Below are 109,886 nucleotides of genomic sequence, written 5' to 3' on the forward strand. Positions count from 1 at the left end.
AGTGCGGCAGGCCCTCGACGCGCGCGCGGCCGTAGCCGTGCTCCTTCAGGCTACGGAGCAGGTGGTCGGCAATGGCGCCGACATGGCGGTGCGAACGCCCGGAGGCCACCACCAGGCCGTCGGCCATGGCGGTCTTGCCCTTGAGGTCGATGAAGACGACATCCTGGGCCTGGTCGTCATCCAGGCGGTTCAGGATAAGCTCCTCCAGCGCGGAAACGCCTTGCGGGAGGGCGGCTCCGGCGGCCGGGGCCGGGGCGGTTTGCGCGGTCTGCGCAGGGTCGGGGCTCAGCGGAACAACTCCTGTTCGGTCACGCCAAAAAGGGCTCTTAGCACAGGTGAAGGCTCTGGTCAGCCTTGACGTGTCAGCCCCTGCGCAAACGACCCGCCCGCATCCGTTCGCGAAGGGCGGTCGACGACTGGAAATTCAGCGGCCCGTAGAGGAAGACCCAGGCGGGCGCCGGATGGTCGGCCAGGCCTTTGGCCCGGGTAAAGGGGATCCGGGCCGCGGCGAAGCGCCGGGCGGCCGGCGAGGACCGGCTCTTCAGCGAGATCCAGGGTCGCGAGACCACGGCGACGGGAAGGGCCCGCATGATCTGCGTCCATCCCCGCCAGCGATGGAATCCCGCCAGGCTGTCGGCGCCCATGATCCAGACGAAGCGGACCCCGGGGAACCGGGCCTTGAGGGCCAGGACCGTGTCGAGGGTATAGCGGGTGCCCAGCCGGGCCTCGACGTCAGAAACGATCATGCCCCGGTCCCGGGCCAGGGCGCGCACTCCCGCCAGGCGCACATCCAGGGACTGGGTCTCGGCGCTGGACTTGAGGGGGTTTTGGGGCGCGACCAGCCAGATCACCCGGTCCAGGCCCAGGCGCTGGCGCGCCGTCTCGGCGACGTGGGCATGCCCCTCATGCGCTGGATTGAAGCTGCCGCCGTAGAGGCCGACCTTCATGCCCCGGGACAGGGAGAATCCCGGCCTGAGGGCGCCGGGGCGCCCCCCGCCGGACCGTCGCCTGACCTGTCCCGCCACCCACATGTCAGGGACGCGACCGGTCGAGCCCGGCGTCGACCTGCCGCATCCGGGTGCGGACGGTGAAGACGCCGTCACCGGCCAGGACGCCGCCCCGGGCGAAGAGGCGTCCGCCCTCCCAGTTCGAGAGGCCGAGCTCGGGACGGTTAAGGGCGTACTGGCCATCGACCCAGCGGGTGAAGCCGTCGCCGGTAAAGGGCGCCTCCACGCCGGCCTCGAACCGGGCGAGGGCGGCGGGATCCTGGGTAATGAGGGTGGCGACCAGCCGGGGGGCATGGCGGTTGAAGAGGGCGATGGCGGCGTCGAGGTTCTCGACCACGGCCAGGCTGACCTCGGGGGTATCCTCCCACTCCCATTCCCGGGCGAGTCCAGCCTCGGGCATCAGGTCGGCCCGGGGCTCGACGGCGACGCCTTCGGCCCGGACCACCTCGGCCGTGGCGTCCAGCCAGCCGGACGACGGCAGGAAGGCTACGGCGCCCTCCACGACGTGCAGTCGGCAGCCGCGGCGACGGCGACCCGCCGCCTCGAGGGCCTGCAGGAAGACCGGGACCAGCTCGGCGGCGCGCGACTGCAGGATGACGCAGACATTGAGGGTGTTGCACACCTTCCGGTCGAGGGAGTGGAAGACCACCTCGCCGAAGCGTCCGGCGTCAGCGGCGTCGTCGGCGACCATCCAGGCCCCGCCCGTTCCATGCAGGCTGACCGGCGTCCCGGACTGGCGCGCAATGGCGCCGAGCTGGGCGACGGCGGGCCCGGATCCGCGGGCGACGGCGAGGGACAGGCGTCGGTCGGCGAACATGGCCCAGCCCGCCGAACGCTCGGCGGAATCCACCAGGCTCATGGCGCCCTGCGGCAGGCCCGCGGCGGCCAGGGCGGGGACCACGGCCTCGGCCATCAGGACCCGGGCGCAGCCCAGGGCGTCGGAGCCGATCCGGAAGACCACGGTATTGCCAGTCCGGAGCACGCCAGCAGCGTCGGCAAAGACGTTGGGGCGGCCCTCGAAGACGAAGCCGACAGGGCCGAGGGGCGCGCTGACCTGCTCTACGCTCCAGCCTTCATGGGCAATGGTTTCCAGGACCCGGCCCCGCCCAGCGGGGCTGTCGCGCCAGGACCTGAGCCCAGAGGCCATGTCCCGCCGCATGGCGTCCGAGGCGGCCAGGCGCGTGGTCGAGCGACCCCGGGTCCGGGCGGCCTCGACATCCGCCGCATTGGCGGCAGCAAAACGGTTCCAGACCTGGTCGTCCTCAATGCGCCGGGCGAACCCGTCGAAGAAGGCGGAGATCGCGGCGTCGGACACCCCGGAAAGGGCGGAGAAGGCGCCTTGGGCGGCGGCGGTCGCGCGGTCCACCTCGGCCGCCACAGCGGCGGGAACGTGCAGGAGGTCGCCGGTTTCCTGGACCACCACCAGGCGGTCACCGGCCTGGAAGGCCGCCGCCAGCTCCGGAGAGACGAAGGTCAGGCGGTCGCCGCCAAAGGGCACCGCCATGCCGGCTGGAAGCGCCTCAAGGGGCGCAATCCTGTCTCCGTGCTCCGACATCGCCTCCCCGCTCGCTCCGGACCCTTAGGCTCAGACTGAGCCTTACTAGACCAAACGACGGGCGGCGCCACGGCGGAATATCCACCGGGGGCCAGGCCCCCGGATCAGGCGCGGATCATCGGTAGACGGAAGGTGGCCTTGCCCGTGGCCGCCAGGACGGCGTTCGCCACCGCCGGCCCAATGACCGGGGTCCCCGGCTCGCCCACGCCCGAGGGCGGGTTGGTCGAGGGCAGGATATGGGTCTCGACCGTCGGAGCCTCGGAATTGCGGAGCACGGGATAGGCGTCGAAGTTCCGCCGTTCGACGGCGCCAGCCTTGAGGATCATCTCGTCGTGAAGGGCGGCGGACAGGCCGTAGCAGGTCCCCCCCTCCACCTGGGCGGCGATCTGGTCCGGCGAGATGGCCGTCCCGCAGTCGATGGCGCTGACCACGCGGCCGACCTTCGGGACGCCGTCGACGATCCGGACCTCGGCGATCTGGGCGACCACCGAACCAAAGCTTTCGTGGACCGCCACGCCCCGGGTGACGCCCGCCGGCGCCGGCTTGTCCCACCCGGCCTTCTCGGCCGCCAGCTTGAGGACGGCGATGTGCCGGCTGGCGCCGGCCTTCTCGAACAGGGCCAGGCGATAGGCCACCGGGTCCTTGCCGGCCTTGCGGGCCAGCTGGTCAATGGTGTGCTCCATCACGAAGGCGGTGTGGGTCGCGCCCACCGACCGCCACCAGAGCACGGGGACCCCCAGCTCGGGCATGAGGACCTGGCCGTCCACGGCGGGAGTGGCCTTGAGGTAGGGCGACCCCATCGCCCCTTCCACTGTCGAGCTGTCGATCCCCTTGGGCGCCATGGGCGAGCCCTTCATCAGGGACTGGGTGACCACGCGGTGGGTCCAGGCGGCGGGGAAGCCGTCCTTGTCCAGGCGGACCTTGAGCCGGTGGTGGGTCAGGGGCCGGAAATAGCCGGCCGCCATGTCGTCCTCACGGGTCCAGACCAGCTTCACCGGCGTTCCCTTGCCGACCTTCTTGGCGATGTGGACGCATTCGGCGACGAAGTCGGACTGGAAGTTGGCCCGACGCCCGAAGGAGCCGCCGGCGAACAGGTTCTCGATCTGGATCGATCCGGGCAGTGCGCCGACGATCCGGGCGGTGTTGAGCTGGTCCAGGGTCGGGGACTGGGACGCCACGGTCAGCCGGGTCCCACCCTTGCCGCCCACCTGGGCGACGCAGTTCATCGGCTCCATGGTCGCATGGGCCAGGAAGGGGAAGTCGTAGGTCGCCTCGAAGACCTCGCCCTCGTCGGCGGCCGCGGCGTCGCCGCGGGTCTCGAAGGTCTCCCACTTCAGCTTGTCCGGCAGGGCGCCCTTGCCGGCCGCCCACTCGGCGTATTTCGCCTCGATCTCGGCGGAGCCCAGGGGCTCGGCCTTGGACTCGTCCCAGGTCACCTTCAGGGCGTTGCGGCCCTGGAGGGCAGCCCAGGTGGACTTGGCCACCACGGCGACGCCGGAGGGAATCTTGAAGACATCGACGACCCCGGCGACCTTGCGCGCCTCGGCGTCCTCGAATCCGCTGACCTTGGCGCCGAACCGGGGGGCGTGGGCGACGACGGCCGTCAGCAGGCCCTCCATCTTCACGTCCTGGGTATAGCGCGCCTCGCCGGTGCTCTTGGCCCGGGAGTCCTTGCGGCGGACCCGGTCGGTGCCGATCAGCGTGAAGGCCTCATGCGCCTTCAGCTTCGGCTCGGCGGGCGGCGTGATGGTCGAGGCCCCCTGCAGCAGTTCGCCGAACCCGGCGGACTTGCCCGAGGCGGCGTGGCTGACAACCCCGTCCTTCACGGTGATCTCGGCCTCGGGGACCTTCCAGGCGGCCGCGGCGGCGCCCGTGAACATGGCGCGGGCCGCCGCGCCGGCCTTGCGCAGCTGCATCCAGCTGTTGGGGATGGCGGTGGAGCCGCCCGTGCCCTGAACGCCCATCAGGGTGTTGGCGTAGAGCTTGGCGTTGGCGGGCGCCTGCTCGACGCTGACCCGGCTCCAGTCGGCGTCCAGTTCCTCGGCGACGATGGCCGCCAGACCGGCATGGGTGCCTTGCCCGAACTCGATGTGCTTGTTGACGACGGTCACGGCGCCATCGGCGGCGATCCGGATGAACGGGCCAAAGGCGCCCACATCTGTCTTGGCCCCCATGGCCAGCAGGTCGGCGGGGCCACACCCGACGAGAAGGGCGCCGGAGACAAGGGCGGTTCCGACCACCAGTTCCCGGCGGGTGGCCCCGGTGCGGGCGGCGTCCTGGTCGACATGGGCGTTCATGAAGGAGCTCCTCGGAGGGATCGGGACTTCAGGTCTGGACGTCAGGCGCGGACCTGGGCGGCCGCCTCGCGGATGGCGGCGCGAATCCGCTGGTAGGCGCCGCACCGGCAGATGTTGCCATCCATGGCGGCGTCGATGTCGGCGTCGGAAGGATTGGCGTTCCCGGCCAGCAGGGCCACCGCGCTCATGATCTGGCCCGACTGGCAGTAGCCGCACTGCGGCACGTCCAGCTTTACCCAGGCCTCCTGGACCGGGTGGGTCCCGCCCAGGCCCTCGATGGTGGTGATCTTCACTCCGGCCAGGGCGCTGACCGGCAGGGAGCAGGAGCGGACGGGCGCGCCATCGGCGAGAACGGTGCAGGCTCCGCACTGCCCGACTCCACAGCCATACTTGGAGCCGGTGAGGCCGGCCTCGTCCCGGAGGACCCAGAGAAGGGGGGTGTCAGGCGCCGCTTCCACCTGGACCGTGCGACCGTTGATCTCGAGGCTCGTGGCCATGCCGGACTCTCCGAAGGACTGCGAAGGCGATGTATCTTAACGGCGCTTAGGCGGCCCTGTATAGTGCGCCCAATCAGATCCGGAGTTCCGCATGCCCGCGTCCAAGTCGCTTCCCGCCCTGGTCCTTTCCGCAAGCCTGCTGGCGGCTGGCGTCATGTCCGCGACGGCTGCGGCGGCTGCGGACGGCGCCAAGGTCTTCAACCTCCAGTGCCGGACGTGCCACGCGGCCAAGAGCAGCGTTGCAGGGCCTTCCCTGAACGGGGTCGCCGGGCGCCGGATCGCGGGCCTGTCGGACTTCGCCTACTCGTCCGCCCTCAAGTCCAAGGGCGGATCCTGGACCGACGCGGCCCTCGACGCCTACCTCGCCGCCCCGGCCAAGTTCGCACCGGGTGGACGGATGTTCAACGCCGTGGCCGCCCCTGGGGACCGGGCCGCCGTGATCGCCTACCTCAAGACCCTCAAGTAAGGCCCAAGGCCCCGCCTTGGACGTCTTTCCCGCCTTCTACCCGCTCGCCGGACGCCGGGTGGGCCTGGCCGGTGCAGGCGAGGGGCTCGACGCCCGCCTGCGCCTTCTGGCCGGAAGTCCTGCGGAACTTGTTGTCCTCGAGGTGGAGGCGGCCCACTCGCCAGAGGCCTGGGCCGGCATGGCGCTGGGCTTCATCGCCCACCCGGACGAGGCCTTCAGCCGCCTGGCGGCGGACGCCGCGCGCCAGGCCGGCGCCGCCGTGAACGTGATGGATCGCCCCGCCCTGTGCGACTTCACCGTTCCCGCCCTTATCGACCGGGGCGCCCTGGTCGCGGCCTTCGGTACGGGGGGCGCCTCGCCCCTGGTGGCCGCCCGCCTGCGCGCCGAGCTCGAGACCCGGATCCCCGAGGGTGCAGGTCGCCTGGCGCGCTTGCTCGATGACTACAAGTCGGAGCTGAGGCGGCGCTGGCCCGACCCTGCAGACCGCCGGGTGATCCTGTCAGGCATCCTGGAAGGCCCGGTGGCCGCCGCCGTGCTGGAGGACCGTCCCGCAGCGGAGGTCCAGGAACTGATGGCCGCCGCAATCTCCGGCGCGGCGCGGCCGGAAGGCAGGCTCTTCGCCCTGTCGCCGGCGACCCTGCCGGACCTTGTGTCCCTCAGGGCCCTGCGCGCCCTGTCGTCGGCCGACGTCCTGGTCATGGCGCCGGGCGTCGGCGAGGCCCTGGCGGTCTTGGCCCGGCGTGAGGCGCGTCGCCTGGCGCCGGCGGAGGCGAGCCCCGAACGGGTCGCCGCCCTCCTGGCCGAAGGACGGACCCTCGTCCTCCTGGCGGATCCGGGCCCCTGGCGGGAGGCCGGACTGTCGCCCGAGATCCTGCCGGTCGCCCCGGGTTCCTGACCCGCCGGTCAGTGGTCCAGCGAGCGTCCCCGGGTTTCCGGCAGGAAGAACAGGCAGGTCACCACCGACAGGAGGGTGAAGACGAAGGGGTACCACAGGCCTGAGTAGATGTTCCCGACGCCGATCACGATGGCGTAGGCGAAGAAGGGCACGAAGCCGCCGATCCAGCCGGTGCCGATGTGGTACGGCAGGGACATGGCGGTGTAGCGGACCCGGGTCGGGAAGAGCTCCACCAGGCAGGCCGCGATGGGCCCGAAGAGAGCGGTGGCGGCGATCACGAAGACCATCATCACGCCCATGACGCCAACCATGTTGATGCGCGCGGGATCGGCCTTGGCGGGATACCCGGCCGCCGACAGGGCCGCCTTGACCTCGGCCTCGACCCCGGCGCGGATCGCCTTGACCTCGGCGGCCGGCAAGCCCGCCGCGGAGCGGGACGCGATGGCGACGTCGCCGACCTTGACCACGGCCGCCGTTCCGGGCGCCGCAGGCTGGTTGTCGTAGGAGACGCCGGCGTTGGCCAGGATGCTTCGGGCGATGTCGCAGGACGAGACGAAGACCTTCTTGCCCACCGGATCGAACTGAAGGGAACAGTCCGCCGGGTCGGAGGACACCACCACCGGGGTGCGCGCCTGGGCCTCGGCAAGGGCCGGGTTGGCGAACTGGGTCATGAGGTGGAAGCCCGGGAAGTAGGCGACCAGCATCAGGGTCATGCCGAAGAGCATGACGGGCTTCCGACCCACACGGTCCGACAGGGCGCCGAAGAGCACGTAGAAGACCGCGCTGATCGCGGTGGCGATCATCAGGACGATGTTGATCGTCTCGGGCGCGACCTTCAGGAACTTGTCCAGGAAAGTCTGGGAATAGAAGAAGGCCGTGTACCAGACCGCACCCTGGGCCGACATGACGGCGCAGAGGGCCAGGATGACGAGCTTGAGGTTCTTCCACTGGCCGAAGGCCTCGGCGTAGGGCGCCTTGGAGGCGCCGCCCTCTTCCTTGAGCTTGGCGAAGGTCGGGCTCTCAGTGAGCTTCATGCGCATGAAGATCGACACCAGCAGGAGGCCTGCGGAGAAGAGGAAGGGGATGCGCCAGCCCCAGGCGTCGAAGGCGTCGGGACCAAAGAAGTGGCCGACCGTGACGCGGGTCAGAAGGATCACGAACAGGGCGGCGAAGAGGCCGAAGGCCGCCGAGGTCTGCACCCAGCTGGTCGCCCGGCCCCGGGCGTTGTCCGGGGCGTGCTCGGCCACGTAGATGGCGGCGCCGCCGTATTCACCGCCCAGCGCGAAGCCCTGGAGGATGCGCATCAGGACCAGGAGGGCGGGCGAGATCAGCCCGACCTGGCTGTAGGTGGGCAGGAGGCCGATGGCGACGGTGGCCACCCCCATCAGGACGACGGTGAAGAGGAAGGCGCCCTTGCGGCCGACCTTGTCTCCAATCCGGCCAAAGACCAGGGCGCCGACCGGGCGGAAGAAGAAGCCGGCGCCGAAGAGGGCGAGGGCGGCGATGTAGCCGGCGGTCTCCGGAAGGCCTGTGAAGAAGACCTTCGAGATGACCGTCGTCAGGCTGCCGAAGACGAAGAAGTCGTACCACTCGAAGGTGGTCCCCGCCGCCGAGGCGCCGACCACCGTCCGGAGGGACGGTTGTTCCTGCTTTTCCGCCGGCTTTTCGCCGGGCGTGGTGCTGCCCGCCTGCGCCATGTATTCCCCCCTGCTGAGCGCCTCTGCACTCTGTAATTAGGTTGCTGGGATCCTTGATTTCAACGGGATCAGAAGGCGTTTTCGCCGGTGATCGCGCGGCCCAGGATCAGGGCGTGGACATCGTGCGCCCCTTCGTAGGTGTTCACGGTCTCGAGGTTCGAGGCGTGGCGCATGACGTGGTACTCGCCGCTGATGCCATTGCCGCCGTGGATGTCGCGGGCCTCGCGGGCGATGGCCAGGGCCTTGCCGCAGTTGTTGCGCTTCATCAGGCTGATGGCCTCGGGCACCCACGCGCCCTGGTCGATCAACCGGCCGAGGGCGAGGGCGCCCTCCAGGCCCAGGGCGATCTCGGTCTGCATGTCGGCGAGCTTCTTCTGGACCAGCTGCCGGGCGGCCAGCGGCTTGCCGAACACCTTGCGGGTGGAGACGTAGTCGCGGCTGGCGTGCAGGCAGAAGTCGGCGGCGCCCATGGCGCCCCAGGCGATCCCGTAGCGGGCCTTGTTGAGGCAGGAGAAGGGCCCGCGCAGGCCGGCGACGCCGGGCAGCATCTGGTCCTCGGGCACGAAGACGTCGGACAAGGCGATCTCGCCGGTGATGGAGGCGCGCAGGGACAGCTTGTTCTTGATCTGCGGGGTGGAGAAGCCCTCGGAACCGCGATCCACCAGGAAGCCGCGGATGGCGCCGTCCAGCTTGGCCCAGACCAGGGCCACGTCGGCGATCGGCGAGTTGGTGATCCACATCTTGGCGCCGTTGAGGATGTAGCCGCCCTTGGTCGCCGTCGCGGTGGTGCGCATGGACGCCGGGTCGGAGCCGCCGTCGGACTCCGTCAGGCCGAAACACCCGATGATCTCGCCGCGGGCCATGCCGGGCAGGTAGCGCTGGCGCTGGGTCTCCGAGCCGAAGGCGTGGATCGGGTACATGACCAGCGAGGACTGGACGCTCATGGCCGAGCGGTAGCCGGAATCGATGGCCTCGATCTCCCGGGCGATGAGGCCGTAGGCGACGTGGTTCACCCCGGCGCAGCCGTAGGCCTCGGGCAGGGTCGGGCCGAGGAAGCCGAGGGCGCCCATTTCGGTCATGATCTCGCGGTCAAACCGCTCCTCGGCATAGGCGGAGACCACGCGCGGCAGGAGCTTGTCCCGGGCGTAGGCGCGGGCGGATTCCCAAACCATGCGCTCGTCCTCTGAGAGACGGGAGGCGAGGTCCAGGGGGTCTTCCCAGCTGAAGGTCTTGGCTTCGGCGCCAGCGTCGAGGGCCATGTCGGTCTCCTGAGGTCGTGTCGTCCGCCTTATGCGACGGATTGCGCCCCGGGTGTAGGCGCCTTTTGGCCCTCAGCCGCCGCGGGCGACGAAGGTCCCGTTCCGGAACCCCGCCGAGGCCTTGCCGTAGAGGAAGGGCCCGCCGTCCTCGGTCTCGACCCGGCCGCCCGCCGCCGCGAGGATGGCGTGGCCGGCGGCGATGTCCCACTCCATGGTGGGGCCCAGGCGCGGATAGATGTCCGCAGCGCCCTCGGCGATCCGGCAGAACTTGATCGAGGAATCCATGGCCTCGGTTCCGTCGAAGCCGAAACGGTCAGCCAGGGCCTTCAGGGTCTCGGGTTTCATGGTGTGGCTGACCAGGGCCACCGAGGCGCCCGTCTTCCAGGCCCGGACCCGGACCGGCGAGGCCGGCCCGCCTGCAGCCCGCTTGAAGGCGCCCCCGGCGTCCGTGAACCAGGTCTCGCCCGTAGCGGGGGCGGTGATCGCGCCGGCGACCGGGACCCCGTCGACGATGAGGCCGATGTTGACGGTGAAGTTCGGGTCGCCCCGGACAAAGGCCTTGGTCCCATCCACCGGATCGACGAGCAGGAAGGTCCGGCCGATGCGGCCCGGCGCCCCGAACTCGCTGGCGTGCTCCTCGGAGACCACCGGCAACTTTGGCGCCACCCGGGCGAGGCCGGCGAGGATCAGGGTTTCGGCCCGGCGGTCCGCCTCGGTGACGGGGCTGTCGTCCGCCTTTCGGTCGACGGCGAGGCCGCTGTTCCAGAGCGGGCGGACCAGGTCGGCGGCCTCCTCGCAGAGTTCAGCGAGCACGGCTCCGAAGCGGGCGTCGAGGTTCGGCATGCAAAGGACCATCCTGTCAGGCGGGGCCTGTCCTAGATGCGCCTGACGGTTTCCCAAAGCGGCAAATCAGGCCACGTTTGTGTTTACCATGTCCGAGATCTCCGCCTCCCCTCCGGAAGACGCCCGCCGCGACGCGCCAGCGCCCCGCACGGCGGAGGTGGCGGCCTTCCTCGCCGCCCGCATGTGCCATGACTTCATCAGCCCGGTGAGCGCCATGGTCAGCGGCCTGGACCTGCTGGACGATCCCTCCGCCCAGGACATGCGCGAGGAGGCCATGGGCCTGATCGGCGCCTCGGCCCGCAAGCTGGCCGATCTCCTGGGTTTCTGCCGGGTCGCCTTCGGGGCTTCGGCTTCCGCCGAGGTCTTCGACTCCCGCGAGCTGGGCCGCCTGGCCGAGGGCCTGTTCCGTCACATCCGGGCCGAACTGGACTGGCAGGTGGCGGCGCCCGCCCTGGCCAAGCCTGCCGCCCGCGCCCTCCTGAACCTGTCCCAGCTGGCCGGCGCCGCCCTGCCCACCGGGGGAGCCGCCCGGATCCAGGCCGAGGAGCGGGAGGGCTTCATCCTGATCCGCGCCCGGGCCGATGGCGCCCGCGCCCGCCTCCGGGCCGAAGTCTCCGACGGTCTCGCCGGCCTGCCCATGGGCGAGGGCCTGCATGGCCACTGGGTACAGGCCTACTACGTGCACCTGTTCGTCACCGATGCGGGCGGCACTGTGCGGGTCGATTCCGCCGACGGCACCATCGATTTCCTGGCGGCCCTGCCAGCCTGACACGGACGTCCCCCGGGGGCGGGATGACAACCCCTCCTTAACCGAAGGCTGCAAACCTGAAAGCGACGGAGGTCCGCCCGTGAAGTCCTGCCTTGTCGCCGACGACAGTCCCGTGATCCGGCTGCTCGCCCGCCGCCTCCTCGAGGCGGACGGACATCACGTGCGTGAGGCGCCCGACGGGGCCAAGGCCCTGGAGGCCTGTGCGGAGGCCATGCCCGACGTGATCCTCATGGACTGGCGCATGCCGGTCATGAACGGCCTTGAGTGCATGGCCCGGCTCCGGCGCATGCCCGGGGGAACCGTGCCCCGGATCGTCTTCTGTTCCGTGGAGGCCGCCCCCGACATGATCCGGCAAGCCCTCGATTCCGGGGCCGACGAATTCATCATGAAGCCTTTCGACGCCGAGATCCTGGCCTCGAAGTTCGCCCTTGCGGGGGTCCGGTGACCCCTCGCGAACTGGAGCTCATCGCCCGGCTGTGCCTGATGCGGACGGGCAGGAGCCTGGACGCTTCCTCCCCAGAGCACCTGGCGGCCCGCCTTAACGCGGTTGCGCGGAGGGAGGGCTACGCCAGCGTGGCCGACCTGCTGATCGCCCTGAGAAGCAACGAGGCCGACCGTCTCGCCTGGCCGGTGATCGAGGGCGTCACCGCCTTCGAGCGGGGCTTCATGGAGGATCCGGAAGTCCTGGAGCAGCTGGGCCAAAAGATCCTGCCGGCCCTGTCCATCGCCCGGGGCGGGGCGCCCGTGCGCCTGTGGTGCGCGGCCTCCGGCGCCGGCCAGGAGCCGTACTCCCTGGCCATCACCGCCCTTGAAGCCCAGGCCCGGTCCGTTGACCTGAAGGTGGAGGTCTATGCCTCCGACATCTCGGTGCGCGCCCTCGAGCGGGCCCGGACCGGCGTCTTCAGCCATTTCGAGGTCCAGAAGGGGCTGCCCGCCCGTCGCCTGATCGACCATTTCCAGCCCCGCGAGGAGTCGTGGCAGGCCTCCGCCGAGCTTCGGGAAATGATCCGGTGGCGGCGCGTCAACCTGCTTGCGGACGCCCCCGGCCCAGTGACCTTCGACGTGATCGTGTGTCGCGGCATCCTGCCGCAGACGGCGCCGCAGATGCGACCTGCGGTGATCCTCAACCTCGCCCAGTCCCTCGCGCCCGGGGGCGTGCTGATCCTGGGCCGGGGCGAGGGCGAGGGTGAGGCTGATGTCGCTCCGGCCCTGAAGACGATGTCGGGGATGACCGCTGTCTTCGCCCGCAACCCCGCCTTCCGCGTCGCCGCCTGAACAGGATCAGCGCGGGCGACGCAGGCCGAGGACCAGGCTGATCAGACCGGAGGCCGTCCGCGGGTTCCGCAGGGCCGCGACGCCGAGGGCGGTGACCGCAGCGGCCCCGAACAGGGCCATGAAGGGGCGACGGCTCGCGAGGTCCATGAGGCTGGCCCCCAGGTCGCCGGTTTCCGGTGCAGGCGCGCGGCGGGACCGTCCCGCGGCCAGGAAAATCAGGGTGAGGCCCGCCGTGGCGAGGACCAGGAGGCAGGCCGCCGCAACCGACGCCGCCGCGCCAGCCGGCCCGATCACGGGCTCCAGCACGGTGAAGAGGGCCAGGCAAAGGGCGACTACGAAGACGCCCGATGCGGCGGCGAGGGCCGCCGCACCGCAGACCGCCAGGAGCAGGCGGCCGGGCTTCAACGGTTCCGTCCGGCAGCCAGGAGCAGGCCGATCAGCACGCCGACGCCAAGCGCGACGCCCGTGGCCGCCAGGGGACGCTCGCGCACCTGGCCAGCGACATAGCGCTGGGCATCGTCGATCTGGTCCTTGGCCTCGGCGGCGTAGGCCTTGCCGTGGGTCCGGATCTGCTCGACGCCCTCGGCGAGGGCCTTCTCGATCCGGTGCGCAGCGTCATTCAGCTTGCGCTCGGCCTGCTCGACGGCGTCGCCGGCGACTTCGGTGGTGGACTTCACGGCGGCGCGGGCGGCGCGGGCGGCCTTGTCCACGGTGGTGGCGGGCATGGGAAATCTCCTTGGGGCCTCGGGGCCGCTTCAGGCGGTCCCCTTGAACTGGCTGCTGAAATGGCCCCTTCCCCAGCGACATGCAAGGCTGGGGGAATCCCCTAGGTCACGTCCCGGCCAGAGCGTCTCCCTGGAGCAGGAAGTCCACCATGGCCGGGACCGCGCTCCGGTCCTGCAGCATGAACATGTGCCCGCCCTCGAAGAACCTCAGGACAGAACCACGCAGTGCGAGGGCGAGGTTCAGCTGGCTCTGCGGCGGCGCGATTCCATCGTGCCGGCCGGCGGCGATCATCACTGGCGTCCTGACGGCGGGCAGGTCCGCCCAGACGTCGTGGCCCGCCCTGGCTTCGATCTGGCGGCGGGCGCCCATCTCACGTCCAGGTTCCCCGGCGAAGGGATCCGCCGCCGCCTGGGCGATGGCCTCGGCGTAGCGTTCCGGGTTTGCCGCCGCCCAGGCCGCATCCAGGCGGGTGTCATTGACCGGCAGGAGGTGACGGGCCCGGGCCTCGCCCTTCAGGTGGCCGATATCGTGGAAGGGGAATGACGCGCCCCCGGCGCCTCCGGGCGAGGTGCAGGCCAGGACGAGGCGGCGCACCCGGCCGGGATGCCGCACCACCAGGTTCTGGGCGACCATGCCGCCAAAGGACACCCCGATCACAAGGGCGTCCTCCCAGCCGAGGGAATCCATAAGGCCCGCCGCATCATCCGCGTAGTCGGCCATGCTGTAGGGGTGGTCTGGCTTCTCGGTCTGGCCCAGGCCCCGCTGGTCATAGGCCACCAGGTCAAAGGCCCGCGCGAAGGGGCCGTCGAGCATGTTGGGACGGACCCTGAGGTCTCCGCCCGTGCCGGAGATGAACAGCAGCCGGGGACCCTGGCCTGTCCGCTCGTAGTGGATGTCGAGTCCGTTTGCGATGAGGCGCGGCATGCTCAGTCCCTGTGGATGGGATCGATCCACCGCACCTCGCGGGGCGGCTCCACGGGATCGATGTCCAGGTTGACCACCACGGCCTCGCCGTCGCTGCGGACCAGGACGCACTCCAGGGTCTCGTCAGAGGAGGCGTTGATCTCCTGGTGGGGGACAAAGGGCGGGACATAGATGAAGTCTCCTGGGCCCGCCTCGGCGGTGAACTCCAGTTTCTCGCCCCAGCGCATGCGCGCCCGGCCACGGATGACGTAGATGACGCTCTCGAGAGGCCCATGGTGATGGGCGCCTGTCCCCGCCCCGGCATGGATGTGCACCGTCCCGGCCCAGAGCCTGCGGGCGCCGACCCTGGCGAAATCGATGGCTGCAGCGCGGTTCATTCCCGGGGTCTGGGGCGTGCTCGTGTCCAGGGAGTCCGCCGGGACCACCCGGACCCCGGTCGATTCCCAGCCATCCGCCGGAACGTCCTCCCCTGACATCTTCGTCTCCCGCCGAATTCGTGTAGGCTCCATTGCAGCGCCCAAAGCGCCCTGTCTGCAAGCCCGTTCCGGCCCAGGCCCTGCCGAGGCCGGTGGAGGAAGTCCGCCGTGTGGCCAAAATTTCGCCAGCCCGAGGATCCCGGCCTTGAACAGCCCGACGCCTGGCGCGAAGGGGACCCGGAGGGCCGTCATGGCGCCATCTGTGGCTGTGGGGCCTGCGCCGTCCGCCGGGGCGAGACGGAATCGGACCCGGCCAACGCCTACCTCAACCTCTCCGAACGGGGTGGGACGGCGCCGAACGGCAAGCCCAGCTTCACCCTGGACCAGGTGGCGAACCGCCTGACCGGCGGCGAGGCGGGCTGGGGCGTCATGGGCCAGCCCTTCACCGTCAGCTATGCCTTCCGGGCGAACGCGCCGGGCGTCATGCCCTCCGAGACCACCGGATTCTCGCGCTTCAACTCAGCCCAGATCCAGCAGGCCGAACTGGCGCTCCAGGCCTGGTCAGACGTCAGTGGGATCCGGTTTGCGCGGGTCGGGAGCGGCGACGCCGGCGAGGGGGCCTATTCGGATCTCGCCGTCATCCTCTTCGCCAACTACGCGACCGGTCCAGAAGGTGCTGTCGCCTTCGCCTACTATCCCGGCTCCCTCGACTTTGCGGCGCGTTCGGGCGACGTCTGGGTCGACGCCACGCGCAGCTACAACCAGCTGCCCCTGGCTTCCAACTACGGCGGCATGGTCCTGGTCCATGAGATCGGCCACGCCATCGGCCTGGCCCACCCGTCGACCTACCCGTCCACTGGGACCCCGACCTATGCCGCGGATGCGAGCTATTTCGAGGACAGTCGCCAGTACACGGTGATGAGCTATTTCGGCGGCTTCAACACGGGCGCCTCCCTCCCGGGGTACTCCGCCGTTCCGCTCCTCGACGACATCGCGGCCATCCAGGCCGAGTATGGCCCCAACATGTCCACCCGCACGGGGGACACGGTCTATGGTTTCAACTCCAACGCCGGCCGTCCCTGGTTCGAGGCGGTGAGCCGCACCTCCATCATGCAGTGGGCGGTCTGGGATGCGGGAGGACGCGACGCCTTTGATTTCGCCGGCTATCCGGACAACCAGGTCATCGACCTGAGGCAGGGTTTCTTTTCCGACGTCGGCGGTTACCGCGGCAATGTCGCCATCGCCCGGGGAACGGACATCGAGGACGCCCTGTCCGGATCCGGCAATGACAGCCTGACGGGGAACGCCCTGGCCAATCGCCTGAACAGCGGCGCCGGGGCCGACACGGTGTTCGGGGGGGAGGGTGCGGACACAGTCATCGACACCCAGGGCTCCAACTACCTTCGCGGCGACGCCGGCGATGACTCCGTCTTTGGCGGCTCGGGCTTCGACGACATCAACGGCAACATGGGCGCCGACACCCTTCGCGGGAACGACGGCGAGGACTGGGTCGTCGGCGGCAAGGACAACGACCTGATCTTCGGCGATGCGGCCTTCGACATCGTCTACGGCAACATGGGCAATGACACGGTCGACGGCGGGGCAGGCAACGACTGGGTCCGCGGGGGTCAGGGCGACGACTCCGTCATGTCCGGAGCGGGCGATGACTGGCTCTGGGGTGACAGGGGCAACGACACGATCAGCGGCGGAGCCGGCGCGGACCTGTTCTATTCCTTCGCGGGCGCCGGGATCGACCGGATCACCGACTTTTCCTACGCCGAGGGCGACCGGCTGAAGCTGGAGGGAAGCCCCTCCCGCACCATCAGCCAGGTGGGCGCCGACGTCATCGTCGACATGGGCAATGGCGACCAGGTCATCCTGGTCGGCGTCTCCCTCGCAAGCCTCGGCAGCGGCTGGATCGTCTAGCCCTCAGAACCCCCCCGTCGCCATCGCCGCCAGGGCCATGGCCAGGCACACCCCCGCCGCCGGCAGGGCTGTGAACTTCTGGTGGGCGCCCATCTCCACGCGGGCCAGGCCCATCAGGGCGGCCCGGGCCATGTCGGCGGGGGCGACCCCGTGGGCGGCGACCTGGGCGGACTGGTCGGCGATCCGGGCTTCTCCCTGGGCCAGGGCCAGTAGCCGGACCGCGCCCCGGGTTCAGCCTCGCCGTGGGTCTCCCAGGTCCTCGGGCCGGTCGACGTCGAAGAGGACCCCGGGGTCCGGGCTCTCCACCCTGGCCAGCCCGGCGTCCAGGCTGGCGAGGACCTCCCGGGCGCCGGCGTCCCCGCTGGCCCTTGCAAGGTCGGGCAGGAGTGCGGCGGAGAAGAGGACCGGGTGACCCCGGCGTCCCCTGAAGGTCGGTGCGGCGGCCGGGGCCCCGGCCTCCACGGCGGCCATGAGGGGCGCGAAGATCTCCTCCGGTATGTCCGGCATGTCGCCGAGAAAGACGAAGACACCCCTCATGCCCGGCGGCAGGGCGGCCACCCCGGCGCGCAGGGATGCGCCCATGCCCTCGGCGTGGTCGGGGGCGTGCACCAGGCGGAGCCGCTTGGCGCCGTCCATGCGTTCGGCGGCCGCCCGGCAGGCGTCCCCGACGGGTCCCGGGTCCGTTCCCGTGACGACGATGACCGGGTCAGAGGGCGTCGACAGGGCCGCCTGCACGGCCCCGGCCACCAGGGGCGCCCCACGCCAGGGCGCCAGAAGCTTGCCGCCGCCAAAACGACGTCCCGCCCCCGCCGCCAGCAGGATGGATGCGTAACCCGACCCGAGCCCGACTTCCGCCCCTGTCATGTTCCGTCGTCCCCGCATATGTTGCCCTGGCATGACGCCGCTCGACACCGCGCCCGCCGTCCAGTCCCGCCCCCGCCTCGTGGACGGGTTCGGCCGCGCCGTGACCTATCTTCGGGTCTCGGTGACGGACCGCTGCGACCTGCGCTGCGTCTATTGCATGGCCGAGCATATGACCTTTCTGCCCAAGGCGCAGGTGCTGACTCTCGAGGAGCTTGAGCGCCTCGCGTCGGCCTTCATCGACCTGGGCGTGCGGAAGATCCGCATCACCGGCGGCGAGCCGCTGGTCCGCAAGGGGGTGATGGACCTGTTCGGCGCCCTGTCGCCCCGTCTGGCCGCCGGCGACCTGGACGAGGTGACCCTGACGACGAATGGCACCCGCCTGGAGACCTTCGCCGCCGGCCTGGCGGCGTCCGGCGTGCGGCGGGTGAATGTCTCCCTGGACAGCCTCAATCCCGAGACCTTCCGCCGGCTCACCCGGGGTGGCGACCTGGCCCAGGTCCTGCGCGGGCTTGAGGCCGCCCGGGCCGCCGGCCTCGCCGTCAAGATCAACGCCGTCGCCCTGCGGGACGACAACGCCGACGAGCTTCCTGACCTCGTCGCCTGGGCCCACGCCCAGGGTTTCGACGCCACCCTGATCGAGGCCATGCCCATGGGCGAGATCGACGTGGACCGAAGCGACCAGTTCCTGTCGCTGCGGGATGTCCGGGCCCGGCTGGAAAGCTACTGGACCCTGACCGACCTTGACCTGACCACCGGCGGTCCAGCCCGCTACGTCCGGGTGGCCGAGACCGGCGGGCGGCTGGGCTTCATCACCCCCCTCAGCCACAACTTCTGCGAGCTCTGCAACCGGGTGCGCCTGACCTGCACGGGGACCCTGCACACCTGCCTTGGCCGCGAGGACGCCAGCGACCTCCGGGCGGTGATCCGCAGCGGCGCGTCGGATGGCGAGCTCCGCGAGGCGATCCTGCGGGCCATCGACGCCAAGCCTGAGGGCCACGATTTCCGGATCGACCGCAACGCTCCGCCCTCCGTGCAGCGGCACATGTCCACGACAGGGGGCTGACTGTGGCGAGGGTGCTCCTGTTCGGGCGGCTCGCCGACATCGCCGGCTGGCGGGAAAGGGACATTCCCGCCCGGACCCTGGCCGAACTGAGGGGCCGGATCGCGATGGAGGACCCCGCCCTCTTCGAGGCCCTGCAGGCGCCGGCGGTCCGCACCGCCGTCGACCAGTCCCTGGTGAGCCTGGACGTCGATCTCGGGGCCGACTCAGAGGTTGCCTTCCTGCCGCCCATGAGCGGGGGCTGAGGCGTGATCCGGCTGGTCAGCCAACCCTTTGATCCCGGCGAGGCCCTGGCCGAGTTCTGCCGCGACCGACGCGAGACGGGGGCCGTCGCCAGCTTCACGGGCCTGGCCCGGGCCGAGGCCGGGCAGACCACCCTCCTGGAGCTGGAGGCCTATCCCGGCTTCACCGAAAAGGAGATCGCCCGGCATGAGGCTGACGCGCGGGAACGCTTCGGCCTCCAGGACACCCTGATCCTCCACCGGACCGGCGCCATCCCGCCCGGCGAGGCCATTGTCTTCGTCGCGACGGCCGCGGCGCACCGCCGCGCGGCCTTCGAGGCCTGCGACTTCCTGATGGACTACTTGAAGTCCCGGGCGCCCTTCTGGAAGAAGGAGACGGGCCCGGACGGCGCGCGGTGGATCGAGCCGACCGAGCGGGACCGAGACGACCTGGCGCGATGGGAGACCCAATGACCTCTGCGACCCCGATCACCCTCACCCCCGGAGGCCGGATCGACCCGGCCCGGCCCTTCGTTCCGGTCCGCATCGCCGTCCTGACCGTCTCGGACACCCGGGATGAGGAAAGCGACACCTCCGGACATGTCCTGGCCGACCGGGTCACGGGCGCCGGGCACGTCCTGGCCGACAAGGCCATCGTCCGGGACGACGTCGATGAGATCCGCGCCCGGATCCTGGCCTGGGTCGACTCCGGCCAGGTCGACGCCGTGATCAGCACGGGCGGCACGGGCATCACCGGCCGGGATGTGACGCCAGAGGCCGTGGAGCCCCTGTTCGACAAGCGCATCGATGGTTTCTCGGTGGTCTTCCACCTGGTCAGCTTCCAGTCCGTGGGACTTTCCACCCTGCAGTCCCGCGCAACCGCGGGCATCGTCAACGGCGTCTTCGTCTTCTGTCTCCCGGGGTCGAACGGAGCGGTGAAGGACGGCTGGGACAAGGTCATCCAGGCCCAGCTCGACAGCCGCCACGGGCCCTGCAACATGGTCGAACTCATGCCGCGGCTGCTGGAAAAGTGAGCGGACTGACCCACATCGACGCCGAGGGCCGGGCCCGGATGGTGGACGTCTCCGACAAGCCGGAGACCGCCCGCGAGGCCGTGGCCGAGGGCTTTGTCCGCCTGGCGCCCGAAACCCTGGCCCTGGCCGTCTCCGGGCAGGGTCGCAAGGGCGACGTCCGCGCCGTGGCCGAGATCGCCGGCGTCATGGCGGCCAAGCGGACTTCCGACCTGATCCCCCTCTGCCATCCCCTGGACATCTCGAAGGCCGAGGTGGCCGTCGACGTCGACGGGGAGCGGCTGAAGGTGACCGCGCGGGTGCGGACCACCGGGCGCACGGGCGTGGAGATGGAGGCCCTGACCGCGGTCAGCGTGGCCTGCCTGACCCTCTACGACATGCTCAAGGCCGCCGACCGGGGCATGGTCATCGAGGACGTCCGCCTCCTGTCCAAGTCCGGCGGGCGTTCCGGCGACTGGATCCGCGAATGAAGCTGATGACGGTCGAGGCCGCCCGGGCGGCCATGCTGGCCGCCATCCGACGGCTGGGTCCGGTCGAGCTTGCATTGCAGGACGCCTTGGGCCGCATGCTGGCCGAGGACATCCACGCCGTCCGCGACCAGCCTCCCTTCACCAATTCCTCCATGGACGGCTGGGCGGTCCGCAGCGCCGACGGTCCCGGGCCCAGGAAGATCATTGGCGAGAGCGCCGCGGGCCATGGCTTCGAGGGGCCCCTCAGCGCCGGCGAGGCGGTGCGCATCTTCACCGGGGCGGCCCTGCCTGCAGGCGCCGATGCGGTCGTGATCCAGGAGGATGCCCGCCGGGACGGCGAGACAGTGGAGGTCCCTGCCATCGAACCCGGCGACAATGTGCGCCAGGCCGGCCGCGACTTCCGGGCGGGCGGGCGGCTCCTGTCCGAGGGGCTGAGGCTAGATCCCTGGCGTCTTTCTCTCTGCGCCTCCGCCGGGCGTGACCGGGTCCGGGTGGTCCGCCCCCCACGGGTCAGCCTCGTCTCAACGGGCGAGGAGGTCGTGGAGGCGCCGGCCGTTCCCGGGCCCTGGCAGATCTTCGACTCCGGCTCGCCGGGCCTGGAGGCCATGCTGCGCACCTGGGGGGCGGAGACCCGACGGGTGACCGGCGTGCGTGACCGTCGGGAGGCGGTTCGGGACGCTATCGCCGCCGCAGACGGGGACCTCGTCGTCACTCTCGGCGGCGCCTCGGTCGGCGACCACGACCTGGTCCGCGCAGCCGCTGGCGACCTGGGGCTGGACATGCGCGTCGAGAGCGTCGCCGTCCGTCCCGGCAAGCCCACCTTCTTCGGCATACTGGGGGATGGACGTCCCCTTCTGGGCCTTCCGGGCAACCCGGCTTCCGCCTTTGTCTGCGCCGAGCTCTTCCTGCGGCCCCTGGTCGCCGCCCTTGAAGGGCGACCGTCCGCCCCCTTCCTCCGGTCCGTCCGTCTTGTGGGGCCCCTCCCGGCGAACGGCCCCCGCGAGCACTGGATGCGGGCCCGGCTTGTCCCCGGCCGGGATGGGGAGGCCGTGGAAGCCTTCCTGGATCAGGACTCCTCACTCGTCAGGGTATTCTCCGAGGCCGACGCCCTGCTGCGCCGCCTGCCTCACGCTCCCGCCGCCGCCGCCGGCGACGCTGTGGAGGTCCTGCCCCTCCTCAGGGGCTGAAGAACCGGGCCCGGGTCAGGCCTTTCGCCCGCCGCCGAAGCGCTCGGCCATGATTTCGCCGATCACCGAGACGGCGACCGCCCAGGGCGCCTTGCCGCCGATGTCCAGGCCGATGGGGGCGTGGACCCGGGACAGGACCGTTTCCGGCACGCCCGCCGCCCGCAGGGGGGCCAGGCGCTCGTCCAGGCGCCGCTTGGCGCCCAGCAGGCCCACATAGCCCGCCGCGGATGGAAGGGCGGCGGCCAGGGCCTCGCGGTCCACCTCCAGGTTATGGCTGGCGATGGCGACGGCGGTCCAGGCGTCGGTCCCGATGGCGGCAAGAGCCTCCGCGGGGGACTGTCGGCTGTAGGCCAGGCCAGGGACCGGCGGCGGGGCCTCTGGCCCCTTGCCACGCACCAGGGTGGTCTCGAAGCCGGACTGGGCGCCCAGGGCGGCGATGGCCAGGGCGGTGGGGTCGGAGCCGAAGACCACCAGCTTTTGGGCCGGATCGCAGCGGCGGGTGAAGGCGCCGTCCCAGGCCTCGACCTCGCCGGGCGCCCCGCAGGCCCGACGACGCCCGTCTGTGACCCAGTCGGCCGGCCGGCGTGCGGCCCAGGCCTCGAGGAGGATGGCGAGGGCCGGGTCCGAGGCCTCGAGGCGTTCGAGCAGGATCTCGATCCGCGCGCCGCACAGCAGGCGGATGTCCGGCCAGGGGCTGCCCTCGCCATAGACAAGGCGCCGGGGCTCGCCGTCGGCGAGGCAGGCGTATGCGTGGTCGGCGATGTCCGACTCCACGCATCCGCCCGAAAAGTACCCGGCCACGGGGTCGGGGCTCGCATCGCCCGAGTCGATGAAGACCATCTGGGTCCCCACGGGCCTGGGACCGCCGCCCTCGACGGCGACCAGGGTTGCGAGCACCGAGGTGCGGCCGCGCCGCCGTGCGTCGTCCAGGGCGCGGCGGACGTCATCGACGAAACCGAAGACAGGCCAGTCGGGAAGGGGGGTTCTCATGGGGGCCGAATTTAACGTCCTGTAAGCATTTCAGAAACCGCTTCTTCAGGCATTCAGGCGAGGATGCGGCCTCAAGTCACCCAGGGCGCGCCTGAAGAACTCATGTCTTCGCCGGTTTCCAAGCTTGGCCTCGGTTCGGGGCAGTTCGGCCTCGATCAGGCGCCGGTCCGCGGACGTTCGGCCCAGGCCGAGGTCCGGGACATCCTCGAGGTCGCGGCCCGGGCAGGCGTCCGCCTGTTCGACGTCACGGGCCGCTCCGTACAGGCCGAGCGCGAGATCGGCGCCGTCCTGCCCCGCCCGGATCGCTTCAACGTCTGCATCTCCACCATCCGGCCAGACCGGGGCCCCGACATCGTCGAGGCCGAGGCCCGGGCCAGCCTGGCCCGTCTGGGAGTCGAACAGGCCGAATGCATTTTCGTGCCCTCGGTGGCAGAGCTCCTCGGTCCCCATGGCGCCGTCCTCTGGGATCGCCTGAAGGCTCTTCGGGATGAGGGCCTGACCCGGAAGATCGGCGTGTCGGTCTTCGCCTCCGACGATCCCCTCGGCGTGGCCCGCCGCTTCCGGCCCGACATCGTCCAGGCGCCGGCGAGCCTGCTGGACCAGAGGCTGATCAACGACGGGACCCTCGCCGCCATCGCCGGCCTGGGCATGGAGGTCCACCTCCGCTCGATCTTCCTCAACGGCCTGCTGCTGTTGCCGCCGGACCGTGCGCCCAGCCATCTCCGCGAGGCGGCGACGCGCATCTCCCGCGCCCGCCGCATGATCGCCGAGGGCCGGTCCGACCCGCTGCAGGCCGCCCTTGGCTTCGCCCTGTCCCGGCCTGAGGCCTCGGCCGTCCTTGTGGGCGTGTCCTCTGCGGCCGAGCTCAATGCGATCGTCGCCGCCGCCGCGAGCCCTCCGCCGGACCTCGACTGGGACGACATGGCCATCGACGACCCCGACGCCCTGGACCCGGGCGCCTGGGCCGCCGCCTGATCCGCCGGGCTCAGCCCCAGGCGGCGTAGGGGTCGCTCGCGGTTCGCCCAAGGGCCGCCGCCACCGCCGGATGGGTGATTTCACCGCCCAGAACGTTCAGGCCCCGCGCCAGGTGCGGATCCCGCGACAGGGCGTCGAGGCCCGACTCCGCCAGCTTCAGGACAAAGGGCAGGGTCGCCGCGCCGAGGGCCTCCGAGGCGGTCCGGGGAACCGCACCGGGCATGTTGGCGACGCAATAGTGGACCACGCCGTCCAGGACGAAGGTGGGCTCATGGTGGGTTGTTGGCCGGCTGGTCTCGAAGCAGCCGCCCTGGTCTATGGCGACATCGACGATCACCGAGCCGGGGGTCATCCGCGAGAGGTGCTCCCGCCGCAGGAGCCGTGGGGCAGCGGCGCCCGCCGCGAGGACGGCGCCGATCACGACATCGGCCGAAAGGATCTCGGCCTCCACCGCGTCGAGGCTGGAATGGCGCGTGCGGATGCGTCCGGCGAAGAGCTCGTCCAGGGCCCGGAGGCGCGGGAGCGACCGCTCCACCACCGTGACCTGGGCGCCCAGGCCCACCGCCATGCGGGCGGCGTTTGTCCCCACCATGCCGCCGCCCAGCACGGTGACCCGCGCCGGAGGCGATCCCGCCGCGCCGGGGAGGAGGAGGCCCATGCCGCCGTTGTGCTTCTGCAGGTGCTGCGCCGCGGCCAGGACCGACAGCCGGCCGGCGATCTCCGACATGGGCGCCAGCAGGGGAAGGCCCCCCGACGGGTCGGTCACGGTCTCGTAGGCGATGGCGGCGGCGCCGGACCGGCGCAGGCCCTCGGCCTGGGCGGGGTCGGGCGCAAGGTGGAGGTAGGTGAAGAGGATGTGCCGGGAGGTAAGGCGCTCCCATTCCGACTTCTGCGGTTCCTTGACCTTGACGATCAGGTCCGCGCCCTCGAACACCGCCGCTGCGTCGGGCGCCAGGACGGCGCCCGCCTCGGCGTAGGCGGCGTCGGCGAAGCCGGATCCTGAGCCTGCCCCCGCCTCGACAAGGACCTGGTGGCCCTGGGCGGCCAGCTCCCGGACGGCGGCGGGGACCAGGCCCACCCTGTACTCGTCAGCCTTGATCTCGCGGGGAACCCCGATCCGCATGACGCGTCTCCTGATGTCCGCCCGGACTCAGCGCGGGCGGGTGGCGAGGATGCAGTCGGCGAGTCCATCCCTGCGGACGGTTCCCGCCGCTGCACCGATCCGGCCGGACCGGCGCTTTACATATGGGCCCGGTTTGGCCGCGCGCCACTTCAGGGGGCTGGGCAGGATGGCCGCCAGCCTGGCCGCCTGGGCGGGACTGAGGCGGTCGGCGCCGACCCCGAAGTTGCGCCGCGCCGCCGCCTCGGCGCCGTAGACGCCAGGCCCCCATTCAATCGTGTTCAAGTAGACCTCCAGGATCCGCCGCTTTCCCCAGCCCACCTCGATCAGGACGGTGAAGCCCGCCTCCAGGCCCTTTCGCAGGTAGGAGCGCTGGGGCCAGAGGAAGACGTTCTTGGCCGTTTGCTGGCTGATGGTCGACCCGCCCCGGACCCGGTCGGATGTCTCGTTGTGCGCCCAGGCTGCCTGCATGGCCTCGAACTCAAAGCCATGGTGGCTGCAGAAGCCCGCGTCCTCTGCAGCGATCACCGAGCGGATGAGGGCGGGCGACATCTGGTCCAGCGGCCGCCAGGTCCTGTCCAGTCCCTTCCCCTCCAGGGATCGCTGGACCATCAGGACGGTCACCGGCGGCGGGACGAACCGATAGAGCGCCACCAGGGCCAGGGGCAGGCCGACGAGGAATATCCCCGCCAGGACCAGGATCCGCCTGAGCCATCGCCGCCGGGGACGGCCGCTTTCCTCGCCTCTCGCCATGGAGCGAGGATAGGCCATGCCGGCGCCGAGGCAAACGCGCTGACAAGGCCGACGTCCCGGTGCTAGTCAGGAGCCTCGGGGGCGGGTTGCCGTCCCGCAGCGGGGAGGACGAGATGAAGGTCAGCGAAGCGGTCGATCGGCGGGTCTCGATCCGGGCCTTCCGGCCCGAGTGTCCGCCGGAAGCCCTGGTGCGGGGAATCCTCGAGGCCGCGGCGCGGGCGCCGTCCGGCGGAAACCTCCAGCCCTGGAAGGTCTACGCCCTGGCCGGGGCGCCCCTGGCCGAGCTGAGGGCCCGGGCGGCGGCCAATCCCATGGGCGAGACGCCGGAGTACGACGTCTACCCGCCGAACCTCTGGGACCCCTTCCGGACCCGCCGGTTCCAGAATGGCGAGGACCTCTACGCCACGATCGGCATCCCGCGCGAGGACAAGGCGGCCCGGCTTCGCCAGCTGGCGCGCAACACCGAACTGTTCGGGGCCCCCGTCGGCCTCTTCTTCTGCCTCGACCGCAAGCTGGGCCCGCCCCAGTGGTCGGACGTTGGCATGTACATGCAGACCGTCATGCTGCTGGCGGTGGAGCAGGGCCTGGACACCTGCGCCCAGGAGTACTGGGCGCGCTATCCCAGGACGGTCGCCGACCTCCTCGGCCTGCCGGACGACCACATGCTCTTTTCCGGCATGGCCCTGGGCTGGCGCGACGAGTCTGCGCCGATCAACACCCTGCGCTCGGCCCGAGACCCCTTCGAGGCCTGGGGCGAACTGCGGGGCTTCGAGGGCTAAGGGTCAACACCGCCGAAGCTAGAGGTCGATCACCCCGGCGCCGCCGGCCTCATCGCCCCAGGCCAGGCGCCGCGCCTTGCGGCTGAAGGTGAGGGCCGAGATCGATTCGCCCTTCTCGGCCTTGCGCATATCGATCTTCTGGCCGGTCAGGTCACAGGTCCAGACCCGGCCGTCCTCCAGGCCGGCGGCGACCAGGCGCGAGTCGGGGGCGCCCGCCACCCGCGCCACCAGGACGCTTTCCTCGTAACCGACCTCCGCCGCCTGCTTGCCGAGGGGACCTGCGGGGCCCGTGAAAGGCCAGACGACGACCCCGTTGGCGCCTGAGGTCGCCAGCATCTGCCCCTTGGACAGGAAGGCGAGGCTTTTCACCTTGGCCGGATACCCGCCCATCTTGAGGTTCTTGTCGTCGGCGACGCGCCAGCCGTGCAGGGCGTTCTCCTGCATGGCGCTCATGAGGAACTTGCCGTCCGGGCTCCAGGCGAGGGCGATATGGCTGCCGGCCCACTTCAGGATCTCGGGCTTCTGTTCGGCGATCCGGGCGTACCAGAGCCAGGCGCCGCCGTAGGTGGCCGCCGCCAGACGGCGTCCGCGCGGGTCGAACGCCAGGTCCGTCACGGAGCGCTCGTGGGCGAAGGTGCGGCGGAATTCCGGGTCGGCGACGTCGCGGACCTGGACTTCCCGGCCCGCGGCCCAGGCGATGAGGCCGGACTGGGGGCTGGCCGACAGGGCGTCGATCCAGCGGCCGGGAGACCGCTCCAGCGTCACCGGGCCCGAGGCCCGCGTCCAAACCAGGGCGCCGTCGTCGCCACCCGTCAGCAGGCCCTGGCCCGTTGGATGGACGGCGGCGCAGAGGACCGCCCCGTCGTGGGCCTGGTGAACCCCACCGTCCTCGGATCGGACGGTCCCGTCCCCCAGGGCGAACCAGGCGCGGTCTTCCGAGTCGAACAGGGCGGCGGTCACGAAGGCGTCAAAAGCGTAGGTCATGGACCTTCAATAGCGCTGGCGGCCCGCCGAGGGGAGGGGGCGTGTCGGGTTGGGGCTTTACAATCCCGATCCGATTGGCGAAGGGTTTTGCAACACAGCCGGACGTCCAGGGGGCGTCCTGAAGGGAAGGATTGTCTCATGGGTGCGAAGCTGGGCGGCGGAGGCGGCGGGCGTTTCGATCTCGGCCAGAACAGCGACATCAACGTCACGCCGTTCGTGGACGTGATGCTGGTGCTCCTCATCATCTTCATGGTGGCGATTCCCGCCGCCACGGTCTCCATCAAGCTTGACCTGCCGCCGGCCGTGCCGCCGCCGCCCGGGGCCAAGATGGAAGAACCGACCGTCATCAACATCCAGAACGGCGGCGTCTTCATCGGCGAAGCGGCGACCACGGTCGATCGTCTTCCGGCCGACCTGGCCCGCAAGCTGAACGTGCCCGACCCGACGAAGGAGCGCGTCTACATCCGCGCTAACCGCGACGTGCGCTATGGCGAATTCATGCAGGTCATGAACACCCTGCAGGGCAACGGCTACTTCCAGGTCGCGCTGATCAACGAAGAGCTCTGAGCCTTCCACCCTCCGGGGTCGAAGGGGCCCGCCCGGGTGACCGGGCGGGCCCTTTTCGTGTCCGAAGCCTGCCGCCTCAGGCGGCGCAGGCCTCGAAGCCGGCCTTGAGGGCTTCGGGATCCAGGTCCCGCCCGATGAAGACCAGGCGCGAAACGCGCGGCTCGTCCTCGCGCCAGGGCCTCTGGAGGTCGCCCTCCAGGATCATGTGAACGGCCTGGAAGACCAGGCGGCGATCCTCTCCAGCCACACTGATGATCCCCTTGGCCCGCAGGATGTCCGGGCCCTGGGCCTGGAGGACGTCGTTGATCCAGGCGCTGACCCGGGCGCCGTTCATCGGCCGGTCAAGGGTCAGCGAGACGCTGGAGATGCCGGCCTCTGCGGCGTGGTCGTGGGCATGCCCGTGGTCATGGTCGTGATGGTGGCCATGGTCATGGCCATGGTGGTGCTCATGGTCGTGATGGTCGCAGGATTCATCGTGCACGTGACCCGGCTCGCCATGGGCGGGGTTCAGGAACTCGGGCTGGAGCTCGGTGATCCGCTCGAGGTCGAACCCGCCGCGGCCCAGGATCATTTCCAGGGGGACGTTCGACCTCTGGGCCCGGTGGATGGGCGCCAGTGGATTCAGGCGGCGGATGCGCGCCTCGATGTCGCGCAGCTGGGCCTCGGTGACGAGGTCCGTCTTGTTCAGGATGATCTGGTCCGCGAAGGCGATCTGCTCGACGGCCTCCCGGGAATCGCCGAGGCGCAGGGGCAGGTGCAGGGCGTCGACCACCGTGGTGACGCTGTCCAGTTCGGTCCGGGCGCGGACGTCGTCGTCGACGAAGAAGGTCTGGGCCACGGGTCCCGGGTCCGCCAGTCCTGTCGTCTCGACGATGATGGCGTCGAAGCCGCCCTTGCGCTTCATGAGCCCCGAGAGCACCCGGATCAGGTCGCCGCGCACCGTGCAGCAGACGCAGCCGTTGTTCATCTCGAAGACTTCCTCGTCGGCGCCGACGATGAGGTCATTGTCGATCCCGACCTCGCCGAACTCGTTGACGATGACCGCATAGCGCCGGCCATGGTCCTCCGAGAGGATCCGGTTGAGGAGGGTGGTCTTGCCGGCGCCGAGGTAGCCGGTGAGTACGGTGACGGGGGTCTTCTGGCTCATGCTTCTCATCTAGTCCTTCGGGCGGTCCGGGGAAACCTCGGAGGCAAGCCTGGCGGTCCCGCCCTTGGCCCAAGGCCCCGAACGTGTTACAAAGTTACACAAAGTCCGTGACCCTACGGCCGCCCCTGCCCCGGAACCCGCCCGCCTTGACCCTCGCCCGCCTGCCCCTCGATGAGACCGGCGTCACCGCCCAGGTGGTCCGTAACGAGCGGCGCACCTGGCTGGCCGCCCTGCTGGTCGCCGTCGCCTCCGCGGTCCAGGTCGCGGCGGGACTGGCTTTTGGATCGGTGGCCCTGGTCGCCAACGGCGCCCACTCCGGCGCCCATGTCGCGGCCCTGGCCGTGGCGGGCGCCGCCTACCGGGTGGCCCGCGCCAACGCCCACAACCCCCGCCTGGCGCACGGAGCCGGGCGGATCGGCGACCTCGCCGCCTTCGCCAACGCCGTCCTCCTGGCCCTGGCGGCCTTTGGGCTGGCGGTCGAGAGCGTGTCGCGCCTGGTCACGCCCGAGGTCCCCGATTACCCCGCAGCCCTCTATGCAGCGGCGGGCGGCCTGGCCCTGAACCTGGCCTGCATGGCGCTCCTGCGCCCCGGCGCCGCCGACCGGCGGGACCCTTCCGGCGATATCAATCTTTCAGCGGCCCATCTGCACGTGGCGGCGGACGCCGCGGTCGCCGCCCTGACCCTTGCGGGGCTGTTCGCCGCCTGGCGTCTCGGCTGGACCTGGGCCGATCCCGTCGCGGCCCTCGTGGGGGCGGGCCTGATCGCCCATTTCGCCGCCACGATCCTCCGGCGGGCCGGGGCGGCGCTCCTGGACCTGAGGCAGTCCCCCGCCCTCGAGGCCGAGGTCGCCCTTCGGCTGGAAGCGGCCGGCCTGGTCGCCGAGGACGTGCGCGCCTGGCGGACCGGGGCCGGCCGCAACGCCGTGGCGGTTCGCCTCAGGGCGCCTTCCCATGAGGCGCCCGCCCAGGTCCGGCGGGCCCTGGAAGGTCTTTCCGGGGTCAGCCGGATCAGTCTGGACCTGACCTGAGGCGGGGCGGCTTGACGCCGCCGGCCGGATCAGGGCTCAAACGCGCATGCCTTCCCCCTGGCTCCGCATGACACCGCCCCCTCCGCCACCGCCGCCGGGCCTGGGCTGGCGGATGCTTGGGCCGCTCATGACGGTCGCCGACGCCGCCTGGCTCGCGCCTTCGCTCATTGTCCATTCCGTCCGGGTCCTGCCCGATCGCCTGCGACGCCTGCCCGAGACGGCCCTCGACGTGGGCGTTTCCGCCCTTCTGCTGGGGTTCAGGCGCCCTGTGGCCACCCTCTCAGCCGTCCTGGCCGTCACCATGGGCCCGATCGCCGCGGCCGGCGCCGCGCCGCTTTTCCGCACCCTTGAGCCCTCCGCCAACGCGCCCTCCCGTGAAGCCGCACGGTCTCCGACCCGGCGGGATGCTGACCTCGCCGCCCGCCCGGCCCCGCCGGCCCCCGCCGGCTTTGCTGAACGCCTGGCCGCCCTGGACCCCGGATTCCCGCGACCGGTCGGCATCGCCGTCATGGACGTCGGGTCCGGTTGGCTCGCGAGCTGGCAGGGCGACCAGCCCTTCCCGCAACAGAGCGTCTCCAAGCTCTGGGTGGCCCTGACCATCATGGACCAGGTCGACGCCCGGCGGCTCGACCTCGACCAGCCGGTGATCCTCACCGACGCCGACAGGAGCGTGTTCAACCAGCCGGTCACCCACCTGATCGAGAACGGGGCCTACGAGACGACGGTCCGCGACCTCCTCCAGCGCGCCCTGATCCAGTCGGACAATGCGGCGAATGACAAGCTGATGGCCCTGGCGGGCGGCCCGGCCGCCGTCCAGGCCTTCCTGGCCTCGCGCGGCATGTCGGGCATCCGCCTTGCCGAAGACGAGCGGCGGCTCCAGTCGCGCATCGCCGGCCTCGCCTGGAGTGCTGAGCTCTCCACCTACGGCGCCTTCGAGGCGGCTCGGGCCCGACTGGAACCCGAGGCGCGCGCCGCCTCGATGCAGGCCTATGTGGAGCAGCCCTTCGATGGGGCGACCCCCGCCGGGATCGTCCGGGCCCTGGCGGCCCTGCACCGGGGTGAACTCCTTTCCAGGACCTCCACGGATTTCATCCTCCAGACCCTTGGGCGGGTGACCACCGGCCCCATGCGCCTGCGCGGCGGCCTGCCGCCGGGCTGGCGCGCCGCACACAAGACCGGCACCGGCCAGGACTTCCGGGGCGAGACCTTCGGCCTGAACGACGTGGGCCTGGTGACTGCGCCGGATGGACGAACCTACGCCGTCGCCGTCCTGGCCCCTCAGGCGCCCAAGGGCTCGCCCAATCGCCTGCGGGTCTTCCAGTCGGTCTCCGCCGCCCTGGTCGAGCAGTGGGGTGGACAGCCCCTTCCCCTGCCCACCACACCGCAGTCGGACCGCGCCGACTGAGCGTCCCCGCGTTGACTCAGGCGGGTCGGTCTGTATAAGAGCCCGCTTCCGCCCGCGGGGTTCCCTGCGGGCGCCGCTTTCTTTGCTATTTCTTCGGGACGCCAATCATGTACGCGGTGATCAGAACCGGCGGCAAACAGTACCGGGTCGAACCTGGCGACGTACTGGTGGTCGAAAAGCTGGGCGGCGAGCCCGGCGCGGACGTGGCCTTCTCGGACGTCCTGATGCTGGGCGACGGCGCTGCGGTCACCGTTGGCGCCCCCACCGTCGAGGGCGCTGCGGTCAACGCCACCCTGATCGAGACCCGCAAGGGCGAGAAGGTCCGGATCTTCAAGAAGATCCGCCGCCAGGGCTATCGCCGCACCCGCGGCCACCGTCAGCCCGAGACCGTGCTGCGCGTCACCTCCATCACCGGCGCCGGCAAGACCGCCGCCTGGGACGGCGTGGTCGACCTGACGCCCAAGGCCCTGCTGGACGCCAAGGCCCGCAACCTGAAGGCTGTTGTCGCCTCGCTGGAAGCCGCGGCGCCCGTCGCCGCTCCGGCCAAGGCCGCGAAGGCCAAGGCCGCTCCGGCGGAGGCCGCCGAGGCGGCTCCGGCTGAGAAGCCCGCCGCGAAGAAGGCTGCGCCCAAGAAGGCCGCGGCCAAGAAGACCGACGCCGAATAAGCGTCGGAAACCTAGTTTCAGGAGGCCCCCATGGCTCACAAGAAATCCGGCGGATCCTCGCGCAACGGGCGCGACTCGGCGGGCCGCCGTCTCGGCGTGAAGAAGTTCGGTGGTGAGGCGGTCCTGGCCGGCAACATCATCGTGCGCCAGCGCGGCACCAAGTTCTTCCCGGGCGACAATGTTGGCATGGGCAAGGACCACACCCTCTTCGCGACCGCCCACGGCGCCGTGAAGTTCATCACCAAGCGTGATGACCGCACCTACGTCTGCGTGGAAAACGCGGCCGGCTGACGCGGACCTTCCCGAAGGTCCGCCTGCCTGGCGGACCGGTGGATCTCCCGAAGCGGGGAGCCCGGACGCCGGGCTCCCCGTTTTCGTTTTCAGGCCCCCGGCAGAGGGGCCGGGAGGTCCCCGAAATGCGCCCCTTCCGCCCGGAACCCATCATCGAGACGCCCCGCCTGCGCCTGCGTGCGCCCAGGCGCAGTGACGCCGCCCGGATCGCCGCCCTCTGCTCGGATTTCGAGGTGGCCCGCACCACAGCGCGCCTTCCGCATCCCTACGCCCTGGCGGACGCCGAGGCCTTCCTCGCTTCCGGCGACGGGCTCGACCCTGCCCGGGAGGCGCGCTTCGCCCTCGAGCATCCGGCGGAAGGCCTGGTCGGCTTCCTGTCCTTCTTCGGCGAGCCCGCCCCGGCGACGGAGATCGGCTACTGGCTGGGCCGGCCCTACTGGGGCGCTGGCCTGATGACCGAAGCGGTGAAGGCGGCCCTGGCCTGGGCCGCCCGGGACTGGGGCCGGACCTATGTGCGCGCCTGGCGGCTGGACGAGAACCCGGCGTCGGACGCCGTCCTGGTGAAGGCGGGCTTCCTCTACACCGGCGAGCGTCGCCAGACCTTCGTGCTGTCCCGCGGCGAGGCCCTGCCCTCGCGCGGCCAGATCTGGCTGGCCTGATTTTGTCGCCGGGACGTGCTAGGGCCACCGCATGAAGTTCCTCGACCAGTGCAAGATCTACATCCGCTCGGGAAATGGCGGCGGTGGCGCCGTGTCCTTCCGGCGCGAGAAGTACATCGAGTACGGCGGCCCGGACGGCGGCGACGGCGGCCGGGGCGGTGATGTCTGGATCGAGGCGGTGGACGGGCTGAACACCCTGATCGACTACCGCTACCACCAGCATTTCAAGGCCGAAACCGGCATCCACGGCATGGGCCGCAACCGCCACGGCGCGGCCGGAGCCGACGTGGTCCTGAAGGTTCCCGTCGGCACGGAGGTGCTGGAGGAGGACCGCGAGACCCTGATCGTCGATCTTGATCACGCCGGCCAGCGCGTCCTCCTGGCCAAGGGCGGCAATGGCGGCTGGGGAAATGACCGCTTCAAGGGGCCCATCAACCAGGCCCCCTACCACGCCAACGCCGGCCAGCCCGGCGAGGAAAAGTGGATCTGGCTGCGGCTGAAGCTTATCGCCGACGTGGGCCTGGCCGGCCTGCCCAACGCCGGCAAGTCCACCTTCCTGGCGGCGGCCAGCGCCGCCCGGCCCAAGATCGCGGACTATCCCTTCACCACCCTCGCCCCCAACCTCGGCATCGTCGACCTGTCCCCCGAGGAGCGGTTCGTCATGGCCGACATCCCCGGCCTCATCGAGGGCGCCTCGGAGGGCGCCGGGCTGGGGACGCGCTTCCTGGGCCATGTGGAGCGCACGGCGGTTCTGGTCCATCTGGTCGACTGCACCCAGACTGACGTGGCCGAGGCCTGGCGCACGGTCCGGCATGAGCTGGAGGCCTATGGCTCGGGCCTGGGGGACAAGCCCGAGATCCTGGCCCTCTCCAAGGTCGACGCCCTCGATCCGGACACCCTGGCCATGCAGAAGGAAGCGCTCGAGGCCGCTTCCGGCCGGCCGGTCAGCCTGGTCTCCGGCGTATCGGGACAGGGCGTGAAGGACCTCCTTCGCGAGGCCTGGCGCCAGGTGCAGGCGCGTCGCGCCGAGGCGAAGGCGGCCGGGGAGACTGCGGGAGACTGGCGTCCGTGAGCGACCTCGCCTCTGCCCGCCGGGTGGTCGTGAAGATCGGTTCGGCCCTGGTGGTCGGGCCGGACGGCGCCCCCGACGCCGCCTGGCTTTCCGACTTCGCCGGCGACCTCGCCCGGCTGCGGGCGCGCGGCCAGCAGGTGCTGGTGGTGTCCTCCGGCGCCGTGGCTCTCGGCCGCCGGCGACTTGGGCTTGGCCGTAAGGCCCTGACCCTGCCCGAGAAACAGGCCGCCGCCGCCGCCGGCCAGTCGGCCCTCATGCACGCCTGGGAGGCGGCGCTGGAGCCCCACGGCCTGCCGGTCGCCCAGGTCCTGCTGACCCGCGACGACACCGAGATCCGCCGGCGCTGGCTGAATGCGAGGGCCACCCTGGAGACCCTGCTCGACCTCGGGGTCGTGCCGGTGGTCAACGAGAACGACACCGTCGTCACCGAGGAGATCCGCTACGGCGACAATGACCGGCTGGCCGCCCGCGCCGCCCAGCTGATCGGCGCCGACCTCCTGGTCCTGCTCTCCGACGTCGACGGGCTCTATACGGCTGACCCAAGGTCGGACCCGGCGGCCCAGCACGTGCCCCTGGTCACCGACCTTGATGCGGGGATCGAGGCCATGGCCGGCGGGGCCAACGCCTCTGCGGGCGTCGGCACCGGCGGCATGGCCACCAAGATCATGGCCGCCCGGATCGCCCGCCAGGCGGGGTGCGCGACCCTGATCACCCTTGGCGGCCGGTCCTCGCCCCTCGCCCAGGTCGAGGCCGGCGCGCGCGCCACCCTGGTCACCGCCGCGGTGTCTCCCCACGCCGCGCGCAAGTCCTGGATCGGCGGGTCCCTTGCGCCGTCCGGGGTGATCCGGATCGACGCCGGAGCCGCCCGGGCCCTGCGCGGGGGCAAGAGCCTCCTGGCCGCAGGCGTCACCGCAGTCGAGGGCCGGTTCGGCAAGGGCGATGCCGTCGTGGTGCGGGATGAGGCCGACCGGGAGGTGGCGCGGGGCCTCAGCCGCTACGACTCCGAGGACGCCGTCCGGATCTGCGGCCTCAGCTCGGCAGGGGTCGAGGCCGCCCTCGGCTTTTCAGAAGGGCCTGTCATCCACGCCGACGACCTGGCGGTCTCGGGGTAGTCAGCCCAGGGCCGTGATCTTGCGGGCGGCCAGTTCGGCCAGGCGGCCTGCGTCGACGCCCAGGCCCTCCAGCACCTCACGGGTGTGTTCGCCCAGGGCCGGACCCGGCCAGCGGACGCCTCCCGGGGTCTCTGACAGCTTCGGGAAGGCGTTCTGCATCTTCACCTTCCCGAACACCGGGTGATCCACCTCGACAATGGACTGGCGGGCGGCGAACTGGGGATCCTCCAGCATGTCCGGGGCCCGGAAGATCCGGCCGCAGGGTACGCCGTTGGCTTCGAGCAGGGCCAGGAGCTCGGGCAGGGGCCAGTTGCGGGTCCAGTCCGAGACGATCCGGTCCAGCTCGGCCTGGTTCTCGCCCCGGGCGGCGTGGGTGGCGTAGCGCGGGTCGGCGGCCAGATCCTCGCGGCCCATGGTGGCGGCCAGGCGGGCGAAGACGGCGTCGCCGTTCCCGCCGATCAAGAGGCTCTCGCCGTTGGCGCAGGGATAGACGTTGGAGGGCGCAATGCCCGGCAGGATGGAGCCCGAGCGCTCGCGGACATAGCCGGTCAGGTCGTACTCGGTGACCAGGTTCTCCATGACCGACAGGACGCTCTCGTAGAGGGCCGCGTCGATCATCTGGCCGCGCCCGGTGCGCTCGCGGTGGTGCAGGGCCATCATGACGCCGATCACGGCGTGCAGGGCGGTCAGGCTGTCGCCGATGGAGATCCCCGCCCGGGCCGGCGGACGGTCCGGCTCGCCGGTCACGTAGCGCAGGCCGCCCATGGCCTCGCCGATCAGGCCGTAGCCCGCCCGCTCCGAATAGGGCCCGGTCTGGCCGAAGCCGGAGACCCTGGCCATGACCAGTCGCGGATTGCGGGCGGCGAGGGCCTCGTAGCCCATGCCCCACTTCTCCATGGCGCCGGGGCGGAAGTTTTCGATCAGGACATCGGCCTGGTCGATCAGGGCCAGGGCCAGCTCGCGGCCCTCGGGCTGGCGCAGGTCGAGGGCCACCGAGCGCTTGTTGCGGCCGATGACCGGCCACCAGGGCGACAGGCCCTTGGGCAGGGACCGGCCCCACTGGCGCATGGGATCACCCTTGCCCGGGTCTTCCACCTTGACCACGTCCGCGCCGAAGTCGCCCAGCACCTGGCCGCAGAAGGGGCCGGCGATCAGGGTGCCCATCTCCACGACCTTCAGGTCGGACAGGGGCCCCTTGGGGGTCTGGTCGGTCATGGCGCGCTCCGGTTCCGCTCGCGGGGACCTAGGCCGCAGGCCGGGAAGGGTGTCAATCACCGCGCATCCTTTGGCGGCCCCGGGGTTTTCCTTCCCACCCGACAGGCGTATGCCGCCGTCCATGACCCGTTTCACGCACGCGCCGCCGCCTCCGGTCCTGGTCCCTGTCGAGGGCTCCGACGCCCTCTTCCCGGTCCGCCGGGTGCTGTGCGTAGGCCGGAACTACGCCGCCCACCGCCGCGAGATGGGCGGCGACGACCGGGATCCGCCCTTCTTCTTCGCCAAGCCCGCAGACGCTGTCGTTCCCCCGGGCGGTAAGGTTCCCTTCCCGTCGGCGACCGCCAACCTGCATCATGAGATCGAACTCGTCGTCGCCCTGAAGTCCGGCGGCGCGGATATCCCGGTCGCGCGGGCGCTCGAGGCTGTCTTCGGCTATGCAGTGGGCGTGGACCTGACCCGCCGGGACCTGCAGGCTCTGGCCAAGGACAAGGGCCAGCCCTGGGAAGCGGCCAAGGGGTTTGACGCCTCGGGGCCCATCTCGGCGGTCCGGCCCTGGACGGGCGACCCGCCCCAGGGGGCCATCCGCCTGTCCGTCAATGGCGCCGTCCGCCAGGACGCCGTCGTGGCGGACATGATCTGGAATGTGGCCGAGATCATTTCCGAGGCTTCGAAGCTGTGGAGCCTTCAGGCGGGCGACCTGATCTTCACCGGCACGCCGGAAGGCGTGGGGCCGCTGCAGGCGGGCGACCGGGTCGAGGGCGAGGTCGAGGGCGTCGGCGCCCTGGCCTTCCGGCTGGACTGAGCGCCTTGGCCCTGACCCTTTACAGCTTCTGGGCCGCCACGGCGCCCTACAGGGTGCGGATCGGCCTGGCCCTCAAGGGGCTGGACTTCGACATCGTCCCCGTGGACCTGCGCGCCGGCGATCAGCATGGCGAGGCCTACCGGGCGCGGAACCCGCAGGGACTGGCGCCCGCCCTGGAGACGGATTCCGGCGACCTCCTGACCCAGAGCCTGGCGATCCTGGAATGGCTGGAGGAAACCTATCCTGCGCCCGCCCTCCTGCCGCCGGACGCCCTGGGGCGCGCCCGCGTGCGGGCCATAGCCGCCATCGTCGCCTGCGACATCCACCCCCTGAACAACCTCCGCGTCCACCAGGCCCTGCAGGACCTCGGAGTCTCCCGCGAGGGCGTCAACACCTGGTCGGCCAGGTGGGTGAGCGACGGCTTCGACGCCCTCGAGGCCATGGTCCTCCGGCATGGGCGGGGGTTCGCCTACGGCGATGCGCCGACCCTCGCCGACTGCCTTCTGATCCCCCAGGTCTACGCGGCGGCCCGCTACGACCTGGACATGAACCGCTGGCCGGCCCTCAAGGCGGTCGCCGACCATGCCGCCGGCCATCCCGCCTTCGAGGCCGCCCACCCCCGAAACCAGCCCGGAGCGCCGAGACCCTGATGCTTGAGGACCTCAAGGCCAACAACCGGCGCTGGGCCGCCGCCAAGCTGTCCGTCGACCCTGGTTTTTTCCAACGCCTCGCCGGCCAGCAGAGCCCGGAGTACCTCTGGATCGGATGCGCCGACAGCCGGGTGCCGGCCAACGAGATCGTTGGCCTCGATCCCGGCGAGCTCTTCGTGCACCGGAACGTCGCCAACCTCGCCCCGCCGCAGGACGCCAACTACCTGTCGGTGCTGCAGTTCGCGGTCGACGTCCTGAAGGTCCGGCACATCATGGTGGTGGGCCATTACGGCTGCCACGGCGTCGCCGCAGCGGTCGACGGGCGCCGGCGCGGCCTGGTTGACCATTGGCTGCATCCCATCCGCGAGATCCACGCCGAGCACCGGGGCGAACTCGACGCCCTGGCGGAGGGACCGCGCCTGGACCGGCTCTGCGAGCTCAACGTCATCCGCCAGGTGCGGAACGTCGCCTCGGACGTCTTTGTCCAGGACGCCTGGGCCCGGGGCCAGGAGCTCAGCGTGCACGGCTGGATCTACGCCATCCACGACGGCCTGCTGACGGACCTCTCGGTGACGGTCTCGGACGCCGCCGGCCTCGAGGCCCTCCAGCCTGGCGTCAGGCCAGCTTGATCTCCCTCAGCCTCTGCTGGAGGAAGGCGTCTGCGGTGATGGGCTCGGGGAAGGCGTCGGGACGCTCAGCCGTGATGCAGCCGGGCAGGGTCCTGACCTCGAAATCCGGCCGGAAGTGCAGGAAGAAGGGCGTCGAATAGCGCGAGAAGCCCCGCCGCTCCGGCGCCGGATTGACCACCCTGTGGATGGTGGAGGGCAGGACCCGGTTGCTCAGCCGCTCCAGCATGTCGCCGATGTTGCAGACCAGGGAGCCCGCGGGCGGGTTCACCGGCAGCCAGCGGCCGTCATGGTCCAGGACCTCAAGCCCCGCCTCCTCGGCGCCCAGCAGGAGGGTGATGACGTTGATGTCCCCGTGTGCTCCAGCCCGGATGTTGGGACCATCCGGCGGGACCGGCGGATAGTGCAGGAGCCGCAGGACGGAGTTGCCGTCCCGTACGGGGTCGTCGAACCAGCGACGCTCCAGGCCCAGATAGGCGGCGAGGGCCTGCAGCACCCGAAGGCCGAAGTCCTCCAGGGCGTTGAACAGCCAGGTGACCTCTTCCCGGAAGTCCGGGACCTCTGCAGGCCAGACATTCGGCGGCATGACCGGGGCGTAGGCGTGACCCGGCGGCAGCTCCCGGCCCATGTGCCAGAACTCCTTGAGGTCGAAGTGCCGGGAGTCCTTGGCCGTCTCCACGCCGAAGGGCGTGTAGCCCCTCTGGCCGCCGACGCCGGTGACGTAACTGCGCTTCACCGCCTCCGGCAGGGCGAAGAAAGCCTGCGAGGCGGCGATGGCGCGGTCGATCCGGGCGAGGTCCAGGTCGTGTTGGGCGATCACGCAGAAGCCGTAGCGGACAAAGCTGTCGCCCAGGCGGCGGGAGAAGCCCTCGAAGTCGGCGGACCAGTCGTTGAAATCCACCGGCGGCAGGCCGGACGGGGAGGCGGTCTGGGTCATGACCGCCTCCTACACCGGGGCGGGCCTCCGCGCCAATCCGGAGGCCCCGCCGGGCGACCGGGGCGTTTTCAAATGCTGCATTGCAGCGTAGGGTGGCCCTATGGCGACCAAGATCCAATCCGATGCGGCCTCCGCCCTCGCCGGCCTGCTGTCCGACGGCATGACGGTCATGGCCGGGGGCTTCGGCCTCTGCGGCATTCCCGAAAACCTCATCCTGGCCATCCGTGAGTCCGGGGTGAAGGACCTGACGGTGGTCTCGAACAACTGCGGCGTCGACGGCTTCGGCCTCGGCCTGCTGCTCGAGAACGGCCAGATCCGCAAGATGATCAGCTCCTACGTGGGCGAGAACGAGCTCTTCGAGCGGCTCTACATCGAGGGTCGGCTGGAGGTGGAGTTCACGCCCCAGGGCACGCTTGCCGAGCGCATCCGGGCCGGCGGGGCGGGCATCCCGGCCTTCTTCACCCGGACGGGCGTGGGCACGGTGGTCGCCGAGGGCAAGGAGACCCGCGAGTTCGACGGCGAGACCTACCTGATGGAGCGGGCGCTGAAGGCCGACCTGTCCATCGTCAAGGCCTGGAAGGGCGACGCCGAGGGCAACCTGATCTACCGGAAGACGGCGCGGAACTTCAATCCGATGATGGCGACGGCCGGCCGGGTCTGCGTCGCCGAGGTCGAGGTCCTGGTCGAGACCGGGACCCTCGACAAGGACATGATCCACACCCCCGGCGTCTACGTGCACCGCATCCTGAAGGGTCCGGCCTACGAGAAGCGCATCGAGCGCCTGACCACCCGTCCCCGCAGCGAGAAGGCAAGCGCCTGATGCCCTGGACCCGCGACGACATGACCGCCCGGGCGGCGCGCGAGCTGAAGGACGGCTTCTACGTCAATCTCGGCATCGGCATCCCGACCCTGGTCGCCAACCACATCCCGCCCGGCGTGCAGGTCACGCTGCAGTCCGAAAACGGCATGCTGGGCATGGGCCCCTATCCCTTTGAGGGCGAGGAAGACCCCGACCTGGTCAACGCCGGCAAGATGACGATCAGCGAGCTGAACTCCTCGTCCTATTTCAACAGCGCCGAGTCCTTCGCCATGATCCGCGGCGGGCACATCGACCTGTCGGTGCTCGGCGCCATGCAGGTGGCTGCCAACGGCGACCTCGCGAACTGGATGGTGCCGGGAAAGATGGTCAAGGGCATGGGCGGCGCCATGGACCTGGTGGCCGGGGTAAAGCGGGTCATCGTGGTCATGGAGCACTGCGAGAAATCCGGCCGCTCCAAGCTGGTGCGCGAATGCACACTGCCCCTGACCGGCAAGGGCGTGGTGGACCTTCTCGTCACCGACCTTGGGGTCTTCGAGATCAATCGCGGACGCTCAGCGGTCCGGCTTGTGGAACTGGCCCCGGGCGTTACGCTGGACGAGGTCCGGGCCCGGACAGAGGCCGACTTCGTCACTGACCTGGCCTGATCCGGCCCGCCGCAACGGAGACGCTTCCATGTTCCGGCTCTTCCTGGTCCTGTGCCTGGCCATGATGGCCGGCGCCGCCGTTCCCGCCGCTTCCGCCCCGCCCAAGGGGTCGAACCTGAGGACCTCCGTCTTCGCTGGCGGCTGCTTCTGGTCGGCCGAGCACGAGATGGAGAAGGTGCGTGGGGTGGTCGACGTCGTCGTTGGCTATTCCGGCGGCGCCAAGCGAAACCCCACCTACGAGAATCACGAAGGGCATCTGGAGGCCATCCGGGTGACCTGGGATCCGGCGCGGACCACCTACGGCGATCTGGTCGCCGCCTTCTTCCGGAACATCGACCCCACCGATCCCAACGGCCAGATCTGCGACATCGGTCCCAGCTACCGGACGGCGGTCTTCGTCGCGGACGACGCCGAGCGGCGCGTCGCCGACCAGGTCAAGGCGGATGTCGCCCGTCAGATCCGGAGGCCCGTCGCCACGCGGATCCTGCCGCGCTCCACCTTCTGGGTGGGCGAGGGCTACCACCAGGACTATGCCCACAAGAATCCCGGCCACTACAACCGCTACAGGGTCGGCTGCGGTCGTGACGCGCGAATCCGGGCTGTCTGGGCTGGACGGGGCTGAACGGCGCCTCCCAAACGGGCGTCGATGGCCCCGGAGCGTGGCGTTTTTGCAGCAGTTCGGTCCCTGCCGCCGACTGTTAAAAAACCGTCACCCCAAATGTGACAATAAGCGGTATAGGCACGACCAACCGGTAGGGGCAGGCTGCACGCCGGATTGATCTGATGGAGGGGTATCCATGATGTCCACGAGAATGCTCGCCAACAGCGCGGCGGTCGCCGCCCTGATGTGCGCCATGGCCGTCCCGGCCTTTGCGCAGGAAACCACCAGCGCCATCCGGGGTCGCATCACCGACAGCGCCGGCGCTGCGGTCGCTGGCGCCACCGTCAGCATCACCCACGTTCCCACCGGAACCACGGTCACCACCCTCTCCGGTCCTGACGGGTTCTACTCGGCCCGCGGCCTGCGCGTCGGCGGCCCCTACAAGATTGACGTCACCGCTTCGGGTCGTTCCGAGTCCTCCAGCGTCCAGTCGGTGGGCGTCGGCGCGCCGGTCACGGTCAACGTCGCCTTTGCGGGCAACCAGGTCGAGGAGGTGGTCGTCACCGCCGCCCTGGCCAAGCGTGAGGAAAACGGCGGGCCGACCTCCAACTACGGCCTTGGCGACATCCAGGACCTGCCCAGCCTGAAGCGCGACCTCAAGGACGTCGCCCGCCTCAACCCCTTCGTGGTGCTGGACCCCTCCAACCTCGACGCGGTTTTCGCCGGCGGCGTGTCCAACCGCTTCAACAGCCTGACCGTCGACGGCGTGAAGCAGAACGACGATTTCGGCCTGAACAACAACGGTTACCCGACCCAGCGCAGCCCGATCTCGACGGACGCCGTCCAGGCCATGTCGGTGAACCTCGCGCCGTACTCGGTGCTCTACAACGACTTCCAGGGCGCCAACATCAACGTCGTCACCAAGTCGGGGACCAACACCTTCAAGGGCACCTTCGTCTACGAGTACTCCGACCAGGACTACATCGGCGACAAGGCCAACGGCCAGACCTTCACCAACATCTTCGAGGAGAAGTCCTGGGCCGCCACCCTCGGCGGGCCGATCATCAAGGACAAGCTCTTCTTCTTCGCCTCCTATGAGCAGTTCGACGCCGAACGCGGCACGATCGCGGGCCCGGTGGGCTCGGGCAAGCCGGTCATCGCCGGCAACCCGGCTGCGGCCATCCCCTTCATCACGCCCGCCCAGGTGACCCAGGTCCAGGACATACTGAAGAATGTCTACGGCTATGGCGTCGACTCGGAGAGCTCGATCCTCAACAACCTGGCCCTGCCGGAAGAGGACACCAAGAAGCTCATCAAGCTCGACTGGAACATCACCGACAACCACCGCCTGGCCTTCACCTGGCAGTCCACCGAGGGCACCCGCCTGATCGAGGGCAACCGTTCGTCCTCGACCCAGCTGGCCCTGTACTCGAACTACTACACCAAGGGCGATGACCTCACCGTCTACTCCGCCCAGCTGAACTCGGAGTGGACGGACAACCTCCGCACCGAGCTGACCGCCACCCAGAAGGAAGTGGTGACCCTGCAGATCCCGGTTGGCGGCGTCTCCGGGAACGCCTCGGGCAATGGCGACGAGACGACCGAGTACGGCCAGTTCTCCATCGGCGCCAACCCGGCGGTCTCCGGCACGGCCACCCGGATCCTCGCGGGTCCGGACAACTCGCGTCACGCGAACGAGCTCGAGAACACCGTCACGACCTACCGCGCCCGGGTCTTCTATGACCTCGGCGACCACGAGTTCGCCGCAGGCGTCGAGAAGGAGAACCTGGAGGTCTACAACCTCTTCGCCCAGCGCACCGAAGGCGAGTTCACCTTCAACAGCGTGGCCGATCTGCAGAACCGCGTCCTCAACCAGCTCGTCTACCAGAACGCCATCGTCGACGCGAACGGCGACGGTGTCCGGAACGAGAAGGACCTGGCCGCCCAGTTCGAATACGACACCTGGAACCTCTACGCCCAGGACACCCTGCGGATCACCCCGAACCTGACCCTGACGGCCGGCTTCCGCTACACCCGCCTGAACCAGGACGACAAGCCGCTCGCCAACCCCTACTTCCTGAGCCGCTACGGCTTCTCCAACTCGGAGAACCTCGACGGCAAGTCGGTCCTCATGCCGCGCCTCAGCTTCGACTGGCGGCCGGAATACGAGGCCAACTTCGGGGCGGTGGGCGTCAGCGGGCTCCGTGTGACCGGCGGCTTCGGCCTCTTCTCTGGCGGCGCCGCCACGGTCTGGGTGTCGAACAGCTTCTCGAACACCGGCGTCCTGGGCGCCAGCGTCTCCTGCCTGCGCAACGCCACCAGCTCGGCCTGCGGCCTTGCCGCCGGGACGAACGACAACGCCATCCTGTCCCAGGTCTCCAGCTTCGCGGACCTGCCGACGGCCCTGGAATCCCTGCTCGACCCGACCCGGCCCTCGATCGTCAACATCCAGCGTTCGGCCGGCGCCAACGGCATCGACCCGAGCTTCGAGCCGATCCAGACCTGGAAGAGCAGCCTGACCTTCGCCGGCGACCTGAACCTCGGCTGGCTGGGCGACAACTACGAGTTCTCGGTGGACTACCTGCGCGGCGATGTCCGCAAGGGCATCCTCTGGAAGGACTATCGCGGCGGCCTCTCCCCGGTCGCCTTCGCGCCCGATGGCCGGCCGATTTACCGCCGGAACGCCGAGCGCGGCCTGTTCGTCACCGGCGTGGCCTCCTCCGACAGTGGCAGCGACCTGATCCTGACCAATACGGACCAGGGCTTCCAGCAGGCCTGGGCCTTCAGCCTCTCCAAGTCCTGGGACTCCGGCTTTGACGGCAGCTTCAGCTACACCCTGACTGACGCCAAGGACGTGAACCCGGGCACCAGCTCGGTGGCCTTCTCGAACTGGGCCAACCTGGCCACGGCGGACGTGAACAACCCGGGCCTGGCGACCTCGAACTACGAGATCAAGCACTCGTACAAGCTGCGCCTGTCCTGGACCCGGGAGCTCTGGGAAGACAACAAGACCAACGTCTCCCTGTTCATGGAGCACCGGTCGGGCCTGCCCTACAGCTTCGTCTACAACATCTCGGGTTCGGCCTCGATGTCGACCTTCGGTGACGGCGCCTCGAACCGCCAGCTGTTCTACGTCCCGCAGGTGGACAGCTCGGGAAACGTGACCCTGACCAGCGACCCGATCGTCACCTACGCGACGGGTTTCAACATGGCCGCCTTCAACGAGTACCTGAAGGGCGTTGGCCTGACCGATCACGCCGGCAAGATCTCGCCCCGGAACGGCTTCCGCTCGGATGACGTGACCCGCTTCGACCTGCGCCTGAGCCAGGAGCTGCCGGCCTTCGTGCCGAACGGCGCCAAGCTCAAGCTGTTCGCCGACTTCATCAACATCGGCAACATGCTCAACGACGAGTGGGGCGTCCTGGAGCAGGTGGACTTCCCCTATGCGGCGCCGATCGTCGGGGTCAGCCTCGCGGGCGGCAAGTACACCTATTCGAACTTCCAGCCGGCGGTGAAGACGCTGTCCAACTCGGACGCGCCGAACCGGTCGCTCTGGCAGGTCAAGTTCGGCCTGAAGTACTCGTTCTAGGATTGGCCCCGGCCGCGCCGGGGACCTGACGGAGACGGGGCGGTCCGGCGACGGGCCGCCCCTTTTTCATGCGCCGGGTTGACGTCGGGGCCCGCCTCGCCCATCTGCCCGCGTCCCTTGAGGGAGAACTGCGCCATGTCCCGCCCTGTTCCCGCCGAATGGGCCCCTCACCGGGCCATGTGGGTGGGCTTTCCCAGCCACGAAGACCTCTGGGAGGATAACCTCGTCCCCGCCCAGGACGAGGTTGAGGCCCTGGCCCGCGCCCTTGCCGGGCCGGGCGGCGAGACCGTGCGCCTCATGACGGGCTCGGATGCGGGCGAGGCCGAGGCCCGGCGCCGGCTGGGCGGCGTCGACGGGATCGAGATCGTCCCCGGCCGCTTTGGCGACGTATGGCTGCGCGACACCGGCCCCATCTTCCGGGGCCCCAGCGCCGCCGTGGGCTTCACCTTCAACGGCTGGGGCGGAAAGTACGACCTGCCCCACGACGACGAAGTGGCGACGCAGATCGCCACCCATGCCGGGGCCGCCCTGGCGCGCAGCGGCGCCATCCTCGAGGGGGGCGCCCTGGACCATGACGGCGAAGGGACGGTGCTGACCACCCGCCAGTGCCTGTTGAACCTGAACCGCAACGCCGGCTGGACCGAGACCAGCGCCGAAGCGGTGCTGGCCCGGGACCTGGGCGCCCGGAAGGTGCTCTGGTTGGGGGATGGCCTGCAGAACGACCATACGGACGGTCATGTCGACAACCTGGCCCGCTTCGCCGCCCCCGGGTTTGTGCTCTGCCCGGTGGCCTTCGGCGCCGGGGATCCCAATGGCGACGTCTACGATGCGGCGGCCCGGGCCCTGGCCGGCATGACCGATGCAGAGGGCCGGCGCCTGAAGGTGGTCCGGATCCCCTCTCCGGGTTGGGTCGAAGTCGATGGGGTCGGAGGCGCACCGGCCAGCCACATGAACTTCATCATCGCCAACCAAGCCGTGATCCTGCCGGTCTATGGCGAGGGCCTCGCCGGGTCCCTGGCCGCCCAGGGCCTGGCCGAGGCCTTCCCGGGGCGAGAGGTGATCGCCCTGTCGTCCAACGCCCTCCTGTCCGGGGGCGGGTCCTTCCACTGCATCTCCCAGCAGGAGCCGGCCTGATGTCCCGAACCCTCTCCGTCGCCGCCCTGCAGACCGCCTACGGCGCCGACCGGGACGCCAACATCGCCCGCACGGCCGACCTGATCCGCCAGGCCGCCGACCGGGGCGCCCAGGTGATCCTGCCCTCGGAGCTCTTCCAGGGCCCCTATTTCTGCGTCGCCCAGGAGGAGCGCTGGTTCGCCGAGGCCCATCCCTGGCGCGAGCATCCGTGCGTCACCGCCCTCGCCCCCCTGGCGGCGGAACTGGGCGTGGTCCTGCCCATCTCGATCTTCGAGCGCGAGGGGCCGCACTACTTCAACAGCCTCGTGATGGTGGACGCCGACGGGTCCCTCCTGGGTCTCTATCGCAAGAGCCACATCCCCGACGGTCCCGGCTACATGGAGAAGTACTATTTCCGGCCTGGCGACACGGGCTTCCGGGTCTGGGACACCCGCTTCGGCCGCATCGGCGCCGGCATCTGCTGGGACCAGTGGTATCCGGAGTGCGCCCGGGCCATGACCCTGTTGGGCGCAGAGGTGCTGCTCTATCCCACGGCCATCGGGTCCGAACCCCACGACGCCAGCCTCGACACCGCCGCGCCCTGGCGCCGGGCCATGCAGGGGCACGCGGTCTCGAATGTCATTCCCGTGGTTGGCGCCAACCGCACCGGCTTCGAGCCCTGGGAGGGTTATCCCGGCGGCGGCCAGGGCTTCTACGGGTCCAGCTTCATCGCCGACCACCGGGGCGACCTGGTCGCGGACATGGGACGGGACGAGGAGGGGGTGGCCGTGGCGACCTTCGACCTCGACTTCCTGGCCAGGCACCGGGCGGCCTGGGGTTTCTTCCGGGACCGGCGGACCGACCTCTACGGGGCCCTCGTCGAGCCGAGGCCGGCGTGATCGTCACGGACCGCCTGGTGCTCCGTCCCTGGAAGGAGGCCGACAGGCCGGCCTTCGCGGCGATCAACGGCGATCCCCGGGTCCATGACTGGCTGGGCGGCCCCATCTCGGCCGAGGCGACTGACGCCCTGATCGACCGCATCAACGCCGGGATCGCCGCGGACGGCTTCGGCTTATGGGCGGCGGAGCTTCGCGCGGACGGCCGCCTTGCGGGGATGATCGGCCTGTCCCGCGTGGCCGAAGGAAACCTGCCGGTCGGTCCCTGCGTGGAGATTGGCTGGCGGCTTCACCCGGACTTCTGGGGGCAGGGGCTGGCCTCGGAGGGCGCCCGGGCGGCCCTGGACTGGGGCTTCGGCCCGGGGGGCCTGGTCGAGATCCTCGCCTTTACGGCGCAGACCAACCTGGCCTCCCAGGCGGTCATGCGCCGGATCGGCATGGTCGCCGACCCGACGCGCAACTTCGACCACCCGCGCCTGGCGCAGGACCATCCCCTGCGTCGCCACGTGGTCTGGACGGCTCGCCCCTAGTTCCTCCCCCCAGGGGGAGGTGGACCGCGCAGCGGGCCGGAGGGGGTCAGCTGAGGCGCCGTTGACCCCCTCACCCGGCTTCGCCGGGAGCTCCCCCTTGGGGGAGCAATCATGCGGCTCCAATTCCTCCCCCCAAGGGAGGTGGCCCGCGCAGCGGGCCGGAGGGGGTCTGCGAAGGTGCGGCGTATCGCCTCCGGCCTAGCGAAGGACCGTCAGGCCGTTGCGGATGACGGTGACGTTGCGGGCCTTCACCCGGGCTTCGAACGAGATGTTCTTGCCGTCCTTCCAGATATCCACCGTGATCACGTCGCCCGGGAAGACGGGCGAGGAGAAGCGGGCCTGGTGCGAGTAGATCTGGTCGGCGTCGAACCCGGTCACCTCCTGAAGGATGGCCCGGCAGGTGATCCCGTAGGTGCACAGGCCGTGCAGGATGGGGCGGTCGAAGCCCGCCTTCTTCGCCACGCCGGGGTCGGAGTGCAGGGGGTTGCGGTCGCCGTTCAGGCGATAGAGCAGGGCCTGGTCCTCGCGGGTGGCGAAGTCGACCGAAATGTCCGGCGCCCGGGTCGGCACGGCGTGCGGCTCGGGAGCCCCCTCGGAAGGGCCGCCGAAGCCGCCGTCGCCACGGGCGAAGGTGGAGCCGGTCAGGGTGGCGACCTTCTCGCCCTTCTCGTCGGTCCAGACGGTCTCATTGATGATGACCGCTCCCTTGCCCTCGCCCTTGTCGTAGGCGCCGACGGTTCGGCCCTCGGCGGTGAAGGTCCCGCTGGTGGGCAGGGGCTTGTGAAGCTCGACCTTCTGCTCGCCGTGGACAACCATCAGGAAGTTGATCTGGCTGGGCCTGTGGCCGGGCGGCATTTCCGGGGCGGGGCCCGTCGCGCCGCGCAGGGCGGCCGCCAGCACAGTGGCGGCGGTCGGCACGACCTTCAGGCCCTTTTCGTAGACGAAGGCCAGTTCGGTCTCGTTCATCGGGTCCTGCCCCAGGCCGATGCCGAGGGCATAGAGCATCACGTCCTTGTCGCCGAACGAGAAGGTCCGCGGGGCTGTGCGCTGCTGAAGGATGTCGGGATAGAAGATGGCCATGAAATTGTTTCCTCTCCGCCGGCGGCCTGGCCACCGTGTCTTATGAGGGGATAGAAGCGGGTCCGCCGGGCGCGCGCAAGCCGCGGCGACCTGGATTTGCCGCCAATCCTGCAATCGGTTAGAAGCGGCGACCTCCGCTGCGACGGGTCCGCCGTCGCCGCGCCTGCGACATCCGCCCTCCAGACCGAAGGCATCCCATGGCGACCACCACCCAGCTCTCCCGCGGCGGCCAGATCACCGGCAGCGTCCTCTTCTACAGCAAGCCGGAACCCCTCTCGCCGGAGACGCACAAGGGAATGGGCGTCAAGCGCCTGGACGGCCCCTTCGGTTTCGCCCGGCCCGGCCACGCGGTGCCCCTGACGGTCACCGAGTTCAGCATCGCCTGCCTGACCTTCCCGATCATCTTCGTGGGCGACGACAAGACCCCCCTGGCGGTGATGGGCCTCAACGCCGACCAGAACATGTTCCTGCGTGAGGACGGCCTGTTCGACCCGGGCATCTACGTGCCGGCCTACATCCGGCGCTATCCCTTCGTCTTCGCCAATGACGATGTCGCCCAGCAGTCGATCCTCTGCATTGACCGCGCTGCGGAGTTCATCGTGGAGGGCGGCGACCTGCCCTTCTTCAACCCGGACGGCTCGCCCAGCGAGTACACCCAGAACTGCATCGAGTTCTGCAACAACTACGAGATCGAGCGGCAGAAGACGATGAGCTTCATCCAGCTGCTCAAGGAACTGGACCTGTTCGAGGTCAAGACGGCCAGCCATACGCCGATCAATCCCGACGGCACCGCCGGCGAGCCCCAGCAGATCGCCGAGTACTTCGGCATCTCGGAGGAGAAGCTGAACGCCCTGCCGCAGGAAAAGCTGGCCGAGCTGCGCGACAACGGCGCCCTGCAGCAGATCTACGCGCACATCATCAGCCTGTTCGGCTGGGACCGCCTCGTGGCCCTGCAGATCTACAAGCTGTCGGAAGCCGCGGCGCGCGAGGCTGGCGAGATCGCCTAGCGCGTAAAGACGGAGCGGGTCAGGCAGGAGAAGACCAGCCGGCCCGCCTCGTCCAGCAGGTCATGCTGGGCGATGATGATGCCCTTGCCGTCTCCGACGGGATCCTTGCCCATGATCGTCATGCGGCCGCGCAGGACCTCTCCGGCTGGAGGGTTCCGGACCCAGCGCAGGGCGTCGACGCCCAGCCGCTTGGTCTGGGGCCAGCCCACGGCGGAGACGGCGTCAAGCCGGCTCCAGATCGCATAGACCATGGCGTCCGGCGCCCCGCGGTCCGCCGGCCAGCCCGGGGCGAAGGCTTCGGTGAAGGCCTCGAGGGCGCGGGCATCCACCCGCACCTCCCCAAGGGGCGCCACCTGTCCGATCTCGATCTCGTCAAACCTGCCCGGCACGAACGGGTCTCCCTCTCGCGGATTCACGACCGGGACGATCATGGGGCGGCGCGCCGGCGAAATCGAGCCCCTGCATCGGCCCGGCGCAGATTGCCATGGAGGGGTGCGGGGCCATATTAGGCGCGGTCCCGGTCCGTGTGACCGTCGGGGGTTCCCATGCTCAAGAGATTGCTCGCCGGTCTGGTGGCCCTCGTCGCCCTTGGGACGCTTGGCCCGGCCCGTTCCGCCCTCGCAGAGCCGGTCAGGACCCGCCACCTGACCGCCGAACTGGTCGCCGCCGCCGACGGCGCCGCCCCCGGGAGCGAGGTCCAGCTGGCCCTCCGGCAGGTCACCGACAAGGGCTGGCACACCTATTGGCGGAATTCCGGGGACTCGGGGGCGCCCACCGAGCTGACATGGACGCTGCCTGCAGGTTGGAGCGCCGGCGAGATCGTCTGGGCGCCGCCCTCCCGCAAGCCCATCGGCCCCCTTATGAACTACGGCTACGCCGGAGAGGTCCTCCTGCCGGTCAAGGTCAAGGTCCCGGCCTCGGCGCGGCCGGGCCAGACCGCCGACCTGCGCGTCCAGGTGGCCTTCCTGGTCTGTTCTGACGTCTGCGTACCCGAGGACGCCGACCTCTCGATCCGCGTGAAGGTGGTGTCCGGAGACCCCGCCCCTGATCCGACCTGGGGGCCTCGCATCCAGGCCGCCCTCGACGCCGCTCCCCAGCCGGGTCAGGTCCAGGCGGTGCTCGTTTCCGCACCCTCCGGCCTCAAGGTCGCCGCCACCGGACCCGTCCTGGCGGGCGGATCCGTGAAGCAGGCGTACTTCTTTCCCTACGAGACGGGGATCCTCGACCATGCGGCGCCGCAGGCCCTGGAGCGGGGTCCGGAAGGCCTGACTCTCTCCCTGAAGCCGGCGCCCGGTGCGGTGGCCCCGGCCGCCCTCGGCGGGGTGCTGGAAGTGGATGGCAAGGTCTATGAGATCCAGGCCGCCCCGGGTGTGGCCCCCGCAGGCGCCTCGGGCCTCGGCCCGCCCCCTTCCGCCCGCCCGGCGGGCTCCGCGTCGGGCAGCCTCGCCGGCGCCATCCTCTTCGCCTTCATCGGCGGCCTGATCCTCAACCTCATGCCCTGCGTCTTTCCAGTCCTGGCCATGAAGGCCGCCTCGCTGGCGGGGCATGGGCATGACCGGCGCGCAGCCCGCCTGCAGGGCCTGGCCTTCCTGGCCGGGGTCATGGCCACCTTCCTTGGCCTCGCCGTGCTGCTGCTTGTGGTGCGCGCCGGCGGCGCCGCCGTCGGCTGGGGCTTCCAGCTGCAGTCGCCGCCGGTGGTGTCCGCCCTCGCCCTGCTCATGCTGGCGGTGGGCCTCAACATGTCCGGCCTTTTCGAGATCGGCGGCTCCCTGCAGGGGATCGGTTCCGGCGCAGCCTCCCGGGGCGGGGGCCTTGGGGCCTTCCTGACCGGCGCCCTGGCGGTGGTGGTGGCGGCGCCCTGCACTGCGCCCTTCATGGCGCCGGCCCTGGGCTGGGCCATGACCCAGCCGGCGGCCGTGTCCCTTGCGGTGTTCGCCGGCCTCGGCCTTGGCTTCGCCGCGCCCTTCACCCTTGCCGCCCTTGCGCCTGGTCTCCTCGCCCGGCTACCTCGGCCGGGCCCCTGGATGGACATCTTCCGCAAGATCCTGGCCTTCCCGATGTACGGCGCGGCCGCCTGGCTGGCCTGGGTGCTGGCGGTCCAGGCCGGTCCGGACCTGCTGGCCCGGCTGCTGGCGGCCGGCGTCCTCCTGGCCTTCGCCTGCTGGCTCGCCGGCCTGGCCCAGAAGCGGGCGATCCTCGGCCAGCCTGCCCGCATCCTGGGCATCGCCGCCTTCGCCGTCGCCGCCCTGTCGGTCGCCGGCGCCGTCTGGCCCTCGTCCGCCGCCGCAGACGCCTCGGCCTCCGGCGGCGAAACCTCGGGGCTGGCCTACGAGGCCTACACGCCCGAGCGTCTTGCCGCCCTGCAGGCAGAGGGCAGGCCGGTCTTCGTGAACTACACCGCCGCCTGGTGCGTGACCTGCCAGGTCAATGAGAGGGTCGCCTTCTCCACCCGCACGGCCGCCGAGGCCTTCAAGGCGAGCGGGGTGGTCTACCTGAAGGCCGACTGGACCCGGCGCGACGCCGTGATCGCCAAGGATCTCGAGCGCTTTGGCCGAGCCGGGGTGCCGCTCTACCTCGTCTATCCGGCGGGCGGCGGCGAACCCCGCATCCTCCCCCAGCTCCTGACCCCGGACATCGTCGCCCGCGCGGTCCGGGACGCCGCCCGGGGGTGAGCGCCGTGACCGATCCCTGGGAGGCCCTGGCCCGCGCTGCAGCGTCTGATCCGCCGCTCCGGCGCCTCTTTGAGGTCGAGCCCGACCGCGTCCGTCGCCTGACTTTCGAGGCCTGCGGCCTGGCCATGGACCTCGCCAAGCAGCCCTGGTCTGCGGCCAGCTTCGCCCGGGCGGTCGACCTTGTCCGCGCCTGCGGCCTCGAGGCGGCGCGGGAGGCCCTCTTCGCCGGCGAGGCGGTCAACACCTCCGAGGGTCGCGCCGTCCTGCACATGGCCCTGCGCGATCCCGGGGCCCGGGACTGGCGCGCTGGCGGCCAGGCGGTCGCCCGGTCCGTGCGGTCAGAGCTCGACCGCATGCTGCACTTCGCCGGGACGGTGCGGAACGAGGGCGCGATCCGGGCGGTGGTGCACATCGGCATCGGCGGGTCGGACCTCGGGCCGCGACTGGTCTGGGAGGCCCTGGCCCCCGCCGTCCCGGAGATCGAGCTGCGCTTTGCAGCCAATGTGGATCCATCCGAGATCACCGCCGCCCTGGCTGGCCTCGACCCGGCCCGCACCCTGGTGATCGTGGTCTCCAAGACCTTCACCACCCAGGAGACCCTGTTCAACGCCCGCGCCGCCCGCGCCTGGCTGGCGTCGGCGCCGGGGGCGAAGACGCGCCTCGCGGCCGTCACCGCCGCGCCGGGGGCCGCCGCCGAATTCGGCGTCGACGCCGACCGCATCTTCCCCTTCGCCGACTGGGTGGGCGGGCGCTTCTCCCTGTGGTCGGCGGTGGGCCTGTCCTGCGCCATCGGCCTGGGGCCCGAGACCTTCGCCGGCCTGCTGGCCGGGGCGGCGACGATGGACAGCCATTTCCTTTCGGCCCCGCCGGAAGAAAGCCTGCCCGTGGTCCTGGCCCTGGCCCACGTCCTGAACCGCGACATCCTCGGCAGGCCTGCCCGTGCGGTGGTTCCCTACGCCCGCCGACTGCGTCTCCTGCCGGCCTTCCTCCAGCAGCTGGAGATGGAGTCCAACGGCAAGCGCGTGGGGCGCGATGGCCGGCCCGTGGCGCGACCGACCGCCGGCGTCGTCTTCGGCGAGCCCGGAACCAATGGCCAGCACGCCTTCTTCCAGGCCCTGCACCAGGGAACCGACGTCATTCCCCTCGACATCCTGGCCGTGCGCCAGGCCGTGGAGGGCGACCCCGCCGCTCACCGCGCCCTGCTGGCCAACGCCATCGCCCAGGCTGAGGCCCTGATGGCCGGGCGGACGGAGGCCGAGGCGCTTGCGGCCGCTGGCGGCGATCCTGTGCTCGCCGCGCAGAAGGCGTTTCCCGGCGACCGCCCCTCGGGCTTCCTGCTGATGGAGCGCCTCGACCCGCCGACCCTCGGCGCCCTCCTGGCCCTCTTCGAGCACAAGGTCTTCGTCGAGGGCGTCCTCTGGGGGCTCAACAGCTTCGACCAGTGGGGCGTTGAGCTGGGCAAGGTCCTGGCCGCCCGCATCCTGCCCGAGCTGGAGGGCGGGGCGCCTGCGGCGCACGACGCCTCCACCGCGGCCCTGGTCGCCCGCCTGCGCGGCGAGTGACCCCTGCGACGGGTTTACGCTTCCAGCGCCTCCGCTACAGTGGCCCCAGAGGGGCGGCCAGCGCCCCCGCTGGAGGAGACACAAGGCCCATGTATCTCGCCGACCACGCCCGCCTGACCCCCGACAAGCCGGCCCTCATCTCGGCGGACTCGGGCCAGGTCGTGACCTTCGCCCAGCTGGACGAGCGCTCCCTGAGGATGGCCAACCTGTTCCGTGACAGGGGCCTGAAGCGCGGCGACCACGTCGCCCTCCTGATGGAGAACAACCTCGCCTTCCTTGATGCGGTCTGGGCCTGCTTCCGGTCCGGCCTCTACATCACCACCATCAACCGCTACCTGCCGCCAGACGAGGCCGCCTACATCGTCAATGACTGCGGGGCCAAGGTCCTGATCAGCTCCTACGCCAAGCGCGAGACCGCCGAGGGCCTGTCCGACCTCATCCCGGCCTGCCCGATCCGCCTGATGGTCGACGGCGTCATCCCCGGCTGGGAATCCTACGAGGCGGCCCGGGACGGCGCCTCGCCGGCGCCCCTCGACCAGGAGTGGATGGGCGATTCCATGCTCTATAGCTCGGGCACCACGGGCCGGCCGAAGGGCATCCTGCGGCCCCTGCCGGAGGTCAGCCCCGCCGAGGCCTTCGCCCTGCGCCAGCAGGCCAACCGCTACGGCTTTGGCCCGGACACGGTCTACCTGTCGCCGGCGCCCCTCTACCACGCCGCCCCCCTGGCCTACGTGGTCACCGTCCAGTCCTTCGGCGGGACGGTGGTGATGATGGAGCGGTTCGACGCCGAGCGGTCGCTGGAGCTGATCCAGGACTACCGGGTCACCCATTCCCAGTGGGTGCCGACCATGTTCGTGCGCATGCTCAAGCTGCCGGAAAAGGCCCGCCGGGCCTTCGATGTCTCCAGCCTTCAGGTCGCCATCCACGCCGCCGCCCCCTGCCCGGTGGAGGTCAAGCGCCAGATGATCGAATGGTGGGGGCCGGTCCTCTACGAGTACTACGCCGGCACCGAGGGCTCGGGCTCGACCTTCATCGACAGCGAGGACTGGCTGAAGCACCCGGGCTCGGTGGGCCGGGCCGCCGTCGGCGTCCTTCGCGTCTGCGACGAGGAGGGGAATGAGCTGCCCCCCGGCGAGACCGGGCTCATCTACTTCGAACGCGAGATCCCTACCTTCGAGTACCACAACGACCCCGAGAAGACCCGGTCGTCGCGGCATCCGAAGCACCCCAACTGGAACGCCCTGGGCGACGTCGGCTACCTGGACGAGGAGGGGTATCTCTACCTCACCGACCGCAAGGCCTTCATGATCATCTCGGGCGGGGTGAACATCTATCCCCAGGCCATCGAGGACGCCCTGATCACCCATCCCAAGGTCGCCGACGTGGCGGTCTTCGGCGTGCCGGACCCGGAGATGGGCGAGGCCGTCAAGGCGGTGATCGAGCCGGCTCCGGGCGTAGCGCCCTCCGAGGACCTCGCCGCCGAGCTCATGACCTACGCCCGCGAGCACCTGGCCCACTACATGGCCCCGCGCTCCATCGACTTCATCGAGGAAATGCCGCGCCTGCCCACCGGCAAGCTCTACAAGCGCATCCTCCGCGACGCCTACTGGCAGGGCGACCGCAAGATCTGAACTCAGCAGGAAAGACCATCATGCAGGACCTCGCGGGAAAGACCGCCTTCATCACCGGCGGCGCCTCGGGCCTTGGCCTGGCCATGGCCCACGCCTTCGGCGCCGCGGGCATGAACGTCATGCTGGCCGACATCGAGACCGAGGCCCTGGCCCGGGCGGTCGCCGAGCTGGAGGCCCGGCAGGTGCGCGTGGCCGCCGTCCAGTGCGACGTCACCGACCGCGCCGCCCTGGTCGCCGCCGCCCGCGAGACGGTGGCCGCCTTTGGAAAGGTCCATGTCCTTTGCAACAACGCCGGCGTGGGCGCCGGCGGGGCGGCGGACGACATGAAGCCCGCCGACTGGGACTGGACCTTCCAGGTCAACCTGATGGGGGTGATTTACGGCTTCGAGGCCTTCCTGCCCCACATCCGCGCCCACGGAGAAGGCGGGGCGATCATCAACACCGCCTCCATGGCCGGCCACATGTCGCCCCCGGGCATGGAGGCCTACAGCGCCTCCAAGTTCGCCGTGGTGGCCCTGACCGAGGGCTGGGCGGCCCAGCTGGCGCCCGAGAACATCCAGGTCCAGGTCCTCTGCCCCGGATTCGTGCGCACCCGCATCAACCAATCGGGCCGCAACCGCCCGGCCAGGTTCGGCGGCCCCCAGGTGCGCGAGATCGTCCCGGACGACCGGGTGGCGAACGGCATCGACCCGGCCCGGGTCGGCGCCCGGGTGCTGGAGGCCCTTCAGGCCGGCGACCTCTACATCTTCACCCACCCGGACATGCGGCCCTTCGTCCAGATGCGGTTCCAGGGGATCATGGCGGGCTTTGACTCCGCCGACCGCAGCCAGGCCCTGGCCGGCATGGACTACCGGACCCCGGACCTCGATCTCCTGCCCTGAGGCGCGCCCTCCCGCCGGGCCCGGGACTGGACGGCCCGGCGGCTATGGGCTAGGGACCCGGCCCATGTTCCGTCAGGTTCATCATCACGGCCTCCACCATCCGACCTGCGAAAGCGGGAGCGGGCGGGTGCGTTCAGCCTGATCGAACCTCCGGCGCCGGCCCCCGCGCAATGCGGACGGGGCCGGCCGGCGGCTCCGTCCCTGGCCAACCCAAGGGATAGGACCATGACCACCCCCGACACCCAGACCGAAGCCGCCGCGGACGCCCCCCGCCCCGAAGCCCGTGCGCCGCGCGGCTTCATGGACCGCCGCGCCCGCGACCTCGCCGCCGAGCGCCGGATCCTGGCCCGCGTCTCCGAGGTCTACGAGCGCTACGGCTTCGAGGCCCTCGACACCGGCGCCCTGGAATACGCCGACGCGCTGGGCAAGTTCCTGCCTGACGCCGACCGTCCCAACGAGGGCGTCTTCGCCCTCCAGGACGACGATGACCAGTGGATGGCCCTGCGCTACGACCTCACCGCGCCCCTGGCCCGGTTCGTGGCCCAGAACCGCGAGGGCCTGACCAAGCCCTTCCGGCGCTACGCTTACGGCCCGGTCTGGCGCAATGAGAAGCCCGGCCCCGGCCGGTTCCGCGAGTTTACCCAGTGCGACGCCGACACTGTGGGTTCGGCCCGGCCCGAGGCCGACGCCGAGATCATCGCCATGGCCGCCGAAGGCCTGGCCGCCGCCGGCCTGCCCGAAGGCGGCTATGTCCTGCGGATCAACAATCGCCGCCTCCTCAATGGTCTCCTCGACCGGGCTGGCGTGGCCGACGAGGGCCAGAAGCTCGCCGTCCTGAGGGCCGTGGACAAGCTCGACCGTCTGGGCCCCGAGGGTGTCCGCCTTCTGCTGGGCGAAGGGCGCAAGGATGAGTCCGGCGCCTTCACCCGGGGCGCGGGCCTTTCCGCCGCCGCCGCAGAGTCCGTCCTGGCCTTCACCGCCGCCGGGGCCGGGGACCGGGCCGAGACCCTGCGTCGCATCGCCGAGGTCATCGGCGGTTCCGCCGAGGGCGATGCTGGCCTGGAGGAACTGGCGGGCATTGACCGGGCCCTGGCCGGCATGGGCGTCGGCGCCGACCGGGCCGTCTTCGATCCCTCGGTGGTCCGGGGCCTGGAATACTACACCGGCGCGGTCTTCGAGGCCGAGCTGCGGCTGGAGATCCTGGACGAGAAGGGCCAGCCCGCCCGGTTCGGCTCCGTCGGTGGCGGCGGCCGCTACGACGACCTGATCGCCCGCTTCACCGGCGAACGCACCCCCGCAACGGGCTTCTCCTTCGGCGTATCCCGACTGGCCGCCGCCCTGCGCGCCGCCGGCCGCGACTCCGGGCGGGAGGCGAGGGGCCCCGTGGTGGTCATCGCCTTCTCGCCCAACGACATGGAGGCCTACTTCGGCGTGGCCGCCGAGCTCCGCGCCGCCGGGATCGCCGCCGAGGTCTATCTCGGCGCCTCCGGCATGAAGGCCCAGATGAAATACGCCGACCGCCGGCTCTCGCCGGCTGCGGTGATCCTCGGGGGCGACGAGATCGCGGCCGGGACCGTCACGGTCAAGGATCTCGACCTCGGCCGCGCCCTGGCCTCGGACGTGACCGACAACGCCGCCTGGCGGGCCGAGCGCCCTGGCCAGCAGACGGTTCCCCGCGACCAGTTGGTCGGCGTGGTTCGCCGCATCCTCGGAGAGGCGCAATGACCGCCGGATCGCCACTTCCGGAGGCCCGACTCGAGGCGATCCGTGCGCCCTTCCGCGCCACCGCCGCGACCTGGGTGCAGCCGCCGGTCCTTCAGCCCCTGTCCCTGGTCCTCGACCTGGCCGGCGAGGCCCTGCGCTCGCGCCTCTTCGTCCTCCAGGCCGCCGGTGGGGAGGAGGTCTGCCTTCGGCCCGACTTCACCACGCCTGTCGCCCGCCTGCATCTGGCGTCCGGAGCCTCCGCCGGCGACTACGCCTACGAGGGCCTGGTCTTCCGGGCCTCGGCGGACGAGCCGGAAGAGGTCCTCCAGGTCGGCATCGAGCGCTTCGCTCCTGACGCTGACCGCATCGAGGCGGACGCCGGCCTGGTCGATCTCATCTGGCGCTCGGCCCTGGCCGGCGGTCGTACGGACCTGTCCCTGCGCCTGGGTGACGCCGGCCTCTTCCCGGCGTTCGTGGGCACCCTGGGCCTGAACCCTGTCCTGGCCTCGCGCCTGGTCCGCATGGCCGCCCGGCCGAGCCGGCTGGCGGCGGAGCTGGACCGCACCGATGGCGGCGCGCCGGTCGCTGGCGCTGATGACGTGATCGCCCGCCGGCTCGGCGCCCTGCCGCCCGGCGAGGCTGCAGCTCTCCTGGAGGAGATCTGGGCGCTCGCGGGAATCACCCCCGTGGGCGGCCGCAGCGCCGCCGAGATTGCAGGCCGCCTGGTCCGCCGTGCCGAGGCGGCGCAGGCGCCCGCCCTGTCTCCCACCCAGGCTGAAGCCATCCGCGCCTTCCTCGCCATCCGCGCGGCGCCTCGCAGCGCCCTTGCGCAGGTCAGCCGGCTGGCGCCCGGGGCGGCCGCCCTGCAGGCGAGGCTGTCCGACTGGAACCGGCGCCTTGACCGGATCGAGGCGGTCCCGGCCGGCGCCGCGCCGGCGATTTTCGAAGCCGCCCCCCGCGGGGACTTCGCCTATTACGACGGCCTGGTGTTCGAGGTGCTGTCCACGGCCCTGGGCCCGGACCGGCCCGTGGCGGCGGGAGGGCGCTACGACGGCCTGCCCGCCCGGCTATCGGGGTCTGGCGCCGCCCCGGGATCGGCCCTGGGCGGCATGGTCCTGCCCGGACGGGCCCTTGTGGAGACGGGACAATGAGTGACGCCCTGACCCTCGCCATCCCCTCCAAGGGGCGCTTGAAGGAGCAGGTCGAGGCCTGGCTCGAGGACTGCGGCCTCAGCCTCGCCATGAGCGGGGGCGACCGGGGCTACCGCGCTCGCCTGCGCGGGGTGGAAGGGGTGCAGGTGCGCCTTCTCTCCGCCGGGGACATCGCCTCGGCCCTGGTCTCCGGCGAGGTGCACCTGGGGGTCACGGGCGAGGACCTCCTGCGCGAGCAGGGCGCCGATGCCGCCGCATCCGCCCTTCTGCTCCGGGCCCTTGGCTTCGGCCGCGCCGACCTGGTGGTCGCCGCGCCGAAGAGCTGGCTGGATGTCTCGACCCTGGCCGACCTGGAGGAGGTGGCCCATGAGCGCCTGGTCCGCACCGGTCGCCGCCTCCGGGTCGCCACCAAGTACCTGGTCCAGACCCGCGAGTTCTTCGCCCGCCATGGGGTGACGGACTACCGGATCGTCGAATCGGGCGGCGCCACCGAGGGGGCCCCGGCGGCGGGCGCCGCCGACATCGTCGTCGACATCACCACCACGGGGGCGACCCTCCAGGCCAACGACCTGAAGATCCTCGAGGACGGGGTCATCCTCAGGAGCCAGGCCCAGCTGGCGGCCGGCCTCCGGGCGGACTGGACGGCGGAAGGCCTGGCGGCGGCCGAATCGCTCCTCAGGATCCTCGAGGCCCGGGCGGCCGCCCACGCCTCGGCGACCCTCATCTGGCCGGGCGGGGACGAGGATCCGATCCTGCCGGAACTCGAGGCCCTCGGGGCGGTGCGGCGACCGAACGGCCTCCTGGCGCCGGTGGACCTCGTGGCCCGCGTGGCGGCGCGCCTTACCGCTGCGGGGCGCGGCCCCGTTACGGCTTCGCGCCCCGACTTTGTGTTCGAGACGGCCTGTCCGCCGGTCGAGCGGCTGCAGGCGGCGCTGGGGCATAACTGACGGAAGTGTCAGGATTTCCGGGCTAACCGGAAGATTGGACGCAGCGTCAACCTCGGCGGTTGACAGGGGGCGGGATTTGCCTTCAAGTCTCGCTTACGAGAGAAATGACGGCTGTTGAACCGTCGATCTCCGGCGTTTCGGGGAGGAAACGCCCTCTTAATTCCAAGGCCAAAGGCCAATGCAACCCGCCGGAAGGCGGGTTGTTTTTTGCCCGGCCCCAAAATTTGACGAAATTGTCAGAATTGTGGGAGCCATGGCTTCCCGCCTGGCCCGGAGGTCATGCCCATGCCCCGTCTGAAGGTGGTGATCGCCGGCGCCGGTCCCGCCGGACTGATGGCAGCGGAGCGTCTCGCCCAGGGCGGGGCGCAGGTGGTGGTGCACGATCGCATGCCCAGCCCCGCCCGCCGCCTGCTGATGGCCGGGCGCGGCGGCCTCAACCTGACCCATTCCGAACCCCTGGCGGACATGCTCGGTCGGTACGGCGACCGGACATCCCGCCTCGCCCCCCTGCTGGAGGCCTTCCCTCCGCAGGCCCTGCGCGACTGGGTTGAGGGCCTGGGACAGGAAACCTTTGTCGGCTCCAGCGGCCGGGTCTTCCCCCGGACCTTGAAGGCCTCCCCCCTCGTCCGGGCCTGGCTGTCCAGGCTGGACGGCCTGGGGGTGGAGCTCCGCCTGCGTTCGACCTGGACGGGCTGGGACGCCGCCGGCCAGCCCCGGTTCCGCGGGCCGGATGGCGCCGGGGGGGCCGAGCCGGCCGACGCCCTGTTGCTGGCCCTTGGCGGCGCCAGTTGGCCCCGCCTGGGCGCCGACGGTGGATGGACGAGCCTGCTGTCGGAAGCCGGCGTCCCGCCGGCGCCGCTCCGGCCGGCCAACTGCGGCTTTGTCGCTGACTTCCGGCCGGACTTCGCCGACCGGTTTGCCGGAACCCCGCTGAAGACCGTCGCCCTGCGCCATGGCGATCGCGAGGTCCGCGGGGAACTCCTCCTGACCGGGCGGGGCCTGGAGGGCGGGGCGGTCTACGCCCTCTCGGCGTCGATTCGGGACACCCTCGAGGCGGCGGGCGAGGCCTGGGCCTTCATCGATCTTCGTCCCGGCCAGCCGGCTGCGGACCTCGCCGAACGCCTGGCCCGGCAGGACCGCAAGGCCAGCCTGTCGAACCGGCTTCGCAAGGCCCTGTCCCTGTCGCCCGCGGCCATCGCCCTGCTGCGCGAGGCGGGACCACCCCCGTCCGAGCCGCTCGCCCTGGCGGAGCGGGTCAAGTCAGTCCCGGTCCGGCTGACGGCGACGGCGGGGATGGACCGCGCCATCTCCACCGCGGGCGGGATCCGGTTCGAGGACCTGGACGCCGGCCTGCAGCTGCGCGCCCGGCCCGGGACTTGGATCGCCGGCGAGATGCTGGACTGGGAGGCGCCCACGGGCGGCTATCTCCTGCAGGCCGTCTTCGCCACCGGCGTCCACGCCGCCCGGGACATCCTGGCCCGGACGGGCTGAGACCTCACCAGATCCGCGCGCGCTTCTCAGGGGGCAGGTGCATGCCGTCGCCCGGCTTCACGCCGAAGGCCTGGTAGAAGGCGTCGACATTGCGCACCGGGACGTTCACCCGAGCCCGGGGTGGGGAGTGCGGGTCGGTGGACAGGAGCTGGCGCGCCCGGTCCTCGCGCACCTTGGACCGCCAGACCTGGGCCCAGCCGTAGAAGACCCGCTGCTCGCCGGTCAGGCCCTCGATCACCGGGGCGGGCGCGCCCTTGAGCGAAGCCTTGTAGGCGTCCAGGGCCAGCAGGACGCCGCCCAGGTCGGCGATGTTCTCGCCCATGGTCAGGTCGGGCTTGATGAAGCCGCCGGGCAGGGCCTCGAAGGCCGCATATTGGGCCCCCAGCTTTGAGGCCTCGGCTTTGAACCGCTCGGCGTCCTGCGGGGTCCACCAGTCGCTGAGCCGCCCGTCGCCGTCCGACTTCCGGCCCTGGTCGTCGAAGCCGTGGGTGATCTCGTGCCCGATCACGCCGCCAATGGCGCCGTAGTTGATGGCCATGTCGCCCGCCGGGTCGAAGAAGGGCGGCTGGAGGATGGCGGCCGGGAAGACGATCACGTTCCGGGTCGAGGAGTAGTAGGCGTTCACCGTGGCCGGGGTCATGCCCCATTCCTTGCGGTCCACAGGTCTGTTCAGGCGCGCCACGCGGCGGTTCCAGTCCCAGGCCCGGGCGCGGGAGACGTCGCCGAACAGGTCGCCAGGCTTCATCTCCAGGCCGGCATAGTCCCGCCAGGCTTCGGGATAGCCGATCATGACGCTGAACTTGGACAGCTTCTCCAGCGCCTTGGCGCGGGTCTCGGGACCCATCCACGACAGGGTCTCGATCCGGCCGCGCATGGCGGTCTTGATGTCGGCGACCAGGCCTTCCATCAGAGCCTTGGACTCCGGCGGGAAGTAGGCCGCCACGTAATCCCTGCCCAGGGCCTCGCCGAGCTGGTCATCCACCAGGGTCACGGCGCGCTTCCAGCGCGGCTGCTGCTGGGGCTGGCCGGTCAGCACCTTGCCCCGGAACTCGAAGTTCGCCTGGTCGAAGGCGGGCGACAGGTAGGGCGCGGCCTCATCCACCAGGCTCAGGGCCATGTAGGCCTTGAGGGTGTCCAGCGGGGTCTCCGCATAAATCTTCGCGATCTCGGGGATGGCGCCCTGCTCGCGCAGGATCACCCGCTTCGCGCCGGAAAGCCCTGCCCCAGCCAGGTAGTCGGCCCAGGCGAAGCCCGACGCGCTCCGGGCCAGTTGGGCGGGGGTGGCGGGGTTGTAGGTCTTGTCCCGGTCCCGGCGCTGGGCGCTGGTCCATGAGGCCTGCGCGATCCGGGTCTCGAAGGCGAGGATGGCGTCCGCCGCCTTGCCGGGTTCGGGCCAACCCGCCAGGGTCAGCATGCGCTCGGCATAGGCCCGGTATTCCTTGCGCTGCCGCTCAAAGCGCGCCTCGAGATAGTAGTCCCGGTCCGGCAGGTTCAGCCCGGACTGGCTTACATAGACGGCGTAGGCCTGCGGGTCGCGGGCGTCATCGGAGACAAAGACCGAAAAGACCGAAGCCCCGAAGCCCTGGGCCGAGCGGCCCATCAGGCGGGCGGCGTCCCGGTGGTTGCGGAGGCCGCGGATTTCCTTCAGCGCCGGGGCGATCGGCTGGGCTCCCAGGGCGGCGATACGGCCCTCGTCCATGAAGTTGCGGTAGAGGGTGGCCAGGCGCTGGCGATCCGCCGTGGGCGCCGGGTCCGCCGCGGCCGCCTCGAGGACGGCGTGCATCCGGTTCACGGACAGTTCGCGAAGGGCGTCGAAGGCGCCGAAGCTCGACCGGTCGGCGGGGATCTCCAGCTTGTCCAGGTAGGTTCCGTTGGCGTGCAGGAAGAAGTCCTTTCCCGCCGGGGTGGCCGCGTCCCGGCCGGTCATGTCGAAGCCCCAGGTTCCCATCCGGGGGGCGGGGAGGTCGGCGGCGAAGGCGGGCAGGGCGACGGACGCGGCGAGGGCGGCCAGCAGGGGGCGGGCGACAATCATGGGGAACTCCGGCGGTCGGCGGGACAGGTCGCGCAACATGCCGCCGCCTTGGCTCCGGGGCACGAAGTTTCTGCATCCCCGAGCCCCTTTCCCGGATCATCGCCTCGCAGGTCTCGCGCCCCGCCGTCGCATGGGCCATAGTCCGGCAGGACGAGGACGCGCATGGCCCACCCGGCACCCGGAGACTTCAAGGACGTCATCCTGTTCCTGGCGACCGCCGGAGTGGTGGTGCCGCTTTTCCGGCGCTGGCGCATCAGCCCCATCCTCGGCTTCCTGGTGGCCGGGGTGCTCCTCGGGCCCTCCGGCCTCGGGGCTCTTGGCGCCCATGCCCCCTGGGCTGCTGAACTGACCATCAACTCTCCCAAGGAACTCGCCCAGCTGGGAGAGCTGGGCGTCGTCTTCCTGATGTTCATGATCGGGCTGGAGCTGTCCTGGGCCCGCCTCTGGTTGATGCGCCGGTATGTCTTCGGACTGGGCGCCCTGCAGGTCGTGGGCTGCGGCCTCATCGTGGCCCTGACCGCCTATTTCTTCGGCGCCTCGGTTACAGCCTCCGCCGCTGTCGGGGCGGCCATGGCCCTGTCCTCCACGGCGGTGGTCATGCCGATCCTCACCGAGAATCGTCGCCAGCATGTCCAGGCGGGCCGCGTGACCTTCGCCGTCCTGCTGTTCCAGGACCTGGCGGTCGCGCCGATCCTGATCACCCTGGCCATCATGGGCCGGGACCAGGGGCCGGCCCTCTCGCCCGAGGTCCTGGCCAGCTTCGCCCCCGCCGTCCTGGCCGTGGCGGCCCTGGTCGGCTTCGGGCGGTTCCTGCTTCGCCCGATGATGCGGTCTGTCGCCCGGGCCCGCAGCGACGAGCTCTTTATGGCGGCCTGCCTCCTCGTGGTCATCGGGTCCGGGCTGCTGGCCGCTTTCGCGGGGCTTTCCATGGCCCTCGGCGCCTTCGTCGCCGGCCTCCTCCTGGCCGAGACCGAGTTCCGACATGAGGTCGAACAGGTCATCGAGCCCTTCAAGGGACTGCTGCTGGGCCTCTTTTTCCTGGCGGTCGGGATCGGCCTGGATGTCGGCCTGGTCCTTGAGCAGCCCCTGCAGATCGCCGGCGTGACCTTTGGTCTCATGGCCCTGAACTCCGCCCTCATCTTTGGACTCGCCCGCGCCTTCGGCCTGAACTGGAAGGCCGCGGCCGAGACAGCCCTCCTGCTGGCCGCCAGCGGTGAGTTCGCCTTCGTCATCCTGGCGTCGGCCATGGATCTCGGCGTCGTCCCGGAGGCCCTTGGGCAGAGCCTCCTGGTGTCGGCCACCCTGTCGATGATGTGCATTCCCCTGCTGGCCGCCCTCGGCCTGAGGATCGCGGGACGGGCGACTTCCGGCGTCAGCGAGGCGCCTCACGCCCCGGGGGCTGCTCCGGACGGGCGCATCCTCCTGGTCGGCTTCGGCCGGGTGGGCCGGCTGGTGGGAGAGATGCTGGACCGCCATGGCCTGCCCTGGTCGGCCATCGACCAGGACGCCTCGGTGGTGGCCAGGGCGCGCAAGTCCGGCCGCAGCCTCTATTTCGGCGACGCCTCCCGTCCCGGGTTCCTGGAGCGATGCGGTCTCGGGTCCGCGCGGGCCCTGGTGATCACCGCCGATGCCGACGGCGATGACGTCGGCGCCGTGGAGACCCTCGTCGCCTCGGTGCGCGACCGGCGACCCGACCTCGCCATCTTCGCCCGGGCCCGGGACAGCGCCCAGGCCCTCCGGCTCTACGAAATGGGGGTCACAGATGCGGTTCCCGAGACGGTGGAGGCCAGCCTCCAGTTGTCGGAGGCTGTCCTCGTCGGGGTTGGAACGCCAGTCGGCCCGGTTATCGCCTCCATCCATGCGCGTCGCGATGAATTCCGCCGGGAACTCAATCAGGGCGAGGGTTTTCTGTCGAAAAGCCGACAAAAGGCGCGTGTTTCGACGTCCTGAGGGTCCCGGAAGGCTTGCGCGCGTCGATTCTGCCGAATACACCTCAGTGTTGCGTCAGCGACACTTCCACCTATTCACTGGCCTGATATAAAGAGCGGATAGCGGTTACGTCTCCGCAGAGGGCAAGAGAGGGCTCTGTTATGAAATTCAAACTCCTGGCTGGAGCGGCTTTGGCCGCTGTGACCATCGCTTCGGGGGCTTCCGCCCGTGAAGTGGGCTGGTACGGCGCCGTTGATCTCGGCTACCACTGGCCCCTGGGCCTGGACATGACGTCCAGCAACAACGCCGCGAACGGCAAGCCCTACGACTGGTCGTTCAACCAGGCCGAGGACTGGACCGGCTTCGCCCGTCTTGGCTATCAGGTCTCCAGCAACTGGCGCGTTGAGCTCGAGGGCGGCTACCGCCCCGGCGACATCGAGTCCGTCCGCGGCGGCGCCAGCAACGCGATCGTGGGTCTCTGCACCCCCGGCGTGGTCCGCACCGCGGCCGCCCCGAACTGCGGCTCGCCCAGCGGCGACCTGAAGTCGATCACCGTGATGGGCAATGTCATCTATGACATCCTGCCGGACTCGGCCCTGAACCCCTTCATCGGCGCGGGCATCGGCATCAACAACGTCAAGGCCGACGCCATCGTCGGTCAGTTCTCGACCATCACCCCGGTGGGTCCGGCCGCTACGGCCGCCAACCCCGCCTGGCAGAACCTGACGGTTGACGACGACGACACCGCCTTCGCCTGGCAGGGCATCGCCGGCGTGGCTTGGGCGGTCACCGACCGTCTGGACGTCGACCTGACCTACCGCTACCTCAGCGGCTCGGACCTGACCTTCGCGTCCAAGGGCAGCCATGCCCTGCAGCCCGGCGCCTTCGCCGGCGCGTATGAGGACCAGTCCCTGACCCTGGGCCTGCGTTACTCCTTCGCTCCGCCGCCGCCGCCGCCGCCGCCGCCTCCCCCGCCGCCGCCGCCTCCGCCTCCCCCGCCGCCGCCGCCTCCGCCGCCGCCGGCCTACGAGGCGAAGCAGTTCGTGGTCTACTTCCCGTTCGACCAGTCGGTCCTGACGCCGGAAGCCCAGACCATCGTCACCGAGGCGGCTGAGTACGCCAAGGCTGGCAACGCGACCCGCGTGATCGTGGTCGGCCACACCGACTCGTCCGGTTCGCCGGCTTACAACGTCCGCCTCTCCGAGCGCCGGGCCAAGGCCGTCGCCGACGCTCTCGTCGGCCAGGGCGTGGGCCAGCAGCTGATGCAGGTGGACTGGAAGGGTGAAACCCAACTCGCGGTCGCCACCGGCGACGGCGTGAAGGAGCCCCTGAACCGCCGCTCGACGATCGACATCAACTTCTGATTTCGATCGCAGGCGGCAACGCCTGGGAAATACGGGGGCCCGGTCGCAAGACCGGGCCCCTTTTCCGTGTCCGGGACTGGATTCCGGCGGGCCTGCCGGAACTTGCGCCACAGGGTCCCAACCTGTTCACAGTCTCGTGAATCGACGCTGGGCGCTCTGCCGAAACTCCAGCATGTTCAAGCGTCAAGCCCGCTGTTAACCTCTCGTTAGCAAAAAACTCCCGGGGACAACCCGCCCGCCCCGTTGACGAGTCATTAGGGTCATGGCCCCATGATGTTGCGTAGTCGGGCGGGGCGCCCACTAGATATAGACATTTGAATATGCCGCCTGGGACATGTGTCCTTGCGGCGGCGAGGATTGCGGGTGCAGGGCATGAGCGGTGGTGAAGCAGTCAGGCTGACGGTCGAGGCAAAGGCCGAGGCCGCGCCGGAACGACTGGAGCGTCCCCAGCTTCAGCTGGTCCGGAAGGTCCAGGTGGACCGTTCCCGCGACGCCCTCCTGACCGATTTCGGCAAGACCACCCTGGAGGACCGCTATCTCCTCCCGGGCGAGTCCTACCAGGACATGTTCGCCCGCGTGGCGACGGCCTACGCTGACGACGCCGAACACGCCCAGCGGGTCTACGACTACATCTCCCGTCTCTGGTTCATGCCGGCGACCCCGGTCCTGTCCAATGGCGGTGCGGACCGCGGCCTGCCCATTTCCTGCTTCCTGAACGCCGTGAACGACTCCCTCGACGGCATCCAGGGCGTCTGGAACGAGAACGTCGCCCTGGCCTCAAATGGCGGCGGCATCGGCACCTACTGGGGCGGCGTCCGCTCCATCGGCGAGAAGGTCAAGGGCGCCGGCCAGACCAGCGGCATCATCCCCTTCATCCGGGTCATGGACAGCCTGACCCTGGCCATCAGCCAGGGCTCCCTGCGCCGCGGATCCGCGGCGGTCTATCTCGACATCCACCATCCGGAGATCGAGGAGTTCCTCGAGATCCGCAAGCCGTCGGGCGACTTCAACCGCAAGTCCCTGAACCTGCACCACGGCATCTCCATCACGGACGAGTTCATGGAGGCGGTCCGGGACGGGGCGCCCTTCGGCCTGCGCTCGCCCAAGACCGGTGAGGTCATCCGCGAGGTCGACGCCCGCAGCCTCTGGCAGAAGATCCTCGAGATCCGCCTGCAGACGGGCGAGCCCTACCTGATCTTCTCCGACGCCGTGAACCGCTCCATGCCCCAGCACCAGAGGGACCTGGGCCTGGCCGTGCGCCAGTCCAACCTCTGCTCGGAGATCATGCTGCACACCGGCCTCGACCACCTGGGCAAGGAGCGCACGGCGGTGTGCTGCCTGTCCTCGGTGAATGCCGAGACCTTCCTGGAGTGGCGCGATCACCCGACCTTCATCGAGGACGTCATGCGTTTCCTCGACAACGTGCTCGAGGACTTCATCACCCGGGCGCCCTCCAGCATGGCGAACGCCATCTACGCCGCCCGGCGCGAGCGGTCGGTGGGCCTGGGCCTGATGGGCTTCCATTCCTTCCTGCAGATGCAGAACGTTCCCTTCGAGTCCGCCATGGCCAAGTCCTGGAACATGCGGCTCTTCAAGCACCTGCGCCGCCAGTGCGACGCCGCCTCGCGGGTCCTGGCCGCCGAGCGCGGGCCCTGCCCGGACGCCGCCGAGCGCGGGGTCATGGAGCGCTTCTCGCACAAGCTGGCCATTGCCCCGACCGCCTCGATCTCGATCATCTGCGGCGGGACCAGTGCGGGGATCGAGCCGATCCCGGCCAACATCTACACCCACAAGACCCTGTCGGGGACCTTCGCGGTCCGGAACCCTTACCTTGAGCGCCTCCTGGAGGCCCGGGGCCAGAATATCCCGTCGGTCTGGGACTCCATCCTCGAGAACGAGGGCTCGGTGCAGCACCTCGATTGCCTGACCCAGGATGAGAAGGACGTCTACAAGACCGCCTTCGAGCTCGACCAGCGCTGGGTGATCGAGCTGGCCGCCGACCGGACGCCGGACATCTGCCAGTCCCAGTCGGTGAACATCTTCCTGCCGGGAGACGTCGACAAGTGGGACCTCCACATGCTGCACTGGTCGGCCTGGGAGCAGGGGTGCAAGTCGCTCTACTACCTGCGTTCCAAGTCGGTGCAGAGGGCGGCCCACGCCGGCGCCGAAGCCGTCGCCAGCATCGCGCTGGTCGAGGAAGGGCGTACCGACTACGAGGAATGCCTGGCCTGCCAGTAGGCGGGCTGTCCCCAGGCCATTCACAACATGTTGGGTCCAAAGGTGCGACACCCCCTAGATATCGGGGGCGACCCGTGTCTAGATCGGGCCCTGAACCAATGAGTTCCACCGCGTTTCCGAGGAGAGCCTGACCGTGCCCGCCAAGTCCGCCCTGCCTGGCCTGCTCACGCCGTCCTACGCCTACAAGCCCTTCCGCTATCCCTGGGCCTATGAGTTCTGGAAGCGCCAGCAGCAGGTCCACTGGATGCCCGAGGAAGTGCCCCTCGGCGAGGACCTCAAGGACTGGGCCGCCAAGCTCAACGACCGCGAGCGGAACCTGCTGACCCAGATCTTCCGCTTCTTCACCCAGTCGGACGTCGAGGTGAACGACAACTACATGGAGCGCTACTCGCGCGTCTTCCGTCCGACCGAGATCAAGATGATGCTGGCCTCGTTCTCCAACATGGAGACGATCCACATCGCCGCCTACGCCCTGCTGCTCGAGACCATCGGCATGCCCGATTCCGAGTTCACGGCCTTCCTGGAGTTCCAGGAGCTGAAGGCCAAGCACGACTATATGCAGCAGTTCGGGGTCGACACCGAGGCCGACATCGCCCGGACCCTGGCCATGTTCGGCGCCTTCACCGAGGGGCTCCAGCTGTTCGCCAGCTTCGCCATGCTGATGAACTTCCCCCGCCACAACAAGATGAAGGGCATGGGGCAGATCGTGTCCTGGTCGGTGCGCGACGAGAGCCTACACTGCGAGGGCATCATCAAGCTCTACCATGCCTTCAACCAGGAGACCGGGGCGGTCACGCCGGCCGTGGCCGACGACATCGTCGACTGCTGCAAGACCGTGGTCAGCCTGGAAGACAAGTTCATCGACCTGGCCTTCTCCGCCGGCGAGGTCCAGGGCATGACCCCGGAGGACATCAAGGCCTACATCCGCTTCATCGCGGACTGGCGCCTGCGCCAGCTGGCCCTGCCGGAGGTCTACGGGGTGAAGGAAAATCCCCTGCCCTGGCTGCAGTCCATGCTGTCCGGCGTCGAGCACGCCAACTTCTTCGAGGCGCGCTCCACCGAGTATTCCAAAGCCGCCACCCGCGGCCAGTGGCATGGGGACGCCGGGGTCTGGACCGAGTTCGACCGCCTCATGTCGCGCCGGACGGCGCCCGCCGAACCGGCCGAGTAGCCCGGCCGCCCGACCTCAGGCCCCAATCCGTTCCAGAGTCAGGCCCAAAATCAGGCCCGGGTCTGGTCTGACAAGTCCATCAGGGCCGCCACGCGGTTGGCGGTCGACGGGTGGGTCGAGAACAGGTTGTCCATCCCCTGGCCCGAGAGCGGGTTGATGATGAACATGTGGCTGGTCGCCGGATTGGCCTCGGCGTCGGGGTTGGGCACCCCGCGGGCGTAGGCCTCGATCTTCCGAAGGGCGCTGGCCAGGGCCTCGGGGTCTCCCGAGATCTCGGCGCCGCCCCGGTCGGCCTCGTACTCGCGGCTGCGGCTGATGGCCATCTGGACCAGGGCTGCGGCGATGGGCGCCAGGATCATGACCATCAGGCCCAGGAGGCCGCCGCCCCGCCGCTCACCATTGCTCGAGGCGCCGCTGAAGGCGGCGAGATTGGCCAGGGTGGAGATGGCGCCGGCGATGGTCGCCGTCACGGTCATGGTCAGGGTGTCGCGGTGCTTCACGTGCGCGAGCTCGTGCGCCATCACGCCGCGGATCTCCCGGCGATCCAGCATGCGGAGCAGGCCCCGGGTCGCGGCGACCGCGGCGTGGTCGGGATTGCGGCCGGTCGCAAACGCATTCGGCTGGTCCTGGTCGATGATGTAGATCTTGGGCAGCGGCATCTGCGCCCGCCCAGCGAGTTCGATCACGTCGGAGGCGTAGTTCCGGACCAGGGGGTCGGGATGCGAGGCGTCCACCGCCTGGGCCCGGTACATCTTCAGGACGATCTTGTCCGAGTTCCAGTAGCTGAAGGCGTTCATCGCCACGGCAAGGCCAAAGGCGATGATCATGCCGTTCGGGCCGCCCATGCTGTAGCCAATCCCCACGAAGATGGCCGTCAGGGCGGCCAGCAGGGTGAAGGTGCGAAGGGTGTTGCGCATCGGGTTCCGCCAGAAGTTGTTGTCTCAGAGATATAGGCCGGGCGCCGGCTGCGGGAAAGACCGGCCTCAGGCGGGCCGGGCCTCCGCCGCCTCCGGATCCTCGATCTGGTTCTCCCACTTCGCCACGACGGCGCTGGCCACGGAGTTGCCGACCACGTTGGTGGCCGAGCGCCCCATGTCCAGCAGCTGGTCCACGGCCAGGATGATGCCGATCCCCGCCTCGGGCAGTCCGAAATAGGCCAGGGTGGCGGCGATCACGACGATGGAAGCCTTGGGTACGCCGGCCATGCCCTTCGACGTCACCATCAGCAGGCCCAGCATGGTGATCTGCTGCATCAGCGTCAGCTCGATCCCGTAGATCTGGGCGATGAACAGGGTGGCGAAGGTGCAGTACATCATCGACCCGTCCAGGTTGAACGAGTAGCCGAGCGGCAGGACGAAGCTGGCCACCTTGCGGGAGACGCCGAACTTCTGGAGGGCGGCCAGGGTGCCGGGATAGGCCGCCTCGGACGAAGCGGTCGAGAAGGCCAGCAGCATGGGCTCGCGGATGCCGGCGATCAGCTTCAGCCCTTTCAGGCCCACGATCAGGATCAGGGCGGCCAGGAGCAGGGTCCAGAGCACGCCCAGCGACAGGTAGAACCCGCCGACGAACTTGGCGTAGGCCCCCAGGATATCCAGGCCCTTGGTGGCGATGACCGAGGCCAGAGAGGCGAAGATGGCCGCGGGGGACACCAGCATGACGTATCCGGTGACCTTCAGCATGATCGCCGAGACCTGCTCCACCAGGTTCAGCACCGCAGGCGCACGGTCGTCGATGGAGGCCACCGCCGTGCCGATGAACAGCGAGAAGATCACGATGGGCAGGATCTCGTTGTTGGCCATGGCCTTGATGATGGAATCCGGCACCAGGTGAGTGGTCAGGAACTCCTTGAGGGTCAGCTTGGCCGCTGGCGCGACCGCCCGGTCCGCGAGGGCGGTCGGGTCCAGGGCCATTCCGGCCCCGGGCTGGATCAGGTGCACCATCAGGAGGCCCACCGTCAGGGAGACGATGGAGGCCAGCAGGAACCAGGCGATGGACTTGACCCCCACCCGGCCCACGGCCGCGGCGTCCTCCATGTGGGCGATGCCCGCCACCAGGGTCGCAAAGACCAGGGGGGCGATGATCATCTTGATCATGCGCAGGAAGATGGTGGTGATGACCGACAGGCCTTCGGCGAAGGACGCCGCCTGTTCCACCGACATGAAGGTGTGGGCGGCCCATCCGGCCAGCACGCCCAGGACCATCGAGGCGATGACGAAGATATTGAACAGGCGCATGACGTCTCCAGGGATCCGATCGACCCTTCTTGTGGCCAAGAACGGCGTCGCCGTCCATCCCGGGGCGGACCCCCTCTCGGAATCCCTGCGTCCCCGCGCTATCATGCGGCATGAAGGAACACGTCCAAGCCGAACGAATCTGCGATCAGCTGGAGGCTGAATACGCGGCCTCCGTCACCACCCTGCGCAACGCCCTGAGGGATTTCCTTGCCGGCGGCGCCCCGCCGGATCCGGCCCTGAGGGCCTCCGGGGCCTTCGCCTATCCCAGCCTCAGGCTCGAGTGGCCCCCCGGCCGGGACTATCCGCGTCTGGCCCGGGCCTATGCCCGCCTTGGCGCCCCGGGCGCCTATGAGACCACCGTCACCCGGCCCAGCCACTTCCGCGACTTCCTGGTCGAGCAGCTGTCCCTGCTCATGGCCGACTTCGACGTGACGGTCAGCGTCGGGCGCTCCACCCAGGAGATTCCCTTCGCCTACGTGCTCGACGCCTCGGTGGACCTTGCCCAGGCCGACGTCGGGGCGGCGGAAATCGCCCGGCACTTTCCCAGCACCGAGCTCGCGCACATCGGCGACGAGGTGGCGGATGGACTCTGGGTCTCGCCCTCCGAGGCGCCACGGCCCCTGGCCCTCTTCGACGGCCTGCGCACCGATTTCTCCCTGGCCCGGCTGACCCACTACACCGGGACCCCGGCCGAGCACGTCCAGTCCTATGTCCTCTTCACCAACTATCATCGCTACGTCGACGAGTTCGTGCGCTGGTCCTGCGAGCGGCTCCGGTCAGACGAGGGCTACACCGCCCTGTCCACCGCCGGCGGCGTCCTCGTCACCCGCGACACCCCTGATCCCGAGCAGGTCGTGGCCGACGCCCCCTGGCGGCGTCACCAGATGCCGGCCTATCACCTCATGGCGCCGGGCCGCCGGGGCATCACCCTGGTCAACATCGGCGTCGGCCCGTCCAACGCCAAGACCATCACCGACCACCTGGCCGTGCTTCGTCCCCAGGCCTGGCTGATGATCGGCCATTGCGGCGGCCTCAGGGGCTCCCAGACCATCGGCGACTATGTCCTGGCCCACGCCTACCTGCGCGACGACCACGTCCTGGACGACGTCCTGCCGCCGGAGATCCCCATCCCGCCCATCGCCGAGGTCCAGGTCGCCCTGGGCCGGGCCGCCGAAATCGTCACGGGCGAGAGCGGAGAGGCCCTGAAGCGCCGGCTCCGCACGGGCACGGTGGTGACCACCGACGACCGTAACTGGGAGCTGCGCTATTCCTCCAGCGCCCTCCGGTTCAACCAGTCCCGGGCCGTGGCTATCGACATGGAAAGCGCCACCATCGCCGCCCAGGGCTACAGGTTCCGGGTGCCCTACGGCACCCTCCTGTGCGTCTCCGACAAGCCCCTGCACGGCGAGATCAAGCTGCCCGGCCAGGCCAACGCCTTCTACGACCGGGCGATCGGCCAGCACCTGCAGATCGGCCTCGCCTGCGTGGACCTGCTGCGCCGCGAGGGGGCCGGCCTGCACTCGCGAAAGCTGCGCAGCTTCGACGAGCCGCCCTTCCGCTGATTGCGGGTGCTGACATGGGGCCGCGCTTCCCCTAAGCGTCGGTCGCCGAACAGGGAGGGCGACATGCAGAGCTTCCAGCCGCCGAGGCGCATCCTCATGGGGCCGGGCCCCTCCGACGTCAGCCCGCGGGTGCTCGCGGCCCTGGCCCGCCCGACAGTCGGCCACCTGGACCCCGCCTTCCAGGACCTGATGGAAGAGATCAAGGCCGCCCTGGCGCGCCTCTTCAACGCCCCGGGCCATGCCTGTGTCCCCCTGCCGGCGCCCGGCACGGCGGGCATGGAGGCGGCGCTCATGAACCTGCTGGAGCCGGGGGACCGGGCGGTCATCGCCGTCAACGGGGTCTTCGGCGGCCGCATGGTCGACATGGCCGGCCGCGCCGGCGCCGAGGTGGTGCGGGTCGACGCCCCCTGGGGCCAGCCCGTCGATGTCGCCGCCGTCGAGGCCGCCCTCGCCTCGGGCCCGGCCAAGGTCCTGGCCTTTGTCCATGCCGAAACGTCCACCGGCGTGCGCTCCGACGCCGCCGCCCTCTGCGCCCTGGCCCGTCGCCACGGCGCCCTTTCCATCGTCGACTGCGTCACCTCCCTGGGCGGGGTTCCGGTCGATGCGGCGGCCTGGGACGCCGACGTCCTCTACTCGGGCACCCAGAAGTGCCTCTCGGCGCCCCCCGGACTGTCCCCGGTGGCCTTCTCCCCCCGGGCCCTTGAGGCCGTAGCCGCCCGGAAGAGCCCGGTCCGGAACTGGCTCCTCGATGTCAGCCTGCTCATGAGCTACTGGGGCGGCGAGGGCGGCCGCACCTATCACCACACCGCCCCGATCAACGCCCTCTACGGCCTGCACGAATCCCTCGTGGCCCTGTTCGAGGAGGGCCAGCAGGCCGTCTTCGTCCGCCACGCCCGGATGCATGAGGCCCTGGTCGCCGGCCTGGAGGCCCTTGGCCTGGAGATGCTGGTCGCCCCGGAACACCGCCTTCCCCAGCTCAATACCGTCCGGATCCCCGAGGGTGTCGACGAGGCCGCCGTCCGCGCCCGCATGCTCGAGCGCTGGGACCTGGAGATCGGCGCCGGCCTCGGGCCCCTGAAGGGCCAGGTCTGGCGGATCGGCCTCATGGGCGCCTCCGCCTCCCCCTGGCACGTCCGGCTCTGCCTGACCGCCCTGGCCGACGCCCTGTCAGCCCAGGGCCGGGAGGTCGACCTCGACGCCGCCCTGGCCGCCGCCTCCGAGCGACTGGGCTGACAGGCGGCCCGGGCGGGCGCATAGTCCTTGTCCACATCGGGTCAGGAGCTCGCCATGTCCGAAGACACGTCTTCCCGGGAAACCCGCCCCACGACGCCTGAAGCCGGCGGCCTGTCCCGGCGCGACCTCGGCGTCCTCGCCGCCGGCGCCGCCGTGGCGGTCTCCAGCTCCGCGGAGGGTGCGCCCCTTAAGGTCATGGAGATGGACGTTGACGTCCAGACGTCGGACGGGACCTGCGACGCCGTCTTTGTCCATCCCATGGGCAAGGCGCCCGCGGGCGGCTGGCCGGCGGTCCTCATCTGGACCGACATCATGGGCCTGCGTCCCGTCTTCCGCGACATGGCCAAGCGCCTGTCCGCCGAGGGCTACGCCGTCCTCGCCCCCAACCCCTTCTACCGCAAGGGGCGCGCGCCCCTGCCGGCCGGGCCTGTGAACTGGGCCGATCCCGCCGACCGGGCGAAGCTGATGGAGCTGAGGTCCACCCTCACCGCCGAGGCCACGGCCCGCGACGCCATCGCCTGCTTCGCCTGGCTGGACGGCCAGTCCCTGGTCGACCAGGGCAAGGGCGCGGGGGTGCAGGGCTACTGCATGGGCGGCCCCATGGCCTTCCAGGCCGCCGGCGCCCTGCCGGACCGGATCGCCGCCGTCGGTTCCTTCCATGGCGGGGGCCTGGTCACCGCCGGTCCCGACAGCCCGCACAAGCTGATTCCCCGCACCCGGGCGGATTACCTCGTCGCCATCGCCGAGAATGACGACCAGAAGGAGCCCCAGGCCAAGGACGCCCTGCGCGCCGCCTTCAAGGCCGCCGGCCGGCCTGCCGAGGTCGAGGTCTACGCCGGCGCCCAGCACGGCTGGTGCGTGCCCGGATCGGCTGTCTACAACCCCGAAGCCGCCGAGCGCGCCTGGTCAGCCCTCCTCGCTCTCTACCGCCGTCGCCTCACCTGAGCGGCGGCCGCGCCGGGCGCGGAAGAAAACCTTCAGCAGTCCTGCGGCCTCCGTCGAAAGGACGCCGGCTGACACCTCCGGTCGCCAGTGGCAGGTGGGCTGGTCAAACACCCGCGCCCCGTGCGCCACGCCGCCGCCCTTTGGGTCGTCGGCGCCGAACACCACCCGTCCGATCCGGGCGTGGCTGATCGCCCCGGCGCACATGGGGCAGGGCTCCAGGGTCACGTAGAGCGTCAGGCCGGTCAGCCGGTAGTTGCCCCGTTTCAGGGCGGCCGCCCTCAGGGCGCGGATCTCGGCGTGGGCCGTGGGATCGCAGTCGCCAATGGGGGCGTTGCCCGCCGCCGCGACGACCTCGCCGGTGGCCGGATCGACCACGACGGCGCCCACGGGGGTCTCCCCCCGGTCCGCGGCGGCTTGCGCCTCGGCCAGCGCAATGCGCATGTAGTCCGGATCATGGTCCACGATCCGTTACGAACCCCTGGCGGCGACGAAGGTCAATCCCCGGAGGGCGGCGGCGAGCGCATCGCCAAGGCCCTGGCCCGCGCCGGGGTCGCTTCGCGCCGCGAGGTCGAGCGCCTGATCGCCGAGGGCCGGGTCGCCATCAATGGCCGGACCCTGGCGACCCCGGCCGTCCGGATCGAGGCTGGCGACATCCTGACCGTCGACGGCGAGGTGGTGGGCGACGCCGAACCCGTCCGCCTGTTCCGCTACCACAAGCCCTCGGGCCTCGTGACCTCCCACAAGGATCCCCAGGGCCGCCCGACCGTCTTCCAGGCCCTGCCGCCCGGCCTGCCCCGCCTGATCTCTGTGGGCCGCCTCGACCTCGCCACCGAAGGCCTCCTGCTCCTGACCAATGACGGGGGCCTGGCCCGCGCCCTGGAGCTTCCGTCCACGGGGCTCGTCCGGCGCTACCGGGCCCGCGCCTTTGGCCGCATCACCCAGGACCGTCTCGACGCCCTGAAGTCCGGCGTCACGGTGGACGGGGTCCGCTACGGCCCCATCGAGGCGATGATCGACAAGGCGCGAGACGGCGCCTCCGGCGCCAACCTCTGGATCAGCGTCACCCTCTCCGAGGGCAAGAACCGCGAGGTCCGCAAGGTGCTGGAGTCGGTGGGCCTGAAGGTCAACCGACTGATCCGCCTGGCCTATGGCCCCTTCGCCCTCTCCACCCTGCCGCCGGGCGAGATCGAGGAGGTCGGCCCGCGGGTGATCCGCGAGCTCTTCAGTGATCTCATCCCGCCCGAGGACCTGCCCAAGGGCGACAAGCCGAAGTGGAGCCGCCGGGCGCCGGTGTCCGAGAAGCGACGGGAGGGCGCCGGCGAGGCTGTAGTGTCCGCCGAGGCTCCCGAGACCCGCGGTCGCCCGGCCTACAAGGCCGGCTGGGCGCGGCCCAAGCCCAAGCCGCCAGGCGGGCGCCCGCCCCCGAAACCTGGATCCCGCAAGCCCGAGTCCCGCAAGCCCGAGTCCCGCAAACCCGAGTCCCGCAAACCCGAGTCCCGCAAACCCGGGTCCCGCAAGGTGGACGCCGAACGGGCCGGCAAGACCGACATCAGCCGGCCGCCGGCGGCGGGCAAGGCGCGCCCGGTCAAACCTTCTGGATCTCCGCCGGCTGGCGGGCGGCCTCCAGGGCCGCGCGGGCCGAATCGGTCCGCATCACCTCCAGGAAGGCCCGGCGCTCCTCGGAAAGGCCCTCCGAAAGGGGGCGGTCGAGGGCCGCGCGGGTAAGCCGCTTGGCGGCGGCTATGCCCTCGGCCCCGCGTCCCTCCCATTCCCGGGCCATCTCCAGGGCGCGGGCCAGGGGGTCGGCGGCGAGTTCGTGCACCAGGCCGATGGCGTGGGCCTCGGCCCCGGTGAAGGTCAGGCCGCGCAGGACGATCTCCAGGGCCTTGGCCTCGCCCACCACCCTCGGCAGGCGCTGGGTGCCGCCTCCGCCCGGGAAGATGCCGATCCGGGTCTCGGGCAGGCCGATCGATTCCGCCTCCGGGGTCGAGATGCGCAGGTCGCAGGCCAGGGCCAGCTCGAAGCCGCCGCCCTGGCACAGCCCGTTGATGGCCGCAACCACCGGCTTGTCCGCCGCCGCGATGATGTCCGTCAGCTCCAGGAAGCCAGGCGCCGGCGGAGGCGCATCAGCGCGCGGCGGCGAGGGCGGCGGGCCGTCCTGCAGCCGTGCGCTCATGTCCGCCAGTTCGTCCACGTCGTAGTGCCGGATGAAGATGCCGGGCACGCCCCCGGTCAGGATCAGGCAGCGTACGGACGGATCGTCGAGGGCCGCCTTGGCCTCGGCGTACATCTGCCGGGCGCCGGGCGCTGTCATGGTGCCCCACGGCGGGTTGGCGTAGGTCAGCACGACCGCCGCCCCCTTGCTTTCACGGGTGACCAGGCTCATCAGGACCTCCCTGTCCGTCTCCATCCCGCCGCCACTCTAGACCCGACCAAGGCCCGCCCGCCATGCGCATTGTTTCCGGCGCCCTGAAGGGACGCAGTCTCGCCGCCCCGCCGGGGCAGGGTACAAGGCCCACCTCCGATCGCGCCCGGCAGGCCGTCTTCAATATCCTGGAGCACGCCGCCTGGGCCCCGCCCCTGGCGGACGCCCGTGTCATCGACCTTTTCGCCGGGTCGGGCGCCCTTGGCTTCGAGGCCCTGTCCAGGGGCGCGGCCTTCTGCCTCTTCGTGGAAACCGAGGCCGCCGCCCGGGGCGCCATTCGCGACAACGCCGAGGCCTTCGCCCTTTTCGGCCGGACCCGAATCCACCGCCGCGACGCGACGGACCTGGGGGTGCGTCCTGGCGCCGATGGCCCGGCCTTCACCCTGGCCTTCCTCGACCCGCCCTACGGCCAGGGCCTGGGCGAGACCGCCCTGGCCCGCCTGCGCGATGGCGGCTGGCTGGCCCCCGGCGCCATCGCCGTCCTGGAAACAGGCGCCGCCGAGCCCGCCCCCCAGGCCCCCGGCTACACCCTCCTCGACGCCCGCACATGGGGCGCCGCAAAGGTCTGGTTCCTGCAGCTGGACGGAGACTAGGGAGTGTTCCCGGGGATGCGGAGCCGGAGCAGCGGCGGCTCAGCAGACCCCCTCCGGCCCGGGGCTGCGCCCCGGTCCACCTCCCCCTTGGGGGAGGAATTAGGGAGCCAATTGCTCCCAATCAGGGGGAGCTGTCGGCGAAGCCGACTGAGGGGGTCAACGGCGGCTCGGACTAGCCTCGCCCCAGCCGCGCCGCCGCCTCGCGGGCCTCGGCCTCCCGGCGGGGCATCATGGGCGCCATGCGGGTCTTGTAGGCTTCAAGAATGGCGGCCGGGGCTGTCTCCGGGCGACCGGAATCAAAGGGCGGGGCGGGGGCGTATTCCAGGCCCAGCTGCAGCGTCTTCGCCAGGTTCTCTCCGCCCACCTCCGCCAGAACGGTGAGGGCGAAGTCGATCCCCGCCGTCACGCCGCCGCCGGTGATGACATTGCCGTCGCGCACCACCCGGCCGGGATCCGGGATGGCCCCGAACAGGGGCAGGAGGTGGCGCCAGGCCCAGTGACAGCCGGCGCGCTTGCCGTCCAGCAGGCCCGCCGCACCCAGGATCAGCGATCCGGTGCAGACCGAGGTGACATAGCGCGCAGACAGGCCAAGCCGGCGCACCTGCGCGAGAAACTCTGCATCGAGCGCCGCCGCCGTGGCCTCGGCGCCCCCGGGTACGCAGATGATGTCGCAGGCGGGGATGTCGGCCAGCCGCTCGGTCCGGGCGAAGACCACCCCGCCCTCGGCCTCGATCTCGCCCCCCGCCCGGCTTGCGACGTGGACCTCGGCCCCGGGGATGCGGGTCAGGAACTGGTGCGGACCTGTGAAGTCCAGCTGGGTCAGGCCCGGGAAGAGGGCGAAGACAATGCGAAAGGGGGGACGGCTCATCGGCTCTCCGGGATGCTGCTGTGAGGCCCGGCCCCCAGCAGGCCGGGAAGGAAGGCCAGGGGCCAGAGGACAAGAGCCAGGTTTGGCAGGAACCAGGCGGGGTCGAACTCGCCCCGGATCGCCCAGAAGGCGACGGCCATGCCGCCGGCGGCCATGGTGAAGGCCAGGGACAGGAGGGCCAGGCCCCGCCAACGCGGATCGCCCCTTCGGGCCGCCGCCACCGCCAGGAGGCCGGTGAAGGAGAAGGCCAGGTCCAGGGGGAGGAAGGACCAGTTCCAGGCGAAGACGATGGGGTTGTCGTAGTCGGCGAACATCAGGGATGCCGGCAGGGGGAACAATCCGGCGAGGCTCGCCAGGCTAACGATCCAATACGCCAGGAAAGCCAGGTCTGTGACCAGCAGGGCGAGGCGCAGGTTTCGGCTCATGGCTTGGCTCCTACCTGCGCCCGAACAGGCGCTCGATGTCAGACAGTTTCAGCTCCACCCAGGTGGGACGGCCATGGTTGCACTGGCCGGAATTGGGGGTGGCCTCCATTTCGCGCAGGAGGGCGTCCATCTCCGGGGCGGTCAGGCGGCGGCCGGCGCGGACCGAGCCGTGGCAGGCCAGGGTCGAGCAGACCTCCTGCAGCCGCTCGCGCAGGGACAGGGCCTGGCCCGTCTCGGCCAGGTCGTCGGCGATGTCGCGGATCAGGCCGGGCACGTCGGTCTCGCCCAGCAGGGCCGGGGTCTCGCGCACCAGGATGGCGCCGGGACCGAAGGATTCCACCACCAGGCCCAGGGTCTCGAGCTCCCCGGCCCGGGCCGCGACCCGCTCGGCCTCGGCCGGGTCCAGCTCCACCACCTCGGGCAGGAGCAGGGCCTGGCGGGCCACGCCGCCGGCGTCCAGCTGGGCCTTCATGCGTTCATAGACCAGGCGCTCGTGGGCGGCGTGCTGGTCCACCACCACCAGGCCGTCGCGGGTCTGGGCGATGATGTAGGTGGCGTGGACCTGGGCCCTCGCGGCGCCCAGGGGCTGGTCGAGGGGATCGGGCGCGCCGGGTGCGGGGCCGCGCGGATCGTAGGCGGCGCCGGGCTCCGACAGGCCGGGACCGGGCTCGGCCCGGGCCGACAGGGCCTCCAGGCCGGGCAGGACGGCGCTGCGGCCTGACCCGGGAGCGGGGTTCCAGCCGCCCATCCGCCAGGCGGAAAAGCCTTCCGGCGAGGGGCCTGGCCTCCAGCCCTCAGGACGCCATCCCTCAGGGCGCAATCCCTCAGGACGCAAGGCGGCCAGGGCGGCGTCGGAGTGGGTGCTGGCCGAACGGTGGGCGGCGCCGGCCAGGGCGTGCCTCAGGCCGCCCACCACCAGGCCGCGCACCAGGGCCGGGTCGCGGAACCGCACCTCGGCCTTGGCCGGGTGGACGTTGACGTCCACCGCGTGGGAATCGACCTCCAGGTAGAGGGCCGTCACCGGGTGCCGGTCCCGGGCCAGGAAGTCGGCATAGGCGCCGCGCAGGGCGCCCTGCAGCAGGCGGTCGCGCACCGGCCGGCCGTTGACGAACAGGTGCTGGTGCGAGGCTGTCCCCCGGTTCAGGGTCGGCAGGCCGGCATAGCCCGTCAGGCGCACGCCTTCCCGTTCGTGGTCCACGGCCAGGGCGTTCTCGGCGAAGTCGCGACCCAGGATGGCGGACAGGCGGGCGAGCCGCCCCTCCGGCCCCGGCGCCTCGGCGGGCAGGCGCAGGATGGCGCGGCCGTCGATCTCCAGGCTGAAGGCCACAGCCTCGTGGGCCATGGCCTGGCGCTTCATCTCCTCGGAGATGGCCTGGCTCTCGGCGCGCTCGGACTTCATGAACTTCAGCCGGGCCGGCGTGGCGTAGAACAGGTCCCGCACCTCGACCCGGGCGCCGTGGGGGCCGGGAAAGGCCGCCGGCGCCGGGCGCCCGACCGCGCCGCCCTCCACCGTCAGGCTCCAGGCCTCCGCCGCTCCACGGGCGCGGGAGGTCAGGGTCAGCCGGGCCACCGAGCCGATCGACGGCAGGGCCTCGCCCCGGAAGCCCAGGGTGGCGATGTCCAGGAGGTCGTAGTCGCCGGCCGCATCCGGTGCGAGCTTGGAGGTGGCGTGGCGCTCCACGGCCAGCAGGAGCTCGTCCGGGGTCAGGCCCGCCCCGTCGTCCTCCACCAGGATGCGCGAGAGGCCGCCGCCCTCGACCTGGACGGTGATGCGCCGGGCGCCGGCGTCGAGGGCGTTCTCCACCAGCTCCTTCACGGCGCTGGCCGGGCGTTCGACCACCTCGCCGGCGGCGATGCGGTTGACCGTTTCGGGGGGCAGGCGTCTGATGGTCATGGGGGGCCCTGCGGAAGAGACCATGCTAGCGCGATTCCGGAGCCGCCGTCCGACCGTCCTCAGGCCGTCGCGGGACAGTCTTGGGACCGTGTGGCCCTTGGGGGGGCGCAGGGGCGTCCTCAGCGTCCTCCTGGCCTGCGTCCTGGGCGTCGGGGTGACGCTAGGGCGCCCACACCCCCTGGCGGCCCAGGAACTGCCGCCGGACCCCGACGCGGAACTGATCGAGGAACTGGTGGTCACGGCCCGCTATCCGGGCCCCGCCTTCTGGCGGGTCAGTCGGGGCGAGGCCCGGGTCTGGGTCCTGGGGGTCCCCTCCCTCGCTCCGAAGCGCCAGGACTGGGACCGCCAGCTGTTCAGCCGCTACCTCGCCGCCTCGGACCGGGTCATCCTGCCCTTCAACGGGCTGAAGGTGCGCCTGGCGGGAAGCCCCGGGGCGGCGGTCAGCTACCTGCGGCTGCGGTCAGCGCGGCCCTTCGAGGCGGGCCTGCCGGCGGGTGAGGCCGCCCGGTTCGCCGCGGCTCGCGAGCGCCTGGGCCAGCCGGCGGGGCGCTATCCCGTTTCCCACCCCCTCGCCGCCGCCCTGATGCTGCACAACGACTGGATGGAGGCCAACGCCCTCACCACCACCGACCCGGCCAAGCTGATCCGCCTGCTGGCGAAGCAGGAGGGTAAGGCGGTGATCCAGAGGACCTACGACCTCGGGCCCCTGCTGGGCGCCCTGGCCCGGACGCCGCGGACGGCGGGCGAGGCCTGCCTGGAGGCGGTGCTGGAGGAGGTGGAGACGGGTCCGGGTTCGATCCAGGCGGCGTCCCGCGCCTGGGCCCGGGGCGACCTGGACGGCGCCCTCGCCGCCGAGCGGACCTGGGAGCGCTGCATCGCCGCCACCCCGGGCGCCCAGGCCTTCGACGCCCGGGTCAAGGCCGACATGGTCCGGGATATCGGCCAGGCCCTCTCGCGCCCCGGCGTGACCATCGCGGTCGCACCCCTGCGCCCCCTCCTGTCGGAGGGCGGGATCCTGGACCGGCTGCGCCGGGAGGGATTTACGGTGGAGACCCCCGCCGACATCCGTGCGGCGGAGGAAGCCGAAGCCGAAGCGGCTACAGACCCGGAATCTTGATCTTCGAGCTGCGCTCGCGGGCGATGACCACGGTCTTGTCGCCGATCAGCGACTTGATCCGGGCCTCCTCGGCGGCCGGGTTGATCGGCGCCGGGGCGTTGTCGGCCTCGGCGGCGACGGCGGCGGGGCTGCGCGGCTCGCCCGGCTTCCAGAACATCACCTTGTCGGCGAAGCTCTCTTCCTTGTGGGCGATGTCGCCATTCTCGTCGTCGACCACGAAGCGGATCAGGGGGTCGGCCTTGTCGGCGCCGGCCTTGGCCACCAGCAGCTTCTCGCCCTCGGATCGAGTCTCGGAGAGGGAGCGGCCGATCAGGGCGTTGCGGGCGGCGCTTTCGGGCTGGAGCTCCTGCGGGCGCGGCTGGCCCGGCGCCGGCGGGCGCAGGGCGAAGTCCGGCGGCACCACCAGGGGCGCCTTGGAGACCACGCGGAACTCGTCGGGGGTGACCTTGGTCATGCCCAGGGCCTGGCGGGTCGACTGGCAGCCGGCAAGGCCGGTCGCTCCGGCCAGGACGGCGATGACCGCGATGTGTTGGACCTTCATCAAGACACGGCTCCTTGGGCCGCCCCCGGCCACGTCCCCCAGATAGCGCAAAGCCCGCCGAGCGCCAACCGCCTCTGGATCGCCAATCCCCGGGCGTCGCAGACCCCCTCCGGCCCGCTTCGCGGTCCACCTCCCCCTTGGGGGAGGAATGAAGAAGTCATTGCTCCCCCAAGGGGGAGCTCCCGGCGAAGCCGGGTGAGGGGGCAAAACCCCGTCTCAGCAGACCCCCTCCCGGCGCACTGCGCGGTCCAACTCTCCCTTGTGGCAGGAGTTACGGGGGAGTGGGGGTGTCTTTTCGGAAGGAGTCCGCGAGCATCAGGATCACGCCGATGGTGATGGCGCTGTCGGCGATGTTGAACACCCAGGGGAAGAACCCGAGGGCGCTGACATCGATGAAGTCCGCCACCGCGCCGAACCGGGCCCGGTCGATGGCGTTGCCCACGGCGCCGCCGATGATCAGGCCCAGGGAGACGCCGAGCAGGCGCCGGTCGGCCTTCCGCGCCCAGGCCGCCAGGGCCAGGGCGACCAGCAGGGCGAAGGCGGTCAGCCCCCAGCGGACCAGGTCATGCCGGGCCTGGAGGAAGCCGAAGCTGACCCCCTCGTTCCACACCATGGTCAGCCGCAGGGGGCCCAGGATCTCCACCGACAGGCGCAGGGGAAGGTTCAGGCCATAGAGGATCCAGGCCTTCACCGCCTGGTCGGCGGCCAGGACGGCGGCTGCGAGGCCGAAGGCCAGGCGACCGGCCGGGGTCACGCTCGCCCCACCCTCAGACACGGGCGGCGTCCCAGGCGGCCACGGCCTCGGCGTCCCTCAGGGACAGGTCCGGATAGCGCGGGTCCTGGCCCACCTCGGGCAGGATGCGCCAGGAGCGGGCGCACTTGCGGCCCTCGGCCCGGCGCGGCTCGACCCGCACGCCGGGAACCTCAACCAGGGCGAAGGCGCCCTCCGGTCCCGCGCCGGCGACCAGGGTCGCCTGGGAGGTGCGGAACACCTCGGCCGGGTCCAGGCCCTCTAAGGCGGCGAGCAGGCCGGCGTCGTCCACGTGCACCACGGGCGCAGCCTCCAGCGGGCCACCCAGGCGCTTCTCACGGCGCTCGGCCTCCAGGGCGCCCATGACCACGGAGGTCACGGCCTGGACCTTGGCCCAGCGGTCCGCCTCGGCCGGATGGCTCCAGGCGGCCGGGGTCTCGGGGAAGATCCGCAGGCAGTTGGACCCGGCCTCGGGGAAGCGGGTGGTCCAGGCCTCCTCCATGGTAAAGGGGATCAGGGGCGCCAGCCAGATCGTCAGGCGCTCGAAGACCAGGTCCATCACCGTGCGGGCGGACCGGCGCTTCAGGCTGTCGGGCCGGTCGCAGTAGAGGGCGTCCCGGCGGATGTCGAAGAACAGGGCCGACAGGTCGGTCTGGCAGAACTCGGTCAGGGGCCGGGCCACGTCCTGAAAGGAATAGCGGCCGTAGGCCTCGCGCACCTGCCCGTCCAGCTCGTGGAGCCGGTGCAGGATGTAGCGCTCCAGGGGCGGCATGTCGGCGGGATCGACCCGCTCAGCCTCGGAAAAGCCCGCCAGGGCGCCCAGCAGGTAGCGCAGGGTGTTGCGCAGCTTGCGGTAGGCGTCGGTGGTGGTGGCCAGGATGGTCTTGCCGATCTTCTGGTCCTCGGCGTAGTCGACCATGGCCGCCCAGAGGCGGAGGATCTCGGCGCCGGACTCGCGGATGACGGTGTCGGGCTCCAGGGTGTTGCCCTTGGACTTCGACATCTTCTCGCCGTTCTCGTCGACGGTGAAGCCGTGGGTCATGACGGCGTCGTAGGGCGCCCGGCCCCGGGTGCCGGCGCTTTCCAGGAGGGACGACTGGAACCAGCCGCGGTGCTGGTCGCTGCCCTCGAGGTAGAGGTCGGCGGGCCAGCGGGTGTTCTCCCGCCCTTCCAGGGTGAAGGCGTGGGTGGAGCCGGAATCGAACCAGACGTCGAGGATGTCCTCGACCTTCTCGTAGCGGTCCGGATCGTGGCCGCCGAGGAAGCTCTCCGCCGGCTCGGTGAACCAAGCGTCGGCGCCCCGGGCGTTGATGGCCTCGACGATGCGGCGGTTGACCTCGGCGTCCACCAGGGGCTGGTGGGTCTCCTTGTCCACGAACATGGCGAGCGGCGCGCCCCAGGCCCGCTGGCGGCTGATCAGCCAGTCCGGCCGGCCCTCGACCATGGAGCGGATGCGGTTGCGCCCGGCCTCCGGATAGAAGGCGGTGGCGGCGATGGCCTTCAGGGCCGTCTCGCGCAGGGTGGCGCCCTTCAGCTCCGGCGTGTCCACGGCCTCGTCCATGCGGATGAACCACTGGGGCGTGTTGCGGAAGATCACCGGCGCCTTGGAGCGCCAGGAGTGGGGATAGCTGTGCTCCAGCCGGCCCCGGGCGAGCAGGTTGCCGGCCTCGACCAGCTTTTCCATGACCGCGCCATTGGCGGGCCCGAACTTGCCGGCCTTCTTGCCCTCGGTCTCCAGCACCTTGAGGCCGGCGAAGAGGGCCACGTGGGGCTGGTAGGCCCCGTCGGCGTCGACCGTCTCGGGGATCTCCCGATGGCCGTGGGCCAGCCAGACCAGGTAGTCGTCCACCCCGTGCCCGGGGGCCGTGTGGACAAAGCCCGTGCCGGCGTCGTCGGTGACGTGGTCGCCCGACAGCATCGGCACGGCGAAGCCGTAGTGGTCGTCCAAGGCCGCCAGGGGATGGCGGCAGGTCATGCCCGAGGGATCGACGTCCTCGACACGCCGCCAACGGGCGATCTTGGCCGCAGCGGCCACGTCGGCGGCGCGGGCGTCGGCGACGATGAGGCGGTCGCCCGCCCTGGCCCAGGGCTCGAAGTCCAGCCCCGTCTCCATGGCCTCGACCTCGTAGACCGCGTAGGCGATCTCCGGCGAGAAGGCGATGGCCCGGTTGGCCGGCAGGGTCCAGGGGGTGGTGGTCCAGATGACCACCGCGGCGCCGTCGGCGGCGGTCGGCCCCTCGACGACGGGGAACTTCACCCAGACGGTGGGGCTGAAATGGTCGTGGTACTCCACCTCGGCGTCGGCCAGGGCGGTGCGCTCCACCGGGCTCCACATGACGGGCTTGGAGCCCCGGTAGAGCTGGCCCGAGACCACGAACTTGTGGAACTCGGCGACGATGGCCGCCTCGGAGCCATAGTCCATGGTGGCGTAGCGGTTGTCCCAGTCGCCCAGCACCCCCAGGCGCTTGAAGCCGGCCTTCTGGACCTCGATCCACTGGGCGGCGTAGGCGCGGCAGCGTTCGCGGAACTCGGCCTTGGAGACGTCCTCCTTGCGCCGGCCCTGGCCGCGGAGCTCTTCCTCGATCTTCCATTCGATGGGCAGGCCGTGGCAGTCCCACCCGGGGACGTAGTCGACGTCAAAGCCCAGGGCGAAGCGCGAGCGGACCACGAAGTCCTTCAGGGTCTTCTGCAGGGCGTGGCCGATGTGGATGGCGCCGTTGGCGTAGGGCGGGCCGTCGTGCAGGACGAAGAGGGGCGCCCCCCGGCCCTGCCGGTCGGCCCTCAGGCGCGCGTACAGGTCCTCCCAGCGGGCCAGGATCTCCGGCTCCTTGACCGGCAGGCCGGCGCGCATGGGAAAGGGGGTGTCGGGAAGAAAGACGGTTTCGCGGTAGTCGCGCGAGGCGGGAGCGGCGTCGTCGGCCATGGGACCTTCCAGGTTGGACCGGATCAGGGGGGGTGAGGAATTCCCGGCGCGCGCTGGAGGTCGTCCGGCGGCGTCACGCCGGGCGGGTAATTCGCGCAGGAGTCCGGACCGGGGTCATGGGGCGGGGCTATAGCAGACCGGCGGGGCGGCTGTCAGCAGGGGAGGGGGGATCCAGACGTGTGCGGAGCGGCCTGGTCTTCATCCACCTCTCCTGCAATGAATGACGGCAATGCGCTGCATCTCGAACATGGACCCCTGCAGTTGAGCCTTATGGAGCCCTGCCCGTTCTGCCTGCCACAGCCTGATCGCGTGGCTTTTGCAACTGCGTTTTCAAAGGGGATCTGGGACGCCTTTCCTGTAACGCCTGGTCATCTCCTGGTTGTCCCGCACCGCCATGTGGCGACGTGGGCGGAACTGCACCCCTCCGAGCAAGCCGCAATGATCGAAGGGCTTAATCAGGCGCGGGCGCTTCTTACCGAGACCTTTGCGCCTGACGGCTTCAATGTGGGCTTCAACGAGGGCGCTGCTGCGGGACAAACCCTCCCGCATTTCCATATCCACGTGATCCCTCGCAGGCAGGGGGACATGAAGGACCCGCGGGGCGGGGTTCGCCATGTGATTCCGGCCAAGGGCAACTACCTGTCCCCGTCCCGATCGGACTATGCGCCGCGAGCGCCTATGTCGGGCACTCCCCACGATCGAGCTCTGATTTCTGGCGGCGAAGACGCTCTAATTCGCCATCTCCTGCCCCACATCGACCAGGCGGTCGCCGTTGACCTCGCTGTATCCTTTGTCATGGAAAGCGGTGCGAGACTGCTCCAGCCGCATCTGCAAGACCTACTCAATCGGTCGGGCCGGCTTCGGCTTGTGACCAGCGATTATCTGGACGTAACCGACCCTGCGGCGCTTAGGCGGCTCATGGATTTGGAGGGCGACGCCCACCTAAAGATATTTGAAGCCAACCAGGTCGGCTTTCACCCCAAGTCCTGGGTCTTCCACATGGAAGACAGGTCAGGGGTGGCTATCGTCGGAAGCTCCAACCTGTCTGAGTCCGCTCTGCGGACAGGAGTGGAGTGGAATTTTCGGGTCGTGTCGCCTGAGTCCGGCCAGGGCTGGAGGGATGTCCTGGAAGGTTTTGAGGCACTTCTCATCCGCCCGGAAATTCGCGACCTCGATCACCAGTGGATTGACCGCTACGCGCAGCGCCGTGAGCGAACACTCGCCCCCAAGCCAAGGCTCATTGATGTGGCGGAGGAGCCTCCACTGCCGCCACCGATGCCGCATGTCATTCAAAGCGAAGCCCTCGAAGCTCTCGAAGACACGCGAGCCCAAGGGTTCACAGCGGGGATGGTCGTTCTTGCGACAGGCCTAGGAAAGACCTGGCTCAGCGCCTTTGACTCGGATCGTCCGGAATTCAAACGCGTGCTCTTTGTCGCCCACCGCGAGGAAATCCTCTCGCAGGCGATGGAAACCTATCGTCGCTGTCGGCCTGGCGCTCATTTCGGACGATACACTGGCGCGCAGAAGGACCTCGACGCCGATGTCCTCTTCGCCTCAGTCCAGACCCTAGGGCGCATATCTCACCTAAGACAGTTCTCTCCAGACGCCTTCGATTACATCGTCGTAGACGAGTTCCACCATGCTGCGGCACGTACCTATCGCGGCCTCATCCAGCACTTCACGCCGAAGTTCCTCTTGGGTCTGACAGCAACCCCCGACCGTATGGATGGCGGGGATCTCCTGGGGCTGTGCCAGGAGAATCTCGTCTACAGGCGCGACTTTATCGCTGGCATTGAGCACAAGCTCTTGTCGGGATTCCATTACTTGGGCGTCCCTGACGATGTGAACTACGCCCAGATCCCATGGAGGGGCTCGGGCTTCGATGAGGTCACTCTCACCCAGGCCCTGGCGACCCAAGCCCGAGCGCAGAACGCCCTAGAGCAGTTGCAGCGTCACGGTGGCAGCAGGACGCTCGGCTTCTGCTGTTCCCAGCGTCACGCCGATTACATGGCGGACTTTTTCAATAGCAAGGGGCTTCGGGCAGTCGCCGTTCACGCAGGTAAGGACTCGGCGCCACGTGCATCCTCATTGGAGCATCTGGAGGCCGGCGACCTCGACGTCATCTTTTCCGTCGACATGTTCAACGAGGGCGTCGACGTTCCGAACATAGATACCGTCCTGATGTTGCGGCCCACCGAGTCGACGGTGATCTGGATGCAGCAATTTGGACGCGGACTGCGAAGGGCTGAGGGCAAGGAGCGTCTGAATGTCATCGACTATATCGGTAATCACCGGGTCTTCCTGACAAAGGCGCGAGCTCTCCTGCAGTGTTCGGTAGGGGATCGCGCGCTGCTCCTGAAGTTGGAGGAGTTGCGTCGTGGCGAGGTCCATTGGCCCGAGGGCTGCGAGGTAACCTACGAACTCGAAGCGCTGGACCTGCTAAAGGCGCTTTTGCGCCCTCCAAGCCAGGGAGACGGGCTAGAGGCGTACTACCTCGAGTTTCGGGAACGAATGGGCAGGCGCCCCACAGCTCTGGACATGTTCCACGCTGGATTTGAGCCAAGACGAACTGGCCATGGTGGATGGTTTCAGTTCGTACAAGACCAGGGAGATCTTTCGCCGGTCGAGGAAGAAGTGGTTGCGCGCCACGATGGCTTCCTCAGTTCGCTGGCTGCAGGCGCTATGACCCGATCCTATAAGATGCTTCTGGTCCGGGCGATGCAGCGGTCAGAGTCCTTCCCAGGCTCGGTCGGCCTAGACTCTCTCACAACAGCGTTCGCCGACCTGGCGATGCGAAATCCAAACCTGCGGCATGATGTGAGTGTTGATCTCAATGATCGGGCGGAGGTTCGGAAATTGCTCTTGAAGCACCCAATCGACGCCTGGATCGAAGCCCGGGGGGCTGGAACACGGCCCTTCTTCGCCCTGGAAGATGGCCGCTTCAGGACAACATTCCAGACGCTTGATGCCCACGTGCCCGTCCTGAATGACCTGGTCGAGGAGCTGATCGATTGGCGACTCGCCGCCTATTTCGACAAGGGAGGGACTGAGGCGCTTCAGGGCGTTGCTGACGGACCCGCCATTCCGTTTGAGGGAGCGCCCTTGATCGCGAGCGGTGGACCTGAGCTTTGGCGGGAGTACATGCGGGAGGAGATCCCGCCGCTGTTTGGGCTGACCTACAATTCCGGTTCGTGGGACCAAGGCTTTGTCGTGAAGGACAAGACCGCCTTTCTCCTGGTGACCCTGAAGAAGACCAATCTCAATGCCGAGCACCGATATGAGGATCGCTTTATTGATGCATTGAGGATGCACTGGCAGAGCCAGAACCGAACGACCCAAGCCTCTAAGCACGGCCGCATCATCAGCGGAGAGGAGCCAGGATATCGTCTCCACCTCTTTGTGCGGATGGAAAAGTTACGCGGGAAGACTGCGTCACCCTTTACCTACTGTGGGACGGTAGGCTTCGAGTCCTGGAAGGGGGAGAAGCCGATCTCGGTCACTTGGCGACTTAACGAAGCTGTACCCTACAGGCTACGCAGAGCCTTCGGGGTTTCAGACGCCCACGACACGTTACTCTAGCTGCCAAGGCTAAAGACGACTCTTCCAGGGTCACTGGTCCAGTCCTGAAGGGCATCCTCAGGCGCTCCACTGTCTACCTGCTACATCTGACTCCAATGGACTCGTCGCAATCTCATGAGAGGGCGACGCGCCCCCTCACCCCGCCGACAGGATCATCCGCGCCATGGAGGCGTCGTCGTCGATCTGGGAGGTCAATTCCACGAGGGAGGCGAACGCGGTCTCCGGGCGTAGGACGGCGATGAAGTTGGTCGACAAAAGTTCTCAATAATGATAACTTTCCGCCGTGTGGACGGTTCTCTACTACAACGACCGCGTGAGGCGGGAGATCGAGGAATGGCCCGTCGGCATCTATGCCGACTTCCTCCGCCTGGTGGAATGGCTGGAGGCGGAGGGCCTCGATCTCCGGATGCCCCACTCGCGGGCGATGAGCGGGGGATTGTTCGAGCTTCGGTGCAAGGGGCCTGAAGGGATCGGTCGGGCGTTCTATTGCACGCAGGTCGGTCGCGAGCTGGTGATCCTGCACAGCATCGTGAAGAAGAGCCAGGCGACGCCCGACAGGGACCTTAAGCTGGCTCGCAGGCGTCTGAAGGAGGTGCAGTCATGAGCGATCCGGGTTTCAAGCCTGTCCGTCACGACGGAAATGCGGCCTTGGAAAGGGCGATGCAAAGGCCCGGGTTCAAGGAGGCCTGGGAAGCCGGCGCCGATGAGTATGCGGCGCTGCGGTCCCTGCTTGAGGCGCGCAAACAGGCGGGCCTGACGCAGGAGGAAATTGCGATCCGGATGGGGACTTCCAAGAGCGCCGTTTCGCGCCTGGAGAGCTCGCTGCGCGATCCCAAGCACTCGCCAACATTCGAGACAATCCGGCGTTATGCCAAGGCCTGCGGCAAGCGGGTGGAAATCCAGCTGGTCTGAGACTTGGCTCCGCCTACCCCGCCGACAGGATCATCCGCGCCATGGAGGCGTCGTCGTCGATCTGGGCGGTCATTTCCTCGAGGGAGGCGAACTTGGCCTCGGGGCGGAGGAAGGCGATGAGGTCGGTCTCGATCACCTGGCCGTAGAGGTCCTCGTCGAAGTCGAAGAGCCAGACCTCCAGGCGCGGGGCGATCTCGCCGGCGACGGTGGGATTGACGCCGATATTGGCCACGCCGGCCAGGGTGCGGCCGTCGGACAGGCGGGTGCGGGTGGCGTAGACGCCGAAGCGGGGGGCCACATAGTCGTCCAGCTCGACGTTGGCGGTGGGATAGCCGAGGGTCCGGCCCAGCTGGCGGCCGTGGCGGACCTCACCCTCGATGGCGAAGGGCCGGCCGAGGATGCTGGCGGCCAGCTCGGGGCGGCCCTCGCGCAGGGCGTTGCGCACGTCGGTGGAGGAGAACTTGCCCTCGCTCTCGCCGTCGCCGATCGCCTCGGCCACCGAGACCCCGAAGCCCAGGGCGCCGCCATAGGCCTGCATGGTCGCCGGACTGCCCGAGCGGCCCTTGCCGAAGGAGATGTCGAAGCCGACCGCCACATGGCGGACACCCAGGCCCTGGTGCAGGACCTGCTCGGCGAAGGCCTGGTCGGACAGCTCGCGCATGACCTCGTCGAAGGGCAGGAGGTAGAGCCGGTCCACGCCCAGGGCGTCGAGGGCCCGGGCCAGCTGGTCGGGCTTCATCAGCCGGAAGGCCGGGGCGTCGGGCTGGAAGATCCGCCGGGGATGAGGCTCAAAGCTGACCACGCCGAGGGGAAGGCCCTGGTCCCGGGCGGCGGCGGCGGCCAGGCCGATCACCGCCTGGTGCCCCCGATGGACGCCGTCGAAGTTGCCCAGGGCGATGCTGGCGCCCCGGTCGCCCTGCGACAGTCCCTGCCATCCCCGGATGATGCGCATGGTCAGCCTGCGGCCTCGCGCCGGGGGGCCAGGACCACGGCCTCGCCCTCGACCACGCGCTTGCCGCCCACCTCGCAGACGGTGGAGAGGGTCACCTCGCCCCGCCTGGGGTCGAGGGCCTCGACGGTGACGCGGGCGGTGACCGCGTCGCCCGGACGGACCGGGCGGCGGAAGCGCAGGGCCTGGGACAGGTAGATGGTTCCCGGCCCGGGCAGTTGCATGCCGATCACCGCCGAGATGTAGGCGCCCGACAGCATGCCGTGGGCGATACGGCCCTTGAAGATCGTGCCCTCGGCATAGGCCTCATCCAGGTGGACCGGGTTGGCATCCGTGGAGACCGCCGCGAAGGCCTCGATCACCGCCTGGGTGACCGTGCGGGTGATCTCGGCGCTGTCGCCGACGGAAAGGTCCTCGAAGAAACGTCCCTGCATGCGGCTCTCCCCTGGCTCCGACAGTCTAGCGGGCGCCGCCGCCGGCGCGAAGGGGGCCGGTCCAGTCCAGGCCGGCGCTGGCCCAGCGCGCGCCCCCCCCGGCCTGGGCCAGGAGACTGCGGGCGGCGTCCATGTCCAGGCCCTGCGGACCCAGGAGCTCGGCGCCGTGGATGCCGCCGGCCACGAACAGGACGTCGAGGTCCTGGGCGTTGGCGCCGCGGATGTCGGTGGGGATGCCGTCCCCGATGCAGAGGATACGGCGGCGGTCCACCGGCCGGCCCAGCCGGGCCTCGGCCTCGGCGATGCAGAGGTCGTAGATGGGGGCGTGGGGCTTGCCGGCCATGCGCACCTCGCCGCCGAGGTCGGCGTAGAGCTGGGCCAGGGCGCCGGCGCAGGGGATCAGCCGGTCGCCCCTCTGCACCACGAGGTCGGGGTTGGCGCAGAGCAGGGGCAGGCGGCGGGGCAGGATGGCCTCGAAGCGCGCGCGATAGTCCTCGGCCGTCTCGGTCTCGTCGTCGTAGGGGCCGGTGACGCAGATCAAGGCGGCGGCCTCGGGACCGGACAGGTCAAGGCCGAGGCCGGCGTAGAGAGGGGCGTCCCGGTCCGGCCCGATGGCCCAGACCGGGCCGGGCGCCCGCTCGGCCAGGAGGGTCCGGGTGGCGTCGCCCGAGGTGATCATGGCGCTCCAGGCGGCGCGGGACACGCCCAGGGCGTCCAGCTGTGGAACCACGTCGGCGGCGGGTCGCGGGGCGTTGGAGATCAGGATGACCGGCCCGCGGCTTTCGGCGAATGCGGCCAGGGCCCGGCAGGCGGGCTCGAAGCGCTCGCGGCCATTGTGGATGACGCCCCAGACGTCGGACAGGACCACGTCGTAGCGGTCGGCGATTTCGTCCAGGCCCTGGATCGGCTCGGGAAGGCTCATGACCCGGGGCGGTAGCCGCCCCGCCCTCAGCGGTCAACCGGTCAGGAGCCGCGAGGCGGTTTCTCAGGCCCGCTTCTCAGGCCCCCTTCTCAGGCCCGCTCGCCAGCCCGGCGGCGCAGGGGCGCCTGGAGGTAGTCTGCGGGCGGATCGGTCTCGGCGAGGATGGCGCCGCGGATGGCCCGGGGCTCGCCGAACAGGTGGCCCTGGCCAAAGGCGATGTCGAGCTCGAGCACCTCGACGGTCTGGCGCTCGTCCTCGATCTTCTCGGCGATGATGTCCACGCCGTAGCGGCGGGCCAAGGTGGCGAAGTCCTGGGCGGCCAGGTCGGGCAGGGCGCGGAAGACCGGGCCCTCGCCGCTCTCGACGATCTCGTCCTGCAGGGACTGGGCGCCGATCTTCAGGAACCGGACATCGCTGCGGGCCAGTTCCTGGAAGTCCATGTCCAGCCGACGGACCTTGTCGAGGCTGAAACGGAAGCCCAGCTCGGCCAGCCGCGCCATGTTGCGCGCCGCGGTCGAGGTGCGGGTGTCGTAGGCCGACTGGCCGATCTCGAAGATGACCGAGCCGGCGAGGTCTCGGTTCTGGGCCATCAGCTCGAGGAACTGGGGGAAGAACCCCTCGTCGGACAGGGAGCTGGTGGAGATGTTGCAGAAGATCCCGACCTTCTTGTCGGTCTGGGCCAGCCGCCGGACGATCTGCACGCAGCGGAAGAGGAGGAGGTTGTCCACCGCCGCCACGAGGCCCTCGGGCTCGGCGACGGTCAGGAACTCGGCCGGCATGAGTACGCGGCCGCTCTCGTCCCGCAGGCGGGTGTAGCTTTCGTAGAAGAGGGTCCGCCGCTGGGGCAGGTTGACCACCGGCTGGAGGTAGAGGTCGACCCGGCCGCTGACCAGGGCCTCGCGCACGGTCTGCAGGCGCTCGCGCCAACCGGGCCGGGCGCCGTCGGCGGGTCCGCCGACAACCCCGTCGGCCAGCCGCTCGTCGAGCCGTTCGCTCATGCGGGTGACCAGGTCCTCGAGCATCTGCACCTCGGTGCTGAGCTCTTCGGATCGGCGCTGGGCGTCGAGGGCGACGGTCTCGAGCACCTCGCCCACCCGGGCGTCGATCTGCTCGATCTGGCCCACCAGCAGGCGATGGGCGTGGCGCAGGGTCTCAACCTCCTTGCGCAGGGCCGACTGACCCAGGACGCCGGTTATGAGGCCGTGGAAGGTGAAGCAGAGGCCCAGGGCGCCGGCGAGCCCGGCCACGCCGGCGCCCCAGCCGCCGCCGTTGCGCCAGATCAGGACCGCAAAGATCAGCGACAGGCTGAAATAGCTTGCGGTCAGCAGCGGCAGAATGAGGCGTCTCATGGTCCCGCCCGTCCCCGAATCACACCGGAGTATCGGTTAACCATGATGGACTTGTCGAACGGGAAAATCGCGCCCCGTCAGGGGCTTCGCGCGAATCCCCCTTGCGCCGGCCGGGCCAGGGCTGAGGTTCAGCGGGTCGGGACAGGCGTCTCGCCGCGATAGTCGTAGAAGCCCCTGCCGGCCTTGCGGCCCAGCCAGCCGGCCTCGACATACTTGGTCAGCAGGGGACAGGGCCGGTACTTGGAGTCGGCCAGGCCCTCATAGAGGACGTTCATGATCGACAGGACGGTGTCCAGGCCGATGAAATCGCCCAGCTCGAGCGGCCCCATGGGATGGTTGGCTCCCAGCTTCATGGCCGTGTCGATGGCCTCCACCGTGCCGACGCCCTCGTAGAGGGTGTAGATGGCCTCGTTGATCATCGGCACCAGGACGCGGTTGACGATGAAGGCCGGGAAGTCCTCGGCGTTGGCGGTGGTCTTGCCCAGGGACCGGGCGAAGTTGACGGCGGTCTCGTAGGTCGGCGCGTCGGTGGCGATGCCCCGGATGATCTCCACCAGCTTCATGAGCGGCACGGGGTTCATGAAGTGCAGGCCGATGAACCGCTCGGGGCGGTCGGTGGCCGCCGCCAGCCGGGTGATGGAGATGGAGGAGGTGTTGGAGGCCAGGAGGGTGTTGGGGCCGAGATGGGGCGACAGGGCGCGGAAGATCGACTTCTTGACCTCCTCGCTCTCGGTGGCGGCCTCGATGACGAGGTCGGCGGCGCCGACGACCTGGAGCTCGGGCGCGGCTTGGATGCGCGCCTGGGCGGCTTCCATCTCCTGGGGGGTGATGATCTCCCGGGAGACCTGACGGGTCAGGTTCCGGCCGATCAGCTCGCGGCTGGCGGTGATGCGGTCGGGGCTGACGTCGTGCAGCAGGACCTCGTAGCCGCCCAGGGCCACCACATGGGCGATGCCCGATCCCATCTGACCCGCGCCGATGACGCCGACCGTCCTGATACCCGCCATGAACGTAACCCCGCGAAGGCGGCTCTCCGGCCGCGTTTAGGGGGCGCACCCTAGAACCGTGTTGCGGCGCCGCCAAGCGATTTGCTGCATCGCAGCGCGGCGGGGTTCCGGGCATGAAAAAGGGGGGCGCGGTGACCGCACCCCCCTTTCCGGAGTTCGAAACCCGTGGCCGGCTTACCTGCCGGCGGCGGCCAGGGCGTCCATCAGCTCGGGCACGGCGGCCTTGTAGTCGGCCACCAGGCCCAGGTCGGCGACCTGGAAGATGGGGGCGTCGCCGTCCTTGTTGATGGCCACGATGACCTTGGAGTCCTTCATGCCCGCCAGGTGCTGGATGGCGCCCGAGATGCCGATGGCGACATAGAGCTCGGGGGCCACGACCTTGCCGGTCTGGCCGACCTGGTAGTCGTTGGGGGCGTAGCCCGCATCCACGGCGGCCCGGCTGGCGCCGACGGCCGCGCCCAGCTTGTCGGCCAGGGGCTCGATGACCCGCTGGAACTCCTCGGCGGAGCCCATGGCCCGGCCGCCGGAGACGACGATCTTGGCGGCGGTCAGCTCGGGACGGGCCGACTTGACGATCTGCTGGCCGACAAAGGTGGTCTTGCCGGCGCCGGGACCCGCATCGATGGTCTCGATCGCGGCGGACCCGCCTTCGGCCGCGGCCTTGAAGTTGGTGGCCCGGACGGTCAGCACCTTCTTGGCGTCCGCGGACTGGACGGTCTCCAGGGCGTTGCCGGCGTAGATCGGGCGCACGAAGGTGGAGCCATCGACGACCTCGACCACCTCGGTGATCTGGGCGACGTCGAGCTTGGCCGCCACGCGGGGCGAGAAGCTCTTGCCCAGGGAGGTGGCGGGGGTCAGCAGGGCGTCGTAGCCGGCCATCAGCGGGACGACCAGGGCGCTGATCGCCTCGGGCAGGCCCTGGCCCAGGGCGTCGCTCTCGGCATGCAGGACCTTGCGGACCCCGGCGATGCCGGCGGCGGCCTTGGCCACGTCGCCGGCGCCCTTGCCGGCGACCAGCACATCGACGTCGCCGGACAGGGCGAGGGCGGCGGTGACGGTCTTGTGGGTCCCGTCCTTGAGCGTGGCGTTGTCGTGATCAGCGAAAACCAGAACAGCCATCAGATCACCCCGTTGGACTTGAGGTTGGAAACGATTTCAGCAGCACTCTCGACCTTGACGCCGCCGCTGCGCTTGGGCGGCTCGGCGACCTTGACCACCTTGAGGCGCGGGGCGGTGTCGACGCCGACCGCCGACAGCTCCTTCACGTCGAGGGGCTTCTTCTTGGCCTTCATGATGTTCGGCAGCGAGGCGTAGCGCGGCTCGTTGAGGCGCAGGTCGGCGGTGATGACCGCCGGCAGGGCCACGTCCACGGTCTGCAGGCCGCCGTCGATCTCGCGGGTCACCTTGGCCGAGCCGGCCGACAGGACGATTTCCGAGGCGAAGACCGCCTGGGGCCAATCCAGCAGGGCCGACAGCATCTGGCCGGTGGCGTTGTTGTCGCCGTCGATGGCCTGCTTGCCCATGATGACCGCGTCGGGGGCTTCCTCGGTGATCACCGCGGCGAGGACCTTGGCCACCGCGAGGGGCTCGAGGTCCTGGTCGGTCTGGATCAGGATGGCGCGGTCGGCGCCCATGGCCAGGGCCGTCCGCAGGGTTTCCTGGGCCTGGGCCGGGCCGATGGAGACGGCGACGACCTCGGTCGCGGCGCCCTTCTCCTTCTGGCGGACGGCCTCTTCGACCGCGATCTCGCAGAACGGGTTCATGGCCATCTTCACATTGGCCAGGTCGACACCGGTCTGATCGGCCTTGACCCGAACCTTGACGTTGTAGTCGATGACCCGCTTTACGGGCACGAGGACCTTCATGGCTTCGCTAGCGCCTCAAATTGCATTGCAACAAATGGAACCGGGTGGGGCATAACCAATCCGGCGAGGTTTGCAAGCTCCGGGCGCGTTCGGAGCCGCCAGAGGGCCTTCAGGAGTCGAGAGATGTCGAAACTCATCCGCCAGGTGTTCCGCATCACCGCCGCCGTCTTTGTCGTCGTCAGCCTTGTCATGGTGGTGATCCAGCTGGTCTGGATCGACCCGGGCCGGGAGTGCGAGCAGGCCGGCAAGTGGTGGGACTGGCGCCAGCGCACCTGCGCCCAACCGATCCTGATCTCGGACATCACCGGACGGCCGATCACCGACCGCAAGAGCCATGACGCCGCCAAGGCCGACGCCCGCACGCGAGAGTCCGGGACCCCGGAGGCCGCAAAGCCGGACTGAGGGGCCGCAGACCCTTCCGTCTAGGCCTCCCGCGTGGCCCCAGCCTTCCAGAGGACGTCGGCGCGGCCCTGGTCGTTGGCGACGCGGGCGGCGACGAAGAGCAGGTCGGACAGCCGGTTGAGATATCGCAGGGCCGGGCCGCTGACCGGCTCGCCGGCGGCCGCCAGGGCGACGGCGCTGCGCTCGGCCCGGCGCGCGACGGTGCGGGCCAGGTGCAGGAAGGCGGCGGCGGCGCTCCCCCCTGGCAGGACGAAGGAGGTCAGCTCGCCCAGGCCCGCGTTCAGGACGTCGATCTCCTGCTCCAGGCGGGCGACCTGCGAATCCAGGATGCGCAGGGCCCGATCCTCGGCCGGACCCGGCGGGGTGGCGAGGTCGGCGCCGAGGTCGAACATCTCGTTCTGCAGACGGGCCAGCAGGGGATCGAGGGGCGTCCCGGCGGTGTGCAGGCGCACCAGTCCCAGGCAGGCGTTGGCCTCGTCGACGTCGCCGTAGGCCGCCACGCGCAGGTCGCCCTTGGAGACCTCGGCCCCCGAGGCCAGGCGGGTGGTCCCGGCGTCCCCGGTCCGGGTGTAGATGCGGTTGATCAGGACCACGGCTCAGCCCGCCTGCTGGCGCCACCAGAGGGCGGCGGCCAGTATGGCCACGGCGATGGCCTGGGTCAGGACCCGAAGGCGCATCAGCCGGTTGGAGTAGGAGCGGCCGAAGTCCCCGCCGCGGAACAGGGCGTACAGGCCAAATCCGAGGGTCACGAGCACGACCAGGAGGGCCACGGGGATCAGGTACTTGAAGACCAAGTCCATGGGATGTCCTTTCCGGACGACTAGTTGGCGCCCTCGAGCAGCCGGCGGGCGATGACCTGGGCCTGCACCTCGCCGGCCCCCTCGAAGATGTTCAGGATGCGGGCGTCGGCCAGGAGCCGGCTCGCGACCTGCTCGGTGGCGAAGCCGGCGCCGCCGTGCACCTGGACGGCGTTGTCGGCGGCGGCCCAGGCGATGCGCGCGGCGGTCAGCTTGGCCATGCCGGCCTCAAGGTCGCAGCGGCGGCCCTGGTCCTTGGCCTCGGCGGCGAACCAGGTGAGGCGGCGGGCGCCCAGCAGCTCGGCGGCCATCATGGCCAGCTTGTTGGCGACCCGCGGGAACTCCGCAATCGGCCGGTCGAACTGGCGCCGCTGGAAGGCGTAGGTCACGGCCTCGTCCAGGGCGGCCTGGCCGACGCCGACGGCGCGGGCGGCGGTCTGGATCCGGGCGCTCTCGAAGGTGGCCATGAGCTGGGAGAAGCCCTTGCCGGTCTGGCCGCCCAGGAGGGCGCTCTCCGGGACCTCGAAACCGTCGAAGGCGATGTCGTATTCCTTCATGCCCCGATAGCCGATGACGCCGATCTCGCCGCCGCTCATGCCGGGGGCGGGGAAGGGCTCGGCGTCCGTCCCGCGGGGCTTCTCGGCCAGCAGCATGGACAGGCCGCGGTGGTCCTTCGTGCCCGGCTCGGTGCGGACGAGGAGGGTCATCAGGTCGGCCCGGGCCGCATGGGTGATCCAGGTCTTGGCCCCGAAGACCTTCCAGGCGCCGCCTGACCGCTCGGCCCGGGTGCGCAGGGCGCCGAGGTCCGACCCCGTGTCGGGCTCGGTGAAGACCGCGGTGGGGATGATCGCGCCCGAGGCGATTCCGGGCAGGAGGCGCGCCTTCTGGTCCTCCGTGCCATGGGCGAGGATCAGCTCGGCGGCGATCTCCGAGCGGGTCCCCAGGGAGCCGGCGGCGATCCAGCCCCGGGACAGCGCCTCGGAGACCACGCACATGGCCGTCTTGCCCAGCCCCGCCCCGCCCCAGGCCTCGGGCAGGGTCAGGCCGAAGACGCCGAGGCTGGCCAGCTCTTCCAGCAGGGACAGGGGGATGAGCTCGTCGCGCAGGTGCCAGCCCTGGGCGTAGGGCGCCACGCGGGTGCGGGAGAAGTCGGTGAACTGGTCGCGGATCGCCTCCAGGGTCTCGTCCAGTCCCGAGGCCTCGAGGGAGGGCCGGCCGGAGACGCCCTCCAGCAGGGCGACGATGCGGGTCTTCACCGCCTGGGAGGCCCCGGGGCGCAGGTCGGACAGCAGGGGGAAGAGGTCGTCGGTCGAGACGCCGAGGTCGGCGGGGCGGAAGGTCTCGCCCTGGTTCATGGGCAGGCCGCCGGCCAATTGGGAGACGTACTCGAAGGCCAGGAGCTGGGCCGGCAGGGCCTCGGCCTCGGCCAGGGCGCCGTCGGCTTCAAGCCGTTCAGCCCACAGGGCGACCTGGCGCAGGGTCTCGGCATAGGAGGCGCACCAGGCGAGGCCATGGGCGGCGTGCTGCTCGGCATCCAGCCGATGGCGGTCTACCCGTCCGCCGGGCGCAACGAGGGCTCCGACGGCCTGGCGCACCCGGGCGGTCACGGCGTCGGCCGCCTGCGCCGACTGGTGCAAGAGGGGGACAATTCGGGGTAGGATCAGGGTCTCGCTCATCACCGGCCTTATAGGCCAAGCTTTCGGCCCGCGACACACCCCGCTGAACCGCCCCGCCGGCCAGGGACCTTCGACCATGATCACCGTCCATCACCTGAACGATTCCCGCTCCCAGCGCGTGCTTTGGGCCCTGGAGGAGCTGGGCCTGCCCTACGAGATCCGCTTTCACGCCCGTGACGCCGCCACCCGCCTGGCCCCGCCGGAGCTGAAGGCCATCCACCCCCTGGGCAAGTCGCCGGTCATCGAGCACGAGGGCCAGGTGGTCTTTGAATCGGGCGCCATCCTCGACTACCTGTCGCGCCGCTGCGCCGGAGGCCGCCTGGCCCCGCCGTCTGCCTCGCCGGAGTACGACGTTTACCAGCAGTGGATGCACTATGCCGAGGGCTCGGCCATGCTGCCCCTGATGCTGGACATGTATGTCCGCCGCCTGGGCGAGGCCGGCGGGCCCCTGCAGCCGCGCATCGAGAGCGAGATCGCCAACCACCTGGGCTTTGTCGACGGGGCGCTTGCGGGCCGAGACTACCTCCTGGGCGAGTTCAGCCTGGCCGACATCCAGATGAGCTTCGTGGGCGAGGCCGGCGCCATGCTGGGCCGCCTGGCCGGCCACGAGCGCTTCGCCGCCTGGGTCCGCCGCTGCCAGGACCGCCCAGCCTACCGCGTCGCCCTGGAAAGGGGCGGGCCCTACAACATGGGCCCGAAGGACTAGGTTCCGGGCGCCGTTGACCCCCTCACCCGGCTTCGCCGGGAGCTCCCCCTTGGGGGAGCAATTCGTCCACTCCAATTCCTCCCCATCAGGGGGAGGTGGACCGCGAAGCGGGCCGGAGGGGGTCTCCTGAGGCGCCGTTTGACCGCCTCCCTGCTTACCCGGTTATTCCAACCGAGGTGGGGCGCATCGCCTGTGAGTTCACCCGCTAATCTCAGAGCGGAAGGTTCGTCTCCGGTCCGGAGTCCCACTCAAAGAAACCGGCCCCGCCGATAAGGCTTTCGGAGGCCTCTCTGAGGGCCGTCAAGGCTTCCGAATGTGGAAGCTGGAGGGCTGCGGAGAGACGCCTGGCCAGCTCCGGCTGTGACTGCGACAGAACCTGCAGCCTCTCCTTTGGACGGGGGAGGAACTGGTTTCCTTTCAGGAAGGCGTGGCGCACGAGGGCGGCCACCGCCAGGGCTCGAACCTGTCTGGCGTCGGCGGTGTCTTCGTCGCGGAAATCGAGGGCGTCTTCGACCTGGGTCGCGGCGGCGTAACGGTCTCGGAGCAGGGCGTCGGGTGACAGGCCCGGACCTCTCTCCAGGATGGCCAGGGCTTCCGTCCTAAGCTTGGCGAGCCGATCCTCAGTGTCCAGCAGGGTTGCGCCTGTGGCGAGCATGTGGGCCATGACCGGGCGTCCTTGGGCGATCTCCCTGGAGAGGCTGTGTCTCAGCCAGGCCTCAGAATTGAAGAAGATCTCGACCGGCGTTCCGTTGAACCATCTCTGAAACCTGCGCCGCCAGGGCGCGTCGTGCAGGACAACAATATCAAGGTCGCTGGCAGGGTGCGGATTGCCCCGTACGATGCTACCAGACACCAGGATGCCGATGGGCGGCGCGACCTCTGGCAGCCACGCCATGGCCTGTTCGAGAGCGCTGCGATGCCGGTCTTCAAGGGCAAGAGCGTCAAGTCCCGTTGGCACGGTCATCTCGCCCCGCCCACCCTCACCGCCCCCAGGGGTCCTCTTCATCCAGCCCGTCGAGGAAGTCGAAGACGGCGGCCTTGGTCAGGCCGTGGGGGATGGCGGAGAAGTGGTCGCAGCCGGGCAGGACCACGCCCTTCCCGTAGGCGAAGCGGGCGGCCAGGGCTTCGGGGTCGCCGGCCAGGCGGTCCTGCATCCCGGCGATGACGCGGACAGGCATGGGCAGGGTGGCCAGGACCGCCGGGTCGAGGGGCGGATTGGTGGCCTCGGTGCAGGCGGCCAGGGCCTCGCGGTCCTCGCCCTGCTCGTCGGCGAACTGGCGGAAGCTGCGCAGCATGGGCTCGGTGAGGCTTTCCGGGTCCGCCGCCCGCATGGCCGCGGCCATGGCGCCGGTGGAGGCCGTCTCGCGCGGGGTGAAGAGGGCGTCGCCGACGCCGCCGAGGATCAGGTTGGAGACCCGGTCCGGGGCGGTCAGGGCGACTTCCAGCGCCGTGCGGGATCCCATGGAGTAGCCGAAGAGGTCGGCCCGGGCGGCGCCCAGGTGGTCCATCAGGGCGAGGACGTCCCGGGCCATCGCCGCACGGCCGTAAAGGGCCGGATCATGCGGCTTGGCGCTGTCGCCGTGGCCGCGCTGGTCGAGGGCGGCGAAGCCCATGCCGCGCCGCTCCAGGGCCGCGTACCAGCCGGTGCGACGCCAGCCCTCGTGGCGGTTGGAGGCGAAGCCGTGGACGAGGATCAGCCAGGATCCGCCGGGCGCGGGCTCGCGGGCGTCAAAGGCGATCTCGAGGCCGTCGGAGGTAAAGGTCGCCATGGACTGGTCCCTTCCCCCCGCCGTCCGCCTCAGACCTCGATGGCGCTCGAGACGATGCGCGAGGCGAGGCCGTAGGCCACGCCTTCCTCGGCGCTCATCCAGAAGTTGCGCTGGGTGTCCTTGAGGATCTTCTCGTAGGTCTGGCCGCTCTCGCGGGCGATGAGCCGGTTCATGCGCTGGCGCATCTTCACGATTTCCTCGGCCTCGATCTGGATGTCCGAGGCCTGGCCGCGCACGCCGCCGCTCGGCTGGTGCAGGAGGAAGCGGGTGTTGGGCAGGCAGACCCGGTTCTCGCGGTCGGCGCCCAGGAAGATGGTCACGCCGGCGCTGGCCACCCAGCCCGTGCCGATGGCCTTCACCTTCGGGCCGCAGAACCGCATGACGTCGTGGATGGTGTCGCCGCTTTCGACGTGGCCGCCAGGCGAGTTGATGATGACGCGGATGTCGCCGTCGCCCTCGGCCGCCAGGGCCAGGAGCTGGGCGGTGACCCGCTCGGCCATGCGCATGTTGACCTCGCCGAAGACGAGGACGGTGCGCGACTTGAACAGGGCGCTGGCCACCGGCCCGCCGGCCGCCGCGGCCGCATCCGGCTTGGGCGCGTCGCCCTCTTCCTCGTCATCAAGCCGCCAGTCGCGCATGGGAACCACTCCATCGGTCAAGGGGCGGAAGCTGTGCCCCCGCGCCGCCCGGCGCAAGGGGGCGTCCGCCCCGCGGCCGGAAAAAACCGCCGCTGCCCTCCGACTAGCCCGCCCGGCCCCCGACGACAAGCCGGGCGGCTTGACCCTGCGGCTTACGGGACGGCAAATGGCCGCCCAAACAGGACCCGAAGGCGGAGGAAACCCATGGGCGAACTTTTCGATCTGACCGGCAAGGTGGCGATCATCACCGGCTCGTCGCGCGGCATTGGCAAGGCCATCGCCGAGCGCATGGCCGAACACGGCGCCAAGGTGGTCATCTCGTCCCGCAAGGCCGGCCCCTGCGACGAGGTCGCCGCCGCCATCAACGCCCGCTGGCCCGGCTCGGCCATCGCCGTGCCCGCCAACATCTCTTCCAAGGATGACCTCGCCCGCCTGGTGGACGAGACCCGCAAAGCCTTTGGCAAGGTGGACATCCTGGTCTGCAACGCCGCCTCCAACCCCTATTACGGGCCGATGAGCGGGATCAGCGACGACGCCTTCCGAAAGATCCTCGAGAACAACATCATCGCCAACAACTGGCTGGTGAACCTGGTCTCGCCCGAGATGGTCGAGCGCAAGGACGGGGCGATCATCATCGTCTCGTCCATCGGCGGCTTCCGCGGCACGGCGGTGATCGGCGCCTACGCCATCTCCAAGGCGGCGGACATGCAGATGGCCCGCAACCTCGCCCAGGAGCTGAGCCCCCACAACATCCGCATCAACTGCATCGCGCCGGGCCTCGTGAAGACCGACTTCGCCCGCGCCCTGTGGGACACCCCCGAGGCCGAGGTCCGGTCGTCTGCGGGCACGCCCCTGCGCCGCCTGGGCGAGCCCGACGACATCGCCGGGGCGGCGGTGTTCCTGGCCTCGAAGGCGGGCGGCTGGATGACCGGCCAGACCGTGGTGGTCGACGGCGGCTCGACGAGCTGAGGCCTCAGGCCCCCGCGCTGAGGGAGAGGTCGCGGGCCCGGGCCAGCCGGGTCGCGGCCTCGTCCAGCACGTCGTCGGCCTTGGCGAAGCACAGGCGCAGGACCCGGGTGACGGCCTCGGTCTCGTAGAAGGCCGAGACCGGGATGGCGGCGACGCCGGCCTGCGTCACCGCCCTGAGTGCGAAGGCCCTGTCAGCCTCGGCCACGCCGGAGTCGGGCAGGTCGACGGTGAGGAAATAGGTGCCCTGGGACCGGGCCACGGCGAAGCCCTCGCGCCGCAGGGCCTCGGCCAGGCGGTCGCGGCTGGCCTGCATCCGGGCCGGCATGGCGGTGAACCAGTCCCCGGGGGTCTCCAGCCCGAAGGCCACGGCCGCCTGCAGGTTGGGCGGCGTGGTGAAGGTCAGGAACTGGTGGGCGCGGGCCAGGGCCGGAGACAGGACCGGGCCGGCGCAGAGGAAGCCCACCTTCCAGCCCGTCAGGCCGAACATCTTGCCCGCCGAGCCGATCTTGACCGCCAGGTCCGCCATGCCGGGCAGGGCGATGAGGGGTGCATGGACGGCGCCGTCGAAGACCAGGTGCTCCCAGACCTCGTCGCAGATCACCGGGACGCTTCGGGCCCGGCAGGCGGCGGCGAGGAGCTCTAGGTCCTGGCGGGGGACCACGACCCCGGTGGGGTTGACCGGCGAGTTCAGGATCACCGCCCGGGTGCGCGGCGTGAAGGCGGCCTCCAGCTGGCCGGCGGTCCAGCGCCAGTCCGGCGGCGACAGGGTCACGAAGCGCGGGACGCCCCCGGCGCGGCGGACCAGGGGAGCGTAGGCGTCGTAGGCCGGCTGGAAGAGGATGACCTCGTCTCCCGGCTCGACGAGAGCCAGGATGGCGGCGGCCAGGGCCTCGGTGGCCCCCGAGGTGATGGTGACCTGCGCATCGGGATCGAAGGACAGGCCCTGGGTCCAGGCATAGTGGGCGGCCACGGCCCGTCGCAGCTCCGGCAGGCCGCGCGACGGCGGATACTGGTTGTAGCCGTCCAGAACCGCCTCGGCGGCGGCCCGGCGCAGGGCCTCCGGGCCGGGATCGTCCGGAAAGCCCTGTCCGAGGTTCAGGGCGCCATGGGCGCGCGCCAGCCCCGACATCTCGTCGAAGATGGTGGGGGGCATGGCCGCGTAGAGCGGGTGCACCATGGACGTCCTCCCGGCGGTCGCCGGGGTCTCAGTCGACCCGGGCGCGCTTCTTGCGGAAGCTCGGATTGAGCACCTGCTTGCGCAGGCGGATGGACTTTGGCGTGACTTCCACCAGTTCGTCATCCTCGATGTAGGCGATGGCCTGCTCGAGGGTCATGCGGCGGGGCGGCGTCAGGCGCACGGCCTCGTCCTTGCCGGAGGCGCGGACGTTGGTCAGCTGCTTGGCCTTCATCGGGTTGACGTCCAGGTCGTCGGCCCGGGAGTTCTCGCCGATGATCATGCCCTGGTAGGTCTTTTCGCCGCCGCCGACGAACATGATGCCCCGATCCTCGAGGTTCCACAGGGCGTAGGCCGCCGTCTCGCCGTCGGAGTTGGAGACCAGCACGCCCTTGCGGCCGGCGTCGATGGGACCCTTGTAGCCGTCGTAGTGCGAGAAGACCCGGTTCAGCACGCCGGAGCCCCGGGTGTCGGTCAGGAACTCGCCCTGGTAGCCGATCAGGGAGCGCGAGGGGGCCATCAGGGTGATGCGGGTCTTGCCCGCGCCCGAGGGGCCCATGTCCTTGAGCTCGGCCTTCCGGGCCGACAGCTTCTCGATGACGATGCCGGTGAACTCGTCGTCCACGTCGATCACCACCTCCTCGATGGGCTCCAGCCGCTCGCCGGTCTCGGGGTCGGCCTGGAAGACCACCCGGGGGCGGCTGATGGACAGCTCGAAGCCCTCGCGGCGCATGCCCTCGATGAGGACGCCCAGCTGGAGCTCGCCGCGGCCGGCCACCTCGAAGGCGTCCTTTTCCCCGGACTCGGTCACCCGGATGGCGACGTTGGACTGGGCCTCCTTGAGGAGGCGGTCGCGGATGACCCGGCTCTGGACCTTGTCGCCCTCGCGGCCGGCGAGGGGGCTGTCATTGACCGAGACGGTCATGGAGATGGTCGGCGGGTCGATGGGCTGGGCCGGAAGGGCCTCGGTGACCTCCAACGCGCAGAGGGTGTCGGCCACGGTGGCCTTGGACAGGCCCGCAATGGCGACGATGTCGCCGGCCTCGGCGTCCTCGATGGGCTGGCGCTTGAGGCCCCGGAAGGCCAGCACCTTGGTGATGCGGCCCCGCTCGATCTCCTGGCCGTCCCGGGACAGGGCCTTGATGGCCAGTCCGGGAACCGCCTTGCCGGAGTCGATCCGCCCGGTCAGCAGGCGGCCCAGGAAGGGGTCGTTCTCGATGAGGACCGAGAGGATGCGGAAGGGTTCCTCGGTGCGCTGGCTGGCGGCCGGCGCCGGGACGTGGCGCACGATCAGGTCGAACAGGGGGGCCAGGTCGGCGTTGGGCTTGGCCATGTCGAGGGTGGCCCAGCCGTTCTTGCCCGAGGCGTAGATGTGCGGGAAGTCCAGCTGCTCGTCCGTGGCGCCCATGGCGGCGAACAGGTCAAAGGCGTCGTTCAGCACCCGGTCGGGGTCGGCGTGGGGCCGGTCCACCTTGTTCAGGCAGAGGATGGGGCGCAGTCCCATCTTCAGCGCCTTGCCGAGGACGAACTTGGTCTGGGGCATGACACCTTCCTCGGCGTCCACCAGCAGGACGCAGCCGTCCACCATGCCGAGGATCCGCTCGACCTCGCCGCCGAAGTCGGCGTGGCCGGGGGTGTCGATGATGTTGACGCGGGTCTCGCCCGCCTCTCCCGCCCAGAGCACGCTGGTGCACTTGGCCAGGATGGTGATGCCGCGCTCCCGCTCCTGGTCGTTGGAGTCCATGGCGCGTTCGACGGTCGCCTCGTTCGCCCGGAAGGCGCCGGACTGGGCGAGGAGCTGGTCGACCAGGGTGGTCTTGCCGTGGTCGACGTGGGCGATGATGGCGATGTTGCGAAGCTGCATGACGTTCTTATCTGTGGAAGCGCGCGCTTGTAGGAGGTTCCGCGCCCCAGCGCCAGACGCCCCGTGGGTTTCGCCCCGGTTAGGCGTTAATTGTGCATTGCAGCACACAGTGGCGACACATTTGTTTCAGGTATGCGCCAGAAGTGAGGATCATTTCCGTTTTTTCATGATCCAGGGCCTGGATTTGCAATCGTATGCCCTTGAACTTTGATGCGCTGCAATCTAACTTCCCACTCGTGAGGCGTCGCTGACGCTTCTGCCCTTCCTGGGCGTTTCCTCCCTAATGAACTGCCGCGCCCTCACCGGCGCGGCTTTTTTTTTGGCCGTTGTGGTGACGCCGGTCCTCAGTGGGCCAGCAGGCGGCGCCAGTCGGCCGCGACCAGGCGGGCGATGATCCCGCCCAGGTCCCCGCGCAGGCGCTCGAAATCCGCCGTGGTCTCGAGCCGCGCCTCATCCAGGTAGAGCCCCCGGTTGATCTCCACCTGAAGGGCGTGGGTCCGATGGTGGGGGCGGCCGTAGTGCTCGGTGGTGTAGCCGCCGGCGAAGGGGGAATTGCGGGCCGTGCGATAACCCGCCTCGGCCAGTATCTTTTCCACGGCGCCGGTCAGGGCCGGGCTGCAGGCGGCGCCGAACCGATCCCCCAGTACGAAGTCCACCCCCGGCGCGGCTGTCGCGGGCATGGAGTGCCAGTCGATCAGGACCGCAAAGCCATGGGCCCTCCGGGCGCGCGCCAGCAGGCGGGACAGGGCGTCGTGATAGGGCTGGTGGACCCGGGCGATCCGCCCCAGGCCCTCGGCCAGGCTCAGCCGCCGGTCGTAGATCTCCGCCCCGCCCGAGGCGACCCGGGCCACCACGCCCAGCCCAGCGGCCACCCGGGGCGACAGGGTGCGGGCGTCGGCGGGAAGCGCCTCGCTGAACAGGCGAGGATCCAGTTCGGCCGGATCGCGGTTCACGTCCAGGTAGGCCCGGGCGGTCAGGGCCCGGATCAGCGGCGCCCCGAGGACCGGCCCCTCGCCCACCAGGTCGTCCACCCGGGCGTCCTCGGTGCGGCGGATGCACAGAGGGTCGAGGGCCGGGTTCATGTCGTCGGGATAGAGTCGGCCCGAATGGGGCGACGCGAAGACCAGGGGCGTCGCCGGCGGTTCCGC

Annotated in this window: 107 protein-coding genes and 1 pseudogene (2 of these 108 running past the window's edge); 57 read left to right on the top strand and 51 right to left on the bottom strand. The window is 70.3% G+C overall.

What is annotated here, in order from left to right; genetic code table 11:
• The 5 genes from rsfS to HYN04_RS00840 all read right to left on the bottom strand — a co-directional run.
• Positions 1-289 carry the 5' portion of a ribosome silencing factor gene (gene rsfS / locus HYN04_RS00820; protein WP_110448997.1) on the bottom strand. The gene continues 122 nt to the left of window position 1, outside the view, so 289 of the gene's 411 nt are visible here — the first part of the coding sequence; the start codon lies at positions 287-289; the stop codon falls past the left edge of the window.
• Positions 290-362: 73 nt separating this feature from the next.
• On the bottom strand, positions 363-1,031 hold the full coding sequence (locus HYN04_RS00825) for a nicotinate-nucleotide adenylyltransferase (protein ID WP_110448998.1): 669 nt from the start codon (positions 1,029-1,031) through the stop codon (positions 363-365).
• A 1-nt stretch (position 1,032) separates the two neighbouring features.
• Positions 1,033-2,562: an aldehyde dehydrogenase family protein gene (locus HYN04_RS00830; protein ID WP_110448999.1), complete on the bottom strand. Its 1,530-nt coding sequence runs from the start codon at positions 2,560-2,562 to the stop codon at positions 1,033-1,035.
• Positions 2,563-2,666: 104 nt separating this feature from the next.
• Positions 2,667-4,859: a xanthine dehydrogenase family protein molybdopterin-binding subunit gene (locus tag HYN04_RS00835; protein ID WP_110449000.1), complete on the bottom strand. Its 2,193-nt coding sequence runs from the start codon at positions 4,857-4,859 to the stop codon at positions 2,667-2,669.
• 41 nt (positions 4,860-4,900) lie between these two features.
• Positions 4,901-5,356, bottom strand: a complete 456-nt coding sequence (locus HYN04_RS00840; protein WP_110449001.1) for a (2Fe-2S)-binding protein — start codon at positions 5,354-5,356, stop codon at positions 4,901-4,903.
• A gap of 91 nt (positions 5,357-5,447) precedes the next feature.
• Here HYN04_RS00840 and HYN04_RS00845 point away from each other — a divergent pair, with 91 nt between their 5' ends.
• Together HYN04_RS00845 and HYN04_RS00850 are read left to right on the top strand one after the other, a co-directional pair.
• Positions 5,448-5,822, top strand: coding sequence for a c-type cytochrome (locus HYN04_RS00845; RefSeq protein WP_110449002.1), 375 nt, complete (start codon positions 5,448-5,450; stop codon positions 5,820-5,822).
• A 16-nt stretch (positions 5,823-5,838) separates the two neighbouring features.
• Positions 5,839-6,717 (top strand): NAD(P)-dependent oxidoreductase, encoded by an 879-nt coding sequence (locus tag HYN04_RS00850; RefSeq protein WP_110449003.1) that lies wholly within the window; start codon positions 5,839-5,841, stop codon positions 6,715-6,717.
• An 8-nt stretch (positions 6,718-6,725) separates the two neighbouring features.
• Here the strand turns inward: HYN04_RS00850 and HYN04_RS00855 are convergent, their stop codons facing one another.
• From HYN04_RS00855 to cysQ, 3 genes are all read right to left on the bottom strand, one after another.
• Complete coding sequence (locus HYN04_RS00855) at positions 6,726-8,414, bottom strand: MFS transporter (protein WP_110449004.1); 1,689 nt, start codon at positions 8,412-8,414, stop codon at positions 6,726-6,728.
• A gap of 68 nt (positions 8,415-8,482) precedes the next feature.
• The gene (locus tag HYN04_RS00860) at positions 8,483-9,673 is read right to left on the bottom strand and encodes an acyl-CoA dehydrogenase (protein ID WP_110449005.1); all 1,191 of its coding nucleotides are present in this window, start codon (positions 9,671-9,673) and stop codon (positions 8,483-8,485) included.
• Positions 9,674-9,745: 72 nt separating this feature from the next.
• On the bottom strand, positions 9,746-10,516 hold the full coding sequence (gene cysQ / locus HYN04_RS00865; RefSeq protein ID WP_199285974.1) for a 3'(2'),5'-bisphosphate nucleotidase CysQ: 771 nt from the start codon (positions 10,514-10,516) through the stop codon (positions 9,746-9,748).
• An 88-nt stretch (positions 10,517-10,604) separates the two neighbouring features.
• On the opposite strand from cysQ, the gene chpT reads away from it, so the two are divergent.
• From chpT to HYN04_RS00880, 3 genes are all read left to right on the top strand, one after another.
• Complete coding sequence (gene chpT / locus HYN04_RS00870; protein WP_110449007.1) at positions 10,605-11,285, top strand: histidine phosphotransferase ChpT; 681 nt, start codon at positions 10,605-10,607, stop codon at positions 11,283-11,285.
• A gap of 79 nt (positions 11,286-11,364) precedes the next feature.
• Positions 11,365-11,730, top strand: a complete 366-nt coding sequence (locus HYN04_RS00875; protein WP_110449008.1) for a response regulator — start codon at positions 11,365-11,367, stop codon at positions 11,728-11,730.
• Positions 11,727-12,560, top strand: a complete 834-nt coding sequence (locus HYN04_RS00880; RefSeq protein ID WP_110449009.1) for a CheR family methyltransferase — start codon at positions 11,727-11,729, stop codon at positions 12,558-12,560. Before HYN04_RS00875 ends, HYN04_RS00880 begins: the two co-directional genes overlap by 4 nt.
• Positions 12,561-12,566: 6 nt before the next feature.
• Here the strand turns inward: HYN04_RS00880 and HYN04_RS00885 are convergent, their stop codons facing one another.
• The 4 genes from HYN04_RS00885 to HYN04_RS00900 all read right to left on the bottom strand — a co-directional run bounded on the left by HYN04_RS00885 (position 12,567) and on the right by HYN04_RS00900 (position 14,686).
• Positions 12,567-12,965 carry a hypothetical protein gene (locus HYN04_RS00885; protein WP_110449010.1) on the bottom strand — a complete coding sequence of 133 codons (399 nt, stop codon included), beginning with the start codon at positions 12,963-12,965 and terminating at the stop codon, positions 12,567-12,569.
• Complete coding sequence (locus HYN04_RS00890) at positions 12,962-13,285, bottom strand: glycine zipper domain-containing protein (protein WP_110449011.1); 324 nt, start codon at positions 13,283-13,285, stop codon at positions 12,962-12,964. The genes HYN04_RS00885 and HYN04_RS00890 overlap by 4 nt, the downstream gene beginning before the upstream one ends.
• 106 nt (positions 13,286-13,391) lie before the next feature.
• A complete protein-coding gene (locus HYN04_RS00895) occupies positions 13,392-14,210 on the bottom strand; it encodes an alpha/beta fold hydrolase (protein ID WP_110449012.1) in 819 nt (272 codons plus the stop codon).
• 2 nt (positions 14,211-14,212) lie between these two features.
• Complete coding sequence (locus HYN04_RS00900) at positions 14,213-14,686, bottom strand: cupin domain-containing protein (protein ID WP_110449013.1); 474 nt, start codon at positions 14,684-14,686, stop codon at positions 14,213-14,215.
• Between the two features lie 108 nt (positions 14,687-14,794).
• Between HYN04_RS00900 and HYN04_RS00905 the strand changes: the two genes are divergently transcribed.
• Positions 14,795-16,552: a M10 family metallopeptidase C-terminal domain-containing protein gene (locus HYN04_RS00905; RefSeq protein WP_110449014.1), complete on the top strand. Its 1,758-nt coding sequence runs from the start codon at positions 14,795-14,797 to the stop codon at positions 16,550-16,552.
• Between the two features lie 3 nt (positions 16,553-16,555).
• On the opposite strand, the gene HYN04_RS13725 is transcribed toward HYN04_RS00905, so the two are convergent.
• Both HYN04_RS13725 and HYN04_RS00910 read right to left on the bottom strand, forming a co-directional pair.
• The gene (locus HYN04_RS13725; RefSeq protein ID WP_277870396.1) at positions 16,556-16,684 is read right to left on the bottom strand and encodes a hypothetical protein; all 129 of its coding nucleotides are present in this window, start codon (positions 16,682-16,684) and stop codon (positions 16,556-16,558) included.
• 99 nt (positions 16,685-16,783) lie between these two features.
• A complete protein-coding gene (locus HYN04_RS00910) occupies positions 16,784-17,416 on the bottom strand; it encodes a nucleotidyltransferase family protein (RefSeq protein WP_110449015.1) in 633 nt (210 codons plus the stop codon).
• A 31-nt stretch (positions 17,417-17,447) separates the two neighbouring features.
• On the opposite strand from HYN04_RS00910, the gene moaA reads away from it, so the two are divergent.
• The 6 genes from moaA to HYN04_RS00940 are packed head-to-tail and all read left to right on the top strand — an operon-like array spanning position 17,448 to position 21,385.
• The gene (moaA, locus tag HYN04_RS00915; RefSeq protein ID WP_110449016.1) at positions 17,448-18,479 is read left to right on the top strand and encodes a GTP 3',8-cyclase MoaA; all 1,032 of its coding nucleotides are present in this window, start codon (positions 17,448-17,450) and stop codon (positions 18,477-18,479) included.
• Positions 18,480-18,481: 2 nt separating this feature from the next.
• Positions 18,482-18,721 carry a MoaD/ThiS family protein gene (locus HYN04_RS00920; protein ID WP_110449017.1) on the top strand — a complete coding sequence of 80 codons (240 nt, stop codon included), beginning with the start codon at positions 18,482-18,484 and terminating at the stop codon, positions 18,719-18,721.
• A 3-nt stretch (positions 18,722-18,724) separates the two neighbouring features.
• A complete protein-coding gene (locus HYN04_RS00925) occupies positions 18,725-19,171 on the top strand; it encodes a molybdenum cofactor biosynthesis protein MoaE (RefSeq protein ID WP_110449018.1) in 447 nt (148 codons plus the stop codon).
• Positions 19,168-19,731: a molybdenum cofactor biosynthesis protein B gene (gene moaB / locus HYN04_RS00930; protein WP_110449019.1), complete on the top strand. Its 564-nt coding sequence runs from the start codon at positions 19,168-19,170 to the stop codon at positions 19,729-19,731. Before HYN04_RS00925 ends, moaB begins: the two co-directional genes overlap by 4 nt.
• Positions 19,728-20,198: a cyclic pyranopterin monophosphate synthase MoaC gene (gene moaC, locus HYN04_RS00935; protein WP_110449020.1), complete on the top strand. Its 471-nt coding sequence runs from the start codon at positions 19,728-19,730 to the stop codon at positions 20,196-20,198. Before moaB ends, moaC begins: the two co-directional genes overlap by 4 nt.
• Entirely contained in the window at positions 20,195-21,385 is a 1,191-nt protein-coding gene (locus tag HYN04_RS00940; RefSeq protein WP_110449021.1) for a molybdopterin molybdotransferase MoeA, read from the top strand. The genes moaC and HYN04_RS00940 overlap by 4 nt, the downstream gene beginning before the upstream one ends.
• 15 nt (positions 21,386-21,400) lie before the next feature.
• On the opposite strand, the gene HYN04_RS00945 is transcribed toward HYN04_RS00940, so the two are convergent.
• A complete protein-coding gene (locus tag HYN04_RS00945; protein WP_110449022.1) occupies positions 21,401-22,375 on the bottom strand; it encodes an XdhC family protein in 975 nt (324 codons plus the stop codon).
• Positions 22,376-22,477: 102 nt separating this feature from the next.
• Here HYN04_RS00945 and HYN04_RS00950 point away from each other — a divergent pair, with 102 nt between their 5' ends.
• A complete protein-coding gene (locus HYN04_RS00950; RefSeq protein WP_110449023.1) occupies positions 22,478-23,350 on the top strand; it encodes a bifunctional regulator KidO in 873 nt (290 codons plus the stop codon).
• A 10-nt stretch (positions 23,351-23,360) separates the two neighbouring features.
• Here HYN04_RS00950 and ald read toward each other — a convergent pair whose 3' ends face one another.
• Positions 23,361-24,473, bottom strand: a complete 1,113-nt coding sequence (gene ald / locus HYN04_RS00955) for an alanine dehydrogenase (RefSeq protein WP_110449024.1) — start codon at positions 24,471-24,473, stop codon at positions 23,361-23,363.
• Positions 24,474-24,500: 27 nt separating this feature from the next.
• Positions 24,501-25,241: a monofunctional biosynthetic peptidoglycan transglycosylase gene (mtgA, locus tag HYN04_RS00960; RefSeq protein WP_422385653.1), complete on the bottom strand. Its 741-nt coding sequence runs from the start codon at positions 25,239-25,241 to the stop codon at positions 24,501-24,503.
• Positions 25,242-25,336: 95 nt separating this feature from the next.
• On the opposite strand from mtgA, the gene HYN04_RS00965 reads away from it, so the two are divergent.
• The gene (locus HYN04_RS00965) at positions 25,337-26,002 is read left to right on the top strand and encodes a nitroreductase (RefSeq protein ID WP_110449025.1); all 666 of its coding nucleotides are present in this window, start codon (positions 25,337-25,339) and stop codon (positions 26,000-26,002) included.
• A gap of 18 nt (positions 26,003-26,020) precedes the next feature.
• Here HYN04_RS00965 and HYN04_RS00970 read toward each other — a convergent pair whose 3' ends face one another.
• A complete protein-coding gene (locus tag HYN04_RS00970) occupies positions 26,021-26,986 on the bottom strand; it encodes a WD40 repeat domain-containing protein (RefSeq protein ID WP_110449026.1) in 966 nt (321 codons plus the stop codon).
• 138 nt (positions 26,987-27,124) lie between these two features.
• Between HYN04_RS00970 and HYN04_RS00975 the strand changes: the two genes are divergently transcribed.
• Positions 27,125-27,553, top strand: a complete 429-nt coding sequence (locus HYN04_RS00975; protein ID WP_110449027.1) for a biopolymer transporter ExbD — start codon at positions 27,125-27,127, stop codon at positions 27,551-27,553.
• Between the two features lie 76 nt (positions 27,554-27,629).
• Here the strand turns inward: HYN04_RS00975 and HYN04_RS00980 are convergent, their stop codons facing one another.
• Entirely contained in the window at positions 27,630-28,709 is a 1,080-nt protein-coding gene (locus tag HYN04_RS00980; protein ID WP_110449028.1) for a CobW family GTP-binding protein, read from the bottom strand.
• 137 nt (positions 28,710-28,846) lie between these two features.
• Here HYN04_RS00980 and HYN04_RS00985 point away from each other — a divergent pair, with 137 nt between their 5' ends.
• The 7 genes from HYN04_RS00985 to proB all read left to right on the top strand — a co-directional run bounded on the left by HYN04_RS00985 (position 28,847) and on the right by proB (position 34,932).
• Positions 28,847-29,728 carry a cation diffusion facilitator family transporter gene (locus HYN04_RS00985; protein WP_162599498.1) on the top strand — a complete coding sequence of 294 codons (882 nt, stop codon included), beginning with the start codon at positions 28,847-28,849 and terminating at the stop codon, positions 29,726-29,728.
• Between the two features lie 127 nt (positions 29,729-29,855).
• The gene (locus HYN04_RS00990; RefSeq protein ID WP_162599499.1) at positions 29,856-31,133 is read left to right on the top strand and encodes a serine hydrolase; all 1,278 of its coding nucleotides are present in this window, start codon (positions 29,856-29,858) and stop codon (positions 31,131-31,133) included.
• Between the two features lie 107 nt (positions 31,134-31,240).
• Positions 31,241-31,798, top strand: a complete 558-nt coding sequence (gene rplU / locus HYN04_RS00995; protein ID WP_110449031.1) for a 50S ribosomal protein L21 — start codon at positions 31,241-31,243, stop codon at positions 31,796-31,798.
• A 30-nt stretch (positions 31,799-31,828) separates the two neighbouring features.
• Entirely contained in the window at positions 31,829-32,089 is a 261-nt protein-coding gene (rpmA, locus tag HYN04_RS01000) for a 50S ribosomal protein L27 (RefSeq protein ID WP_110449032.1), read from the top strand.
• A 125-nt stretch (positions 32,090-32,214) separates the two neighbouring features.
• Positions 32,215-32,748 (top strand): GNAT family N-acetyltransferase, encoded by a 534-nt coding sequence (locus HYN04_RS01005; RefSeq protein WP_110449033.1) that lies wholly within the window; start codon positions 32,215-32,217, stop codon positions 32,746-32,748.
• A gap of 31 nt (positions 32,749-32,779) precedes the next feature.
• Positions 32,780-33,820 (top strand): GTPase ObgE, encoded by a 1,041-nt coding sequence (gene obgE, locus HYN04_RS01010; RefSeq protein WP_110449034.1) that lies wholly within the window; start codon positions 32,780-32,782, stop codon positions 33,818-33,820.
• Positions 33,817-34,932, top strand: coding sequence for a glutamate 5-kinase (proB, locus tag HYN04_RS01015; protein ID WP_110449035.1), 1,116 nt, complete (start codon positions 33,817-33,819; stop codon positions 34,930-34,932). The genes obgE and proB overlap by 4 nt, the downstream gene beginning before the upstream one ends.
• On the opposite strand, the gene HYN04_RS01020 is transcribed toward proB, so the two are convergent.
• Positions 34,933-36,147 (bottom strand): CaiB/BaiF CoA transferase family protein, encoded by a 1,215-nt coding sequence (locus HYN04_RS01020; protein ID WP_110449036.1) that lies wholly within the window; start codon positions 36,145-36,147, stop codon positions 34,933-34,935.
• Positions 36,148-36,268: 121 nt separating this feature from the next.
• Between HYN04_RS01020 and HYN04_RS01025 the strand changes: the two genes are divergently transcribed.
• Genes HYN04_RS01025 through HYN04_RS01035 form a run of 3 tightly spaced genes read left to right on the top strand, consistent with a single transcriptional unit; the run spans position 36,269 to position 38,228 of the window.
• Positions 36,269-36,949, top strand: a complete 681-nt coding sequence (locus HYN04_RS01025; protein ID WP_110451233.1) for a fumarylacetoacetate hydrolase family protein — start codon at positions 36,269-36,271, stop codon at positions 36,947-36,949.
• Positions 36,950-36,954: 5 nt separating this feature from the next.
• Positions 36,955-37,599 (top strand): maleylacetoacetate isomerase, encoded by a 645-nt coding sequence (gene maiA / locus HYN04_RS01030; RefSeq protein ID WP_110449037.1) that lies wholly within the window; start codon positions 36,955-36,957, stop codon positions 37,597-37,599.
• Positions 37,599-38,228, top strand: coding sequence for a carbonic anhydrase (locus tag HYN04_RS01035; protein ID WP_110449038.1), 630 nt, complete (start codon positions 37,599-37,601; stop codon positions 38,226-38,228). Before maiA ends, HYN04_RS01035 begins: the two co-directional genes overlap by 1 nt.
• On the opposite strand, the gene HYN04_RS01040 is transcribed toward HYN04_RS01035, so the two are convergent.
• A complete protein-coding gene (locus HYN04_RS01040) occupies positions 38,215-39,162 on the bottom strand; it encodes an isopenicillin N synthase family dioxygenase (RefSeq protein WP_110449039.1) in 948 nt (315 codons plus the stop codon). The two genes, HYN04_RS01035 and HYN04_RS01040, sit on opposite strands and share 14 nt — an antisense overlap.
• A 100-nt stretch (positions 39,163-39,262) precedes the next feature.
• On the opposite strand from HYN04_RS01040, the gene HYN04_RS01045 reads away from it, so the two are divergent.
• The 7 genes from HYN04_RS01045 (at position 39,263) to HYN04_RS01075 (ending at position 47,355) form a co-directional block, all read left to right on the top strand.
• On the top strand, positions 39,263-39,982 hold the full coding sequence (locus HYN04_RS01045; RefSeq protein WP_110449040.1) for a CoA transferase subunit A: 720 nt from the start codon (positions 39,263-39,265) through the stop codon (positions 39,980-39,982).
• Positions 39,982-40,626: a CoA transferase subunit B gene (locus HYN04_RS01050; RefSeq protein ID WP_110449041.1), complete on the top strand. Its 645-nt coding sequence runs from the start codon at positions 39,982-39,984 to the stop codon at positions 40,624-40,626. Before HYN04_RS01045 ends, HYN04_RS01050 begins: the two co-directional genes overlap by 1 nt.
• A 28-nt stretch (positions 40,627-40,654) precedes the next feature.
• Positions 40,655-41,248, top strand: a complete 594-nt coding sequence (gene msrA, locus HYN04_RS01055) for a peptide-methionine (S)-S-oxide reductase MsrA (protein ID WP_241962646.1) — start codon at positions 40,655-40,657, stop codon at positions 41,246-41,248.
• Between the two features lie 175 nt (positions 41,249-41,423).
• Positions 41,424-44,816, top strand: coding sequence for a TonB-dependent receptor (locus HYN04_RS01060; RefSeq protein WP_110449042.1), 3,393 nt, complete (start codon positions 41,424-41,426; stop codon positions 44,814-44,816).
• A gap of 135 nt (positions 44,817-44,951) precedes the next feature.
• On the top strand, positions 44,952-45,950 hold the full coding sequence (locus HYN04_RS01065) for an agmatine deiminase family protein (RefSeq protein ID WP_110449043.1): 999 nt from the start codon (positions 44,952-44,954) through the stop codon (positions 45,948-45,950).
• Entirely contained in the window at positions 45,950-46,828 is an 879-nt protein-coding gene (gene aguB, locus HYN04_RS01070; RefSeq protein ID WP_110449044.1) for an N-carbamoylputrescine amidase, read from the top strand. Before HYN04_RS01065 ends, aguB begins: the two co-directional genes overlap by 1 nt.
• Positions 46,825-47,355, top strand: coding sequence for a GNAT family N-acetyltransferase (locus HYN04_RS01075; protein ID WP_110449045.1), 531 nt, complete (start codon positions 46,825-46,827; stop codon positions 47,353-47,355). Before aguB ends, HYN04_RS01075 begins: the two co-directional genes overlap by 4 nt.
• Positions 47,356-47,553: 198 nt before the next feature.
• Here the strand turns inward: HYN04_RS01075 and HYN04_RS01080 are convergent, their stop codons facing one another.
• Positions 47,554-48,435 (bottom strand): MaoC/PaaZ C-terminal domain-containing protein, encoded by an 882-nt coding sequence (locus HYN04_RS01080; protein ID WP_110449046.1) that lies wholly within the window; start codon positions 48,433-48,435, stop codon positions 47,554-47,556.
• Positions 48,436-48,632: 197 nt separating this feature from the next.
• Here HYN04_RS01080 and HYN04_RS01085 point away from each other — a divergent pair, with 197 nt between their 5' ends.
• Positions 48,633-49,442, top strand: coding sequence for a SapC family protein (locus HYN04_RS01085; RefSeq protein WP_110449047.1), 810 nt, complete (start codon positions 48,633-48,635; stop codon positions 49,440-49,442).
• Here the strand turns inward: HYN04_RS01085 and HYN04_RS01090 are convergent.
• A complete protein-coding gene (locus tag HYN04_RS01090; protein WP_110449048.1) occupies positions 49,439-49,831 on the bottom strand; it encodes an acyl dehydratase in 393 nt (130 codons plus the stop codon). The two genes, HYN04_RS01085 and HYN04_RS01090, sit on opposite strands and share 4 nt — an antisense overlap.
• 156 nt (positions 49,832-49,987) lie before the next feature.
• On the opposite strand from HYN04_RS01090, the gene HYN04_RS01095 reads away from it, so the two are divergent.
• From HYN04_RS01095 to HYN04_RS01130, 8 genes are all read left to right on the top strand, one after another.
• Positions 49,988-52,114 carry a protein-disulfide reductase DsbD family protein gene (locus tag HYN04_RS01095; protein WP_110449049.1) on the top strand — a complete coding sequence of 709 codons (2,127 nt, stop codon included), beginning with the start codon at positions 49,988-49,990 and terminating at the stop codon, positions 52,112-52,114.
• Positions 52,111-53,676: a glucose-6-phosphate isomerase gene (pgi, locus tag HYN04_RS01100; RefSeq protein WP_110449050.1), complete on the top strand. Its 1,566-nt coding sequence runs from the start codon at positions 52,111-52,113 to the stop codon at positions 53,674-53,676. The genes HYN04_RS01095 and pgi overlap by 4 nt, the downstream gene beginning before the upstream one ends.
• 89 nt (positions 53,677-53,765) lie before the next feature.
• Entirely contained in the window at positions 53,766-55,307 is a 1,542-nt protein-coding gene (locus HYN04_RS01105; protein ID WP_110449051.1) for an acyl-CoA synthetase, read from the top strand.
• Positions 55,308-55,327: 20 nt separating this feature from the next.
• The gene (locus HYN04_RS01110) at positions 55,328-56,188 is read left to right on the top strand and encodes an SDR family NAD(P)-dependent oxidoreductase (RefSeq protein WP_110449052.1); all 861 of its coding nucleotides are present in this window, start codon (positions 55,328-55,330) and stop codon (positions 56,186-56,188) included.
• A gap of 225 nt (positions 56,189-56,413) precedes the next feature.
• Positions 56,414-57,913 carry a histidine--tRNA ligase gene (gene hisS / locus HYN04_RS01115; RefSeq protein ID WP_110449053.1) on the top strand — a complete coding sequence of 500 codons (1,500 nt, stop codon included), beginning with the start codon at positions 56,414-56,416 and terminating at the stop codon, positions 57,911-57,913.
• The gene (locus tag HYN04_RS01120; protein ID WP_110449054.1) at positions 57,910-59,043 is read left to right on the top strand and encodes an ATP phosphoribosyltransferase regulatory subunit; all 1,134 of its coding nucleotides are present in this window, start codon (positions 57,910-57,912) and stop codon (positions 59,041-59,043) included. The genes hisS and HYN04_RS01120 overlap by 4 nt, the downstream gene beginning before the upstream one ends.
• Complete coding sequence (gene hisG / locus HYN04_RS01125; protein ID WP_110449055.1) at positions 59,040-59,990, top strand: ATP phosphoribosyltransferase; 951 nt, start codon at positions 59,040-59,042, stop codon at positions 59,988-59,990. Before HYN04_RS01120 ends, hisG begins: the two co-directional genes overlap by 4 nt.
• Before the next feature lie 285 nt (positions 59,991-60,275).
• Positions 60,276-61,481: a BaiN/RdsA family NAD(P)/FAD-dependent oxidoreductase gene (locus tag HYN04_RS01130; RefSeq protein WP_110449056.1), complete on the top strand. Its 1,206-nt coding sequence runs from the start codon at positions 60,276-60,278 to the stop codon at positions 61,479-61,481.
• A 4-nt stretch (positions 61,482-61,485) separates the two neighbouring features.
• On the opposite strand, the gene HYN04_RS01135 is transcribed toward HYN04_RS01130, so the two are convergent.
• The gene (locus HYN04_RS01135) at positions 61,486-63,513 is read right to left on the bottom strand and encodes a M13 family metallopeptidase (RefSeq protein ID WP_110449057.1); all 2,028 of its coding nucleotides are present in this window, start codon (positions 63,511-63,513) and stop codon (positions 61,486-61,488) included.
• A 162-nt stretch (positions 63,514-63,675) separates the two neighbouring features.
• On the opposite strand from HYN04_RS01135, the gene HYN04_RS01140 reads away from it, so the two are divergent.
• The 4 genes from HYN04_RS01140 (at position 63,676) to HYN04_RS01155 (ending at position 70,215) form a co-directional block, all read left to right on the top strand.
• A complete protein-coding gene (locus HYN04_RS01140) occupies positions 63,676-65,463 on the top strand; it encodes a cation:proton antiporter domain-containing protein (protein WP_110449058.1) in 1,788 nt (595 codons plus the stop codon).
• A 140-nt stretch (positions 65,464-65,603) separates the two neighbouring features.
• Complete coding sequence (locus HYN04_RS13730) at positions 65,604-66,806, top strand: OmpA family protein (protein WP_110449059.1); 1,203 nt, start codon at positions 65,604-65,606, stop codon at positions 66,804-66,806.
• Between the two features lie 372 nt (positions 66,807-67,178).
• On the top strand, positions 67,179-69,044 hold the full coding sequence (locus HYN04_RS01150) for a ribonucleoside-diphosphate reductase subunit alpha (protein WP_110451235.1): 1,866 nt from the start codon (positions 67,179-67,181) through the stop codon (positions 69,042-69,044).
• A 127-nt stretch (positions 69,045-69,171) separates the two neighbouring features.
• The gene (locus HYN04_RS01155; protein WP_110449060.1) at positions 69,172-70,215 is read left to right on the top strand and encodes a ribonucleotide-diphosphate reductase subunit beta; all 1,044 of its coding nucleotides are present in this window, start codon (positions 69,172-69,174) and stop codon (positions 70,213-70,215) included.
• Between the two features lie 50 nt (positions 70,216-70,265).
• Here HYN04_RS01155 and htpX read toward each other — a convergent pair whose 3' ends face one another.
• Together htpX and HYN04_RS01165 are read right to left on the bottom strand one after the other, a co-directional pair.
• Positions 70,266-71,132 (bottom strand): zinc metalloprotease HtpX, encoded by an 867-nt coding sequence (gene htpX, locus HYN04_RS01160; protein ID WP_110449061.1) that lies wholly within the window; start codon positions 71,130-71,132, stop codon positions 70,266-70,268.
• Between the two features lie 66 nt (positions 71,133-71,198).
• Complete coding sequence (locus HYN04_RS01165) at positions 71,199-72,449, bottom strand: dicarboxylate/amino acid:cation symporter (protein WP_110449062.1); 1,251 nt, start codon at positions 72,447-72,449, stop codon at positions 71,199-71,201.
• Positions 72,450-72,559: 110 nt separating this feature from the next.
• Between HYN04_RS01165 and HYN04_RS01170 the strand changes: the two genes are divergently transcribed.
• The 3 genes from HYN04_RS01170 to HYN04_RS01180 all read left to right on the top strand — a co-directional run bounded on the left by HYN04_RS01170 (position 72,560) and on the right by HYN04_RS01180 (position 76,189).
• The gene (locus HYN04_RS01170) at positions 72,560-74,011 is read left to right on the top strand and encodes an AMP nucleosidase (protein WP_110449063.1); all 1,452 of its coding nucleotides are present in this window, start codon (positions 72,560-72,562) and stop codon (positions 74,009-74,011) included.
• A gap of 63 nt (positions 74,012-74,074) precedes the next feature.
• Positions 74,075-75,244, top strand: a complete 1,170-nt coding sequence (locus tag HYN04_RS01175) for a pyridoxal-phosphate-dependent aminotransferase family protein (RefSeq protein WP_110449064.1) — start codon at positions 74,075-74,077, stop codon at positions 75,242-75,244.
• Positions 75,245-75,298: 54 nt separating this feature from the next.
• Entirely contained in the window at positions 75,299-76,189 is an 891-nt protein-coding gene (locus HYN04_RS01180; protein ID WP_110449065.1) for a dienelactone hydrolase family protein, read from the top strand.
• On the opposite strand, the gene HYN04_RS01185 is transcribed toward HYN04_RS01180, so the two are convergent.
• Positions 76,151-76,630: a nucleoside deaminase gene (locus tag HYN04_RS01185; protein ID WP_110451236.1), complete on the bottom strand. Its 480-nt coding sequence runs from the start codon at positions 76,628-76,630 to the stop codon at positions 76,151-76,153. The genes HYN04_RS01180 and HYN04_RS01185 overlap by 39 nt on opposite strands.
• Positions 76,631-76,642: 12 nt before the next feature.
• Between HYN04_RS01185 and HYN04_RS01190 the strand changes: the two genes are divergently transcribed.
• Complete coding sequence (locus tag HYN04_RS01190; RefSeq protein ID WP_110449066.1) at positions 76,643-77,914, top strand: pseudouridine synthase; 1,272 nt, start codon at positions 76,643-76,645, stop codon at positions 77,912-77,914.
• Here the strand turns inward: HYN04_RS01190 and HYN04_RS13625 are convergent.
• Positions 77,865-78,599 (bottom strand): annotated as a pseudogene (locus HYN04_RS13625) (enoyl-CoA hydratase/isomerase family protein); the annotation flags it as partial. The gene HYN04_RS01190 and the pseudogene HYN04_RS13625 sit on opposite strands and share 50 nt — an antisense overlap.
• 38 nt (positions 78,600-78,637) lie before the next feature.
• On the opposite strand from HYN04_RS13625, the gene rsmD reads away from it, so the two are divergent.
• Complete coding sequence (rsmD, locus tag HYN04_RS01200; RefSeq protein ID WP_110449068.1) at positions 78,638-79,207, top strand: 16S rRNA (guanine(966)-N(2))-methyltransferase RsmD; 570 nt, start codon at positions 78,638-78,640, stop codon at positions 79,205-79,207.
• A gap of 172 nt (positions 79,208-79,379) precedes the next feature.
• Here rsmD and HYN04_RS01205 read toward each other — a convergent pair whose 3' ends face one another.
• The 3 genes from HYN04_RS01205 to mutL are packed head-to-tail and all read right to left on the bottom strand — an operon-like array spanning position 79,380 to position 82,394.
• The gene (locus HYN04_RS01205) at positions 79,380-80,075 is read right to left on the bottom strand and encodes a DJ-1/PfpI family protein (RefSeq protein ID WP_110449069.1); all 696 of its coding nucleotides are present in this window, start codon (positions 80,073-80,075) and stop codon (positions 79,380-79,382) included.
• Positions 80,072-80,500, bottom strand: coding sequence for a DUF5360 family protein (locus HYN04_RS01210; RefSeq protein WP_110449070.1), 429 nt, complete (start codon positions 80,498-80,500; stop codon positions 80,072-80,074). Before HYN04_RS01210 ends, HYN04_RS01205 begins: the two co-directional genes overlap by 4 nt.
• Before the next feature lie 10 nt (positions 80,501-80,510).
• Positions 80,511-82,394 carry a DNA mismatch repair endonuclease MutL gene (gene mutL, locus HYN04_RS01215; RefSeq protein ID WP_110449071.1) on the bottom strand — a complete coding sequence of 628 codons (1,884 nt, stop codon included), beginning with the start codon at positions 82,392-82,394 and terminating at the stop codon, positions 80,511-80,513.
• A gap of 88 nt (positions 82,395-82,482) precedes the next feature.
• Between mutL and HYN04_RS01220 the strand changes: the two genes are divergently transcribed.
• The gene (locus tag HYN04_RS01220) at positions 82,483-83,511 is read left to right on the top strand and encodes a TraB/GumN family protein (protein ID WP_162599501.1); all 1,029 of its coding nucleotides are present in this window, start codon (positions 82,483-82,485) and stop codon (positions 83,509-83,511) included.
• Here HYN04_RS01220 and HYN04_RS01225 read toward each other — a convergent pair.
• The 3 genes from HYN04_RS01225 to ileS all read right to left on the bottom strand — a co-directional run bounded on the left by HYN04_RS01225 (position 83,492) and on the right by ileS (position 87,726).
• Positions 83,492-84,052 (bottom strand): DUF3035 domain-containing protein, encoded by a 561-nt coding sequence (locus HYN04_RS01225; protein ID WP_110449073.1) that lies wholly within the window; start codon positions 84,050-84,052, stop codon positions 83,492-83,494. The two genes, HYN04_RS01220 and HYN04_RS01225, sit on opposite strands and share 20 nt — an antisense overlap.
• A 271-nt stretch (positions 84,053-84,323) precedes the next feature.
• Entirely contained in the window at positions 84,324-84,806 is a 483-nt protein-coding gene (gene lspA, locus HYN04_RS01230; protein WP_241962648.1) for a signal peptidase II, read from the bottom strand.
• 13 nt (positions 84,807-84,819) lie between these two features.
• On the bottom strand, positions 84,820-87,726 hold the full coding sequence (gene ileS / locus HYN04_RS01235) for an isoleucine--tRNA ligase (RefSeq protein ID WP_110449075.1): 2,907 nt from the start codon (positions 87,724-87,726) through the stop codon (positions 84,820-84,822).
• A 270-nt stretch (positions 87,727-87,996) separates the two neighbouring features.
• Here ileS and HYN04_RS01240 point away from each other — a divergent pair, with 270 nt between their 5' ends.
• Positions 87,997-91,305, top strand: coding sequence for a DUF3427 domain-containing protein (locus HYN04_RS01240; protein ID WP_241962737.1), 3,309 nt, complete (start codon positions 87,997-87,999; stop codon positions 91,303-91,305).
• 135 nt (positions 91,306-91,440) lie between these two features.
• Here the strand turns inward: HYN04_RS01240 and HYN04_RS01245 are convergent, their stop codons facing one another.
• Positions 91,441-91,560 carry a riboflavin kinase gene (locus HYN04_RS01245; protein ID WP_110449077.1) on the bottom strand — a complete coding sequence of 40 codons (120 nt, stop codon included), beginning with the start codon at positions 91,558-91,560 and terminating at the stop codon, positions 91,441-91,443.
• A 28-nt stretch (positions 91,561-91,588) separates the two neighbouring features.
• On the opposite strand from HYN04_RS01245, the gene HYN04_RS01250 reads away from it, so the two are divergent.
• Together HYN04_RS01250 and HYN04_RS01255 are read left to right on the top strand one after the other, a co-directional pair.
• Positions 91,589-91,909: a type II toxin-antitoxin system RelE/ParE family toxin gene (locus HYN04_RS01250; protein ID WP_110449078.1), complete on the top strand. Its 321-nt coding sequence runs from the start codon at positions 91,589-91,591 to the stop codon at positions 91,907-91,909.
• Positions 91,906-92,217 (top strand): helix-turn-helix domain-containing protein, encoded by a 312-nt coding sequence (locus HYN04_RS01255; protein ID WP_110449079.1) that lies wholly within the window; start codon positions 91,906-91,908, stop codon positions 92,215-92,217. The genes HYN04_RS01250 and HYN04_RS01255 overlap by 4 nt, the downstream gene beginning before the upstream one ends.
• A 13-nt stretch (positions 92,218-92,230) precedes the next feature.
• Here HYN04_RS01255 and HYN04_RS01260 read toward each other — a convergent pair whose 3' ends face one another.
• The 7 genes from HYN04_RS01260 to HYN04_RS01290 all read right to left on the bottom strand — a co-directional run bounded on the left by HYN04_RS01260 (position 92,231) and on the right by HYN04_RS01290 (position 98,743).
• On the bottom strand, positions 92,231-93,169 hold the full coding sequence (locus HYN04_RS01260) for a bifunctional riboflavin kinase/FAD synthetase (protein WP_110449080.1): 939 nt from the start codon (positions 93,167-93,169) through the stop codon (positions 92,231-92,233).
• Between the two features lie 2 nt (positions 93,170-93,171).
• Positions 93,172-93,600, bottom strand: coding sequence for a MaoC family dehydratase (locus HYN04_RS01265; RefSeq protein ID WP_110449081.1), 429 nt, complete (start codon positions 93,598-93,600; stop codon positions 93,172-93,174).
• 25 nt (positions 93,601-93,625) lie between these two features.
• Complete coding sequence (locus HYN04_RS01270; RefSeq protein ID WP_110449082.1) at positions 93,626-94,522, bottom strand: TIGR01459 family HAD-type hydrolase; 897 nt, start codon at positions 94,520-94,522, stop codon at positions 93,626-93,628.
• Positions 94,523-94,611: 89 nt separating this feature from the next.
• Positions 94,612-95,871: a flagella assembly cyclic-di-GMP phosphodiesterase TipF gene (tipF, locus tag HYN04_RS01275; RefSeq protein ID WP_110449083.1), complete on the bottom strand. Its 1,260-nt coding sequence runs from the start codon at positions 95,869-95,871 to the stop codon at positions 94,612-94,614.
• A 128-nt stretch (positions 95,872-95,999) separates the two neighbouring features.
• Entirely contained in the window at positions 96,000-96,878 is an 879-nt protein-coding gene (locus HYN04_RS01280; RefSeq protein ID WP_110449084.1) for a 3-hydroxybutyryl-CoA dehydrogenase, read from the bottom strand.
• A gap of 174 nt (positions 96,879-97,052) precedes the next feature.
• The gene (locus HYN04_RS01285; RefSeq protein ID WP_110449085.1) at positions 97,053-97,997 is read right to left on the bottom strand and encodes an electron transfer flavoprotein subunit alpha/FixB family protein; all 945 of its coding nucleotides are present in this window, start codon (positions 97,995-97,997) and stop codon (positions 97,053-97,055) included.
• Positions 97,997-98,743: an electron transfer flavoprotein subunit beta/FixA family protein gene (locus tag HYN04_RS01290; RefSeq protein ID WP_110449086.1), complete on the bottom strand. Its 747-nt coding sequence runs from the start codon at positions 98,741-98,743 to the stop codon at positions 97,997-97,999. The genes HYN04_RS01285 and HYN04_RS01290 overlap by 1 nt, the downstream gene beginning before the upstream one ends.
• 123 nt (positions 98,744-98,866) lie before the next feature.
• On the opposite strand from HYN04_RS01290, the gene HYN04_RS01295 reads away from it, so the two are divergent.
• On the top strand, positions 98,867-99,145 hold the full coding sequence (locus tag HYN04_RS01295; protein WP_110449087.1) for a hypothetical protein: 279 nt from the start codon (positions 98,867-98,869) through the stop codon (positions 99,143-99,145).
• A 20-nt stretch (positions 99,146-99,165) separates the two neighbouring features.
• On the opposite strand, the gene HYN04_RS01300 is transcribed toward HYN04_RS01295, so the two are convergent.
• The 3 genes from HYN04_RS01300 to HYN04_RS01310 are packed head-to-tail and all read right to left on the bottom strand — an operon-like array spanning position 99,166 to position 101,618.
• Positions 99,166-99,738 carry a cob(I)yrinic acid a,c-diamide adenosyltransferase gene (locus tag HYN04_RS01300; protein ID WP_110449088.1) on the bottom strand — a complete coding sequence of 191 codons (573 nt, stop codon included), beginning with the start codon at positions 99,736-99,738 and terminating at the stop codon, positions 99,166-99,168.
• Between the two features lie 3 nt (positions 99,739-99,741).
• Positions 99,742-99,945, bottom strand: a complete 204-nt coding sequence (locus HYN04_RS01305) for a twin transmembrane helix small protein (protein ID WP_110449089.1) — start codon at positions 99,943-99,945, stop codon at positions 99,742-99,744.
• A 20-nt stretch (positions 99,946-99,965) separates the two neighbouring features.
• A complete protein-coding gene (locus HYN04_RS01310; RefSeq protein WP_110449090.1) occupies positions 99,966-101,618 on the bottom strand; it encodes an acyl-CoA dehydrogenase family protein in 1,653 nt (550 codons plus the stop codon).
• A gap of 76 nt (positions 101,619-101,694) precedes the next feature.
• Between HYN04_RS01310 and HYN04_RS01315 the strand changes: the two genes are divergently transcribed.
• A complete protein-coding gene (locus tag HYN04_RS01315) occupies positions 101,695-102,324 on the top strand; it encodes a glutathione S-transferase family protein (protein ID WP_110449091.1) in 630 nt (209 codons plus the stop codon).
• Between the two features lie 211 nt (positions 102,325-102,535).
• Here the strand turns inward: HYN04_RS01315 and HYN04_RS01320 are convergent, their stop codons facing one another.
• From HYN04_RS01320 to HYN04_RS01330, 3 genes are read right to left on the bottom strand one after another with little or no spacing between them, the layout of a single operon-like run.
• Positions 102,536-103,288: a nucleotidyltransferase domain-containing protein gene (locus HYN04_RS01320; RefSeq protein ID WP_162599503.1), complete on the bottom strand. Its 753-nt coding sequence runs from the start codon at positions 103,286-103,288 to the stop codon at positions 102,536-102,538.
• 16 nt (positions 103,289-103,304) lie between these two features.
• Positions 103,305-104,093, bottom strand: a complete 789-nt coding sequence (locus tag HYN04_RS01325) for an alpha/beta fold hydrolase (protein ID WP_110449093.1) — start codon at positions 104,091-104,093, stop codon at positions 103,305-103,307.
• Positions 104,094-104,122: 29 nt separating this feature from the next.
• Positions 104,123-104,731 (bottom strand): ATP-dependent Clp protease proteolytic subunit, encoded by a 609-nt coding sequence (locus HYN04_RS01330; RefSeq protein WP_110449094.1) that lies wholly within the window; start codon positions 104,729-104,731, stop codon positions 104,123-104,125.
• Between the two features lie 204 nt (positions 104,732-104,935).
• Here HYN04_RS01330 and HYN04_RS01335 point away from each other — a divergent pair, with 204 nt between their 5' ends.
• On the top strand, positions 104,936-105,700 hold the full coding sequence (locus tag HYN04_RS01335) for an SDR family oxidoreductase (protein WP_110449095.1): 765 nt from the start codon (positions 104,936-104,938) through the stop codon (positions 105,698-105,700).
• A gap of 4 nt (positions 105,701-105,704) precedes the next feature.
• On the opposite strand, the gene HYN04_RS01340 is transcribed toward HYN04_RS01335, so the two are convergent.
• From HYN04_RS01340 to HYN04_RS01350, 3 genes are all read right to left on the bottom strand, one after another.
• Positions 105,705-106,877, bottom strand: coding sequence for an aminotransferase (locus HYN04_RS01340; protein ID WP_110449096.1), 1,173 nt, complete (start codon positions 106,875-106,877; stop codon positions 105,705-105,707).
• A gap of 28 nt (positions 106,878-106,905) precedes the next feature.
• The gene (typA, locus tag HYN04_RS01345; RefSeq protein ID WP_110449097.1) at positions 106,906-108,738 is read right to left on the bottom strand and encodes a translational GTPase TypA; all 1,833 of its coding nucleotides are present in this window, start codon (positions 108,736-108,738) and stop codon (positions 106,906-106,908) included.
• Positions 108,739-109,082: 344 nt separating this feature from the next.
• Positions 109,083-109,886, bottom strand: the 3' portion of a protein-coding gene (locus HYN04_RS01350) for an N-formylglutamate amidohydrolase (protein WP_241962649.1). 39 nt of this gene lie beyond the right edge of the window; the window shows 804 of its 843 coding nt (coding positions 40-843); the start codon falls outside the window, past its right edge — the gene reads right to left on this strand; the stop codon is at positions 109,083-109,085.

This window comes from Phenylobacterium parvum (assembly GCF_003150835.1).
Lineage (GTDB): Bacteria > Pseudomonadota > Alphaproteobacteria > Caulobacterales > Caulobacteraceae > Phenylobacterium > Phenylobacterium parvum.

Bases quoted from the DNA above. Each gene is read 5' to 3' on its own strand.
- HYN04_RS00825 (WP_110448998.1), bottom strand. From the start codon at position 1,031: ATGTGGGTGGCGGGACAGGTCAGGCGACGGTCCGGCGGGGGGCGCCCC.
- HYN04_RS00830 (WP_110448999.1), bottom strand. From the start codon at position 2,562: ATGTCGGAGCACGGAGACAGGATTGCGCCCCTTGAGGCGCTTCCAGCC.
- HYN04_RS00835 (WP_110449000.1), bottom strand. From the start codon at position 4,859: ATGAACGCCCATGTCGACCAGGACGCCGCCCGCACCGGGGCCACCCGC.
- HYN04_RS00840 (WP_110449001.1), bottom strand. From the start codon at position 5,356: ATGGCCACGAGCCTCGAGATCAACGGTCGCACGGTCCAGGTGGAAGCG.
- HYN04_RS00845 (WP_110449002.1), top strand. From the start codon at position 5,448: ATGCCCGCGTCCAAGTCGCTTCCCGCCCTGGTCCTTTCCGCAAGCCTG.
- HYN04_RS00855 (WP_110449004.1), bottom strand. From the start codon at position 8,414: ATGGCGCAGGCGGGCAGCACCACGCCCGGCGAAAAGCCGGCGGAAAAG.
- HYN04_RS00860 (WP_110449005.1), bottom strand. From the start codon at position 9,673: ATGGCCCTCGACGCTGGCGCCGAAGCCAAGACCTTCAGCTGGGAAGAC.
- cysQ (WP_199285974.1), bottom strand. From the start codon at position 10,516: ATGCCGAACCTCGACGCCCGCTTCGGAGCCGTGCTCGCTGAACTCTGC.
- chpT (WP_110449007.1), top strand. From the start codon at position 10,605: ATGTCCGAGATCTCCGCCTCCCCTCCGGAAGACGCCCGCCGCGACGCG.
- HYN04_RS00890 (WP_110449011.1), bottom strand. From the start codon at position 13,285: ATGCCCGCCACCACCGTGGACAAGGCCGCCCGCGCCGCCCGCGCCGCC.
- HYN04_RS00895 (WP_110449012.1), bottom strand. From the start codon at position 14,210: ATGCCGCGCCTCATCGCAAACGGACTCGACATCCACTACGAGCGGACA.
- HYN04_RS00900 (WP_110449013.1), bottom strand. From the start codon at position 14,686: ATGTCAGGGGAGGACGTTCCGGCGGATGGCTGGGAATCGACCGGGGTC.
- HYN04_RS13725 (WP_277870396.1), bottom strand. From the start codon at position 16,684: ATGGCCCGGGCCGCCCTGATGGGCCTGGCCCGCGTGGAGATGGGCGCC.
- HYN04_RS00910 (WP_110449015.1), bottom strand. From the start codon at position 17,416: ATGACAGGGGCGGAAGTCGGGCTCGGGTCGGGTTACGCATCCATCCTG.
- moaA (WP_110449016.1), top strand. From the start codon at position 17,448: ATGACGCCGCTCGACACCGCGCCCGCCGTCCAGTCCCGCCCCCGCCTC.
- moaB (WP_110449019.1), top strand. From the start codon at position 19,168: ATGACCTCTGCGACCCCGATCACCCTCACCCCCGGAGGCCGGATCGAC.
- HYN04_RS00940 (WP_110449021.1), top strand. From the start codon at position 20,195: ATGAAGCTGATGACGGTCGAGGCCGCCCGGGCGGCCATGCTGGCCGCC.
- HYN04_RS00945 (WP_110449022.1), bottom strand. From the start codon at position 22,375: ATGAGAACCCCCCTTCCCGACTGGCCTGTCTTCGGTTTCGTCGATGAC.
- HYN04_RS00950 (WP_110449023.1), top strand. From the start codon at position 22,478: ATGTCTTCGCCGGTTTCCAAGCTTGGCCTCGGTTCGGGGCAGTTCGGC.
- ald (WP_110449024.1), bottom strand. From the start codon at position 24,473: ATGCGGATCGGGGTTCCCCGCGAGATCAAGGCTGACGAGTACAGGGTG.
- mtgA (WP_422385653.1), bottom strand. From the start codon at position 25,241: ATGGCCTATCCTCGCTCCATGGCGAGAGGCGAGGAAAGCGGCCGTCCC.
- HYN04_RS00965 (WP_110449025.1), top strand. From the start codon at position 25,337: ATGAAGGTCAGCGAAGCGGTCGATCGGCGGGTCTCGATCCGGGCCTTC.
- HYN04_RS00970 (WP_110449026.1), bottom strand. From the start codon at position 26,986: ATGACCTACGCTTTTGACGCCTTCGTGACCGCCGCCCTGTTCGACTCG.
- HYN04_RS00975 (WP_110449027.1), top strand. From the start codon at position 27,125: ATGGGTGCGAAGCTGGGCGGCGGAGGCGGCGGGCGTTTCGATCTCGGC.
- HYN04_RS00980 (WP_110449028.1), bottom strand. From the start codon at position 28,709: ATGAGAAGCATGAGCCAGAAGACCCCCGTCACCGTACTCACCGGCTAC.
- HYN04_RS00990 (WP_162599499.1), top strand. From the start codon at position 29,856: ATGACGGTCGCCGACGCCGCCTGGCTCGCGCCTTCGCTCATTGTCCAT.
- rplU (WP_110449031.1), top strand. From the start codon at position 31,241: ATGTACGCGGTGATCAGAACCGGCGGCAAACAGTACCGGGTCGAACCT.
- rpmA (WP_110449032.1), top strand. From the start codon at position 31,829: ATGGCTCACAAGAAATCCGGCGGATCCTCGCGCAACGGGCGCGACTCG.
- HYN04_RS01005 (WP_110449033.1), top strand. From the start codon at position 32,215: ATGCGCCCCTTCCGCCCGGAACCCATCATCGAGACGCCCCGCCTGCGC.
- obgE (WP_110449034.1), top strand. From the start codon at position 32,780: ATGAAGTTCCTCGACCAGTGCAAGATCTACATCCGCTCGGGAAATGGC.
- HYN04_RS01020 (WP_110449036.1), bottom strand. From the start codon at position 36,147: ATGACCGACCAGACCCCCAAGGGGCCCCTGTCCGACCTGAAGGTCGTG.
- HYN04_RS01025 (WP_110451233.1), top strand. From the start codon at position 36,269: ATGACCCGTTTCACGCACGCGCCGCCGCCTCCGGTCCTGGTCCCTGTC.
- HYN04_RS01035 (WP_110449038.1), top strand. From the start codon at position 37,599: ATGCTTGAGGACCTCAAGGCCAACAACCGGCGCTGGGCCGCCGCCAAG.
- HYN04_RS01040 (WP_110449039.1), bottom strand. From the start codon at position 39,162: ATGACCCAGACCGCCTCCCCGTCCGGCCTGCCGCCGGTGGATTTCAAC.
- HYN04_RS01045 (WP_110449040.1), top strand. From the start codon at position 39,263: ATGGCGACCAAGATCCAATCCGATGCGGCCTCCGCCCTCGCCGGCCTG.
- HYN04_RS01050 (WP_110449041.1), top strand. From the start codon at position 39,982: ATGCCCTGGACCCGCGACGACATGACCGCCCGGGCGGCGCGCGAGCTG.
- msrA (WP_241962646.1), top strand. From the start codon at position 40,655: ATGTTCCGGCTCTTCCTGGTCCTGTGCCTGGCCATGATGGCCGGCGCC.
- HYN04_RS01060 (WP_110449042.1), top strand. From the start codon at position 41,424: ATGATGTCCACGAGAATGCTCGCCAACAGCGCGGCGGTCGCCGCCCTG.
- HYN04_RS01065 (WP_110449043.1), top strand. From the start codon at position 44,952: ATGTCCCGCCCTGTTCCCGCCGAATGGGCCCCTCACCGGGCCATGTGG.
- aguB (WP_110449044.1), top strand. From the start codon at position 45,950: ATGTCCCGAACCCTCTCCGTCGCCGCCCTGCAGACCGCCTACGGCGCC.
- HYN04_RS01080 (WP_110449046.1), bottom strand. From the start codon at position 48,435: ATGGCCATCTTCTATCCCGACATCCTTCAGCAGCGCACAGCCCCGCGG.
- HYN04_RS01085 (WP_110449047.1), top strand. From the start codon at position 48,633: ATGGCGACCACCACCCAGCTCTCCCGCGGCGGCCAGATCACCGGCAGC.
- HYN04_RS01095 (WP_110449049.1), top strand. From the start codon at position 49,988: ATGCTCAAGAGATTGCTCGCCGGTCTGGTGGCCCTCGTCGCCCTTGGG.
- HYN04_RS01105 (WP_110449051.1), top strand. From the start codon at position 53,766: ATGTATCTCGCCGACCACGCCCGCCTGACCCCCGACAAGCCGGCCCTC.
- HYN04_RS01110 (WP_110449052.1), top strand. From the start codon at position 55,328: ATGCAGGACCTCGCGGGAAAGACCGCCTTCATCACCGGCGGCGCCTCG.
- hisS (WP_110449053.1), top strand. From the start codon at position 56,414: ATGACCACCCCCGACACCCAGACCGAAGCCGCCGCGGACGCCCCCCGC.
- HYN04_RS01120 (WP_110449054.1), top strand. From the start codon at position 57,910: ATGACCGCCGGATCGCCACTTCCGGAGGCCCGACTCGAGGCGATCCGT.
- hisG (WP_110449055.1), top strand. From the start codon at position 59,040: ATGAGTGACGCCCTGACCCTCGCCATCCCCTCCAAGGGGCGCTTGAAG.
- HYN04_RS01130 (WP_110449056.1), top strand. From the start codon at position 60,276: ATGCCCCGTCTGAAGGTGGTGATCGCCGGCGCCGGTCCCGCCGGACTG.
- HYN04_RS01135 (WP_110449057.1), bottom strand. From the start codon at position 63,513: ATGATTGTCGCCCGCCCCCTGCTGGCCGCCCTCGCCGCGTCCGTCGCC.
- HYN04_RS01140 (WP_110449058.1), top strand. From the start codon at position 63,676: ATGGCCCACCCGGCACCCGGAGACTTCAAGGACGTCATCCTGTTCCTG.
- HYN04_RS13730 (WP_110449059.1), top strand. From the start codon at position 65,604: ATGAAATTCAAACTCCTGGCTGGAGCGGCTTTGGCCGCTGTGACCATC.
- HYN04_RS01150 (WP_110451235.1), top strand. From the start codon at position 67,179: ATGAGCGGTGGTGAAGCAGTCAGGCTGACGGTCGAGGCAAAGGCCGAG.
- htpX (WP_110449061.1), bottom strand. From the start codon at position 71,132: ATGCGCAACACCCTTCGCACCTTCACCCTGCTGGCCGCCCTGACGGCC.
- HYN04_RS01165 (WP_110449062.1), bottom strand. From the start codon at position 72,449: ATGCGCCTGTTCAATATCTTCGTCATCGCCTCGATGGTCCTGGGCGTG.
- HYN04_RS01170 (WP_110449063.1), top strand. From the start codon at position 72,560: ATGAAGGAACACGTCCAAGCCGAACGAATCTGCGATCAGCTGGAGGCT.
- HYN04_RS01175 (WP_110449064.1), top strand. From the start codon at position 74,075: ATGCAGAGCTTCCAGCCGCCGAGGCGCATCCTCATGGGGCCGGGCCCC.
- HYN04_RS01180 (WP_110449065.1), top strand. From the start codon at position 75,299: ATGTCCGAAGACACGTCTTCCCGGGAAACCCGCCCCACGACGCCTGAA.
- HYN04_RS01185 (WP_110451236.1), bottom strand. From the start codon at position 76,630: ATGCGCATTGCGCTGGCCGAGGCGCAAGCCGCCGCGGACCGGGGGGAG.
- HYN04_RS01190 (WP_110449066.1), top strand. From the start codon at position 76,643: ATGGTCCACGATCCGTTACGAACCCCTGGCGGCGACGAAGGTCAATCC.
- rsmD (WP_110449068.1), top strand. From the start codon at position 78,638: ATGCGCATTGTTTCCGGCGCCCTGAAGGGACGCAGTCTCGCCGCCCCG.
- HYN04_RS01205 (WP_110449069.1), bottom strand. From the start codon at position 80,075: ATGAGCCGTCCCCCCTTTCGCATTGTCTTCGCCCTCTTCCCGGGCCTG.
- HYN04_RS01210 (WP_110449070.1), bottom strand. From the start codon at position 80,500: ATGAGCCGAAACCTGCGCCTCGCCCTGCTGGTCACAGACCTGGCTTTC.
- mutL (WP_110449071.1), bottom strand. From the start codon at position 82,394: ATGACCATCAGACGCCTGCCCCCCGAAACGGTCAACCGCATCGCCGCC.
- HYN04_RS01225 (WP_110449073.1), bottom strand. From the start codon at position 84,052: ATGAAGGTCCAACACATCGCGGTCATCGCCGTCCTGGCCGGAGCGACC.
- ileS (WP_110449075.1), bottom strand. From the start codon at position 87,726: ATGGCCGACGACGCCGCTCCCGCCTCGCGCGACTACCGCGAAACCGTC.
- HYN04_RS01240 (WP_241962737.1), top strand. From the start codon at position 87,997: ATGGAGCCCTGCCCGTTCTGCCTGCCACAGCCTGATCGCGTGGCTTTT.
- HYN04_RS01255 (WP_110449079.1), top strand. From the start codon at position 91,906: ATGAGCGATCCGGGTTTCAAGCCTGTCCGTCACGACGGAAATGCGGCC.
- HYN04_RS01260 (WP_110449080.1), bottom strand. From the start codon at position 93,169: ATGCGCATCATCCGGGGATGGCAGGGACTGTCGCAGGGCGACCGGGGC.
- HYN04_RS01265 (WP_110449081.1), bottom strand. From the start codon at position 93,600: ATGCAGGGACGTTTCTTCGAGGACCTTTCCGTCGGCGACAGCGCCGAG.
- HYN04_RS01270 (WP_110449082.1), bottom strand. From the start codon at position 94,522: ATGAGCCTTCCCGAGCCGATCCAGGGCCTGGACGAAATCGCCGACCGC.
- tipF (WP_110449083.1), bottom strand. From the start codon at position 95,871: ATGAGACGCCTCATTCTGCCGCTGCTGACCGCAAGCTATTTCAGCCTG.
- HYN04_RS01280 (WP_110449084.1), bottom strand. From the start codon at position 96,878: ATGGCGGGTATCAGGACGGTCGGCGTCATCGGCGCGGGTCAGATGGGA.
- HYN04_RS01285 (WP_110449085.1), bottom strand. From the start codon at position 97,997: ATGGCTGTTCTGGTTTTCGCTGATCACGACAACGCCACGCTCAAGGAC.
- HYN04_RS01290 (WP_110449086.1), bottom strand. From the start codon at position 98,743: ATGAAGGTCCTCGTGCCCGTAAAGCGGGTCATCGACTACAACGTCAAG.
- HYN04_RS01295 (WP_110449087.1), top strand. From the start codon at position 98,867: ATGTCGAAACTCATCCGCCAGGTGTTCCGCATCACCGCCGCCGTCTTT.
- HYN04_RS01305 (WP_110449089.1), bottom strand. From the start codon at position 99,945: ATGGACTTGGTCTTCAAGTACCTGATCCCCGTGGCCCTCCTGGTCGTG.
- HYN04_RS01310 (WP_110449090.1), bottom strand. From the start codon at position 101,618: ATGAGCGAGACCCTGATCCTACCCCGAATTGTCCCCCTCTTGCACCAG.
- HYN04_RS01315 (WP_110449091.1), top strand. From the start codon at position 101,695: ATGATCACCGTCCATCACCTGAACGATTCCCGCTCCCAGCGCGTGCTT.
- HYN04_RS01320 (WP_162599503.1), bottom strand. From the start codon at position 103,288: ATGACCGTGCCAACGGGACTTGACGCTCTTGCCCTTGAAGACCGGCAT.
- HYN04_RS01325 (WP_110449093.1), bottom strand. From the start codon at position 104,093: ATGGCGACCTTTACCTCCGACGGCCTCGAGATCGCCTTTGACGCCCGC.
- HYN04_RS01330 (WP_110449094.1), bottom strand. From the start codon at position 104,731: ATGCGCGACTGGCGGCTTGATGACGAGGAAGAGGGCGACGCGCCCAAG.
- HYN04_RS01335 (WP_110449095.1), top strand. From the start codon at position 104,936: ATGGGCGAACTTTTCGATCTGACCGGCAAGGTGGCGATCATCACCGGC.
- HYN04_RS01340 (WP_110449096.1), bottom strand. From the start codon at position 106,877: ATGGTGCACCCGCTCTACGCGGCCATGCCCCCCACCATCTTCGACGAG.
- typA (WP_110449097.1), bottom strand. From the start codon at position 108,738: ATGCAGCTTCGCAACATCGCCATCATCGCCCACGTCGACCACGGCAAG.